The sequence below is a fragment of the Herminiimonas fonticola genome (assembly GCF_003293745.1).
In the GTDB taxonomy this organism is placed as follows: Bacteria; Pseudomonadota; Gammaproteobacteria; order Burkholderiales; family Burkholderiaceae_D; genus Oxalicibacterium; species Oxalicibacterium fonticola.
On sequence record NZ_PTLZ01000004.1, the window covers coordinates 1 to 114263 of the forward strand.

Consider the following 114263-nt stretch of genomic DNA (forward strand, 5'->3'; position numbering starts at 1 on the left):
GTGATCTGGTCGGGGGTTTTTGCTTTTGGAAAATCGCTTTGCATGGAGCTGTGTGGCAGCAGATGGCGTGCGCTCACGCCACTTCGCTGTGCTTACTTTACTGTACGCTGCCGACTTCTAATGTTCTTGTTCTATTGCCAGGAATCGTATGAGCCGCTAGAGTATTTCTTGAATTGCCTCGCTTGTTCTTCCAGTGAGGCATGATTATTGGTAGAATGACGGGCTTCGCTGATGTAGCTCAGTTGGTAGAGCAACTGATTCGTAATCAGTAGGTCGGGTGTTCGATTCGCCTCATCAGCACCAAAAAATAAATGCCTTACGCGGTTTCGCGTAAGGCATTTTTCATTTGAGCTTTCGAAGTCTGGTGCGCGTCAGAAATACGCCAATAGAATTCTTCTCTGGCTTCATTTTTAGTATTTTGATGCAGCGGTTACGCCATATCCATGGGGAAAGAGACTACATTGATAATTCCTTCAGGCAAATTGTTTTTTGCTAGCACTGAAAAACAAGGAAAATTTCCAATTTATCTAAAGTTTAGATATCCATTAAGATTTAGTTAAATGTTATTTAACTAAATCTTAATAAATAAATTGACACTAGGCATCCCGTACTCTATGTTGAAGATAAGTAGTTCCCTTAAAGGGGAGTAGCCTCACTGCAGAAGCCGTCATTACGGGATGTTTCCCCGGCCTGCAGGCAACTTTCATAGTTGTGGCGAGACCTTTACCGCTTACAGGTAAGGGTTTTTTTTCGCTCAGGAATTTTGTGGCGTTGGCAAGGCGAGCGATCACGGATGCTGGAGGAGAAGATGGATTTATTCTCAGCCGAATTTGTTTCTGCACTGCTGGCCATCATTGTCATTGATCTGGTGCTGGCAGGGGACAATGCCATCGTCATTGCGCTGGTTGCGCGCAAATTGCCGCATCACCTGCAACGCATCACGATACTGGGCGGTACTGCTGCGGCGATCGTGGTGCGAATTGCAATGACGTTAGCGATCGTCTGGTTGCTGAATGTGCCGGGTTTGTTGCTGGTCGGTGGCGTCTTGCTGGTGTGGATAGCCTATAAATTGCTGGCACCCGTGCAGGAAGAAAAGAAAGAGTTCGATGTGTCAGGTAAACGCATTGGATTGTGGGCGGCGATACGCACAATTGTAGTGGCCGATGCTGTGATGGGCATGGATAACGTGCTTGGCGTTGCCGGTGCGGCGCAAGGTGAATTCATGCTGGTGGTTATCGGCCTATTGATCAGTGTGCCGATCATGATTGCCGGTAGCACGCTGATTTTGAAATGGGTGGAGCGGTATCCAGTCATTATTTATGTAGGTGCCACAATTCTTGCATGGACTGCCGTCAAGATGATTGTGCAAGAACCGATGTTGAGCGGAGTCTTTGCTCAACATCCGATTGCAAGCTGGTTACTCTACGGCCTGGTAATAGGCGGGGTCGTGCTAAGTGGTCTGCTTAGGGATGTGCCTATAAAACCGAATCACAGGGAGGGTACGCCAAGACATCCATGAAGAGCGTCCACAAAACTACTAACGTTTATACATTGCGAGGAGATCATCATGCTAAACATTCTTATACCTGTCGACGGCTCAAGGAATGCATTACGGGCAGTGGAATACGTTATTCAATACCGTGCTTTGCATGACGAATTGATCAACGTGAACTTGGCCAATGTCCAACCCCGCCTGTCGAAATATCTGACGCGCTTTGTGCCTTCGCACAACGTCCGTTTGTTTCAACAAGAGCGCGCAGAAGAGGCACTGAAAGGTGCGGTCGATCTGTTGTCCAAAGCCGGCGTAGAACATTCCGTGCATATGGACAGAGGTGACGCGGCAGAAGCCATTGTTGCCTGTGCTCAAAAAACGCAATCGCAAAAAATCGTCATGGGCACGACGCGCAAGAATGCCTTGTCGCGATTTTTTGAAGGCTCAGTTGTCGCCAAGGTGATGGCCCTGACCGATTTGCCAGTCGAAGTCGTCGCCAAAGAAAATGCCAGCAAGCTGGAACGCTTCGGCATTCCAATTGGTATCGGCCTGACGTTCTTGTGGTTGGCTGTTGAGTAAGCAGCGCGCTGTTAAGTGATCTGCTAATCGATAACGTCAGTTACTGATTGCCAGAAAAGAAGATTGATGACTTGCTTGAGCTAAAGGCTGACAGAAATGTCAGCCTTTTTTATTGATGGACGCGCTACGTTTGAATGACTGATTGTGTCGACTTGCTTACTCTTCCCAGGTTTGCGAGCGCCGCACGGCTTTATGCCAGGTCTGTAATCTTTGCTCGCGCTCATCCTGCGGCATATTCGGCTCGAAACGCTTTTCCATTTGCCACTGCGCTGAAATTTCTTCCTTCGATGTCCAGAACGATACCGCCAGTCCGGCAAGATAGGCTGCACCCAAGGCGGTGGTTTCGGTAATGACGGGACGTATTACCGGCACATTCAAAATGTCCGCCTGAAACTGCATCAAAAAATCGTTGCGTGCCGCACCGCCATCGACCCGTAGTTCGTGCAGAGCAATTCCTGCATCCATTTGCATTGCTTGCAACAGATCAACGCTTTGATATGCGATGCTTTCCAGTGCGGCACGTGCGATGTGCGCCTTGTTGCTGCCGCGTGTCATGCCGATAATCGTACCGCGCGCATACGGATCCCAATAGGGCGCCCCCAAGCCGCTGAATGCAGGGACGAACACTACGCCGCCGTTATTCGGCACGCTGGTCGCCAGAGTTTCTACTTCGCTTGAATTATTGATGATGCCAAGTCCGTCGCGCAGCCACTGGATGATGGCGCCGCCCATGAAAACACTGCCTTCCAGCATGTAATCGGTACGGCCTTCGATTAAGGTCCAGCCTATCGTCGTCAACAGATTGTTGCTGGAGGTGATCGCTTGTTCTCCGGTATTGAGCAACATAAAGCAACCGGTGCCATAGGTATTCTTCGCCATGCCGGGTTGATGACAGGCCTGGCCGAATGTGGCGGCTTGCTGGTCGCCCGCAATGCCGGCAATCGGAATTGGTGCGCCGAATAATTCGGTATGCGTGTGCGCGGCGATGCCGCTGCTGGCAACAATTTCTGGTAGCAGCGCGCGTGGAATAGTGAGCAAATCCAACAGTTCATCATCCCATTGTTTGCTGTGGATATTGAAGAGCAAGGTGCGTGATGCATTGCTGGTGTCGGTGACATGTTTGCCGCTTAATTTAAAAATCAACCAGCTATCGACAGTGCCGAATGCCAGCTCGCCGCGTTCGGCTTGTTCTCTTGCGCCTGGCACATTATCGAGCAGCCATTTCAGCTTGGTGCCTGAAAAATAAGCATCGAGTATCAGGCCGGTTTTTTTCTGAATTAACACGGCTTTACCGTCCGCGCGTAACTGATCGCACATGGCGGCAGTGCGCCTGTCTTGCCATACGATTGCGTTGGCGATCGGTTCGCCTGTTTTCCTATCCCACAGCACCGTTGTCTCGCGCTGATTGGTGATGCCGATAGCGGCAATGTCGCATGCGCTGAGGTGATGTTCTTTCAATACCTGCTGTGCAACGGCAAGCTGGCTGTGCCAGATCGCATTGGCATCATGTTCGATCCAGCCCGGCTCGGGGAAAATTTGCGGATATTCCTGCTGCGCTGTGCCGTGAATCTGACCTGCGTGATTAAACAGAATCGCACGCGAGCTGGTTGTACCTTGATCGATTGCGAGTATGAATTTTCTCATCGCTTGGTCAGATTTTCTGTCAGATGTTTATCAGGGAAGATAAGCGTGTTCAGCAAGCCCGGGGACATCGACTCGCATGCTCAGCACGCAGCCCGACAAGGGATATTGTTCCAATTCCGCAGCGGGACGATTCTTGCTGACAGTCGTGATGTACAAGGTACACAAATCCTCGCCACCGAATGCCATCATGGTCGGACAACGTACCGGCAATGCAATTTCATCCAGCACATCGCCGCTAGGAGATAGACGCAAGAGTCGGCCGCCTTCATACATCGCACACCAATACGCGCCTGCGCTATCGACTGCGGCACCATCCGGGCGACCGCCATAATTGTTCAGTTTGTCGGTGGAAAATTGCTTCAGCAAACGGCTATTGCCGAGCACGCCCTTCGTCAAATCATATTCGTATGCGCGTATCTGATGCGAAGTCGTATCAGCGTGATACAGGGTTTTATTATCCGGGCTGAATGCCACGCCGTTAGAGACGGTAGCGCGCTTGCCACTATCGCGTATCGAGCCTTGTTCTACGCAAAACAAGGCGGCGTCGGGATGGGTGCGTGGTTCGTAAATAGTCCCTACCCACAATCGACCAGCCGCATCGCAGCGACCATCGTTGAAACGCGTAGTCTCAGGATCGTAGGGCGCAGCGGCGATCATGTTGAGTTGGCCGTTGTCGGTATCGAGTAATTCCAAACCTGAACGCAAAGCGACGATCAGGCCGCCGGTAGCATTGATTGCGATGCAACCCGGTTCGGATGGCATGGGCCATTGACTGTGCGCATTGTTGGCTGGATCAAAGCGATGTACGGCGCGGCCATCGATGTCTATCCAGTACAAGGCCGCTTCTTGCGGATGCCAGATTGGGCATTCACCCAATTGCATACGCGTATCCAGAATGGCGCTTATCTTTTCCGTCGACATGGCTGTTGCTTTTTGTGGGGAGAATGCGCCATTATGCAGTGAAAATCTACGCAATAAGGAGTTTGAAGCATGACGCAGTTTGATTTAAATCAGTCCACAACTAAACCGAAAATTGCCTTTCTGGGCATAGGCCTGATGGGCCAGCCGATGACCAGCCGTTTGCTGCAAGCCGGCTACGCAGTCACCGTATGGAATCGTACGCGCAGCAAGGCAGACGAACTTGCCCCCTTGGGTGCAATAGTTGAAGAACAGGTTGCTGATGCAGTACGTAATGCCGACATCGTAATTACGATGCTGGAGGCCGGACCTATCGTTGCGCAAGTGATCGCTGCGGCATTACCGGGTTTGCGTACAGGCGCATTGCTGATCGACATGAGTTCCACTCGCCAATCCGAAGCGCAAGACGCACATGCGAGACTGGCCCAGCACGGCGTGCGCTTTATCGATGCGCCTGTATCTGGTGGTGTAGTCGGCGCGCAAGCCGGTTCATTGGCCATCATGGCCGGCGGTAACGCTGAAGACTTCGCTGAAGCGGAAGCGGTATTAACGGTAATGGGGCGTCCCACTTTGGTAGGCCCGGCTGGTTGCGGCCAGATTGCCAAGCTGTGCAATCAACTGATCGTTGGCGGTACCTTGAACATTGTGGCGGAAGCATTATTGCTGGCGCAAGCCGGCGGTGCTGATCCGACGGCGGTGCGTGCAGCAATCCGTGGCGGCTTTGCAGAAAGCCGGATTCTGGAGGTGCACGGCCAACGCATGTTGGAGCGTAACTTCATGCCTGGTGGTCAGGTCAAGAGCCAGTTCAAGGATCTGGAAAATGTATTGATAGCTGCTGCCAACGCAGGTTTGCGTTTGCCGGTCACAGAGTTGGTAACGGAAAATTATCAACGCGTGTTGCAACAGTCGCCGCAAGCCGATCAATCGGCGGTTCTATTGGCGCTGGAACAAAGTAATCCGGGGCAGCGCCTGGGAAAAATCAAGGATCAATTGCCGGGCTAATTTTGAATAAACTTTGAAAACAAGTTTGAACTCGTGAGCATCCAGCTGAAACGCACAGCATGTCTGTGCAGGTTTTTCAGATAAGTTTCAGCTAAATTTTCTTCCCTCATTCGCGCCACGCATGCACACGAACACCATGCCTAAAGAAAGCATCCATTGGCGCCAGATCTGGCGCCTGATTCAACCGTATTGGGTTTCTGAAGAAAAATGGAAGGCGCGCGGTTTGCTGCTGGCAATCGTTGCGCTCGCTTTGGGTCTAGTTTATCTGGAAGTATTATTCAATACGTGGAATCGCGATTTCTATAACGCGCTAGAAACAAAAAACTATCCGGTATTCAGGGAGCAGCTCTGGCGCTTTTCATACCTGGCTTTTTCTTCCATCGCGGTAGCCGTTTATCGCATCTATCTAACGCAGTCTTTGCAGATGCGCTGGCGTATGTGGATGACCAGGCAGTACATGGCGCGCTGGTTACAGCATCAAGCTTATTACCGGATTGAGCAAAAACAATCGGCAGACAATCCGGATCAAAGGATCGCTGAAGATTTGAATTTGCTGTGCAGCGGTGCCTTGTCGCTGTCTCTGGGTTTGTTGTCTAGTGTGGTGACCTTGTTGTCCTTCGTCGGCATTTTGTGGTCGGTTAGCGGCCCGATTTCTTTCATGCTGTCTTCGCAGGAAATCACCATCCCCGGTTACATGGTCTGGTTTGCGATTGCTTATGCAGTGGCCGGATCGTTTGCGGTTGGCTGGGTTGGGCGGCCATTGGTGACGAAGAATTTTATGCAACAGCGCTTTGAAGCGGATTTTCGTTTCGACTTGATACGCGTGCGTGAGCATGCAGAAGCGGTCGCGCTGTATCACGGCGAAGCACAGGAAAAGGTGCAATTGTCCGGTCGCTTCCAGCGCATACGCGACAATTGGTGGGGCATCATGCGCACCACCAAATATCTTAATCTGGTGTCGACTTTCTATTCGCAGTTCGCGATTATTTTCCCTTTCCTGATGGCTGCGCCGCGTTATTTTTCCGGCGCGATTACCTTGGGTGGATTGATGCAGATCAGCTCCGCATTCGGCCAGGTGCAAGGCGCGTTGTCATGGTTCGTGTCCGCTTTCACGGATCTGGCGGAATGGAAGGCAAGCGTCAATCGTCTGGCAGGTTTTCATGCCGCGATGGAAGATGCGCATGCCGAGCTTGATGGCATCACAGTCACAGCGAATAACGTCGGCGCCATTCTGGTCGATCAATTGCGCTTGAATCTGCCTGATGGTCATGCCCTTGCTGCGCTATCGTCTATCGATATTCAAATGAGCCAACATATCCTCGTTACGGGGCCTTCCGGCTGCGGCAAGTCGACGTTGATTCGCGCGCTCGCCGGGATATGGCCTTACGGTAGCGGCAATGTCGAAATGCCGCAAAGCTGGAAGCTGCTTTTCCTGCCGCAAAAAAGTTATCTGCCTATAGGCACCTTGCGCGCGGCTGTTGCCTACCCAGCTGGCGAAAAAATTTATACGGACTTGGCAATTCAACATTATTTTGATTTATGCAATTTGTCGCATTTGAAATCGCTGTTAGCTCAAACCGATAACTGGGGGCAGCGCCTGTCGCCGGGCGAGCAGCAACGGATTGCTTTTGTGCGTGCATTGTTGACGCGTCCGGATGTGCTTTTCCTGGATGAGGCAAGTAGTGCGCTGGATACGGAAACGGAAGAACTTGTTTATCAATTAATTTTGCAAGAGTTGCCAGATGCCGTGATCGTCAGCATCGCACATCGTGAGAGCGTGGCGAAACATCACAAGATACGCTGGCAGTTTGTCGTAGATCCACATGCCCGAGTCGGCTATGACGATGAAATTGAACGCAGACAATATACAATTCAAAGCAGCAAGCTTGGTGGCAAACAGAGCGCCAGATGAATTCCATCAATAGAAGAAATCACGTCGAATACAGACGGCAGGCCATGACACTGATTGTGAAAAAATGAAGTCACTGTTGCACTCAAAAAATCTCTACAGATATTTTTTCGTTACGATGTTGTTCAGCATTGCCGCGTGTACGCACACGCCTAAATCGACGGATGCGATGGCGACGTATCCATCTGATGATGTGAGCGGAATCGACGACGACGAAGAGATCGCTGCTTTCTCGCAAAACCAGACTGATGTCTTGTCTGCCGAGTGGGAGCCTATGCTCATCAACCGCAACAAGAAGCGCACTGAATACACGGTCGTTTCCGATCAAGGAAGAAAAGTTTTGCATGCGCGTGCGGCTGCTTCTGCATCCGGCTTGATGCAAAAACTGGATATCGATCCTTTTCTGGATTCACGTCTGACGTGGGAATGGCGCATCAGTCGTTTGGTGGAATCGGCCGACAATCATGACCGCGCACGTGAAGATGCTCCTGCCCGCGTTATTCTCGGCTTCGATGGCAACAAGGATAATTTGCCTTTTGCCGACCAAATCATGTTTGAAGCGGCACGCGCGATCACCGGTCGTGAAATTCCCTATGCGACCTTGATGTACATTCGAGCCAGAAAAGCGCCGGTCGATACCGTGATTTCGAATTCACGCAGTGGCCGCGTCAAGATGATCGTTGTCGCCACCGGTAAAGACGGTGTCGGTGAATGGCGTGCATTTTCGCGTGACATCGCGGCCGATTACGAACGTGCTTTCGGCGAAAAGCCTGGACGTTTGATTGCCGTAGGTGTGCTAACCGATACCGACAACACAGGCGAAACGGTGGAAGCCTGGTATCGCGATATTCAACTCACACCAAACGCACCGATCCCTGTGCCGGAAACTGCGCGCTAAGTCGCTTGGGTTGCATACGAATTATTTTGCGCTAAAATAGCAGCAGGCATGCAGGATGCCTGATCTCGCAAAAGCTGATGCACCTGTGCTTTACATTTTTTTGTTTGCGCATCTGCAACATGAAGCCCGCAACGTTAACCCTTGAAGCCGTAGCGAGAAACGGAACTTTGAAAGGAAACGTCATGTGGTCTACTTCTATCCCTGCCAGTAAAAACTCCCGCCACGATTTCGGCAATCATATCCGTAACAGTGATTTTCTACGTCGTTATGCACGCCGTTTATTGCGTGATGCACGTTCGCTTGAATCCAGCAAATCCCTGCCTGTTTTACGTCGCATTATCGCGATGAAAGTGATGCCGGAATTACGCGTTACCGATTTGTATGCGGTGCGTGCAAGCATACAGCTCAAACATATTCTGCATACTTTGGCAAAAGAACTAGGCTACGCTGCCTGGGAACTTTGCAAACAGGATATTGATCTTTGCGACGCTGTAAAGCTTGATCGCTATCGTTTGGAGTTAGGTATGTTCGGCGACTTCCAGCAGAACTGGTTTCCGGATGAGGTCACCGCGCTGGACTGGCAGAAGGTGAATGGCGGGTATCTGGTCGCTTACGGCAAGCAGACCGTCGCGATACTGGCTTAAGCGCTGGTCCATCCACTCTTCGTGACTGCGAAGAGTGGATATCTGCGGCGGGATCTTATTGCTGTTTCAGAAATGCTTCTGCCAGACGTACCCAGTAGGTTGCGCCTATAGGCAATAAATCATCGTTGAAGTCATAGCTAGGGTTGTGCAGATTGCACGGCCCGAGTCCGTGGCCGGCTGAGCGATGATCGCCTTCACCATTGCCGATGAAAATGTAGCAACCGGGTTTGCCTTGCAACATGAAGGCAAAGTCTTCTGCGCCCATGGTTGGTTCGACTTGTGCGTTGACTTTTTCTGCACCAACTATCGATTGCAGTACTTCAACTGCGAATGCAGTTTCTTGCGCGTGATTGATCAGTGGCGGATAGTTGCGATGAAATCGGAATTCAACTGTCGCATCGAAGGCTTCTGCGGTGTGCTCGGCAATGGCACGCATCCGGCTTTCGATCAAATCGAGTACCTTCAGATCGAAGGTACGTACAGTTCCTATCAGTGATGCATTATCGGGAATGACATTGGTCGCGCTACCGGCGTGAATTTGCGTGATCGATAACACCGCTGCATCGATAGGACTCTTGTTGCGGGTGATGATGGTTTGCCAGCTTTGTGCAATCTGTACCGCGACCATGATCGGATCCACGCTCTTGTGCGGTTGCGCCGCGTGCGAGCCCTTGCCGCTGACGATCACTTCAAATTCATTGCTGGACGCCATCATGGGGCCGACGGTAACGCCAAATTCACCGACTGGAATACCCGGCCAGTTATGCATGCCGAACACTGCTTGCATCGGACATTGCTCGAACAAGCCATCATCCATCATGCGCTTGGCACCACCGCCACCTTCTTCGGCCGGTTGAAAAATCACATACACGGTGCCATCGAAATTTTTGTTTTGAGATAAATAATGCGCCGCACCCAGCAACATTGCGGTGTGGCCGTCATGCCCGCATGCGTGCATCTTGCCGTTGTTGCGCGATGCATGGGCGAAGGTATTGATCTCTTGCATAGGCAAGGCATCCATATCGGCGCGCAAGCCGATGGCGCGATCGCTAGTGCCGTTCTTGATGATGCCGACTACGCCGGTCACACCCATGCCGCGTAAAATCGGGATACCCCATTCGGTCAATTTTTTCGCAACCAGGTCTGCGGTTTCGCGTTCTTCAAAACACAATTCCGGATTGGAGTGAATCTCGCGGCGTATGCGCTGCAATTCGTGATGAAATTCGATGATAGGGTCGATCAACTTCATGGTGTCTCCACATTGTTGCTGTTTGCCAGAGGTCTAGGCGTGTGCGTAGACATCTATCTTACGCCAACTAAAATCGTTGATGTTAGTGTCTAGTTTCATGCACTGCCTATAAAACGAGCGTACGAGCTGACGTACTAGAATGTCTTTGAACGCGTTGAATGGTCTTGTATCACCAATGTCATTTATAAAAGAGATGGGCGAAATTGACTATGCGATTACCGGCATTAACTGTTTTGCCGAAGTCGGGCGTGCCTACCTTATCGGCATGTCTATGTGCAATGGTTCTTGGCGGCTGTGCGCAACTGGGCTATTACGCGCAGGCAACGCACGGCCAATCCTCACTGATGGCTGCAGCCAAACCGATCGACGATCTTTTGCTCGATCCCGACGTAGATGGCAAGCTTCGGCAGCGCTTAGTAAAGGCAAAGCAGATTCGCCAGTTTGCAGTCAGTGAGTTGGGCCTGCCTGATAACGCAAGTTATAAAAGCTATGCCGATTTGCAGCGCCCGTTTGCGTTGTGGAATGTGGTGGCTACTCCTGAGTTGTCGCTGCGGCCATTGCAGTGGTGTTTCCCGGTTGCAGGTTGCATCAGTTATCGTGGCTACTACAGCAAGGATGATGCGCACGCATTTGCAGCCACGCTGAGAGCCGATGGCCATGATGTGCAGGTTATAGGGGTGCCGACCTACTCGACGCTGGGCTGGTTCGACGATCCTGTTCTATCGACTTTTATTCGCTCTCCGGATGGTGAGTTGGCGCGCTTGATTTTCCACGAATTGGCACATCAGGTCGTCTATGTAAAAGACGATACGCAATTCAATGAATCGTTCGCAACGGCGGTAGAAGAAGAGGGAGTTGAACGCTGGTTTGCTTTGCATGGCGACGCAAATGCCAAACGCCTTTACGCAGAGTTCAAAGTGCGACGGGGAGAATTTCTGGGGTTATTGTTGCGCTATCGAACAGAACTTGCGATCAATTACGCAGGCATTGCCACCGATGATGAAAAGCGCTTACGCAAAGTAGAAATTTTTGCAGCACTACAGCGTGCTTATCAAACCTTGAAAGTGTCGTGGTATGGTTTTGCCGGATACGATCGCTGGTTTGCGGAGCCATTATCCAACGCACATCTGGCATCGATTGCAACCTATCATGAGTTTGTGCCGGGGTTTAAGGCGCTGTTACGGGAGAAAGAAAATTTTGCCAATTTCTATCAGGCTGTCATCGCGCTGGCTGCAGAAAATAAGCTGGATAGACATAGAAAACTGGCGGCTTTAGGCACAGTCATACCTGTCGCGATTGAGAATAATGCAGGCAGGCTGCCTGCCGGGAATTGAGTTTGCATTCATCGCGCAGCCGTGACATGATTGTTTCAGATTGTCATGCAAGTACCAACTCGAATAACTACAGAGACAGAGGTGTACATGGATAAGTTTTGGTTGCAGTCGTATCCGGAAGGCGTACCTGCCGAGATTGATTTCACTCAATACGATTCACTGGTGCAGTTGCTGGAAGAATCCTTCCGCAAATACGCTGATCGTCATGCATATGTCTGTATGGACAAGCGCATCACATATGGCGAAGTCGATGCACTTTCGGAAAAATTGGGCGCATGGTTGCAAAGTACCGGCATGCAAAAAGGTGCGCGGGTCGCTTTGATGATGCCAAATGTTTTGCAATACCCGATTGCGATCGCGGCGGTTTTGCGTGCCGGGTACGTTGTAGTCAACGTCAATCCTTTGTACAAGCCGCGTGAGCTGCAACATCAGCTCCAAGATTCCGGTGCGGAAGCCATCATCATTCTGGAAAACTTCGCCACCACGCTGGAAAAAGTGATCAGCAGCACGAAGGTCAAACACGTCGTGGTTGCGACCATGGGCGATATGCTGGGCGGCTTGAAAGGCACTATCGTTAATTTCGTCGTGCGTCACATCAAGAAAATGGTGCCGGCTTTTTCTCTGCCGCAGGCAGTTTCATTTAATGATGTGTTGGTGCAGGCGTCCAATCTGACTTTGCAGAAGCCGGTTCTGGGGCATCAGGACATCGCGTTTCTGCAATACACAGGCGGCACCACAGGTACAGCAAAAGGTGCGGTGCTCACGCATCGCAATATCGTTGCCAATGTATTGCAGAACGAGGCGTGGATCTGGCCTGTATTAAGCAAGGAGCCGACAGATAAAACGTTTAATTTTGTCTGTGCATTGCCGCTTTATCATATCTTTGCGCTGACGGCGTGCTGCATGCTCGGCACGCGACTCGGCGTGATGAATATTCTGATTCCCAATCCGCGCGATATCCCGGGCCTGGTCAAAGAGTTGATGAAGTACAAGATCAACCTGCTGCCGGCTGTGAATACGCTGTACAACGGCTTGCTGAATAACCCCGATTTTGCAAAAGTGGATTTCTCTGAACTCAAGCTGTGCAATGGCGGCGGCATGGCCGTGCAGAAGGTCGTCAACGACCGCTGGCGCGCGGTTACAGGCGTTTCGATTATTGAGGGCTATGGTTTGTCGGAAACCTCGCCGGTTGCAGCATCCAACCCTGCTGCCGCGACTGAATTTTCCGGCACGATCGGTTTGCCGGTTTCTTCAACCGAGATAAAAATTATCGACACTAACGATAATGAAGTCGCGCTTGGTGAGGCGGGAGAAATCGCAATCCGTGGGCCGCAGGTGATGGCCGGCTATTGGAATAATCCGGTTGAAACGGCTTTGTCGATGACGGCTGACGGCTTCTTCAAAACCGGTGACATCGGCATCATGGATGCACGTGGGTATACAAAAATTGTCGATCGCAAGAAGGACATGATTCTTGTCTCCGGCTTCAATGTTTATCCTAGTGAAATCGAAAGCGTAGTTGCTGCGCATCCCGGCGTGCTGGAGTGCGCGTGCATAGGCGTGCCGGATGAGCAGACAGGCGAAGCTGTGAAGTTGTTTGTCGTACGCAGAGATCCGGCTTTGACCGCAGAGGATTTGATGGGGTATTGCAAAGAGCAATTTACCGGTTACAAGAAACCGAAATCGATAGAGTTCCGTACCGAATTGCCGAAGTCGAATGTCGGCAAGATATTGCGTCGCGAACTTAGAGATGAAGTGAAAGTGAGCTGAGCAGCTTGCGTTCGATGCGCTTGCGTTATTGCTGTTTAGTTATGCAATGAGGTTATTGAATCATCCGCGATTGCTTGCATGCTCGCGGATGATTTTATTCTGCCGATTATTTGTTGGGTGCGATGGGTGCAGGTAACGGCCGTGGCTTGCGGTCGTCGCTAGTCGCAACATAGGTCAGTGTTGCTTCAGTCACTTTCACGATTTCCACTTCCAGGCGATTACGCTCGGCGTAGCATTCCACATTCACGGTGATCGATGTATTGCCGACTTTGACGATGTCGGCGTAGATGGACAGCAGGTCGCCGACGAATACCGGATGCTTGAATAAAAATGAATTCACTGCAATCGTGACGACGCGGCCATTTGCGCGTCGCGTCGCGCATACGGCACCGGCCAGATCGACCTGCGCCATGATCCAGCCGCCGAATACGTCGCCGTGCATATTGGCATCATGCGGCATGGGTACTACGCGCATTTGTGGAATTTTCCCTGCGGGCAGGTTTGTGTGGTGTTCGCTGGCCATATCGTCTCCTATTGCTGTGATTCTGGGCGCTGATGCTTACTCTGTACTTACGCAGGGTTTCCTGCCTCCGAATATGGGGCAGCATTGCTTATAAGTGGCGCATCTGCGGTGTGCAAAGGATTCCCGCTACAATCCTGAGTCTGAAGCATAAATCATCTAACAAAGTCCCATTTCATGCGCCGTTCATCACCTTCTTCCGAGCCCGTTCCAGCGTCGAATAATCGTAACGACTGGGCCACGCTCAAGACACTGATTCCCTATTTGTGGACGTACAAATGGCGAGTTGGATTGGCGTTATTGTTTTTGATCGCCGCAAAATTTGCCAACGTTGGCGTGCCTTTGGTGCTGAAGCGGCTGATCGATAGTCTGACTATCGATCCGAGCAGTCCACATGCCTTGCTGGTTTTGCCTGTGGGGATTTTGGTCGCTTATGGCGCATTGCGCCTGTCGACTACCTTGTTTACAGAATTGCGCGAATATACTTTCGCGAGAGTGACGCAACGCGCGGTGCGCACGATTGCATTGCAAGTCTTCCGACATTTGCATTCGCTGTCCTTGCGCTTTCATTTGAATCGCCAGACCGGTGGCATGACGCGCGATATCGAACGCGGTACGCGCGGCATCTCTTCGCTGGTGTCGTACACGCTATTTAGTATCCTGCCGACACTGGTGGAAATTGTCCTGGTGTTGGGCTATCTGATTCTGCATTACGACATGTGGTTTTCGATTATCACGGCCGTTGCGCTGGCCAGTTATATCGCATTCACCGTGATCGTGACGGAATGGCGCACGCATTTCCGCCGCACGATGAATGATCTCGATTCAAAAGCGAATACCAAGGCCATCGATTCACTGATCAATTACGAGACGGTCAAATACTTTGGCAACGAAAACTACGAAGCCAAGCGTTACGACGAAGGCTTGAAGCATTATGAAACCGCCGCCGTCAAATCGCAGACTTCCTTGTCGGTATTAAATACCGGCCAGTCCAGCATTATTGCAGTCGCTGTAACACTGATTTTATGGCGTGCGACTGAAGGCGTTATCGATGGTTCGATGACGCTGGGCGATTTGGTGCTGGTGAATGCATTCATGATTCAGTTATATATTCCACTGAATTTTCTCGGTGTGATTTATCGCGAAATCAAGCAGAGTCTGGCTGATATGGAGCGCCTGTTTGCGCTACTGGATCAGCACAAGGAAATCGCCGACAAGCCCGATACAAAAGCGTTGCTGGTACAAGGTGCAGAAGTGCGCTTCTCGCATGTGCAATTCAGCTATGAAGCCAAGCGGCAGATTCTATTCGATGTCGATTTCACGATTGCAGCGGGTACGACAACGGCTGTGGTTGGTCATAGCGGCTCCGGCAAATCGACCTTGTCGCGTTTGCTGTTTCGCTTCTACGATGTGAACGAGGGCGCGATCCTGATCGATGGTCAGGACGTGCGCGATGTGACACAGGCTTCCTTGCGGCAAACGATAGGCATCGTGCCGCAAGATACGGTGTTGTTCAACGATACGATCGAATACAACATCGCTTACGGCAAACCGGGGGCAAGCAAGGATGACATCATTGCGGCGGCGAAATCTGCCTACATCCACGACTTCATCGAATCGCTGCCGGATGGCTATGCAACGATGGTGGGCGAACGCGGCTTGAAATTATCCGGTGGTGAAAAACAGCGCGTGGCAATTGCACGCACCTTGTTGAAGCATCCTGCCATCCTGATTTTTGACGAAGCGACTTCGGCCCTTGATTCAAAAGCCGAGCAGGCGATTCAGGCGCAGTTGAAAGAGATTGCGAAGGATAGAACCACACTGGTTATCGCGCATCGCTTGTCGACGATAGTTGACGCAGCGCAGATTTTGGTGCTCGATCACGGTCGCATCGTGGAACGTGGTACGCACGCACAATTGCTGACGGCTGATGGCGCTTATGCACAGATGTGGATGCGCCAGCAGGCACGCCAGGACGTGCCGGTTTCTTCGCCGCTTGAGCGTGATGATGTGGATGGCGTGGCACAGTCTGATGTGTGGTGATGTGGGGTCTGTGCGTGCGGGAACTCAAACAGGAAAGCGGTAACTATCTGCCGATAGCTGAGGCATCCGTTCTTCTTTTTGGAAAGTCGTATTGGCGCAATTGCGTGCCGATGTTATTCTGCGAATGAATGAACGTGCAATGCAATCTCAAACGCAATGCAGTGGCTACTAGCAGCGCTACTTGATTCCACAAGGTTTGCTAACTCTTTCGGAGGCAGCATGAAACTAAGCAGATTGTTTGCCCTGTCTATGAGTGCGCTGCTACTCACAGGCGCTGCCTCTATCGTGCAGGCGCAAGAATTAAGCGGCACCTTAAGAAAGATCAAGCAGACCGGCACCATCACAATCGGTCATCGCGAATCTTCCATTCCATTTTCGTATCTTGATAATCGTGCCGAGCCAATTGGCTATGCGATGGATCTTTGCATGAAGATCGTCGATGCAGTCAAGAAAGACCTCAACATGCCGAATTTGAAGGTCCGCATGCAGCCGGTTACATCAAGCAATCGCATCCCCTTGCTCAAAAATGGAACCATCGATCTTGAGTGCGGCTCCACCACCAATTCCGTTGCGCGTCAAAAACAGGTTGCATTTGGCCCGACCTATTTTTTGATTAATGTCACTGCGGCAGTCAAGAAAACATCAAACATCGATTCCATTGCTGCGTTGAATGGCAAAACTGTTTCGACTACATCAGGCACAACATCCGTTCCCTTGTTGCGCAGCTATCAGAAGGGTAAGGATCGGAATGGCAAGGAAGTGATCGTCAAGGAAATCTACGGCAAGGATCATGCAGAATCGTTTTTGCTGATGGCGGAAGATAGAGCGGTTGCCTTCGTGATGGATGACATTCTGCTGGCGGGTCAGATCGCCAACGCGAAGCGACCCGGTGACTACAAAATATTGCCGGAATCCTTGCGGCAGGAACCGTACAGCATGGTGTTGCGCAAGGACGATCCACAGTTCAAGGCCTTGGTGGATAAGTCCGTTGGCGATGTCATGCGCTCCGGTGAGATCAATCAAATTTACGCAAAGTGGTTTACCACGCCGATTCCACCAAGGAAATTGAACCTGAATTTTCCTATGCCGGCTGCGCTGGAAGAAGTATTCAAACATCCGAATGACAAGGGCGTTTGAGCGATAGGCAGAGTGCATCATCCGTTTCGCCGTTATCAGTTGTTGTCGCTATCGAGCATTAGAAAGACGTGAAGACTTTTCCTGGAAAAGGAATGCTGCATGGACCTGAATATATTTTTTGAGCCGATGTCGGCTGGCGACCCCACCTGGGGCGCCATGTTGTTGTCGGGACTGGGCTGGACATTGGCCGTCGCTGCCTTGTCGTGGATACTGGCTTTTGTGCTTGGATCGCTAGTTGGCATAGTCCGCACTTCTGAGCGCCGCTGGCTGGCTTTTCTTGGCGCTGCGTATGTGGAGTTGTTTCGCAACATTCCGCTACTGGTGCAATTCTTCGTCTGGTATTTTGTCGTGCCGGGAGTGATCCCGGCAGTCAAGACACTGGTCCTTCAACTTGATCCGATCGAACAGCAGTTCATTACGGCGGTGATCTGCCTCGGTTGCTTTACTGCGGCGCGGATTGCCGAACAGGTACGTTCCGGTATTCAGGCCTTGCCGCGTGGCCAGCGCAATGCCGGTTATGCCTTGGGGCTGACGCAGGCGCAAACGTATCGATACGTGTTGCTGCCTGTGGCGTATCGCATGATCATTCCGCCATTGACGTCGGAGCTGATGAACCTGATCAAGAATACTGCGGTGGCGTATTCCATCGGTCTGGTTGAACTGTTCTTTCGTACGCGCGAAATGGGCGAGATGACTTTCCGTTATTTCGAAGCGTTCGCTGCTGCGACATTGATGTATCTGATGATTGCGCTGGCAGCGAATCGCGTGATGGCATTAATCGAACGACGCTTGGCAATTCCAGGTCAGGCTGCGGGGGGGCGTCATGTCTGATTTCGACTTCGCGGTTATTTTCGATAGCTGGCCCTTGCTCTTGCTCGGTTTGAAATACACGGTGCAACTGACGATCATCGCAACGATGGGCGGCATTGTGCTGGGCACATTGTTGGCGCTTGCACGACTATCGCATTACAAAACCTTGTCCATGCTGGCCGCTGCCTATGTCAACGTGATGCGCTCGGTGCCGCTGTTGCTGGTGATTTTCTGGTTTTACTTCCTGATGCCGATCGCCTTGCAATCCTTGATGGGATCGGAATGGCCAATCGCGATAGGCGCTGATCGTTCTGCTTACATCACTTTCATTTTGTTTGAAGCCGCTTATTTCTGCGAAATCATGCGCGCCGGTATTCAGAGCATTCCGAGAGGACAGGTCAACGCCGGTTATGCCTTGGGTTTGAATTATGGCCAATCGATGCGGCTTATCGTTTTGCCACAAGCGGTACGCAATATGCTGCCGCTGTTGCTGACACAAACCATTATCTTGTTCCAGGATGTGTCGCTGGTGTCCTTGCTCAACGTCACGGATCTGGTCGGCGCATCCGTCAAGATCGCGCAGCGTGACAGCCGCGTTGTCGAGATGTATATCTTTGTCGCTGTCGTGTATTTTGTGCTGAGCTTTGCGCTGTCTATGGCAGTGCGGCAAGTACAAAAGCGCTATGCCATCATTCGCTAAAGGAAAAAGACCATGATAACAATGGAACATGTAAGCAAGTGGTACGGCGATTTTCAAGTGCTGACTGACTGCTCGACGCAGGTTGCCAAAGGCGATGTAGTGGTTGTATGCGGACCATCCGGTTCGGGTAAATCAACCCTAATCAAAACAGTGAACGGGCTGGAACCTTTTCAAAAAGGTCGTATTACTGTCGATGGAATTGCAGTCGGCGAACCGGCAACCAATATGTCGAAATTGCGTTCGCGCATAGGCATGGTGTTTCAGAACTTTGAGTTGTTTCCGCATTTGTCGATACGCGAAAATCTGACGCTCGCGCAAATTAAGGTACTGGGTCGCAGCAAGGATGAGGCGATTGAGCGTGGCTTGAAATATCTTGATCGCGTCGGCTTGATCGCGCAAAAAGATAAATTTCCAGGGCAGTTATCCGGTGGTCAGCAACAACGCGTAGCGATTGCGCGCGCCTTGTCTATGGACCCGATTGCGATGTTGTTTGATGAGCCGACCTCCGCACTAGATCCCGAAATGATCAATGAGGTGCTGGATGTCATGGTCGGTTTGGCGCAGGATGGCATGACGATGATGGTCGTCACGCATGAAATGGGATTTGCAAAAAAAGTCGCGAATCGTGTGATCTTCATGGATAAAGGTTCGATAGTTGAGGATTGCACAAAAGATGAATTCTTTGGCACAACGCGTTCGGATAGGGCGCGCGATTTCCTGGCGAAAATTATTCACTAATTCATTTGTCTAGTGAATGAGCAAGTAAGTACTTTCCTCATCGTAATATTGTCCCGGCAGGCGAGTCGGGACGGCTCCTTTTGAGGGCGAACAGGTAAAATAGCGGCAATCCCAAGAAAGAATCGCTATGACTACGACATCTGCCCAAACTTCCAGCATCACCATCACGCGCCCTGACGATTGGCATCTGCATCTGCGCGATGGTGCAACGATGGCCTCAGTCCTGCCCGATACAGCGCGCCAGTTTGCCCGCGCGATCGTGATGCCGAATCTCAAGCCACCAGTTACTACAACTGAGCAGGCGCTAGCCTATCGCGATCGCATTCTTGCTGCGTTGCCGGCTGGCATGCAGTTCGAACCTTTGATGGTTTTGTACCTGACCGACAATACGCCGCCGGAAGAAATCCAGCGCGCCAAAGATAGTGGTGTCGTGCATGCAGTCAAACTTTATCCGGCTGGTGCGACGACCAATTCCGATGCCGGTGTCAGCGATTTGTCGAAATGTTATAAAACGCTGGAGATGATGCAGAAGCTAGGCATGCCATTCCTGGTGCACGGCGAAGTCACGGATCCGGCGATCGACATCTTCGATCGCGAAGCAGTATTTATCGATCGCGTGATGCAGCCTTTACGCAGTGACATGCCTGAATTGAAAGTCGTGTTCGAGCACATCACGACGAAAGACGCCGCGCAGTATGTTGCGGAAGCAGATGGTCACGTTGGTGCGACGATTACTGCCCATCACTTGCTATACAACCGCAATGAAATCTTCAAAGGCGGAATCCGCCCGCATTATTACTGCCTGCCGGTATTGAAGCGCGAGACACATCGTCAGGCGCTGGTTGCAGCTGCGATCTCTGGTAGCAATAAATTTTTCCTCGGTACTGACTCAGCGCCGCATCCCAAGGGCTTGAAGGAACACGCATGTGGCTGCGCGGGTTGCTATACCGCCTTGCATGCGATGGAGCTGTACGCGCAGGCCTTCGATCAAGCTAACGCTTTGGACAAGCTTGAGCAGTTCGCCAGCTTCAATGGGCCGGATTTCTATAATCTGCCGCGCAATAGCGGCAAGATCACACTGAAGCGTGAAGATTGGCAATTGCCTGCAGAGCTCCCACTAGGGAATACGACTGTAGTACCCTTGAATGGCGGCGAGACGATAGGCTGGAAGTTCGTTTGAGCGCGCGTGCGACGGATGTGTTTTCAGTCGGTCACGCTGTAGCGAAAACGATAATTCATCCATGAATTCGGCTTTTCTGGAGCAGATCATTTGGTCCAGGCCGTGGCTTGCCAGTGTGCGTGCGGTGGGCGAGGCGATCGCACAGGCGTCCGACTGGCGACGGGAATTGAACCGGCGCGTTACCGAGTTAGGTGTGCGCAATCACCGTAATTTACCGATTCAATTCGTTGCGCAATCCGAGTTGCCTGCCGGTCTGGCGTATGAGGCATTCATTAGTCAGACCGGCTGTGTACCCACTCGCGACAATCTGCACGATTTTTTCAACGCACTGGTGTGGCTGACCTTCCCACGCATCAAAGTCCAGTTAAACGCCTTGCAAGCCCGTGAGATCGAACGGGCTACAGCTGAAAACACGTCCAAGCCGCGCGGTAAGTTGCGCGATGCAGCGACTATCTTTGATGAAAATGCTATTTTGCTTGTCACGTCCAATCATGAATTGGTGACGGCCTTGCGTACGCATGAATGGGAAGAGGTATTCATCAGGAGACGCAGCGACTTTGTTCAAGATTGCCAGGTTTTTCTATTCGGCCATGCCTTGATGGAGAAACTGGTTACACCATATAAAGCGATTACCGGACATGCGTGGGTCGTGATGCTGGATATGCCAAATGCCGAACTTTCTGTTGAAGATGCGAATGTGTGGCAGTGGGTGGATGTCACAGTCGCATGTCAACTTGCCCAAGGACTAAGTACGGCGGATTTTTCACCTTTGCCGGTGCTGGGAGTGCCTGGTTGGTGGTCGGATCAGGATCAGACTTTTTATCAAGACGTTGCGGTATTTCGACCTAGACGTGGAATGTAAAAGTTCGGGTACTGCTGCATGGCGGGATACCAATTGTTGTCGCCCCTATAAGTCGATCAAGCCATGACGTCATTCACTGACAGTGGTACACAGTGCCTTGTATGACTTATTCATCAAGACCAAATAGTCAACTTGCTTTCCAACCTGGACTACATAAAACCATTCGTTTCAGAATGCGTCTTGCTCGAGTTCTTAGAGCATTTTGCGTTGACTCAAGTCCGACTGCATCAGCAGAGTTTATGTAAAAAGTTACGCGTGTGTCATTGTCATGTCGGTGGTGTGTATCGAAAAGAGCAGTCTGATTTGTCTGATGAGCTAGGAAGGTCGTAGGGATCGCCGATACTTCGCAATATTAGCGCGACGCGGCGTGCGATTCAAAAAGAGGAATGCCACGCTGGATCTTCGCTTGCATGTCTTCTATGAAAGCCTGTGGTCCGTATCCCAGCGTCTCACCGGCCTTTTCATAAAAAAATGGTCGTCCCGTTTGACGGCTGAAGTTCATCATCCATTCCAGTTCCCCTGCATCAAGGTCGCGCCCTCCGAATGCTAGTCGGTATGCTGGCTGGCCGCGCCAGGTCGTTTTCACGACGATCGCGCCGAGCTGAGTAGGTTTGAAAGAGTCTGGGAAGGGGCTGTCAGCATCGACCCAGCCGCAGGAAAACTGGCGGCAAGGCGAATCCGGCCTCGTTTCATAAATACTGCAGCCGCCATCGCGCACGAAATGACAACGCACACCGGGCTTCATTTCATGCCCATAGATTGTCGACTTCAGCCAGCCGTCGCAGCATGCAGTGCAATCGCCGCATTCTCGTAGTGCACTGCTGGAGCGTTGCGGGGTTGTGCTTGCTATCTGTATGACTTTGCCGCAGCACTTCTTGTATTTTTCGCCGCTACCGCAAATGCAGGGATCATTTCTACCGGGTTTCACTTCGTGAATTGCCTTTCATTTCAAGGCGTTATTATGATGCGAATGGAAGAATTCTGCTTGCTGCTTTGCTTGAATAGAGGCATCGCGAAAACGTAAGTTCATATACGCTCAGAATATAAAAAAGGCACCCGAAGGTGCCTTTTTCTATTGCAGTTCAAACCAAGCGAGCTAGGCTCGCTGGGAATTAGAACTTGTGACGAACGCCGACTGCGAATGCCGAACCGCTTTCGCCAGTAACGCCAGCGGCATTGCTGCCAATTGCGGCCAGACCAATGCGCGAGTTAGTGTCGTTGGAAGTGTGCGAGTAACCGGTGTACAGGTTAGTACGCTTCGACAGATCGTATGTGTACATGATGGCTGCTTTTTTCGCATCCGCATCATTCGCCGAACGATTGTCGTTGACAGAGTACGATGCGAATACGTTGCCTGCTGCGCCGACTGGTACGCTTACACCAACCAAGTAGTTGCGATATTTAGTTTCTGTGTTTGCAACAGTGTTTTCCAGTTTTGTATCAGCATATGCGCCATGCAGTTTAACTACGCCGAAATTGTAAGTTGCGCCCAAGAAGGTCAACTTGTTTTCACTTTGTTGTACTGATGGATTAGCAAATGTCGAGGTATCAGCATTGTGGTAGCCGAATTGAACATTCAATGGGCCATTAACATATGCCAAGCCAAGACCGTAGGAGCTGTTTGCACCAGTATCACCAGCTGTTTCGCCAAATGCATATGCAGCATTTGCTTTAAAGCCGCCGAACGAATTCGAAGTATATTTAACAGAGTTCGAAATACGGCCTTGATCGCCACCCAGTGTGCCATTGAAGAACACGGTGCTGATTGGGGAAATCGTACCGCCGTCACCGAATGGATCAATTGCGTCGTACGCATCTTTGATTACCGATGTTTGACGACCCAGATTTACTGTACCAAATGCATTGCTTTGCAGGCCAACAGTAGCGAGACGGTTGAAGCCGCCGTTGTTGCCTGTGCCAGTTGCAAATGCTGCGCCAGTGTCAGCTGCAATTGTAGCTTCCAATTGGAACAATGCATTCAAGCCGCCGCCCAGATCTTCAGTACCTTTGAAGCCGATACGACTAGCCGATTGGTTGCCGGAAGTAACACCAGTAACGCGACCAGCAGCATTGCCGTTGTCCAAGCTAGTGATACCCAAGTCAACGATACCGTAGACGGTAACCGACGATTGTGCCGATGCTGCACCAGCGAATGCGCCCAAAACGGCAAGAGCCAAAAGCGATTTTTTCATTTAGATGTTCCTCAAATGTTGTTTAGAAATACATCCTTACTAAGAAGGATGTACATATTCTGCGAAGCTGCCTGCCTTGCCTAACCTCATTGCAAGACGACAGATCGATTGAAACAAAATACGTAAAGGCTGACAACCAAAATATCAAAAGGGCATGGACGAATCACGCGGAGTGACGTTTTTTTGCAACAGGATAGTGCGCGCGCATTCCAAAATGAGGCATTGACGGTGTTGTTGTGATGCATTGATCGGCTGGTAGTCGATATTTTTTAATATTGAGTTGGTGTTGTAATACGGCTGCCCGCCTTTTTAAGGCGGTGTTGAAAGTATTGATGCTCGGATTACAAAAGTGTCACTAGTGATCTGTCGCCGACATCAAAACATATGGCTAATACCGATGGACGTACCTGTTTGCCGGGTTTGTCTGCCGGGAGGCAGAGAGACGAGCCCATGCAATATGGCTTGATCAATATCGGCATACAGGCTGGTGCGCGACGACAAGGCATAAGTTGCGCCGACGATCAGCAGGTTGCGTCTGGCGATTTCGCGAGCGGAGGTTTCTAGCGTGGTGCGGTAATAACCGGCCGTCAGGCTGGTGGCGCGTGTGAAATCGTAACGTGCGCCCAGCCAGATGTTTTTTGCCTGATTGGTAACGGTGGTTTGAGTTGTTGTATTTATATAGCCGCCGGCAATGCGGATGTCACCTATTTTGTACGCGCCGCCAAAAGTGACCTGGTCTTGTTCGCGATAATCTGGTGTTCCGGTTGTGGCAACGTTCGGGTTTTGGCGGGTATAGGCGCCGCCGATGGAAAATGTACCATCTGTGTAGCCAAGTCCTATGGCTTTGGCGCTGCCGTTGCTGCTGCTACCTGCGACTTCCCCCATTGCATATTCAGCGCTGGCGGTAAATCCACCAAATTTCCCAAAGTATTGGACTGCATTGCTGAAACGGGGGCCGTCTACCGTTCCAAACGGTCGGCTTACTTGACCGTCGTTATTGCCGGCGACTGCGCCGGCTAATGGGATGATATGGACGTAGCGGTATTGAAATGGCTCGTAGGCATAAACAGCTTTGCAGGCGACAGATGGTTGGCGGCCGAAATCGATGGAGCCGAAGGGGCCGGCGATGCCAACGGATGAAAGGCGGTTGAAGACGCGCCCATCCTTGTTGTCTAGTGCGCCGGTGCCGGTGTTGAAGCCGGCCTCCAGATGAAAGTGCGCATTCATGCCGCCGCCCAGATCTTCCGTTCCCTTGAAGCCGAGTCGATTGTTATAGTACTCGCCGTTTGAGCCTATCTTCGTGACGCTGCCTGCGACCGTCGCATTGGTTAAGTGGCGCACGCCGCCGTCTATCGTGCCGTAAATGCTGACCGATGATTGTGGGGCTAGAGTGACTTTGCGAAACTGGCTGCCTTCCGGCTCGGCAGATGGCGAGTGGGGATCGCGATCGAATGTTCCATAGATAGTCATGGATGGCGCTTGCGCGTATGCCGAACTTATTAGCGCGCTTGCAAAAATGAATGTGATGCGCAGAAGTGTCATGGAGTTAGAAGTGGAACGTTTTATTTTTGGCATTCTTGTATTACGCCCAGTTAATCAATTTCTGTATGGCGAGCAAAGGCTAAGCGCAATTCATATAATTTTCTTTTGACATCGGTTAGCATTTGCCAAATCAGACATATGTGCCGTGATAGTCTGTCGTTCGGATGCAACAATTTTTTAGTTTTGATGTGCTTTGTAAATCTCATGACACCTTTCGATCAGTTTATTCAACATTTTGACGGCGCTTTGCGCGTGATCGGCGGCGTTTCTGTAGCGTCGCGTCCTAGTCCTGCAGCCAATCTTGCTGATGGTGCGTTGACGGATGCTGAGCGCCGTCATAGTGCCGGCCTGATGCGTGTTAATCATGTGGGCGAGGTTTGTGCTCAAGCCTTGTATCAGGCGCAGGCGCAGTTTGCGCATACGGATGCAATACGTCAGCAATTCTTGATTGCCTGCCGTGAAGAAGAGGATCACCTGGCTTGGACCGCGCAACGCTTGCGCGAGTTGGGTTCGCATACCAGTCTGCTTAATCCGCTTTGGTATGCTGGCGCTTATGCGCTAGGCGCGGTTGCCGGTAAATTAGGTGATGCGCGTAGTTTGGGATTCGTAGTGGAGACCGAGCGCCAAGTCGAAGCTCACTTGAATGAGCATCTGCAGAAATTACCGCCACAAGATGCGAAGTCGCTGGCTGTGGTAGCGCAAATGAGTGCGGATGAAGTTGCGCACGGCGCGGCAGCCCAAGCATTGGGCGCGCAAGCGGTGTCGCCTTTGGCGCAAAAAAGTATGCGAGCCATGTCAAAAATCATGACGACTACGGCTTACTATATTTAGTGTTGTAGTTGGCAAGCGAGTTCGCGACTAGCAAAGCAGACGCAAAGTTGTAGTGCTCTTCTGCATATAAAAAAGCGGCCGCATTTGCCTTAGGGGGATAGCGGCCGTTTTCTATTTTGATTATCAAGCCGCAGCAGGGGCTGTCACCGCGTCATCCACGATTTCGAATGAGTGCGTAATTTCTGCAGTCTTTTCCATCATGATGGACGCTGAGCAGTATTTGTCGTGTGACAGCTTGATCGCGCGTTCTACCACGTTGGCTTTCAGGTTGCGGCCGGTGACGGTAAAGTGAAAATGTACTTTGGTGAATACTTTCGGATCGGTTTCTGCGCGTTCTGATTTGAGTGTCACTTCGCAACCGCGCACGTCCTGGCCACTTTTTCGCAAGATAACAACGACGTCATAGGCGGTGCAGCCGCCGGTGCCGAGCAAAACGACTTCCATTGGGCGTGGCGCCAAGTTACGGCCGCCGCCTTCGGGTGCGCCATCCATCGCGACAACGTGGCCGGAGCCGGTTTCAGCCAAAAAGGTCATGCCGGACAAGCCGGTCCAGCGTACTGTGCATTCCATGGTTTTCTCTTCAAGTTGCGATTAGTTGTGACATTGTAACTGTTTGGCGCAGATGGGATAAGCGTTCGAAATGAAGACGAAAGACCAATTTGCCACGGAAAGTGGCGAAATCATCTCGGTTAACTAAGCAAATAGACGGGCTTTTATGATTAAGTTTGACGCTAAGTCCTTGAAAAGACTATAATCTGCGGTTCTTTCGTTTGCTCAGGAAGAGTTAACAAGGCCGAGTACGTGGCACTGCTGCACGTAACCACCATTTGAGCGATTTAATTATTTAGGAAGTCATCATGAAAACCTTCTCCGCTAAAGGACACGAAGTCCAGCGCGATTGGTTCGTGATTGACGCGACGGACAAAGTCCTCGGACGTGTTGCCAGCGAAGTGGCACTCCGACTGCGCGGCAAACACAAACCGGAATTTACCCCTCACGTCGATACAGGCGACTTCATTGTCGTCGTCAACGCAGGCAAACTGCGCGTGACCGGTACCAAAGCAACAGAAAAAACATACTATCGCCACTCGGGTTACCCAGGCGGTATCTATGAAACCAACTTCAAGAAAATGCAAGAGCGTTTTCCAGGTCGTGCGCTTGAGAAAGCGGTCAAGGGCATGTTGCCTAAAGGCCCACTCGGCTACGCGATGATCAAGAAGCTCAAAGTGTACGCTGAGGAAACTCATCCGCACGCCGCGCAGCAACCAAAAGCACTTGAACTGTAAGGAACGGACATGATCGGTAACTACAACTACGGAACCGGCCGTCGCAAAAGTGCAGTGGCTCGCGTTTTCATCAAATCGGGCTCCGGCCAGATCGTCGTCAACGGCAAACCAGCGAACGAATACTTTTCGCGTGAAACCGGCTTGATGGTGATTCGTCAACCTCTGGAATTGACCAACAATGTCGAAACTTTCGACATCATGGTCAACGTCAACGGCGGTGGCGAATCCGGTCAAGCGGGCGCTGTGCGTCACGGTATCACCCGTGCTTTGATCGACTACGATGCAACATTGAAATCGGAACTGTCGAAAGCAGGCTTCGTTACTCGTGATGCACGTGAAGTTGAACGTAAAAAAGTTGGTCTGCGCAAAGCTCGTCGCGCAAAACAATTCTCGAAGCGTTAATCTCAGCATCCTGCACGCGTTGTTTGCGTGCCAGAAAAGCCGCCAGGTTCACGCTTGGCGGCTTTTTTCATTTGCGCTCGGTTTGCATGCCGAGTTAAATCTGTTGTTGGCTTGGGTGTTACATTTTTTCCCAGTACGGGCCAAGCAATGAGGCAACATCGCCTGTAAAATAAAACGAAGTATTTTTTGCCAGGAAGAAACATGATCAAGGTTGGTATCGTCGGGGGTACGGGTTATACGGGTGTTGAGTTGCTGCGTATTTTGGCGACGCACCCTGAAGTCAAATTAACAGCGATTACTTCGCGTAAAGAAGATGGTTTGCCGGTCGCGGATATGTTCCCATCGTTGCGCGGGCGCGTCGATCTGGCGTTTTCGTCGCCGGACAAGGCTAAGTTAACTGAATGCGATGTCGTCTTTTTTGCGACCCCGCACGGCGTGGCAATGGCGCAGGCTCCCGAGTTGCTGGCCGCTGGCGTCAAGGTCATCGATCTGGCTGCCGACTTCCGCTTGCAGGATATTGCCTCGTTTGAGAAGTGGTACAAGATGCCGCATAGCTGCCCCGAGCTATTGAAAGAGGCGGCATATGGTCTGGTTGAGTTGAATCGTGATGCGATCCGGAAGGCGCGCATAGTCGGCAATCCCGGCTGCTACCCAACCACCATGCAGCTCGGTTTGGCACCTTTATTGAAAGCCGGCGTGATCGATGCATCGCATCTGATTGCGGACTGCAAATCCGGCGTGTCCGGCGCAGGACGCAAGGCCGAAGTGGCAACCTTATTCTCTGAGGCCGGTGACAATTTCAAGGCGTACGGTGTTTCCGGTCATCGTCATTCGCCAGAAACATTGGAGCGCTTGAGCAAGCTGACCGCAGATAAAGTCGGCCTCCTGTTCACGCCGCATCTGGTGCCGATGATACGCGGCATGCATTCAACGCTGTATGCGCGTTTGACCAAAGACATTGATAACGCGGCGCTGCAGGCCTTGTTTGAAAAGGCCTACAAGGATGAACCGTTTGTCGATGTGATGCCGTTTGGCTCGCATCCGGAAACTCGCTCCACGCGCGCGTCGAATATGCTGCGGATCGCCATTCATCGTCCAAATGATGGCGATACCGTAGTCGTGCTGGTGGTGCAGGATAATCTGGTGAAAGGTGCATCCGGACAAGCTGTGCAGTGTATGAATCTGATGTTCGGTCTTGATGAGAGCACGGGTTTGATGCACGTGCCTATTTTGCCGTGATGATAAGTAACTGACATCATGGCCAATAAGCCAAAACCGGTTTTCAAATCCCTGCGGCGCAAACTTTGGTGGCAGCGTTGGTCAATCTCGCCTGCACGGATGACAATCAAGAACCATCTGCCTTGGCCCTTGCGCGTAATGCTGATCGCCGTCGTACTGGGTTTGAGCGGTGCTATTGCGATGTGGACTTACGATTTAGGCCGCAGCTTTACCGGTTTTAAACCGGCAGCTACGGTGGCGCAACTAAGTTCCATACAAGAACAGCTTAGAGGAATCAGCGCCGAACGTGATCGCTTTCAAACTACGGTCAATGCGGCGGAAAGCCAATTGAACATAGAGCGCTCAGTGCAGACGCAATTGAATCGCCAGATCAAGACGCTGGAATCGGAAAACAGCAAACTCAAGGATGATCTGTCTTTCTTCGAAAGTTTGCTGCCTACGAATACTGGGGTGGCAGGCATCACGATACGTCGCTTCAAGGTGGAAATGGCTGAGCCGGGGCAGTTGCGTTATCGATTATTATTAATGCAAGGTGGTAAACTTGTTCCTGATTTTACGGGGAATTATCAGCTTGTTTTGACGCTGGTGCAGGAGGGTAAAAGTGCTATGATGACCTTCCCAAAATCGGATGCCACCGATAAATTCAAGCTTTTGTTCAAGCATTATCAGCGTGTCGAAGGGGTGCTTACCCTGCCGGAAGGCGCGATAGTAAAATCGGTCCAGATCAAGGTTCTTGAAAGAGGCGCGATGCGTGCGCAACAGTCTGCAAATTTGTAAGGAGGGTCATCATGTTTAGCCGAAAAACCAAAAGTACGATTGATAGTCTGATTGGCGCTGCGACAAATATCGCAGGCAATGTTCATTTCAAGGGCGGATTGCGCATTGATGGTTGTGTGAAAGGCGATGTGATTGCCGATGCGGATGAAACCAGCATGCTGGTCATTTCCGAGCACGCCAGAGTTGAGGGCGAAGTACGCGTTGCGCATTTGCTCGTCAATGGGACGATTATCGGGCCGGTATTTTCATCGGAATTGCTTGAATTGCAGCCGAAAGCCCGCATAACTGGTGATGTGCACTACAAAGCCTTGGAAATGCACGGTGGCGCTGTCGTGTCGGGGAAATTGACCCACGATACGATAGAAGAGCCGATTTTGAAACTTGCCGTACCCATACTTGCTGCCAATAATACGTAAAGTCTGGCGCGGGTCTATAATGTGACATACCGTTTTCCAGCAGGAGTCTGAAATGAATGCAATTGCCGAAATGCCATCCCCTATCCTCTTCAGCGACAGCGCTGCAGCCAAGGTTGCCGAACTGATCGAAGATGAAGGTAATCCGGACCTGAAACTGCGCGTTTTCGTGCAGGGCGGCGGTTGCTCGGGCTTCCAATATGGTTTCACATTTGATGAAATCGTCAACGAAGACGACACCACGATGGAAAAGAACGGCGTGCAACTGTTGATCGATTCGATGAGCTACCAGTATCTGGTCGGCGCAGAAATCGATTACAAGGATGATCTCGAAGGCGCGCAATTCGTCATCAAGAACCCGAACGCAACGACGACTTGCGGTTGCGGTTCATCTTTCTCGGCCTGATATCGCTAAGACAGTTATTGTTAAACGTTTCGGTTGAAGTAAAAAAGCGCAGATTAATCTGCGCTTTTTTTATGCCTGAATTTGTCTCTGAAATTCATGTTCGGATCTTACGGCGATGACTTTCAGATATAAATTCAATCCAGATTTGAATCGGCTTCATGCCGGATACAGTGCTCCCAAAATTCTCAAGCCACGCGCTCCCGTTACCGAAGGAAGATTGCCCGGTTCACGCATATAAAAGCGCTGTGCCAGCCATGCAAAAGCCAGGGCCTCGACTTGATTCGGTGCGACGCCCAATGCTTCGGTAGATTCCACCCGTATCGTCGGATTATGCAACTTCAATGCAAAGTGAATGAGCGTCATCAGATAGCTATTGTACGCACCGCCGCCGCAGACATATACGGCCTGGGTTTGCGGCGCATGCAGTTTGATCGCATCACTCAAGGTGGTGGCGGTGAAGACTGCCAGGGTTGCTTGCACATCCGCACTTGGAATGCCGGGGAAGTTCGCCAGCTTTTGCGCCAGCCATGCCGGATGAAATAAATCGCGGCCTGTGCTTTTTGGTGGTGGCGCATTGAAGAAGGCTTCATCGCGCAACGCTTTCAATAATTCCGGATGCATTTTTCCGGTTTTTGCCCAGTCGCCATTCGCGTCGTAGGCGAGGCCATTGTGTTGCGCGATCCATGCATCCATCAAGACATTGCCGGGACCGGTATCAAAGCCGATTACCGGAGCGCCGGCCTGATGCGGCAACACACTGATATTGCAGATGCCGCCTATATTCACGACGACACGGTTTTCATTGCTGCCGCTAAATAGGGCGCGATGAAATGCCGGCACTAAAGGCGCGCCTTGTCCGCCAGCCGCGATATCGCGACTGCGAAAATCGGCGACGACGTCGATGCCTGTCCATTCGGCCAGCAACGCAGGATTATTCGTTTGACGTGTATAGCCTGCTTCGGGGCGATGGCGTATGGTTTGGCCGTGTACGCCTATCGCGATGACATCACTGCCAGTGACTCTTGCTTCGCGCAGCAAAGTACCTACGCACTCCGCATAGTATTCGGCGAGCTGATGTGCCGCGAGTGCTTCGCGGTGGATTTCATCGTGGCCTGCAGTTTGCAACGCCATCAACTCGGTTCGCAACGCATCTGGAAATTCAACGTAGGCCGACGCCAGCGTTTGCTGTGGCGTGCCGTCGCTGGAAAATGAAGTCAGGATGCCGTCAACGCCGTCGAGGCTGGTGCCTGACATCAAGCCGATGAAAAGAGAATTCTGTGAAGTGGACATAAAAAAACCGTTCGTCAATATTAGGTGATTTTAAGTCACTCTGCGCTGAACAAACGGTTTTTGTTATTGAGTCGAATGCGTGTTTTTTAAACTCGTATCGTTTATTTCGATGCCAGACGAACGTTATTGTTTTCCGGCGTCAACAGCGCAAAGCGATGCGACATATCGCTGGCAACCGCACGGAAGCGTTGCATCTGCGCGGCGGCCAAAGGTTGAGCATTCGGGATATCAACCGTCATCGGATTGCGCGCTTCGTTATTCACGCGGAACTCATAGTGCAAATGCGGTCCGGTCGACCAGCCGGTGGTGCCGACGTAGCCAATTACCTGACCCTGGCTGACTTTTGCACCTTTGCGCAGATTGGTCGCGAAGCGACTCATGTGTGCATACGCGGTTGAATAATTCGACCAGTGTTTGATCACAACCACATTACCGTAGCCGCCCTGTTTGCCCGCGAAGTCGATCGTGCCGTCGCCTGCAGCGCGAATCGGCGTGCCGCTTGCAGCAGCGAAGTCGACACCTTTATGCGCTTTCCACAAACCGGAAATCGGATGCTTGCGCAGCGAAAAACCGGATGAAATACGCGTAAATTCCAATGGTGATTTGAGGAAGGCCTTCTTTAATGATTTGCCGTCAAAGCCGTAATAACCGCCGCTTTGTGCGCTACTCGGATCTTCAAACCAGACCGATTGATACGTAGCAGGGCCGTTCATGAATTCGCCAGCCAGTACGCGACCAGCGTGTACGTACTCGCCGTTTTGCCAGAAAGTTTCATAGACGATATTGAAGCGATCGCCGCGACGCAGGTCGGAGCCAAAGTCGATGTCGGTAGAAAACATATCGACGATTTGCGACGCGATGTTGTCAGGGATTTGTGCCGCATCGGTTGCTGCAAACAGGGACGATTTGATCGTGCCCGAGCGCATCTCGATACGACGTTCCATGGCGACTGGCGCTTCGACGGCTTTGAGCTTGCCGCCTTCGCGCGTGATCAAGATGTTACGCACCGCTTCATTGCGACCGCTGGAAATCGTACTACTCAGCCAATTCAATTCACCGTCTTCACTGGTTTGTGCCTGGACGCGCTTGCCGGCTTTTAATTGCATGACGTTGCGTGCAATCGGATCCGACTTGATGAAGCTTGCTGCTTCATTGTCGTCAACCCCCAGACGATCCAGCAAGGTTGCCAACGTATCGCCTGAACGCACGCGTTCTTCGCTGATATAGTTTTGCTGACTGTTTTCGAGCGCGGCAATCTGGTCTGCCAGTTGCGGCAAAGCCAATTCCTGCGTGATGGATTTGATCGGCAAGTCATCTGCATCGGGGGCCATAGGTGCAACGCCTGCTGCACCGAAAGCACATACTGCCAGCAAGAGTGCGGAACCAGAAATAACGCGTGTTTTGCGAGATGAGCCGAGTAGAAGTTTTTTGCTGCTTGAGCCTGCGCTCAGTAATTTATTTAATGTGAACATGCAATAAGTTAAAATCTGCCGTTTGCTCAGTTTCTCTTTCCGATGCTGTGAGTTGTTGGTGCACGGCAATGATAGAAGTCTCTGAAAATAAAATAAAAAAAGCATTGTACCTACTTCAGCTTTTGTTACTCCCGTTTCTTACAAACTTTACAAATTTAAATTCGCGATATGGATGTCTCTTCTAGCAACAAACCGGTGCAATTGCCTCTTTCCGACGCTGTACAAGAGGCCTTGACGGTCGCCAAGCGCGGCGTTGAAGAATTGTTAATCGAATCCGAATTTGCGCAAAAATTGACGCGCTCTGAACAAAGTGGCAAGCCTTTGCGTATCAAACTCGGCCTGGACCCGACTGCACCGGATTTGCACCTCGGCCACACCGTCGTACTTAACAAGATGCGTCAGCTGCAAGATCTGGGCCACCAAGTAATCTTTTTGATCGGTGACTTTACGTCGATGATCGGCGACCCATCTGGTCGCAACATCACGCGTCCACCGTTGACGAAAGAGCAGATCAGCGAGAACGCGAAAACCTATTTTGCGCAAGCTAGTTTGGTGCTGGACCCGGCGCGTACCGAGATCCGTTACAACTCCGAATGGTGCGATCCGCTGGGCGCACGCGGCATGATCGAACTGTCGGCCAAATATACGGTGGCGCGGATTCTGGAGCGTGAGGATTTCACCAAACGTTTTCAGTCGAATACGCCTATCTCCTTGCATGAATTTTTGTATCCGCTGATGCAGGGTTACGATTCGGTGGCATTGAAGTCGGATCTTGAGTTGGGCGGTACCGATCAAAAATTCAATTTGCTGGTCGGTCGCGAATTGCAAAAGAGTTATGGTCAGGAACAGCAATGTATTTTGACCATGCCTTTGCTGGAAGGTCTGGACGGCGTGGAGAAGATGTCGAAGTCCAAAGGCAATTACATAGGCATCACCGAGCCGGGCAATACGATGTTTGCCAAGTTGATGAGTATTTCCGATGTGATGATGTGGCGTTATTACGAGCTGCTGTCCTTCCGTTCGCTGGCCGAGATCGCACAGTTCAAGAAAGAAATCGAAGGCGGTCGCAATCCGCGCGATGTCAAAGTTTTGCTGGCGCAGGAAATCGTGGCGCGCTTCCATTCGGTGCAGGCGGGCGAGGATGCATTGGCTGATTTCGTCAATCGCTCCAAAGGAGGCATTCCCGACGAGATTCCGGAAGTCGCATTGAGTGGTGCGCCACTCGGCATAGGGCAATTGTTGAAGCAGGCCAATCTGTGCCCGTCGACGTCGGAGGCTTTGCGTATGGTCGAGCAGGGCGGTGTGCGTATTGATGGTGCGGTTGTTAGCGACAAGGGTTTGAAAGTGGATGCCGGTACGGTCGTGGTGCAAGTTGGCAAGCGTAAATTTGCGCGCGTCACCTTGTCGTGATCGAACTGTTGCTCGTTATCTGTTTCACTAAAAACGCCGCATGATTGCCTTGTTGCAGCGCGTGACGCGCGCCAGCGTGGTTGTGAACGATGCGACGGTTGGCGCGATAACTGCGGGTTTGATGGTGTTGGTCTGCGCCGAGCGCGGCGACACTGAAAAAGAAGCCGACGCATTGCTGAGCAAGTTGTTGTCGTATCGCGTATTTTCTGACGATGCAGGCAAGATGAATCGCAGTGTGATGGATGTGGCTGGCGGCTTGTTGCTGGTGCCGCAATTTACCTTGGCGGCGAATACGCAATCCGGTACGCGTCCATCATTTACGCCGGCGGCGACGCCTGAATTGGCACGTGCCTTGTTTGATTATTTTGTTGTGCAGGCTGAGCAGAAGCATGCGTGTGTGGAGACTGGTCAGTTCGGTGCCGACATGCAGGTGTCACTGACTAACGATGGCCCGGTGACGTTCTGGTTGCAGGTCAAGCCGGCGCTTTGAATAACGTCGCATTGTGCGTAAAAAACATTCAACATAAATCACAACCCGGGAGTCGAAGAGATGATGAAGCTATGGAGTGATTCTTTCAAAGATGGCGCCGCGATTCCAGGCGAGTATGCATTTTGCGTGATCGATCCGGCTACGCATGTTGCATTGTCGAATAATAAAAATCCGCATCTGGCGTGGAGTGATGTGCCCGCCGGTACCAAGTCATTGGCATTGATTGTTCACGATCCGGATGTGCCGTCGCGTGGCGATGATGTCAATCAGGAAGGTAAAACCGTGCCTGCCAATTTGCCGCGTGTTGATTTCTTTCATTGGGTGTTGGTCGATTTGCCTGCAAATGCAACGCAGATAGCTGCTGCGTCGTTTTGCGCCAGCGTTACGCCGGGTGGCAAATCCGGCCCTGCAATTGCAGACTCGCCCATCAAGGGTGCACACCATGGCATCAACGATTACACCGGCTGGTTTGCGCAAGATGCGCAGATGGCGGGCGATTATTTCGGTTACGATGGCCCGTGTCCGCCGTGGAACGATTCCATAGCTCATCGCTATGTGTTCACCTTGTACGCGCTGGATATTGCAAACGTAGCTGTCGATGGCAAGTTCACTGGTGCGCAGGTACGGGAGGCGATTGCCGGACATGTGCTGGAACAAGCCAGTCTGTCTGGACGCTATGCATTGAATCCGGATGTGTCGATTTAATACACTGAGAACATGACTGAAATATTGTTGATTCGCCACGGCGAAACCGATTGGAATGTCGAGAAGCGTCTGCAAGGGCATACCGATATTGATTTGAATCGCGAGGGTGTGCGCCAAGCCGCCGCGCTTGGCCGTGTCTTGCTGAACGAGCCGCTAGATGCGATTTTTTCCAGCGATTTGAAGCGTGCGTTCGGGACGGCACAAGGCATTGCGATTCCACGCGGGATGAACATTCAATTGGATACGGGTTTGCGCGAACGCTGCTTCGGTGCCTTCGAAGGTTTGAATCATCCGGAAATCAATGAGCGATTCCCGGATGATTACGCTGCATGGAAAAGACGCGATATCGATGCGCGCTATCCGCAAGGCGAATTTCGCGCCGAGACTCTGCGCGAATTTTCCAATCGCGCTGTCGATGCAATTACGACCTTGGCTGGTGCTTACCGTAAAGTTGCCATCGTTACGCACGGCGGCGTACTCGACTCCGTGTATCGCCGCGCGAAAAACATGGGCTACGAACATCCACGCGATTTTGATGTGCTGAATGCCAGTATCAATCGTGTGACTTGGGATGGCAGCAACTTCCAGATCCTGAAATGGGCAGACGTCTCGCATCTTTCACGTGCGGCTCTGGATGAAAGCGACAATCTGGCCTAAGCTTTGGAAGTAACTAGATTGATAACAGAAAAAGCAATTCCACTTGAGATGGAATGCCGGGTTTGTCGTATTTCCTCTCGTTTGATTGCATTTAAGCCAAAACACGCCTGAGCCGCAGACGGATGCGGATAAAATAGCGCTTTCCCTATTGCAAGCCCGTCGCGTGAACATCGGCCCTTATTCCCTACCGAACAATGTATTTGTTGCCCCTATGGCTGGGGTGACCGATAGGCCGTTTCGCCAGTTGTGCAAACAATTGGGGGCAGGCTATGCCGTGTCGGAAATGGCCGCGTCCAATCCACGTTTGTGGGCGACCGACAAATCTACACGCAGGACAAATCACGACGGCGAGGTCGAGCCCAAGGCGGTGCAGATCGCCGGTGCCGATCCTGCGATGCTGGCCGAATGTGCGAAGTTCAATGTCGATCGCGGTGCGCAAATCATCGATATCAATATGGGCTGCCCAGTCAAAAAAGTATGTAACAGCTGGTGTGGTTCTGCCTTGTTGCAACACGAATCGCTGGTGGCCGAAATTCTCGAAGCCGTAGTGTCGGCGGTGGACGTTCCTGTCACGCTGAAATTTCGTACCGGCTGGGATAGGGCGCACAAGAACGCGCTGAACATTGCGCGTATCGCCGAGCAGAGCGGAATTGCGATGTTGACCTTGCATGGGCGTACGCGCGCCGATGGTTATAGTGGCGAGGCAGAGTACGAGATGATTAAGGCGGTCAAGGCGGCAGTGGCTATTCCAGTGGTTGCCAATGGTGATATCACGACGCCCGAGAAGGCCAGGTTCGTGCTGGAAACCACGGGTGCCGATGCGATCATGATAGGTCGTGCCGCGCAAGGACGGCCGTGGATATTTCGCGAGATCGATCATTATTTACGCACAGGTACTTATCTGCCTGCGCCCATGATTTCTGAAGTACGTGCCTTGATGGATGAACATCTGCGTGCGCATTATGCTTTTTACGGCGAATATCTGGGTGTGCGCACTGCGCGCAAGCATATAGGTTGGTATGTCCGTGAACTCGTCGACGGTGAAGAATTCCGCCAGCAAATGAATCGCCTGGAAGACTGCGAGCAGCAACTGGCTGCAGTGAATACCTTTTTTGATTTGCAACTGACCCACGGCGAACGGTTACAATATCGTCCGACTGAAGAAAAGTTGGCCGCCTGATAATCGGACCCGACCTTGTCATTGAAATATTCGAATGATGATGTCGGACTTCGAGAATTTATAAAAACGATTATAAAAACGCGCACTCAACAAAGCACATGAGCAAAGATAATATTCAAGACGTCGTCAAGAAAAGCCTGGAAAAATATTTCAAGGATCTGGGCGAACAAATGCCATCGAATGTTTACGAGATGGTGGTTTTCACTGTCGAGAAACCGATACTCGAAGCAGTGATGGAGCGTGCTGAAGGCAATCAATCGCACGCTGCCGACATGCTGGGTATCAATCGCAATACGCTGCGCAAGAAATTGCAGCAACACGATATGTTGTAAATAAGGTTGTAAGTAAGGCTGTAAATAAGCTTGTAAATTAGTTTGAACAGACAGCAGTAAAGAACATTGTAAAAGCCGTAAAAAGTTGCCTCAAGAATCGTTGAAAACCCCGCTGTAATCTTTGCTTCCTGTTATTCCTGCGGCAAGCAATAAGCTAAGGGCGTAAGGCTGCAGACCGCCAGAGTCCGCGAACGAGCGCATCGCATTGCGCCTTTATCTTATTAAATTATCCAGATACTCCATCATGATCAAACAAGCTCTTATTTCCGTTTCCGATAAAACTGGTGTGCTCGATTTTGCGCGCGCATTGTCCGAGATGGGCGTCAACATCCTGTCGACCGGTGGCACGGCAAAACTGCTGGCTGAAAACGGCATCAAGGTAACGGAAGTTGCCGATTACACCGGCTTCCCGGAAATGCTCGATGGTCGCGTCAAGACTTTGCACCCTAAAGTACACGGCGGCATTCTGGCGCGTCGCGATTTTCCAGAGCACGTCGCGGCATTGGAAAAGCACGGCATCCCAACCATCGATATGGTGGTCGTGAATCTGTATCCGTTTCAGCAAACGATTGCACGCGCAGAATGTTCGCTGGAAGATGCGATTGAAAACATCGACATCGGCGGCCCTGCGATGTTGCGCTCGTCGGCCAAGAATCATAAAGACGTTACCGTCATTTGCGATCCATCCGACTACGCACAGGTATTGCGCGAGTTGCACGCGAACAAGGGCGAAGTGACTTTCGAAACCAAATTCACTTTGGCGAAAAAAGTATTTGCGCATACTGCGCAATACGACGGTGCGATCACTAATTACTTCACTTCCCTAGGCGAAGATAAACAGCACGCTACACGCAGCGCATATCCAACAACCTTGAATCTGCATTTTGATAAAGTGCAGGAAATGCGTTACGGCGAAAACCCGCATCAGTCCGCAGCCTTCTACCGTGAGAGCAATCCGCAAGCAGGCGCGCTGGCGAATTACACGCAATTGCAAGGCAAGGAACTGTCGTACAACAATATCGCCGATGCGGATGCCGCTTGGGAATGCGTGAAGACCTTTGACGAAGCTGCTTGCGTCATCATCAAGCACGCCAATCCTTGCGGCGTTGCGATCGGCATTACCCCGTTCGAGGCATACAGCAAGGCGCTGCAAACTGATCCGACGTCAGCCTTCGGCGGCATCATTGCCTTCAATCGTGAAGTTGACGGCAATGCGGCAGAGGCGGTCGCCAAGCAATTTGTCGAAGTGCTGATTGCGCCATCGTTTACCGAGCAGGCGAAGAAAATATTCGCGGCCAAACAAAACGTCCGTTTGCTGGAAATTCCACTCGGGGATGCGGTCAACAGCCACGACTTCAAACGCGTAGGTGGCGGCTTGCTGGTGCAATCACCGGATGCGAAAAACGTCGCATTGGCAGAACTGAAAATCGTCAGCAAGAAGCAACCAACTCAGCAGCAATTGCAAGATCTGATGTTTGCATGGCGTGTTGCCAAGTTCGTCAAATCGAATGCGATCGTGTTCTGTGCAAACGGCATGACAATGGGCGTGGGTGCGGGTCAGATGAGTCGCATCGATTCAGCGCGTATTGCATCGATCAAGGCGCAAAACGCCGGCTTGTCGCTGGTCGGTACGGCTGTCGCGTCGGATGCTTTCTTCCCGTTCCGTGATGGTCTGGATGTGGTGGTGGAAGCAGGTGCGACTTCTGTGATTCACCCAGGTGGTTCTATGCGCGATCAGGAAGTCATCGACGCTGCCGATGAGCACGGCATCGTGATGCTGTTGACCGGCACGCGTCATTTCCGTCATTAATCAATAAACTAAGCAAAAAGCTTGATGCGGCCAAGGTCGCATTACTGTTAACTCTGCCTACATATCCAATATGAAAATTCTCGGCATCGATCCCGGCTTGCGTACTACCGGTTTCGGTGTGATCGAGAAGCATGGCAACAAGCTCACCTATATCGCATCGGGCACCATCAAGACGCCGGATGCCGATCTGCCGCAACGACTAAAAACCATACTTGTCAGTGTTGCTGAAGTCATTGCAACCTACAATCCTGATTGTGCGGCGATAGAAAAAGTCTTCGTCAACGTCAATCCGCAATCCACTCTTTTGCTGGGCCAGGCGCGTGGTGCTGCGATTTGCGCGTTAGTGGGTGCCGACTTATTTGTGGCCGAGTACACTGCGCTGCAGGTTAAGCAAGCCGTCGTCGGGCAAGGCAAGGCGCAAAAAGCGCAGGTGCAGGATATGGTGCAGCGGCTGTTGAAATTGTCCGGCTTGCCCGGTACCGATGCGGCTGATGCGCTCGGCGTGGCGATTTGTCATGCACACAGTGGCGAGGCATTGGCGGCGCTGGGCGCGCTGGCACCTGAGCTGGCGAAAAAAGGTTTGCGTGTGCGCGGCGGTCGCTTGGTCGGGTAATTTCAGGCGTGGGCATTGATGTAATAGCAGCAGCAAATACGTAGTACCAAGCATTCAATTATTTCTACTCAAGGTCATCGCAATGATAGGTCGTCTTTCCGGAATCCTGCTTGAAAAAAATCCACCGCAATTGCTGGTCGATTGCAATGGCGTCGGTTACGAAGTGAATGTGCCTATGAGTACTTTCTATAATTTGCCCGGCCTTGGTGAGAAGGTAGTCTTGCTGACGCATCTGACGGTGCGCGAAGATGCACATATTTTGTTTGGCTTCGGCAATGCGGAAGAGCGTACCGTATTCAAGCAACTGGTCAAGATCGCCGGCATAGGTGCGCGTACTGCCTTGTCGATTCTGTCCGGGATGTCGGTCGCCGATTTGTCGCACGCAATCACGATGCAGGAAGCCGGACGGCTGACCAAGATTCCAGGCATAGGCAAAAAAACTGCCGAGCGTCTGTTGCTGGAACTGAAGGGCAAGCTTGGTGCCGATTTGGGTGCGGCTGGTGGCGCAATTCACAGCGATGCAACGTCGGACATTTTGAATGCGCTGCTCGCACTCGGTTATTCCGACAAGGAAGCAATGCTGGCGATGAAGCAGGTGCCGGCAGGTACCGGCGTTTCCGACGGCATCAAGCTGGCCTTGAAGGCTTTGTCGAAAGCCTGAATCTGGCTTTGCCTTGCAATAAGCCACCAACGCTTTGTATTAACGCTTTGATTAAATCCTGCAGTCCACACGCTACAATGCGACCATGAGTATTCAAACCGACGACTTCAGCGAACAACGCATTATTGCCGCTACCCCTGCTTCTGCCAACGAAGAAGCGATAGAGCGCGCGCTGCGTCCCAAGCATCTGGACGAATACGTAGGCCAGGAAAAAATTCGCGGCCAACTCGAAATTTTCATCACTGCCGCCAAGCAAAGACGCGAAGCGCTCGACCACACTTTATTGTTTGGTCCGCCGGGTTTGGGCAAGACCACATTGGCGCACATCATTGCGCGGGAAATGGGCGTCAATCTGCGTCAGACTTCCGGCCCGGTGCTGGAACGCGCCGGCGACCTGGCTGCGCTGCTGACCAATCTCGAAGCCAACGACGTCTTGTTCATCGACGAGATACATAGGCTGTCGCCGGTGGTCGAAGAAATTCTGTATCCGGCGCTGGAAGACTATCAAATCGACATCATGATCGGCGAAGGTCCTGCCGCGCGTTCCGTGCGTCTCGATTTGCAACCGTTCACGCTGGTTGGCGCCACCACGCGTGCCGGCATGTTGACCAATCCTTTGCGCGATCGCTTCGGCATCGTGGCACGGCTGGAGTTTTACACACCGCTCGAACTGACCAAGATTGTCACGCGCAGTTCATCCTTGTTGAATGCACCTATCGATGAAGAAGGCGCCTTTGAAATCGCCAAGCGTAGTCGCGGTACGCCGCGTATCGCGAATCGACTGCTGCGTCGCGTGCGTGATTACGCCGAAGTCAAAGGCAATGGAAAAATCACTAAGGCGATGGCCGATGCCGCGCTGGTGATGCTCGATGTTGATCCAGTCGGTTTCGATTTGATGGATAGAAAATTGCTGGAAGCAGTGCTGTTCAAATTCAATGGTGGTCCGGTCGGCCTCGATAATCTGGCTGCTGCAATTGGCGAAGAGCGCGACACGATAGAAGACGTGCTGGAACCGTATTTGATTCAACAAGGCTTCCTGCAGCGTACGCCGCGCGGCCGCATTGCCACGCCAGTGGCATATGCACACTTTGGCGTGACGGCACCGCAAACCGGCCCTAACGGTGAGTTGTGGGGCGGGTAGTAAGTTCGCTCTGCTGACACCGACAGAATTGCGTCGCACCTTATTTCATCTGAAAGAATTCCATGCAAATATGGGTTGATGCCGACGCCTGTCCAAATGTGATCAAGGACGTGTTGTTCCGCGTGGCCGACAGGTTGGAAGTGCAAGTCACGCTGGTGGCGAATAAATTATTGCGCACGCCTCCTTCACGCTTCATCAAGGCGATACAAGTGCCGGCCGGATTCGATGTCGCCGACAATGAAATCGTGCGCCTGGTGGACGCGGGCGATGTGGTGATCACTGCCGACATTCCATTGGCCTCTGATGTGCTGGAAAAGGGCGGTCATCCGCTAAATCCGCGCGGCGAGTTTTATACCAAAGACAATATTCAGCAATTCCTGACGATGCGCACCTTCATGGATGAATTGCGCAGCAGCGGCGTCGATACTGGCGGCCCTGCGGCCTTCAGCCAGAGCGATATACGTGCGTTTGCTAATCAGCTGGACAGATTTCTGGCACGCCTGCGCAAGCAAGGCTGAGTTCGTGATCAAAATGTCAATGCGCAGAAAACGTATCTTTACAGCATGAGTCAGACGATTTTTTTGCATTAATAATTTTCATCCGGCATGCACAGTTTGTATCTTTGCAGGATGTGAACCTTATGTAAGAATGTTGCGTCGAAAGCAATCCATTTGCTTCATACCACCTCTGCGCGAGTCTGCCATGTTGATGTCTACCCAAGCCAACCGCTACGCGCACCAGTTACTGGCCGCCCGAGCGAATTCGCAGCAAATCCCCTGCATCAGCAAGGACACACCGCTATCAATCGCCGATGGCTACGACATTGCCAAGTGCATAGTCGATATCCGGACGGCGCAAGGCGAGACGCCTATAGGCCGCAAGATCGGTTTTACCAATCGCAAGATTTGGCCGAACTATGGCGAGCGCGAACCGATCACCGGACCGATCTGGTCGCATATGTATGACGACACCGTGCGTTATACGGATAGCAATCAAGGCGTGCAAAGCCTGGTCGGTGCTGTGCAGCCACGGATCGAGCCGGAAATTGTTTTCAAACTCCGCAAGGCGCCCAAGAAAAACGCGACGCTGGACGATATGGCGGATTGCATAGAGTGGATGGCGCACGGCTTTGAATTAGTCGATTGTCCCTTCCCTGACTGGAAGTTCGAGGCGGCGGATGCCGTCGCTGCGTTTGGTTTTCACGGCAGCCTGATCATAGGCGAGCCGCATATGTTGTCGTCGGCAACGCGACGTAATCTGGCGGATATATTGACCGCTGCCAGCGTTTCGCTGTCGTATAGCGAAGGTGCAGAGTTCACTCTGCATAGCGCGGGTTTTGGCAGCAATGTGCTGGACAGTCCTCTGCATGCCTTGTTGAATCTGCATGAAACCTTGAAGACGCAACCGCAATTCGAACCACTCGCTGCCGGCGAGGTGATAAGCACCGGCACCTTGACGGATGCCTATCCGGTCAAGGCGGGTCAGACATGGTCGACCGCTTTTTCTGGGGTAGCTTTGCCTGGAATGACACTGTCATTTATCTGATACTCATCAAATATTCATTTGATATTCGCTTGATGAATTTTTAAGCAGAACATCAAATAAAAAAAGCCTGACTTCAATAGTGAAGTCAGGCTTTTTTGTTGATGCGCATTCCGTGCGAAGGGTGCTTACAATTTGGCGAATTGCTCGCGCAATTTTTCCAGAGTCGCGGAGAAGTTGGCGACGCGTTCCTTCTCTTGTGCCACTACCTGCACTGGCGCACGCGCGACAAAACTTTCATTGCCGAGTTTGCTGTTGGCTTTGGTGATTTCGCCATCGAGACGCGCGATCTCTTTGTTCAAACGTTCGCGTTCTGCAGCGACATCCACTTCCACTTTCAGCATCAGCTTCGCGGTGCCGACGATAGAAACCGGTGCCGGTGATTCTGGCAATTTGTCAGCGACATTGACTTCCGACAGTTTGGCCAGTGCCTGCAGATATGGAGCAAACGATTGCAGGCGAGCTGTTTGCGCAGCGTCAGTTGCTTCCATCGCCAGCGGCACGCGCAGCGCTGGCGACAATTGCATTTCACCACGCAGATTGCGACAGGCATCAGTCATGGATTTTAATTCATGCATCCACGCTTCGGCTTCTTCGTCGATCTTGCCAGCTTGTGATTCCGGATAAGCCTGCATCATGATGGAGTCGCCCGCCGGATTCATCTTGTAACCGGTCAATGGTGCAACGGTTTGCCACAATTGTTCGGTGATGAATGGAATCACCGGATGTGCCAGACGCAAGATGGTTTCCAGCACGCGTAACAAGGTGCGACGCGTTGCGCGTTGTTGTGCTTCAGTGCCGCTCTGGATCTGCACTTTTGCAACTTCCAGATACCAGTCGCAATATTCATCCCAGATGAATTGATACAGCGACGATGCGATATTGTCGAAACGGTAGTCGGCAAAACCTTTGGCGATATCCGCTTCCGTACGCTGCAGTTTGGAAACGATCCAGCGATCCGCTTGCGAGAAGTCGGTGTAACCACCTGGATCGCAGTCACCAGCTGCACATGGCGCATCGCGGAAGCCGCAATCGTGGCCTTCGCAATTCATCAACACGAAGCGCGTTGCATTCCACAACTTGTTGCAGAAATTGCGATAGCCTTCTGCGCGACTGAGATCGAAGTTGATGTTGCGGCCCAGCGATGCATAACTTGCCATCGTGAAGCGCAATGCGTCGGTGCCATAGGCTGCGATACCGGCCGGGAATTCCTTGCGGGTAGCTTTCTCGATGCTGGCAGCTTGCTTGGGATTCATCAGGCCGACTGTACGTTTGGCAACCAGATCATCTACGCTGATGCCATCGATCAAATCGATAGGGTCCAGCGTATTGCCTTTCGACTTGGACATTTTCTGGCCGCTACTGTCGCGGATCAGGCCATGCACATACACGGTGTTGAACGGTACCTTGCCGGTGAAGTGCGTGGTCATCATGACCATACGCGCCACCCAGAAGAAGATGATGTCGAAGCCTGTGACCAGCACAGATGATGGCAGGAAGGTTTTGAAATCAGGTGTTTCTTCCGGCCAGCCTAGTGTGGAAAATGGCACCAGTGCGGAAGAGAACCAGGTGTCGAGCACGTCTGCGTCGCGCGTCAGTGGGCCGTTGTAGCCAGCTGCTGCGGCCTTGGCTTTTGCTTCTTCTTCATTGCGACCAACGTAGACTTTCCCTTCGCTGTCATACCACGCCGGAATTTGATGGCCCCACCACAGTTGACGCGAAATACACCAGTCCTGAATATTGTTGAGCCATTGGTTGTAGGTATTGGTCCAGTTCTCAGGCAGCATCTTCACTTCACCGCTGGCGACTTTTTCCAGTGCGACTTCAGTGATTGATTTGCCGGGGAAGTGTGTGCCTTCCGGTGCCGGCTTGCTCATCGCGACAAACCATTGATCGGTCAGCATCGGTTCGATCACGGCGTTGGTGCGATCGCCGCGCGGCACCATTAATTTGTGTGGCTTGACCAATTCCAGCAAACCTTGCGCATCGAGATCGGCGACGATTTGCTTGCGTGCGACGTAGCGGTCCATGCCTTGATAAGCGACTGGTGCGGCATCGTTGATCTTCGCGTCCAGCGTCAGGATGCTGATCTTGTCCAGGTTATGGCGTTGACCAACGGCATAATCGTTGAAGTCATGTGCTGGCGTGATTTTTACGCAGCCTGTACCGAAATTCTTGTCGACGTAATCATCGGCAATGAGTGGGATCGTGCGATCGCACAAAGGCAAATGCAATAACTTGCCAACCAGATGTTGATAACGTTCGTCGCTAGGATCGACCGCAACGGCGACGTCGCCCAGCATGGTTTCCGGCCGCGTGGTGGCGACGACGATGAAGTCGCGCTCTTCCCACTCGGTCGCTTTGCCCTCTTCATCAAACGCAATCGGGAATTTGTATTTCGAACCGTCTGCCAGTGGATAGCGGATGTTCCACATGTGGCCATCTTCTTCTTCCGACACGACTTCCAGATCCGAGACAGCAGTGCCGAGCACAGGATCCCAGTTGACCAGACGCTTGCCACGATAGATCAAGCCTTGTTCGACCAGACGGACAAAAACTTCAGTCACGACTTTCGAGCGCGCTTCATCCATCGTGAAGTATTCACGGCTCCAGTCTGGCGAGGTACCGAGGCGGCGCATTTGACCGGTGATGGTGGAACCGGATTTCTCTTTCCACTCCCAGACTTTTTCTATGAATTTTTCGCGGCCGAGATCGTGGCGCGTGATTTTCTGTGCGTCGAGCTGGCGCTCGACCACGATTTGTGTGGCGATGCCGGCGTGATCGGTGCCCGGGATCCAGGCGGTGTTGAAGCCGCGCATGCGGTGATAGCGCGTCAGGCCGTCCATGATGGTTTGGTTGAAGCCGTGGCCCAGATGCAGTGTGCCAGTGACGTTAGGTGGCGGCAGCTGAATGCTGAATGCGGGCTTGTCGGCATCGGTGGTCGCGGCGTAATAGCCGCGTTTTTCCCATTCGGTGCGCCAGAACGCTTCAATGTCGGCTGGATCGAAAGATTTTGCTAATTCCATGATTTTGAAAGAATTGAATCGAATCAAGCATTATAAGTGACGAAGCGCTCTGCATTGCCGCTGATAGGACAAATGCGGGTAGAATTCTGGTCTTCGTTGATTGATAGCGATCTTGATTTTTAGGCAAGAACGTATTTTTGTTCGATGCTTGCCCTATGCGCACGGGTTTGATCGAGAGAAATCGACGGCACGACAGAATGAACAGCAAGGCCCACGCGGCCGCACATTGCTGATGTTGATCCAGCAGCAGAACACGATGTTCTTGATTTGAGAAATTCAGATTGGTGAATCGGTACTGCGCCTTCAGTGAAAATAGTAAAGCAATGATCCAGATCGAATTAAACGGCGCGGCTTACGAGATTGAGCCGAATCAGAACGTCGAAGTGCTGATTGAGAAATTGTCCTTGTCCGGCAAGGCGGTCGCGGTAGCAATCAACCGCCAAATCGTGCCGCGCAGCCAATGGCAGCAACGGCAGTTGCAAGCTGCCGATCAGGTTGATGTCGTACGCGCGATAGGCGGCGGCTGAACTTCCACCTGAATATTTCTGCCACGCGCCGCATCTTTGTAACGCGTTTTGCAATGACCATATCGAATATCGAAACAGGACCTCCATGAGCACCCCAACATTCACCGATGAACCCTTCGTTATCGCCGGCACACCTTACCGTTCACGTCTGCTGGTCGGTAGCGGCAAATACAAGGATTTGAACGAAACGCGCGAAGCCAGTCTGGCCAGCGGTGCACAAATTGTCACCGTCGCGATTCGTCGCGTCAACATCGGCCAGGACCCGAATGCACCTAGCCTGCTTGATGTCTTGCCGCCTTCCGAATTCACTTTGCTGCCTAACTCTGCTGGCTGCTACAACGCCGCCGATGCGGTTTATACCTTGCAACTGGGCCGTGAAATCCTCGGCGGTCACAAACTCTGCAAGCTCGAAGTACTCGGCGATGAAAAGACCTTGTTCCCGAACATGCCGGAAACCTTGAAAGCTGCTGAGACTCTGGTCAAGGATGGCTTCGACGTCATGGTCTATTGCAGCGACGATCCGATTCAAGCCCGTATGCTGGAAGACATCGGTTGCGCCGCCATCATGCCGCTGGCTTCCTTGATCGGCTCCGGCATGGGTATTCTGAATCCTTGGAATCTATCGCTGATCATCGAGCAATCCAAAGTCCCGGTCATCGTCGATGCAGGCGTAGGCACTGCATCCGATGCCGCGATCGCAATGGAACTGGGTTGCGACGGCGTCTTGATGAATACCGCGATTGCCGGCGCACAAGATCCTGTGCGTATGGCGCATGCAATGAAGCTCGGTATCGATGCTGGTCGCAACGCTTATCTCGCTGGCCGTATCGCCAAACGTTTCTCTGCTTCGCCGTCTTCGCCTATGGCCGGACGCGTGGTCAAGTAAAACTAAATAAGTAAAACTACAAAATTACATTCGCTTTACAGAATAGTCAGGAAGAACAGCATGCAAGGTTTGTATCTCGTTACCCCGGATTGGGACGACACCCGCAAGTTACTGGAAATCACCGAACTCGCACTGAAAGGTGGCGTCTCGCTGCTGCAATACCGTCATAAAACGGCAGATGCAGCTTTGCGTCGTGAACAAGCCGAATGCCTGCAGGCACTCGCCAAAAGTTACCAATGCCCGTTCATCATCAACGACTACATAGACCTGTGCATGGAACTCGATGCTGACGGCATCCATGTAGGCGGTACCGATATGGCAGTCGCAGAAGTGCGCAAGGCCATCGGCGCTGGCAAGATACTCGGTGCTTCCTGCTATGGCAGTCTGGATATGGCACACGCAGCAGAAGCGGCTGGCGCAAGCTACGTCGCCTTTGGTGGTTTCTATCCATCGAAAGTAAAAAAATACCCAGTGACGACAGATCCAAACATCGTTGCGGACTGGAAAGCACAAGGCAAAGTGCCTAGCTGCGTGATCGGTGGCATGACCAAAGAAAACTCTGCACCGCTGGTCAAGAATGGCGCGGATATGGTTGCAGCAATCAGCAGTGTGTATCTGGCGGGTGACCCGCAAGCAGCGGCGCGTGCATTTGCCAATCTGTTCGTAAAATAATTTACTATGGCGTATGTTTTGAATACGCAAAAAAAAGTGCCTGCTTTCGTCGACATGCCTTGTTGACTGAAATGCAGGTATTTTTTTGTCTGCAAATTTATAGAAATAAGATTTCAATGTCATTCGGCAATAGATGCCGACTTGCTGCGATTGAGCGTGCATTCAGCAATGTATAACTACCCAGTGCCGGTATAATCGACAGATGCAAAATCTTCTTCACAATCTCAATCCCGAACAACTCGCGGCGGTCACTTTGCCGGCACAACCTGCACTGATTCTGGCTGGTGCCGGTTCAGGTAAAACGCGCGTGTTGACCACGCGTATCGCATGGTTGATCCAGACGGGACAGGTGTCGCCTGGCGGTATACTCGCAGTCACGTTTACCAACAAGGCTGCGAAGGAAATGATGACGCGCTTGTCGGCGATGATGCCTATCAATACGCGCGGCATGTGGATAGGGACCTTCCACGGATTGTGTAATCGCCTGTTGCGCGCGCATTATCGCGATGCAGCCTTGCCGCAGACTTTTCAAATTCTGGATTCTCAGGATCAATTATCGATGATCAAGCGTTTGCTGAAAGCGAATAACATCGACGATGAAAAATATCCGGCACGTAATTTGATGTATTTCATCAATGGTGCGAAGGATCAGGGTTTGCGTGCGCACGATGTCGAAGCCTTCGACGATTACAATCGCAAGATGGTGGAATTGTATGAAATCTACGATCAGCAATGCCAGCGTGAAGGCGTGGTTGATTTCGCCGAACTGTTATTGCGCACCTATGAATTGTTGAGTCGCAATCAACCTTTGCGCGAACATTATCAAGCGCGCTTCAAACATATTCTGGTCGATGAATTCCAGGATACGAATAACCTGCAATACAACTGGCTGAAGCTGATGGCCGGCACGCAAGGTGCGGTGTTTGCAGTCGGTGATGACGATCAAAGTATTTACGCATTCCGCGGTGCGAATGTTGGCAATATGTCGGCGTTCGAGCGCGAGTACAAGGTAGAGAACCTGATCAAACTGGAGCAGAATTATCGTTCGCATGGTCACATTCTCGATACGGCCAACACACTGATCGCGAATAACACCAAACGCCTGGGCAAGAATCTGCATACCGATGCAGGCCATGGCGAACAGGTGAGGATTTATGAATCCACCAGCGATTTGCAGGAAGCGCAATGGATCATCGAGGAAACAAAAAGCCTGATCGCAGAAGGCGGCACGCGTAGCGAAATCGCCGTACTGTATCGCTCGAACGCGCAATCTCGCGTGATTGAACATGCGTTGTTCTCGGCTGGTATTCCGTATCGCGTATATGGCGGTCAGCGCTTTTTCGAACGTGCTGAAGTCAAGCATGCAATCGCGTATCTGCAGTTGATGGATAACCTGCACAACGACTCTGCTTTTCTGCGTGTGGTGAATTTCCCGACGCGCGGCATAGGCGCGCGTTCGCTGGAGCAATTGCAGGATGCGGCCAAGCAGTACGGTATTTCTCTGTATGCGGCAGTGCCCTATGTTGCGGGCAAGGCGGGTTCTTCGCTAGGCGCTTTCGTCAAGATGATAGAAGGCGCGCGTTTTGAAAGCCAACATCTTCCCTTGCCGGAAATGGTGCAAGTGGTGCTGGATGCCAGCGGTTTGATTACGCATTATCAGAATGAAAGAGAAGGCGCCGATCGCGTCGAAAATCTGGAGCAACTCGTCAGCGCAGCCACGCTCTTCGTTTCGGAAGAAGGTTTCGGTCACGATGCACCGGCCTTGCTCGGACCGAAAAGCGAGCAGATGGTTGGCCCTGCAATCACGACGTTGGATGGGGTTGAAGTGCTGGATGCAGATGCACCTTTGCCTGCCGTAATGTCGCCTTTGTCGGCCTTCCTGTCGCATGCGTCGCTGGAAGCGGGCGACAATCAGGCGCAGGCCGGGCAGGACGCCTTGCAATTGATGACGGTGCATTCCGCCAAAGGATTGGAGTTCGATGCGGTATTTATTACCGGTCTGGAAGAAGGTTTGTTCCCGCACGAAAATTCGCAGAAGGAAGAGGGTGGTGTCGAAGAAGAACGTCGCCTGATGTACGTTGCGATCACACGCGCCAAACGCCGTTTGTATATCAGCTTTTCACAGACACGCATGTTGCATGGCCAGACGCGCTACAACATGAAGTCGCGCTTTTTCGATGAAATGCCGGAAGAGTCATTGAAATGGCTGTCGCCCAAAGTGCAGCAGCAACAACATCATTCGTACGCGCATCCAAAAGCAGCATGGGAAGACGCGTTAGGTGCCGGTTCCAACAAGATCGCGCAAGCCATTACCAAGGTTGACATCGGCTGGCGCATAGGCGAATCAGTCGCCCATGCAAAGTTTGGAGAAGGCGTGATCGTGAATATCGAAGGCAGCGGCGGTAGTGCACGTGCGCATATCAATTTTGGACGACACGGGATGAAGTTGCTGGACTTGAGTATTGCCAAGCTGGATAAAGTGCCCGGCTAGAAATAAAAAAACCTGCGCAGAATTTGTAATTCGGCGCAGGTTTTTTTACGGTAGAGAGGGAAACATCTGTTTGAAGTTGCCCAGCTTTTAAGTCTCTTGTTTTGATGATGGCAGCGGGTCTGGAGCTGGACCGAACAGATGGGTGTAGCTAGGATAAAACGAGCAATACATGATGACGGTCAGCACCAGCGAAACCGGCAACAGAATGAAGATAGAAGCATTCGGCGAGTTCAGCAGCATGCCGAAAATCGAACTCACGATGACAGGGAAAATGATGCCTATCGTGACCCACGCCAAACCATAAATCAGGAATGCTTTGCTGGCGCGACGTACCGCGAAGAAGCTGTAGAAAATCGCTTTGCCTACGCCCATTCCCTGCCATGCAATCAGCGGTGCCGCGTACCAGAATGCCATCGCGGCCGGTATGTACACAAAGGCGGAAAACAACATTGCCAGCGTCATATTGGAGTTGCGTACCGTTTCTGCGTCGATCGCGATTTGACCAGTGATGGCTTGCACGAATACGCCGCCGTCGATCAATGCCGATGCGCTTATGGCGATGATTGCCGCCAGCAAATACAGCGTGCCCAGCTTGATCAGATTGCGCACGAAAGGCGAGCGAAAACCGACCAGCAGCAGGTTGGGATAGACCTTTTTACCCGCTTCGATATGCACGCATGCGTGCATGAAGGTCATCGAGAACAAGGGTACGAGTATCAAGGGCATTAACTGGCCGATGACAGGAATGATGCCGAGCGCCAGCATCAGGAACATATAGCCGAAGAACAGCGTCGATAATTCAGCCGGTTGCTTGCGGAACAGCGCAAAGCCTTCCGTAACCCAGAGCCAACCGGTTTTTGCAGGTAATTTTTCCATCATCCAGCCGTAGTAAAAAGTGCAGGTGCTGTGTGTTCGATACGCAAACGCAGTATCCGTTCAAAATGTGCCGGATCGTGCGCCGTCAGCATTTCCGCATCGCGTGGCATATGGAAATCATACAGCCGCGACAGCCAGAAGCGTAATGCACTGGCACGCAACATCGGCTGCCATGCGATTTGCTCTTCTGCAGTAAATGGACGTATCTCGTGATACGCATCCAGCATCGCGCGTACGCGTGCCTGATCCAGCTCGCCGCTTTCGATATCTATGCACCAGTCGTTGACGGTAACGGCGACGTCGAACAGCCAGGTATCGCAACCGGCAAAATAAAAATCGAAGAAGCCAGTCAGCTGATCGCCGTCAAACATGACGTTGTTGCGGAACAGATCGGCATGGATAGGGCCGTTAGGCAATTCCTTGAAAACATCTGATGCGGCAAACGCATTCTGGAAAGCCATTTCCGTCGTCAACAATTGCTTGTCGTTGTCGGAGAGGTGAGGCATGACGACCGGCATGGTTTCATTCCACCAGGCTATGCCACGCAGATTCGGTTGGCGAATCTCAAAATCTTCTGCCGCCATATGCATGCATGCCAGCATCGCACCGACGGCCGCGCAATGCACTGGTTGCGGTGCCAGTTCGCAGTGGCCTGCCAGCTTGGTCACTATCGAAGCCGGTTTGCCGTGCAATTCATTGATGATGGAACCCTTGCGATTGGCGATGGGTGCAGGTACCGATACGCCGCCCTCTGCCAGATGGCGCATCAGGTTCAGGTAGAACGGAAGTTGTTCAAAGGTGAGTTTTTCAAACACCGTCAGCACATATTCGCCGCGCTCGGTGGTGATGAAAAAATTGCTGTTCTCGATGCCGGATGAAATGCCCTTGATCGCGAGCGCTTTGCCCAGATCGAATTGCGTGATCCATGAGGAGAGGTCATCGAGACTGACCGGAGTAAAAACTGCCATGAGAAAAATTATAAGAAATACGTGTCATCAAAAACAAAAAATAACGCACCGGAGTGCGTTATCTGGCGATTGCCGGTAATGCTTGCTGCGGCTGTTATTTCACTGGCGCAGGTGCGGGCGCCAATGTTTGCACCGGTTCTGGTGCAGGGGTACTTTTTGGTGGGCCGAATTTGCCGATTTCAAATTGCACCGGACGATTGGTGTCGCTTTGGCCGTCGCCGCGCATCGCGCCGGCAGTATCGTTCGGTTTCGCGTAATACGTGGTCCTGCCGGTCTGCACTTTTACTTCAGTGACTTTGCCCTGAGATTTTTTCTCGGTAATTTTCTTTTGTGTATCCGGCTGACGGATCGTCACCGCAGGTGCTTCGCCTTCTTCCAGGCGTTGCGTTTGCGGAGGTGCTGGTGCGAAATCCTTGCTTGGTGGTGTCGATTGCGCGCTGACAATCAAAGGTGTTGCGATTGCCGCTACGGAAATCGTAATAAGGGACCAAAATTTGGATGTGCGCATGATGTATGTATGAGCCGTCGTTGAAAGGAAACCAATATGGTTCATTGTAGCAAACCGGCTCATGCCTGCAGAAAATAGTTCAGTTTGTATTTCGGTGCGCGCAGCTACTTCCCGCCCGGTTTTTCAGCGGGATTTCCATAATGCCAAGCTTTATGCATTCTTACCTGCCCGGACAGCGCTGGAATCGAATTATTGGCAGGAGCAAACTCTGCCATAATCGTAGCCGTTTGCCATGAGTTGCCTTGCCCTCAGTCGGCCGCCTTCCTTACCGAATTACCGAATCCCTATGAATAAAACTTTGTTATTAGTCGATGGCTCCAGCTATTTGTATCGCGCCTTCCATGCGCTGCCGGATTTGCGCGGCCCTGAAGGCGCGCCTACCGGTGCCATTTACGGCATGATTAATATGCTGCGACGTCTGCGCAAGGATTATCCGACTGCGTATATGGCTTGCGTGTTCGACGCCAAAGGCAAAACCTTCCGCGACGATTTGTATGCCGAATACAAGGCGCAACGCGCCTCCATGCCGGACGATCTGGCGCGCCAGATTGAACCTATCCATGAAGCGGTGCGCGCGATGGGTTGGCCGATTCTGATGGTGGAAGGGATAGAGGCGGATGACGTGATCGCCACCTTGTCGGTCGAAGCAGTCAAGCACGGGATGACGAGCGTGATCTCTACCGGGGACAAGGATCTGGCGCAACTGGTCAACGATCATGTGACGCTGGTGAATACGATGAGCAATGAAGTGCTGGACAGGGAAGGCGTCATCGCCAAGTTCGGCGTGCCGCCGGAACGCATTGTCGATTACCTGACCTTGATAGGCGACACCGTCGATAACGTGCCGGGCGTGGAAAAAGTCGGACCCAAGACTGCGGTCAAATGGATGACGCAATACGGTACGCTGGACGGCATCGTCGAGCATGCTGCAGAGATCAAGGGTGTGGTTGGCGAGAATCTGCGTCGCGCACTGGATTGGCTGCCGCAAGCAAAGGTTTTGATCACGGTAAAAACGGATTGCGATCTGTCTGAACACATGCAATCCATAGAGGAATCGCTGCAGCAAAAGCCGGAAGATATTGAAGCGATGATTGCCTTCTTCAAGCGTAATGGCTTCAAGAGCTGGCTGCGCGAATTGACCGGCAATGCCGAGTCATCCGGCGCTGCAACTACTGCACCAACCGCCCCGACCGGCATCGCACCGCAAGGCGCATTGTTTGGTGAAGATTTACCGGAAGTCGAAAAGCATTACGAGACCGTCTTGACTGAAGCCGATCTGAATCGCTGGCTGAACAAAATCAATGCCGCAACGTTGACTGCAGTTGATACCGAGACGACGTCGCTGGAACCTATGCAGGCGCAATTGGTTGGCATCTCTTTGTGTTGCGAACCCGGCGTCGCAGCGTATATCCCGGTTGCGCATCGCTATCAGGATGCACCTGCACAATTGTCGCGTGATCTGGTGCTGCAAAAGTTGCGCCCTTGGCTGGAAGATGAAAGTAAAGCCAAGGTCGGACAAAACCTGAAATACGACAGCCATATTTTTGCGAATCATGGCGTCAGCCTGCGCGGCATTCAGCACGATACCTTGCTGCAATCTTATGTTTTTGAATCGCATCGCAGTCACGATATGGACAGCCTGGCCTTGCGTCATTTGAATCGCAAAACCATCACGTTTCAGGATGTGTGCGGCAAGGGCGCATCGCAACTTTGTTTCGATCAGGTTGAGATAGCTCGTGCCACTGAATACGCGGCCGAAGATGCAGACATCACCTTGCAACTGCACCAGCGCATGTTCCCGCATGTCAGCGGCGATCCAGGCCTGACCTTCATTTACGAAAAAGTTGAATTGCCGACAGCGGTGGTGTTGCAGAAGGTCGAGCGTAACGGTGTGTTGATCGATCCGGCTTTGCTGGCAACGCAATCGAACGAACTCGGCAAGCGTATGCTGGAGATTGAACAAGCGGCTTACGAACTCGCAGGCCAGCCCTTCAATTTGAATTCGCCCAAGCAGATAGGCGAAATCTTCTTTGAAAAATTGAAGCTGCCTGTCGTCAAAAAAACACCGTCAGGCGCGCCATCGACCGATGAAGAAGTGCTGCAAAAACTGGCAGAAGACTATCCCTTGCCGAAGGTGTTACTTGAGTATCGCGGCCTGTCCAAGTTGAAGTCGACCTACACCGATAAACTGCCGAAAATGATCGATGCGACCACTGGTCGCGTGCATACCAATTATGCGCAAGCAGTCGCGGTGACCGGTCGTTTGTCGTCGAACGAACCGAATCTGCAAAACATCCCTATCCGCAATGCAGAAGGTCGCCGCATACGTGAAGCCTTCATCGCACCGGCCGGCAGCGTGATCGTATCTGCCGATTATTCACAAATCGAATTGCGCATCATGGCCCACATTTCTGGCGACGAGAACATGTTGCGCGCGTTTGCAGAAGGCGAAGACATTCACCGTGCGACCGCTGCTGAAATTTTTGGCGTTGCTACAACTGATGTCAACAGCGAACAGCGTCGCTACGCCAAGGTCATCAACTTTGGTTTGATTTACGGCATGAGCGCATTCGGTCTAGCCGGCAATCTCGGCATCGAACGCTCGGCCGCACAAAGCTATATTGAAAAATATTTCTATCGTTTTTCCGGCGTCAAACGCTATATGGATGAAACGCGCCTCGAAGCGAAAGCGCGCGGCTATGTGCAAACCGTTTTTGGTCGTCGCCTGTGGCTGCCGGAAATCAATTCGCCTAACGGTCCACGCCGACAGGGTGCGGAACGTGCGGCGATCAATGCGCCCATGCAAGGTACTGCTGCAGATTTGATCAAGCTGGCAATGATTGCAGTGCAGGGTTGGCTGGAGACTGAAAAGCTGCAGTCAAAAATGATCATGCAGGTGCACGATGAATTGGTACTTGAAGTGCCGGAAACCGAACTGGCGCTGGTTCGTGAAAAATTGCCGGAGTTGATGCGCAATGTCGCGCAACTGAAAGTCCCGTTGATTGCAGAAGTGGGCGTCGGCAAGAACTGGGATGAGGCGCACTGATTTTTGTTATTCGTGCAGCGTGTTTTGCATATGGCATGCCGCATAAATGTTTTTCAAACCTGAAGGTCATATCGCTTTATACACTGGAGGATAGTCATGGAAAATTTGAAAGAAGATTTCGCTAGCCTGGTCGCAAAAACACCTTTGTCCGATGGCGTCGATAGACGTGGTTTCATGAAGACGGCTCTGGGGACAGGGTTTGCAGCAGCCGTGCTGCCAGTGTGTGCGCAGAGCGTGGTCAAGACCGACGCTACCGGATTGACCGCTGGTGAAGTAACGGTGATGGTCAACGGCCAGGCAGTGCCGGTTTATCGCGCGCAACCGGAAGGAAAAACCAATCTGCCGGTGATTCTGGTGATCTCCGAAATCTTTGGCGTGCATGAATACATCGCTGACGTTGCACGTCGCTTTGCGAAGTTGGGTTATCTGGCATTGGCACCGAATCTGTTTGTGCGACAAGGCGATCCTGGGGCATACAAAACGATTGCGGAATTGCAGAAGGAAGTCATAAGCAAAGTGCCGGATGCGCAAGTCATGGCAGACCTTGATGCGGTGGTTGCATGGGCCAAGGCAAATGGCGGCAATACAGCCAAGCTAGGCATCACCGGTTTTTGCTGGGGTGGGCGTATCACGTGGATGTACTCTGCACACAATCCCAAGGTCAAGGCTGGCGTCGCCTGGTACGGTCGTTTGGTCGGCAACAGCACGCCATTGACGCCTACGCACCCTGTCGATATCGCTGCCAAGTTAAAGACGCCGATACTCGGTTTGTATGGCGGGCAAGATGGCGGTATTCCAGTCACCACCGTGGTGGAAATGAAGGATGCGCTTGCCAAAGGCAGTAGCAAATCGGAATTCGTTGTGTTTAAAAATTCCGGCCATGCCTTCCATGCAGATTATCGTCCTAGCTATGTGGAAGCAGACGCCAAAGACGGTTGGGCCCAATGCGTTGCATGGTTCAAAGCTCACGGTGTTGCCTGATTTATTGAGGCCTGAAGTGAAAGGCGCGGCATGTTCTTCAAACGCGATGCCGCGCTTTTTATTTGCCGAAATGATTGGGATATGTTCTAATTTGCAACCTTGTTGCATCTACTGAGATTCAAAATTAATTCCACGCTCGTTTCCATCCTGTTGACCACCGCCATCTCTGGTGTGTTCAGCATTTCCGCTGCGGCGCTGTTTTCTTTTTCGCTGTTGTCGAAGCTGGTCGATCGCATGGTCAGTCTATCGGTGGGGATTTTGCTGGCGACGTCCTTGCTGCATGCCTTGCCGGAAGCGTTTGAATCCGAAGCCAATACACATACATTATTCGCCGTGCTGCTAGGCGGTTTGCTGGCATTTTTTCTTTTGGAAAAAATGGCGATACTGCGCCACTCACATCATCACGAACACGATGGCCACGGTCATCATCACGGTCATGATGCTCGCGAAGCAGGCGCGTCTGGCTGGATGATACTGGTAGGCGACAGTCTGCATAACTTCACTGACGGTATTTTGATCGCAGCGGCTTTTTTGGCGGACCCGCATCTCGGGATCATGACGGGGCTGGCAATTATCGCGCATGAAATTCCACAGGAAATCGGTGATTTCATTGTGCTGTTGAACGCAGGTTTTACGCGTAGACGCGCGTATGCGTACAACATCATTTCCGGCTTGATGGCGATCGTTGGCGGTGTGGTTGGCTACTTGTTGCTGGACCGCGCGCAGTCATGGATACCCTATGTTCTGGTATTCGCATCGTCCGGATTCATTTACATCGCAGTCAGCGATCTGATGCCGCAAATGCAGCGTCGTGCATCCATGCGTGAAACGGTGCCGCAAGTGCTGTTGATTGCACTTGGTGTCGGCATCGTTTTATTTTTGACGGGTAATGCGCACACGCACTGAAGCGCGGCGCATCACTTCTAAACAGTTTGTGCGACCGGCCGTGCAGGATCGCTGCACCATTCACTCCATGAGCCTGGATACAAGGCTGCGCCTGTCAGACCTGCAACTTCCAGTGCCAGCAAATTGTGGCAAGCAGTCACGCCTGAGCCGCATTGCATGACTGCCGTTTCCGGATTCTTGATTAACTCACTGAATTCACTACGCAATTGATCAGCAGATTTGAAGCGACCATCGGCTTGCAGATTGTCCTTGAAGAAGCGATTTTTCGCGCCCGGAATATGGCCGCCGACCGGATCCAGTGTTTCATTCTCGCCGCGGAATCTATCCGGTGCGCGCGCATCGACGATGGTGTGCGTTGCGGTATTTAAACTTTTCAAAATGTCGTCTGCATTGACTGACGCCACCAGCGCAGGCTGGTCTGTCAATGTGCCCAGGGTACGGGGCGAAGCTTCGGTTGAGACAAACATGCCGTGCGCTAGCCACGCCGGCAAGCCGCCATCCAACACTGCGACGGCGTCGTGCCCAACCCATTTCAGCATCCACCACAAGCGCGCGGCAAACATGCCGCCGTGCGCATCGTAAGCAACGACCTGGGTATTGTCATTGATGCCCCACCGACGCAAATTCGCAATGAAAGTAGCACGATCAGGCAATGGATGGCGGCCGCGAAACGTGCCGTCAGCACCAACTTTTTCACCCGCCAACTCGTGATCAAGATGGGCAAACTGCGCATTCGGAATATGCCCTTCTGCAAAGGCTTGTTGGCCAGCTTCCGGTTTGGTCAGATCGTGACGGCAATCGAGTACGACCAAATCATGATCAAACACGTGTTGCGCCAGTTCAGCAGCGGAAATCAGGGTGGTGAAAGTCATGCGCTCTCCTTGATGTGGATCATGTGCCCGCCGCTCACATAATGAGTTGCAGGATGGGATTCGTGTTTACAGTTCGGTCGCAATCGGATCGACCGGTGCCACGGTTTTCGGCGTGCTCGTATTGCGGATATTGTAGAACGTCGCAACGATGCCGCTGACCAGAATGATGGCTATGCCGAGCCAGCCATACAGACCCAGCACATCATTCCAGATCACGATACCCCACAAACTTGAAAAGACGATGCCGGTGTATTGCAGATTCGCAGTGACCAGCGTATTGCCGAGTCTATAGGCGCGCGTCATCGCCATCTGCGCCATCGCTGCAAGTACGCCTATGCTGAGTAGCAGCGTGATGCCGTAGGCTGAATGCGCGCGCAATATGCTGACAGGTTGTTCGTGCAGGCCCGGTCCGAAAAGGCAGCCGAGAAAACCTGCGAGTAAGCCGGTTGCGGAAAAATAAAACACCACGCGTGATTCCGGTTCGCCGAGTTTTCCTAGATGTCTTACCTGCAAATAAGCCAATGCCGATAGCGCGCCGGAGCATAGCCCGATAAAACCGCCCAGCCATTGATCGTCATGTATCGATGGTCGCAACAACAAGGTCACGCCAATAAAACTGGCAATGATCGCGGTGACCAGCCCCCATTCAAAGCGTCGTTTGCCGAGACGCCATGCAGCAAAAAACAGGATGCCGGAAATCCAGATCGGTGCCATGTAATTCAGCGTCATCGCAGTCGCCAGCGGCAGCAAGCTGATCGCATAAAACCACAGCCAGACTGCGACTGTGCCGACGAAGCAGCGCCATAAATGCTGCCAGATGAATGTGGTTTTCAGGCTGCCGTTCTGGCGCAGGATCAATGCGTAAATAAAGATCACGCCAACCAGTCCGCGATACATCAGGATTTCAGCGACGGTATAGGTTTCGGACGCCAGCTTGACGCACACGCCCATGATGGCAAAGGCGAAAGTGGCGAAGAGCATCCAGAGTGATTGCATGAGAGCTGCGACTAAAAAGAGAGGTGATTCAAAAGCGGTGAGTCAGAGTCGCATGCATGTGATGCATGCGACTCTGATAATTGACTGGTTTAGACGTCGAGCTGACGGCGATACCATTCATGGAAGTGCTGCATGCCATCTTCCATCGGCGATTGATACGGACCGACTTCATTGACGCCTCTATCCATCAGGATCTTGCGGCCGGCATCCATGCGCAAGGCGATTTCATCATCTTCTTCACAGGTTTCCATATACGCAGCGCGTTCTGCTGCGATGAAGTCGCGTTCGAAATGAACGATTTCTTCCGGGTAGTAAAACTCGACGACGTTGCGTGTCTTTTGCGGGCCGTTAGGCCATACAGTCGAAACGACCAGCACGTGCGGATACCACTCGACCATGATGTTTGGATACAGCGTCAGCCAGATTGCGCCATACGGTGGTGCTACACCGCCACGGAATTGCAATATCTGTTCTTGCCACTTCTGGTAAGTCGGTGAGCCGTGCTTGGCCAATGCATTGTGTACACCAACGGTTTGCACGCTGTACTGATCGCCGAATTCCCATTTCAAATCGTCGCAGCTGACGAAGCTACCGAGACCCGGATGGAAGGGTTCAACGTGGTAATCCTCCAGATACACTTCGATGAAGGTTTTCCAGTTGTAATCGCATTCATGCACTTCTACGTGATCCAGCATGTAGCCGCTGAAGTCGAGATCTTTCGTCACGCCGAGATTACCCAGAATTTTTGCGACGTCGACGCCATTGCGTTCGAACAGCAAACCATTCCAGTTTTGCAGCGGTGTGTTGGACAGGTTCAGGCAAGGCGTTTCGCCAAAATGCGGCGCGCCTATCAATTCACCCTTGAGATCGTAAGTCCAGCGATGCAGCGGGCAGACGATGTTATTCGCATGGCCGCGACCGTTGAACATTTTCGCCTGACGATGACGACAGACGTTGGACAGCAATTCGATACCTTGCGGATTGCGGACCAGCATGCGGCCTTCGTTTTCCCACGCGAGCGTGGCAAAGTCGCCGACATTCGGCACCATCAATTCATGTCCCGCATAACGCGGACCATCGCGGAATAATTGCTGAATTTCCTGCTTCAACAGCGCTTCGTCAAAATAGACGTTGACTGGAAGTTGCGCGTTTGAACGCGCGAGTTTGGCGAGATTAGCCAGATCGGACATCTCCACCCCCAAATTAATTTGCACCAACCAGAGGAAAGAATCCGCAAAAACCTTAGATCAAACGAGATAAAGAGGCAATTTTGGACAGAACCGAGGATTATACCCGAGACTCTTCACGAGGTTTGCGTGCCGCACAGTTTTGAAGATGCGATTTAATGGCTTGCCAAAAAGGTAAAAATTTCCGCGAGCCATTTTGGGAAAACACGTGTCCAACCTGGGTAATCCCGGAATTTTGGTAGTGGAAGTGGCCTTTTTCTGCAAAAACAGCAGTTTTTAAGGCTGTAAGCAGTTGCTTAAGCAGCGTTTATCCGCAGTCTTGGATGGATTGCTCTAAAATAACGGGCTAAACCTTTTTTCAGTCCTTATGTCCAAAAAACTATCCTCCGCTGCACTGCCTTCTTCGTTTGAAGAAGCGATGACAGAACTTGATGAGTTGGTCGCACGCATGGAGGCGGGCGAGTTGCCGCTGGAAGCATCGGTTGCGGCATACAAGCGCGGTTCAGAACTGGTCAAATATTGCGCGGCCCAACTGGAGAAAGTCGACAATCAAGTCAAAGTGCTGGAAGGCGACATGCTGAAGCCGTTTAACGCTGAGCGTATTGAGGCGGATGAATGACGGAGCAATCGTTTGAAGGCTGGATGAAATCAATTCAGGTTGAAATGGAAGTGGCACTGGTGAAGCTTTTGCCGTCAGTGACGCAAAAACCTGCGCGTCTGCACGAAGCGATGCATTACGCAGTACTGGATGGTGGCAAGCGCGTGCGTCCCTTGCTGGTACACGCTGCCGGCGCCTTGTTCGATGCGGATGTCGCCGAACTGGCGCGCGCTGCAGCTGCCGTTGAAATGATTCATGCGTACTCGCTGGTGCATGACGATATGCCTTGCATGGATGACGATGCGCTGCGTCGCGGCAAGCCGACCGTGCATGTGAAGTACGACGAAGCGTGCGCGCTGTTGGTAGGCGATGCATTGCAAGCGCAGGCGTTTGAAATATTGGCTGAAGGCGGACTCGACGCGGCGCGTCAACTTGCGATGCTACGTTTGCTGGCAAAAGCATCCGGTTCGTTTGGTATGTGCGGTGGTCAGGCGATCGATTTGGCGAGCGTCGGTTTGACCTTGTCGCTGCAAGAGCTGGAGCAGATGCATACGCTGAAAACCGGTGCCTTGTTGCGCGTATCGGTATTGCTGGGCGCGCTCGCTGGCAAGGCTTTGTCTGAGAATGAAATAGCTGCGTTGGATCAGTATTCCAGTGCAATTGGTTTGGCGTTTCAGGTGGTCGATGATGTGCTGGATGCAACGGCAGATTCGGCAACTCTGGGTAAAACTGCTGGCAAGGATGCTGCAGATAACAAGCCGACTTACGTATCGATTTTGGGTCTGGAGCAATCACAGGCTTTGGCGGAAAAATTGCGCACCGATGCTTATCGTGCGCTGGAGCAGTTTGGAGACAAAGCACGACGCTTGCGAGAACTCGCAGACTTGATCGTGCAGCGGAAGGCCTAGTATGAATTTGCTTGAAAAAATTAATGATCCTGCCGAGATTCGGCATCTGTCGCGACCGCAGCTCAAGCAGCTGGCGGACGAGCTACGCGCGTTTGTGATTGAATCGGTCGCGCAAACCGGCGGTCACCTGTCGTCCAATCTGGGCACGGTAGAACTGACGATTGCGCTGCATAATGTGTTCAACACGCCGGAAGATCGCATCGTGTGGGACGTCGGCCATCAGACCTATCCGCACAAGATATTGACCGGACGTCGCGATCAGATGCATTCATTGCGTCAGCGCGATGGTATTTCCGGTTTTCCGCGTCGCGATGAAAGTCCTTACGACACCTTTGGTACCGCACATTCATCGACCTCGATTTCAGCCGCTTTGGGTATGGCACTTGCGGCCAAAACCAAAGGCGAAGACAGGCATGCGATCGCCGTGATCGGCGACGGCGCGATGACTGCCGGTATGGCGTTTGAGGCGATGAATAATGCGGGTATTCACGACGACATCAATTTGCTGGTCGTGTTGAACGATAACGACATGTCGATCTCGCCGCCAGTCGGCGCCTTGAATCGTTATCTTGCGCGTCTGATGTCAGGTCAATTTTATGAAGCGGCGAAAAACGTCGGCAAGTCTGTATTGCCTGCGCCTGTGCGTGAGCTGGCAAAACGCTTGGAAGAACACGCAAAGGGCATGATAGTGCCGGCCACGATGTTTGAAGAATTCGGTTTCAATTACATCGGTCCTATCGATGGTCACGATCTGGATTCATTGATCCCGACCTTGCAGAATCTGAAGCATCTGAAAGGCCCGCAATTTTTGCACGTCGTGACTAAAAAAGGTCAGGGCTATAAATTGGCGGAAGCGGATCCTGTGCTGTACCACGGCCCGGGTAAATTCGATCCGGCTGAAGGCATCAAGCCAGTTGCGGCGAAGAAGGTGACTTACACCAGCGTCTTCGGTGACTGGCTGTGCGATATGGGCGCTGCCGACAAACGCCTGGTTGGCATTACACCGGCGATGCGCGAAGGTTCAGGCATGGTCGAATTCGAGCGCCGTTTCCCGGATCGTTATTACGATGTTGGTATTGCCGAACAGCATGCAGTTACTTTTGCCGCCGGTATGGCTTGCGAGGGTTTGAAGCCTGTCGTCGCTATTTATTCAACCTTCCTGCAACGTGGCTACGATCAATTGATACATGACGTTGCATTGCAGAATCTGGATGTGACCTTCGCGTTGGATAGAGCCGGTTTGGTCGGCGCAGATGGCGCAACTCACGCCGGTAACTACGATATTGCTTATTTGCGCTGTATTCCTAATATGGTTGTGATGGCGGCATCTGACGAAAATGAGTGCCGTCAGATGCTCTCGACCGGTTTCCAATACAATGGACCTGCTGCTGTACGGTATCCGCGCGGCGGCGGTGTAGGCGCCAAGGTGGCGAACACGCTGGAAACGATTCCTCTCGGTACTGGCGAAATTCGTCGCGAAGGTAAAAGCATTGCGATCCTGGCATTCGGCACTATGGTTGCGCCTAGCCTGCAAGCCGGTGAAGAATTGAATGCGACTGTGGCGAATATGCGTTTCGTCAAACCGCTGGATGTTGAATTGCTCAAACGCCTGGCAGCAACGCACGATGCGTTGGTGACGGTGGAAGAAGGTTCGATCATGGGTGGTGCGGGTGCCGCAGTAGCAGAAGCGATGGCGGCAGAAGGTATCGTCAAGCCACTATTGAATCTGGGTTTGCCGGACCAATTTATCGATCATGGCGACGCAGGACAGTTGCTGGCGTCGTGTGGTCTGGATGCAAAAGGGATTGCCGCTTCAATTCGGCAACGTTTTTCCAAAGACGAGCCAAGACTGGTCGTCAACAATAAACAGTAAGCAGCACTTATTTCGGCTTCGTGCCGACAGGACAGGTTTCAAAATGAATACTCGCGATCTCAGTTTGAGCGCTATGCCGGATGTGCAAGCCACTCCAGACACTCGTCACATTGTCATTCAGCGCGTCGGCGTCAAAGGTGTGCGTTATCCATTGACGGTGAAAACATCTGCTGGCACACAGCCATCGGTTGGTACATGGAATATGTATGTGCATCTTGCTGAAGAACAAAAAGGCACGCACATGTCGCGTTTCATTGCGTTGCTGGAAGATTTGCGTGGCCCGCTCGACGTGCCTGCATTCAGCAAACTGATGCGAGACATGCTGGTTTTGCTGGATGCAGATGCTGGCCGGATTGAAGTGTCCTTCCCCTATTTCATCAACAAGACTGCGCCGGTATCCGGCGTGCAAAGTTTGATGGATTACGAAGTCGGCCTGACGGGTGAAATCAAGAATGGCGCGCTGGAAATTACCTTGAAGGTTTTGGTGCCGGTGACCAGCTTGTGCCCATGTTCGAAAAAGATTTCCGCCTACGGTGCGCATAATCAGCGCTCGCATATTACCGTGCATGCGGTATTGAATGGCGACCTGCTAGTTGAAGAATTGATTGCGAAAATCGAAGAGCAGGCGTCGTGTGAACTGTATGGTTTGCTGAAGCGTCCCGATGAAAAGTACGTGACTGAACGTGCTTATGACAATCCAAAGTTTGTCGAAGATCTGGTGCGCGATGTTGCTGTGATGTTGAATAATGAAGAACGTGTTTTGGCTTATACGCTGGAAGCGGAAAACTTTGAGTCTATACATAACCATTCGGCGTATGCCTTGATTGAGAACGATAAGCGCTTGAAATAAACGTTCTTTGGTCTGTATTGAAAATGCCGTTCGGTGTGTTGCACTGAACGGCATTTTTGTTTGTTCTTGATATTGCTGAAGCAACCCCAACGGCAGTTACGGTATAGCGCAACTAATGGAACGAAATGAAGCGAAGCCGGAAATGTCAGTCAAACTCAAATATCCCTAACCCTATCCTTCTCCCACAACACATCCCCACCACCCGCATATCGATTCAATACCCGCGATAAGACAAACAATAAATCCGACAGCCGATTCATGTACTGGCGCGGATTGTCATTCATTTTTTCCGATTTCCCCAAACTGACTATCACTCGTTCCGCACGCCGGCAAACCGTGCGGCACACATGCGCTTGGGATGCAGCACGCGAGCCGGCTGGCAGGATGAATTCTTTCAGTGGCGGCAGGTCGGCGTTGTATTTCGCTAGTAGCGCATCCAGACGTGCGACTTGCGCGTCGTGAATCAGCGTATAGCCCGGGATGCACAGCTCGCCGCCCATATCGAACAGGTCATGCTGGATGGAGATCAGTTCTTCGCGCAAGGCTGATGGCAAGTCTTCGCATAACAACAGGCCGAGGTGCGAATTCAATTCGTCAACGTCTCCCATCGCGTGTACGCGTAGCGCATCCTTGGCTACGCGGCTGCCGTCGCCCAGGCCTGTGGTGCCGTTATCGCCGGTGCGTGTGGCGATTTTTGAAAGTCGATTGCCCATGGAAATAGAGAAAGATGATGAAGTAGTGAGGATACGGCAAAACGTTCCAGTCGTCGCGGCGCAGCGAACCCGGTAAAATCACTGCTTCGCAATCGACGATTAATGGACGCAATGGCAAGTAGATTACCCCCCGTGCACGCTCTTTCCGCCTTTGAGGCCGCGGCGCGCCATGGTTCGTTCGCGCTGGCGGCGGAAGAGTTGTGCATTACGCCTTCGGCGTTTTCGCATCGTATTCGTCTGCTGGAAGATTTTGTCGGTGAGCGCCTGTTCCTGCGTGATGGTCGCAGCGTCAGCCTGACTGAGTTCGGTCGCCGTTATCTGGATGTGGTGCGCGGTGCATTGAGCTCGCTGGCCGATTTTCCCTTGCCGCATCGATATGCGTCTGCACAGCTGAAGGTCAAGGTGACGGTGCCGCCAACCTTTGCGCGCTATCTGTTTTTGCCGCATCTGCATGAATTCATGAGCCTGCATCCGGAGATCTCGATTGAAACCTATCTGTCGGTGCCGCTGTATGACATGAGCCTGTCAGAAACCGATATTGAAGTGCGTTTTGGCGCCGGCAAATATCCGGACATCGTTACCGAAAAACTGTTCAGGGAGCCGGTATTCCCGGTCGCCAGCCCTGCCTATCTGGAGCAGATAGGTAAATTGAATGTGCCTGCCGATTTGCAAAAAGCGCAATTATTGCGTTCTGCACTGGAGCCGTGGCAGCCGTGGTTTGAAATGGCGGGGCTGGATTGGCAGGAGCCGTCAACCGGCCTGCGTATCGATGATCTGGGTTTGCTGCTGGAAGCGGTAAAACATGGCTATGGGGTGGCATTGACGCGCCAGCATTTTGCCGCCGACATGATCGCCAGCGGCGAGATTGTTCCCTTGTTCGATCTGCAATTGACGACGCCGCAACATGCGTATTACCTGGTGTATGACCGCCATGTGCGCGAGCGGCCTGAGGTTGCGCTGATGCTGGACTGGATGATGGAGCGTTTCAGTACGCAGCGACTCAGCCTTTAAACCCGCCACATTCTTTTGAAAAGCGTATAAATGTCGTTGTTTTGACGGCAGTTATACGCTTTTTGCATATCAGTTGAATATTTTTCACGGGCAAGGGGAAAGCTTTCAGTTTACTGGCGAGCGGGATTCGCTACACTGTGTTTAAACGATATAAGTGTTATTCGATTGTGTAATGGATGCAGGATAGATGATGAATACGACTTTGGCAGTTCCCGCTTTGCCAGCCGCCGCTTTAGCAGATCCCGCTTTAGCACCATTCACCGTCGCGCATCAGCGTACGGTAGTAGATGCATTGCGTGCCGTACTACCTGAACATTGTGTGCTCTTCAACGAAGAAGACACGCGTCCCTATGAATGCGACGGCCTGTCTGTCTATGCGCAGTTGCCTATGGTGGTGGTTTTGCCCAACACTGAAGAGCAGGTCGTTGCGATTCTCAAAATATGTCATGACTTGAAAGTACAAATCGTGCCACGCGGTGCCGGTACCGGTTTGTCTGGTGGTGCATTGCCGATTGCCGATGGCATCGTGCTGTCGACCGCCAGAATGAACAAGATCGTCAAGGTAGATGCGTATGCGCGGACTGCCGTGGTGCAGCCAGGCGTGCGCAATCTGGCGATTTCCGAAGCGGTGGCGCCACTGGGTTTGTATTACGCACCAGATCCATCTTCACAGATTGCCTGCACCATAGGCGGCAACGTCGCCGAGAATTCCGGCGGCGTGCATTGTCTTAAATATGGTTTGACCGTACACAATGTAATGCGCGTACGCGTCGTCACCATTGAAGGTGATGTGATCGAGCTTGGCGGTGCTGCACTCGATGCGCCTGGTCTCGATCTGCTATCCGTGTTTGTCGGTTCGGAAGGCATGCTCGGCATGGTGACCGAGGTGACAGTCAAATTGATTCCAAAACCAAAACAGGCACGCGTGATCCTGGCTTCCTTCGATGATGTGGTCAAAGGCGGCAATGCAGTGGCCAGCGTGATCGCAGCCGGCATTATTCCGGCCGGGCTGGAGATGATGGACAAGACTTCAACGCGCATGGTCGAGCCGTTTGTGAAAGCCGGTTACGACATGGATGCAGAAGCGATTTTGCTGTGTGAATCCGACGGCATACCAGAAGAAGTCGAAGAAGAAATCGCGCGCATGACGGAAGTGTTGAAGCACTCAGGCGCTACCGCAATCGCTGTCTCGCGCGATGAGGCTGAACGTTTGCGCTTCTGGTCCGGACGCAAGAATGCATTTCCTGCCGCCGGTCGTATTTCTCCTGATTATTACTGTATCGACGGCACGATCCCGCGTCGCAGCCTGGCCGATGTGTTGACCGGCATTGCGCAGATGGAAATCAAATACGGCTTGCGCTGCGCCAACGTGTTTCATGCGGGCGACGGCAATTTGCATCCGCTGATTTTGTTCGATGCCAATACCGAAGGTGAATTCCACCGTGCTGAATTGTTCGGTGCCGAGATTCTGGAAATGTGTGTCGCCGAAGGCGGCACTATCACCGGTGAACATGGCGTAGGCATGGAAAAAATCAATCAGATGTGCGTACAGTTTTCACGCGCGGAAATGGATGCTTTCCTCAGCGTCAAGCGCGCCTTCGATCCGGTCTCGCTGCTCAATCCCAACAAGGCAATTCCGACGCTGCAACGCTGTGCCGAGTACGGCAAGATGCATGTCAAGCGTGGCATTCTGAAGTTTGCCAATCTGCCGCGATTTTAATTTTTCAGGTCCCGTATGGAACAAGTAATCGAACAGTTTAAAGAACGCATACTCGCAGCCGGCCGCGACAAACAGCCGCTGTGCGTGCGCGGTGGCGGCAGCAAGGATTGGTACGGCCAGGAGCCAGTTGGTGAGGTGCTCGATACGCGCGCGTATCAAGGCATCATTGCTTACGACCCAACCGAGCTGGTCATCACAGTGCGCGCCGGTACCTCGCTGGCGGAAGTGGAGAAAGTATTGGCTGAGCAGAACCAGACCTTCGCATTCGAGCCACCACATTTCGGCCCTGGCGCAACTGTTGGCGGCATGGTTGCCTGTGGTTTGTCCGGCCCACGTCGTGCTGCTGTTGGTGCGGTGCGCGATTTTGTATTAGGTGCCGTGCTGATGGATAGCAAAGGTGAGGTTTTGCATTTCGGCGGCCAGGTGATGAAGAACGTTGCCGGTTACGACGTGTCGCGCTTGCTCACAGGTTCACTCGGCACTTTGGGTTTGTTGCTGGAAGTGTCGCTGAAAGTGTTGCCTAAGCCGTATGCAGAAACCAGTCTGCGCCTGCAAATGACGGAAGAAGAGGCGATACGTAGTTTGAATAAATGGGGTGGCCAGCCTTTGCCGATCTCTGCCAGTGCATGGTGCGATGGCGCATTGGTGCTGCGTTTGTCTGGAGCGAAAGCGGCGATTACCGCAGCACAGAAAACCATAGGCGGTGAAGAAATTGCAGGTGACGATTTCTGGCTCGCGATGCGTGAACAGAGCAATGAATTCTTTACACAGTCACCGACTTTGTGGCGTTTGTCTGTGCCGTCGACTGCTGCGCCGATGGCCTTGGGTGAGCAATTGATCGAATGGGGCGGCGCACAACGCTGGTTGCGGTCTGATGCATCGGCCGCAGTCATTCGTGATGCTGCAGTGAAGGCGGGCGGACATGCAACGCTGTTCCGTGGAGGTGATAAAGGTGTTGGCGTGTTTCAGCCTTTGGCGCCCGCTGTTGGCAAGATTCATCAAAACATGAAGAACGCATTTGACCCTGATGGCATCTTCAATCCGGGACGGATGTACGCGCAGTATTAAGACGGTATTTAGTTAAGCGCAGTTTTTTGTCGAGCATCATGTTTGCAAGGTCCTTCGACCTTGCATAGCGAATGGTGTACTCATGCAGTAGAGATTTTCAGAGAAATACCATGCAAACCAATTTAGCCGATTTCATCAAAGACACTCGCGAAGGCCAGGAGGCGGACGCGATTTTGCGCAGCTGCGTGCATTGCGGATTTTGCACGGCAACCTGCCCGACCTATCAGTTGCTGGGTGACGAACTTGATGGCCCGCGCGGACGTATTTATTTGATCAAGCAAGTATTGGAAGGCAAGACCCCGACGGCGAAAACACAAATGCATCTGGATCGTTGCCTGACTTGCCGCAATTGCGAAACGACTTGTCCATCCGGTGTGCAATATGGACGCTTGATCGATATCGGCCGCAAGGTGGTGGAAGAGCGCGTACCGTATTCGTTTGCAACCAATCTGAAACGTACGGCATTGAAAGAATTTCTGCCGCGTAAATGGCTGTTTACACCAGCCATGAAAGCCGGTCAGATGGTGCGTCCGCTGTTGCCGAAGTCCTTGCAAAACAAGGTGCCGCGCAAGGAAGATGCAGGCACATGGCCGACACGCACACATGCTCGTACCATGCTGCTGCTGGATGGTTGCGTACAACCGGCGATGTCGCCAAATATCAATGCAGCTACCGCGCGCGTATTCGATGCGCTGGGTGTGCAATTGGTGGTGGCGCCCAAGGCCGGTTGCTGCGGCGCGATTCGTCATCACCTGAACGATCATGATGGCGCACTGAATGATATGCGTCGCAATATCGATGCATGGTGGCCTTTGGTGCAAGCCGGTGCAGAAGCGATAGTCATGACCGCATCCGGTTGCGGTGTAACGGTCAAGGATTACGGACATCTGCTGGCGCACGATGCGACTTATGCAGCAAAGGCATTGCAGATTTCTGCATTGACGAAAGATTTGAGCGAAATTTTGCCGGCGTTTGAAGTTGAACTGCAAAGCAAGTTGAAAGGAAAAATCAGCAAGCGCGTTGCCTATCATCCACCATGCACATTGCAGCATGGTCAGCAAATACGCGGCAAGGTAGAAGATGTATTGCGTGCAGTCGGCGTGGATGTGCAATTGTGTGCAGACAGCCATTTGTGCTGTGGTTCAGCCGGGACTTATTCGGTCTTGCAGCCCGAGTTGTCGTATCAGTTGCGTGACAAGAAAGTCGCGAATCTGGAAGCGACCAAACCGGACATGATAGTCTCCGCAAATATTGGTTGTCTGACGCATATACAGTCGGGAACGGATACGCCAGTCAAACACTGGATAGAGTTGATCGACAAGGCTTTGACCGCTGCACACTGATCAAGCAGTAAAGAAAATAAAAAACGCCGGCAATGCTGGCGTTTTTTATTTGCGGCCCAATTCCTTGATGACTTATTCAGCGAGCAGCTTGTTGATATCGTTGAGCAGACTTTGCGGATTGGTTTGCGGTGCATAGCGTTTATAAACCGTGCCGTCTTTCCTGAGCAAAAATTTAGTGAAATTCCATTTGATCACTTCACTACCCAGCAGGCCGGGTGCGGCATGTTTCAAATACTTGAACAGTGGCGCGGCATGTTCGCCATTCACATCTATTTTTGCGAATAGCGGGAAGGTCACACCGTAATTTTTTTCACAAAAATCGCCTATCTCTTCTTCATTACCCGGCTCCTGATTGCCGAACTGATCGCAGGGAAAGCCCAGTACTTCCAGACCCTTGCCATGTAATTGTCGATACGCTTCTTCCAGTTCCTTGTATTGCGGAGTGAACATGCATTGGCTGGCGGTATTGACGATCAACAAGACTTTGCCGCGATACTGCGCAAGATCGATAGCTGCGCCGGTCAGGCTGGTCGCCTGAAAGCCGTAGACATCGCTCACGTTGATTGTCGCGCTCATGACTTACACGATACCCAGATGCTCGGTGCCCTTGCTCAGATCACGCGTTTTGGCATCCTTGCCATGCAGTTTAATCGACAAGCGCAAATCGTTGACGGAGTCGGCATTGCGCAGCGCATCTTCGTAAGTGATCTTGCCGCTCTCGTACAAATCGAATAGCGATTGATCGAAAGTCTGCATGCCCAGTTCTCGCGATTTTTTCATGATTTCCTTGATTTCATGGACGTCGCCCTTGAAGATCAAATCGGAAATCAACGGCGAGTTCAACATGATCTCGACCGCGACGCAGCGACCCTTGGTATCTTTTAATGGAATCAGGCGCTGCGAAATCATCGCTTTCAGATTCAGCGACAGATCCATCAGCAATTGCTGGCGACGCTCTTCAGGGAAAAAGTTGACGATGCGGTCCAGCGCCTGATTGGAGCTGTTGGCATGCATGGTGGCCAGACATAAGTGGCCGGTTTCGGCAAAGGCGATTGCGTAATCCATGGTTTCGCGATCGCGGATCTCGCCGATGAAAATCACATCCGGTGCCTGACGCAAGGTGTTTTTCAGCGCGATGCCCCAACCATCGGTGTCGATGCCGATTTCACGTTGCGTGATGACGCAATTCTTGTGCGGATGCACGTATTCGACCGGATCTTCAATCGTGATGATGTGACCGTAGCTGTTTTCGTTGCGATAGCCGAGCATGGCTGCCAGCGTAGTCGATTTGCCTGAGCCGGTCGCACCCACCATGATGACCAGACCGCGCTTGGTCATCACGATATCTTTCAAGGTATCCGGTACTTTCAGGTCTTCAATTTTGGGGATCGCGGTAGTGATGGTACGCAGCACCATGCCAACCTTGCCTTGTTGTACGAAGGCGGAGACACGGAAGCGACCTATTCCGCTCGGGCTGATCGCGAAGTTGGCTTCTTTCGTCGCTTCGAATTCCGCCGCCTGTTTGTCGCTCATGATGGCGCGTGCCAGTTCGATCGTATGCGTGGCGTTCAAGGGCTGATTCGACACTTGCGTCATCTTGCCGTCGATCTTGAATGCAGGCGGAAAATCAGCCGTGATGAAAAGATCGGAACCGTTCTTGCTGAGCATCAGACGCAGCAAGTCGTACATGAATTTGGTAGCTTGATCGCGTTCCATGATGAACCTTTCTTTATTCGATTCTTTTAGCCGTGTGGGTTATTTGTGCATTCTTCAACTCTCGGCCCACTTCGCAGCTTGCAAGCTGCCCGGATTCATGCGGCGCAAGGCATGCCTTGCGAAACCCCGCATTCATCCCCGCGTTTATCCCGGGAAATTGTCCGGTGTTTTTGCGGCTGAACGTGCTGCTGCATTCGAAATGACATTGCGTTTCACCAGCTCGGTCAAATTGCTATCCAGCGTTTGCATGCCGACATTGGAACCGGTCTGGATCGCTGAATACATTTGTGCAATCTTCGCTTCGCGTATCAAGTTACGGATCGCCGGCGTACCGAGCATGATTTCATGCGCGGCGACTCGGCCGCTGCCATCTTTTGTCTTCAACAGGGTTTGCGAGATGACGGCTTGCAGCGATTCGGACAACATCGCACGCACCATTTCTTTTTCATCGCCTGGGAAAACGTCGATGATACGGTCTATGGTTTTTGCAGCGGAGGAAGTGTGCAGCGTGCCGAATACCAAGTGACCGGTTTCTGCAGCGGATAGCGCCAGGCGGATGGTTTCCAGATCACGCAACTCGCCGACCAGTACGACGTCAGGATCTTCACGCAGCGCCGAGCGCAAAGCGTTACTGAAGGAGTGAGTATGCGGACCGACTTCGCGTTGATTGATCAGGCATTTTTTCGAATCGTGCACGAATTCGATAGGATCTTCAATCGTCAGGATGTGGGCGTATTCGTTTTCATTAACGTGATTCACCATCGCTGCCAGCGTGGTCGATTTGCCGGAGCCGGTTGGGCCGGTGACTAGTACCAAACCGCGCGGTTTGAGTGACAGTTCGGCGAAAATTTTCGGTGCATTCAAATCTTCCAGACTCAGGATCTTGGAAGGAATGGTACGCAGCACGGCTGCAGCACCTCTATCCTGATTGAAGGCATTGACGCGGAAGCGCGCCAGACCGGGGATAGCAAAGGAAAAGTCGATCTCCAGATTTTCTTCATAGGCTTTGCGCTGCCCGTCGTTCATGATGTCATAGATCATGCCGTGCACATCTTTGTGCTCCAGCGGCGGCAAATTGATGCGGCGTACGTCGCCGTGCACACGAATCATGGGCGGCAGACCGGACGACAAATGTAAATCGGATGCTTTATTCTTGACCGAGAACGCGAGTAGTTCTGAAATGTCCATTTATAATCCCTGAGCCTGCAAAGTAAAAGTGAAACAAGCGGTGAAGCAAGAGGTGCATCAAAAAGATAGAGCAAAACCATCCGACAAGCGATCGCGGTACTGAAAGTATTGCGAATGTTAAATAATGCCTTAAAGAACTTTGATTATGTCTGTAATACGCCAAAACTTGCAAGCTGTGCGTCAGCGGATTACCGACGCTGCGGACAGCGCGCAACGCGACGTCCACGGCATTGATTTACTGGTTGTATCCAAGACCTTCAATGCTGACGCAGTGATCGCTGCCGCCGAGGCTGGGCAGGCTGCTTTCGGCGAAAATTATCTGCAGGAAGCGTTGGATAAAATTAACACTATCCATGCAACGCGCCCCGATTTGGCGCTGGAGTGGCACTTCATCGGGCCGATACAAAGCAACAAGACGCGGCCTATCGCCGAACATTTTGACTGGGTGCATTCGGTCGATAGAGAAAAAATTGCACAACGCCTGTCCGAACAAAGGCCGGCTGAATTGCCGCCATTGAACATTTGCCTGCAAGTCAACATCAGCGGCGAAGCCAGCAAAAGCGGCGTGTTGCCGGCTGATGCACTGGCGGTCGCCAAGGCGATTTCCGCATTGCCGCGCTTGCGGCTGCGTGGCTTGATGGCGATCCCTGAAGCTGAAGGCGATGAAGCGCAACAGCGCGCACCGTTCCGGCAACTGCATGCTTTATTTGATCAGTTACGTGCCGCGGGTTTGCAACTGGATACTTTGTCCATGGGGATGTCGGCTGATATGACGGCTGCAATCGCCGAGGGCGCAACAATCGTGCGGATAGGTTCCGCCATTTTTGGAACTAGGGAATATGCAAAATAATTTGAAAATCACTTTCGTCGGCGGCGGCAATATGGCGGCGGCTTTGATCGGTGGTCTGGCCGGCAAACTAACTGCCGCAAACAATATCCATGTCATCGATATCAATACCGATGCACTGACCAAATTGCAGCAGCAATTTGGCGTGACGACGTCTGCTCAGATCGACGCTGCGGTTGCAGCGAGCGACGTGATTGTGCTGGCGGTCAAGCCGCAGCAAATGAAAGACGTCGTTGCGCAATTGCTGCCGCACGTCAAAGCGCAACTGGTGTTGTCTATCGCTGCCGGTATTCGCGCAATCGATTTGTCGCGCTGGCTGGGTGGTCATAATGCCATCGTGCGGACCATGCCGAATACGCCGGCGCTGATAGGCAAAGGCATCACCGGCATGGTGGCAAGCGCGGGGGTCAGCAAGGAACAACGCGCAGCAGCGGATGCGATCATGTGCGCAGTCGGTCAAACCGTTTGGCTGGATGATGAAAAGCTGATCGATTCGGTGACGGCAGTGTCCGGCAGTGGTCCGGCCTATGTGTTTTATTTCATCGAAGCGATGCAACAGGCGGCACAGGAAATGGGTTTGACCGCGGAACAGGGCAATGCATTGGCAATTTCCACCTTTGTCGGTTCCGCACAACTGGCAGCGCAGTCGCCTGATCCGATTGCCGTATTGCGTGAGCGCGTCACTTCCAAAGGCGGTACGACCTATGCTGCGTTGACCAGCATGGAAGAGAGTGGCATCAAGCAATCCATCATCACAGCGATGAAAGCCGCTGCGGCGCGCGGACAAGCTTTGGGTGAAGAGTTCGGGCGGGATTGAAGTACTTGAATAGCTGACTAGCTAAGTAACTCGGCACGCGTGTAATGAGATCCCATCATAGATGCTGCCTATTTTCTGAGTTGTTCGATAGATTGCAAAAAATACGCGCAGCCAAATAAATACTGGCCGAATATCTATCAAGATATTCGGCCAGCAACAAGGTCTTACCTCACTTCATATACGTCTCAGACTAAGCTCTCTTAGTTGCTGAGAACAATCTGCGCGATGAGGCCGTTTGATATTGAGATCAGTACATAATCCGGTCCGGTTTGTACCCATTGATAACCACGCGGTGGTGCATGCAGATGACGACCGCGCCAGTCGTTCACTACGTATTGGCGTTGACGATATTCACGCGACACATAGCCGCCCTTGTAATAATTATGCTGCGGGCCTGCACCGCGACCATTGTGGCGTCCATTATCATGATGGTGCGAATGCTTATCCTTTTTTCCATGGCCGTGGTGACGATCATCGTCGTGCCCACGATCATGGGAGTGATGACCTTTGCCATTGTTGTGCTTGTCATTGTCTGCAAATGCCGCACTGCCTGCTGTCAGGAAGATCGCCATTAAAGCGGTAGTCATTATTTTCTTATTCATATTTACTCCTTGCTGTGTTGATCAAGCGTTCAGTGCCCGGGATTGATGTTTATTATTCTTGCTGAAAAGAGTAATGGTGCATCAATCCGCCTGAACTATGGGCTCATTAAATGCGAAATGGATGTTGAAAACCAGAGCGGATAAGTAAGGCGTGTTACCAGATGTATCTGTGTGACCTGATTGAGGGCGATAGACCACGATGTATTTCTTCCTTTGTTCTCACAAGTGTATCCAGTATTAATGTGTGTACGAATGAAATTGCACGGTGCGTACGTTTGGCCGTTTTCAGAATTACACCGGTGGATTATTTGTGCTGTTTGCCTCGGCCACTTTATGCGTCGTGATTCCCTTGCTGACGGCTTCACCATCATTGGTTCGCAGTGTCCAGAACGACAATGATGAAAGAATCGTCAATCCGCCCAGCGTCAGGAAAGCATGATGCAGTGCGTTGATAACGGCAGTGCGATCAGACTGCGGCAAATCGCCGAGATACCAGGCCGCGATAATCGAGCCGAATGCCAATCCGAAACTCATGGACATTTGCTGCATCGAACTGGCGATGGTGCTGGCCATGCTGGAATCTTCCGTCTTGATATCCGCGTAAGCCATCGAATTCATGCTGGAAAATTGCAGCGAGTTGAAGAATCCTTGCGACAGTCCTAGTAGCAGGATTAACCAAATCGGCGTGCTTGGTGTAATGACGGAGAACATGCAGATGGTGATGCCTATCATCACTGTATTAACGATCAATACCTTGCGATAGCCGAAGCGTCGCAAGACCCTGACGGATATCAGCTTCATCACCATAGCAGCGGCTGCGGTTGGCATCATCAGCAATCCGGATTGCCAGGCCGGCAGGCCCAAGCCGATTTGATAAAGCAGGGGCAATAGAAAAGGCAAGCCGCCTACACCTAAGCGTGTGATGAAACCGCCAGCGACAGAGATGCGGAAGGTGCGCGTTTTAAACAGAGCAAGCCGCAGTAGCGGATAAGCCGCATGTCGCGCATGCCAGACATAGGCGGCGAGCAGACCCAGCGACAGCAGGAACAGGATGAAGGTTGATGTCACATTCAGATAGTGCTCGCCGAATATCTCCAGTATCCACGACAGCAAGGCAATGCCGGAACCGAACAATGCCAGCCCGACCACATCCAGTGGTCGCGATACATCTGAGCGATAGTCGGGCATGTGTCTATGAATCAGCCACTGTGCAACCAAACCGATTGGTACGTTGACGAAAAAAATCGCCTGCCACGGTAGCCAGTGCACGATCAAACCGCCTATGGTTGGTCCCAGCAAGGGGCCTATCAATGCAGGAATGATGACGAAATTCATCGCCGCCAATAATTCCGATTTGGGAAAAGTGCGTATCACAGTCAGACGGCCGACCGGCATCATCATCGCTGCGCTGAATCCCTGTAGCATGCGTGCGGCGACCAGCATCGGCACGTTGAAGGACAGGCCGCACAGGATGGATGAAAAAGTGAACAAGCCGACAGCAGTGCTGAAGACGCGTCGGGTACCGAAGCGATCTGCCATCCAGCCGCTGATGGGAATCGAAACAGCCAGACTCAAAATATAGCAACTGACAACTGCTTTCAGGCTCAAAGGCGTGACGTTGAGACTGGCTGCCATCGAAGGGATCGCAGTGTTGATGATGGTCGAATCGAGCTGCTCCATGAAGAGTGCAGTCGCGACCACCCACGGCAAATATTTTTTGACCTTAGGATCGGCAGCGGGAGTCGTGATCGTTTGTGGAGCTGGCATATCTTCGGTGCCGGAATACTTGTCTGTCAGCGCAACAAATAATCGAGTGCGACGCCGCCGAAGATAGCGGTCCCCAGCCAATTGTTATGCCGGAAAGCAGCAAAGCATCCACTGCGTTCACGATGCCGTATCAGCGTGTAGTGATAAATTGCGCAAGCAATTGCAAGCAGCAAGCCTGCGACAAACCATGTGCGCAGGCCGAACTGCCAGCCGACGATAAAGATGATCAAGAAGGTCGCCGCATAACAGAGCATGACGGCGGCGACGTCGAAGCGGCCAAAGGTGATGGCAGAAGTTTTCATGCCTATCTTCAAGTCATCTTCGCGATCGACCATTGCATATTCAGTGTCATATGCCACAGCCCAGAATACATTCGCTACCAGCAGCCACCACGCGGCGGCTGGCACTGTATTTTGCACAGCTGCAAATCCCATCGGGATGCCAAAGCCGAATGCGATGCCGAGATACGCTTGCGGGATCGCAAAGAATCGTTTGAAGTAAGGATAAGTGCCCGCGATGATAACTGCCGCGATCGATAATTGTTTGGTCAGTGTGTTGAGTGGCAGGATTAATGCAAAAGAGATTAATGTCAGAACCAGTGCGACCATCAATGCTTCACGCGGCTTGATTTTTCCGCTGGTGATCGGCCTGTCTACAGTGCGCTGCACATGCTTGTCGAAATCGCGATCTGCGTAATCGTTGATGGCGCAACCGGCCGAACGCATCAACACTGTGCCCAGTGTGAAGATGGCAACCAGCGTCCAATCCGGTTTGCCATCAGATGCGAACCATAATGCCCACAAGGTAGGCCAAAGCAGAAGCAGGATACCGATTGGTTTGTCGAGGCGGATCAGGCGGAAATACAGTTGAAGACGATTCATGGTGCGGCGTTGTTAATGGTTTTTTCTACTGTGGTGGCGGCTGTCGTTACGCTTCTGATGACGGCTCGTTAGGCAACATTGTTACGCCTGGCAATTCGCAGGACAGCAAGGCTTGCCTGACTTCCTCGATGGCGACGCCACGCGTAAAACTCTTACGCCATACCAGTACCACGCGACGCGATGGACCTGGCTGCACAAACGGGATGTAACGCAGCATGCCGTCGGTTGCATTCATGTCTGGCACCGATGCCTGCGGCAGGACGGTGATGCCGATGCCGGAAGCAACCATGTGGCGTATTGTTTCCAGCGAGGAGCCTTCGAAGGTGCGCGCGATGCCGTCGCCACTAGTCGAGAAGCGCGACATCTCCGGACAAACCTCCAGCACCTGATCGCGGAAGCAATGGCCGTTGCCGAGCAGGAGCATGGTTTCCGATTTCAAATCGTCGGTTGTGACACTGCTGCGTTTCGCCCACGGATGAGACTTGGGTACGGCGACGACAAATGGTTCGTCGTACACAGGTTGCACCAGCAAGCCCTGGTCAGGGAAGGGCAGCGCAACAATTGCGGCATCGATTTCGCCCTGACGCAATTGCTCCAGTAACTTGACTGTGAAATTTTCCTGCAGCACCAGCGGCATTTGCGGCACGCGATCTATCATCGCTTTCACCAACGGTGGCAGAAGATACGGTGCGATGGTGTAAATGATGCCGAGGCGGAAAGGCCCCACCAGCGGGTCTTTATTCTGTTTGGCGATTTCTTTGATGGCGGCGGTTTGTTCGAGCACGCGCTCGGCTTGCGCAACGATTTGCACCCCCAGCGGCGTCATCGAAATTTCACTGCCGCCACGTTCAAACAATGTCACGCCCAGTTCATCTTCCAGTTTCTTGATGGCGACTGATAAAGTCGGTTGTGCAACGAAGCAGGCTTCAGCTGCGTGACCGAAATGCTTTTCACGAGCGACGGCGACTATGTATTTGAGTTCGGTAAGAGTCATGTTTTGGCTAAGCTGATGCAGTGGACTTGTGAAGCGTTCATTCTATACCTTCAGGTAATCCTCGCGCGCACCCAGCCAGCGCGCCAGATGCGCTTCGACTGTGGCCGGATCGTCACGCAGCAATGTGTGCGCTAGATCGCGTGCTTTATCGACCAGCCATTGATCGGTTTCCAGGTCGGCGAAGCGCAGCATTGCCTGCCCGGATTGGCGCGCACCGAGGAATTCGCCGGGGCCGCGTATTTCCAGATCCTTGCGCGCAATTTCAAAACCGTCGGTCGATTCACGCATGATGCGCAGTCGCTGTTTTGCAACCATGCCTAACGGCCCCTGGTACAGCAACAGGCAAACACTGGCAGCCGAACCGCGCCCGACGCGTCCGCGCAATTGATGCAATTGCGACAGGCCGAAACGTTCTGCATGTTCGATCACCATCAGCGATGCATTCGGTACGTCGACGCCAACTTCGATCACGGTAGTCGCCACCAGCACGTGGATGTCGCCGCGTGTGAAGGCGTCCATCACTTCCTGTTTTTCGGCAGGCTTCATGCGGCCGTGCACTAGGCCAACTTGCAAATCGGGTAAGGCTGCGACCAGCGTTTGATGCGTATCGGTTGCGGTTTGCAATTGCAATGCTTCCGACTCTTCAATCAAGGGACAGACCCAATACACTTGCCGCCCTTCCAGTGCGGCTGCGTGTACACGCTCTATGACTTCATCGCGCCGGTTTTGATCAATGACGCGCGTGACGATAGGTGTGCGCCCGGGTGGCAGTTCATCGATGACGGACACTTCCAGATCGGCGTAGTAAGTCATCGCCAGCGTGCGTGGAATCGGCGTGGCAGACATCATCAATTGATGCGGGATTTTTTGTTTGCTTGATGCGAGATTGTTGTCCAAACCTTTGTTGCGCAATACGAGACGCTGGCCTACGCCGAAACGATGTTGTTCATCGACGATGACCAGGCCCAGTTTTGAAAACTGCACGTCTTCCTGTATCAATGCATGGGTGCCGATAATCAGTTGCGCTTCGCCGGATTCGATGCGCGCCTTGGCTTCCAGTTTTTCTTTTTTCTTCAGACTGCCCGTGAGCCAAGCAACGTTGACACCCAAGGGTTCCATCCAGCCGGCGATTTTGCGGAAATGCTGATCCGCCAGAATTTCGGTAGGTGCCATCAACACCGCCTGAAAGCCGCTGTCTATGGCTTGCGCGGCGGCAATCGCCGCAACGACGGTTTTTCCGCTGCCGACGTCGCCTTGCAACAGACGTTGCATGGGAAAGGATTGCTGCAGGTCAGCGCGAATTTCTTCAAGCACGCGTTGTTGTGCGCCTGTCAGTGCAAACGGCAACTGTTTTAAAAACGCTTTTGATAATTTTCCGACGGTCGGCAGGACCGCCGCACCTTTTTCGCGGCGTGCGATCTGCGCGCGCTTCATCGACAATTGTTGCGCCAGCAATTCATCGAACTTCATGCGTACCCATGCTGCATGCGAACGATCGGCCAATGCGCTTTCATCGATATCGGGCGGCGGATTGTGCAGCATTCTGACGGCTGGTTCGAACTGCATGAGTTCCAGCGAGCTGCGCAATTGTTCCGACAAGGTGTCACGCCATGCTATGCGTGCCATCGCATCGATAATGGTTTTGCGCAACAGCGTTTGCGATAGACCTTCACCCGCCGGATAAACCGGTGTCAAAGCCGATGGCAGCGGCGCGCCTTCTATCACCATCTTGTAGGAAGGATGGACCATCTCTGCGCCGAAGAAACCGTGCCTCACTTCGCCGCGTGCGCGTACCCGATTGCCTTCGGCCATTTGCTTGACCTGGCTGCCGTAAAAATTCAGGAAGCGCATGACTAGCTGGCCAGAGTCGTCCGAGATTGTTACTACCAATTGTCGGCGCGGACGGAAGGCAACTTCGCATGCAGTGACGATGCCTTCAACCTGAACCGAGCGGCCGAAGATAAAGCCGGCTTCGCTGATGTTCTTGATTTCGGTTTCATCTTCGTAGCGCAAAGGCAGGTGCAAGACCTTGTCCATGTCGGAGCGCAGTCCGAGCTTGATCAGCTTGTCGTCGATTTTGGCCGCACGCGTAGCTGCTGCAGGCGCAGCAGGTTTGGCTGTCGATTTCGTTGTCGATTTCGCAGCAGTTTTGGTGGCGGTTTTCGCGGAAACGACGGGCTTTTTCTTCAATACAGGCATATCAGGCCGAAAATGGGGCGGCAGGGCGTAAAATAGCGGGTTTTTCGATGACTTCATGTCTTGCGTATTGCATCACATGAAAATGCCGATTCGGCAAGCTTTGCAACCATAGCAGTTCTGCCGCGCGATTGCATGCAAACAGATTAAATTTGTCTGCGTCACACCTCGGACAGTAAAACCGATGTCTTCAAACTATTAAGCGCATGTATTCACTTTCCGATTTCGATTTCGAACTACCGCAAGAATTGATTGCGCAAACGCCGCTGGCCGAACGCAGTGCCTCGCGCCTGTTGCAGGTCACTCAAGACAAGATGACAGACCGCGCATTCGCGGATATCGTCGATTTAATCAATCCCGGCGATTTGCTGGTGTTCAACGACACACGCGTGTTGAAGGCGCGCTTCTTTGGCATCAAGGAAACTGGCGGAAAAGTTGAAGTTCTGGTTGAACGCGTCATCGATTCTGCATATGTACATGCGCAGATACGCGCATCTAAATCTCCAGTGCCGGGGATGAAGATACGTTTGGCCGATGCTTTCGATGTGATCGTAGGTGAACGTGTTGGTGAATTCTATGAGTTGCAATTCCCCGGCGATGTATTCGAGTTGATCGAAGCGCATGGCCGTTTGCCTTTGCCGCCGTATATCGAACATGCGGCCGATGCCTATGACGAAACGCGTTATCAAACCGTGTATGCCAAGACGCCGGGCGCAGTGGCAGCGCCGACTGCGGGTTTGCATTTCGATCAAGCCTTGCTCGATGCCTTGCAGGCCAAGGGTGTGCAGTTTGCGTATGTGACTCTGCACGTCGGCGCTGGTACTTTCCAGCCTGTGCGCAATGAAAATCTGGCCGAGCACAATATGCATAGCGAGTGGTACACGATTTCGCAAGAAACTGTGGATGCGGTGCGCGCCACGCAGGCCGCAGGTCACAATATCGTTGCGGTTGGTACCACCAGCATGCGCGCGCTGGAGTCGGCGTCGCAAAGCGGCAGTTTGCAGGCCGGTAGTGCGGATACGCGTTTGTTCATCACGCCTGGCTATACCTTCAAGACAGTGACGCGCTTGATCACCAACTTCCATTTGCCGAAATCCACGCTGCTGATGCTGGTGTCGGCCTTTGCCGGTTACGATGCAATCCGCGCCGCTTACCAACACGCCATTTCTCAACGCTATCGCTTCTTCAGTTACGGCGATGCGATGTTTTTAACCAGAATGCCAACATGCTGAATTTCAAATTACTTAATACCGACGGCAATGCGCGACGCGGCCAGCTGACCGTCAATCACGGCGTGATCGAAACGCCTATCTTCATGCCGGTCGGCACTTACGGTTCCGTCAAGGCGATGTCCCCGCTGGAGCTGAAAGAGATCGATGCGCAAATCATTCTTGGCAATACTTTTCATCTGTGGCTGCGTCCAGGCAACGACATCGTCGCCAAGTTCGGCGGCCTGCATGAGTTCATGGGTTGGGATAAACCTATTCTGACCGACTCCGGCGGCTTCCAGGTATTTTCACTCGGAGAAATGCGCAAGATTACCGAAGAGGGCGTGCATTTTTCATCGCCTATCAATGGCGATAAATTATTCCTGTCGCCGGAAGTATCTATGCAGATTCAGCGCGTGCTGAATTCCGATATCGTGATGCAATTCGATGAATGCACGCCGTATGAAATCGATGGTCGTCCTGCGACTGCCGACGAAGCTGCGAAATCGATGCGCATGTCCTTGCGTTGGGCGAAACGCTCTATCGATGAATTCAATCGCGAAGAAAATCCGAATGCGCTATTCGGCATCGTGCAGGGCGGTATGTTCGAGCATCTGCGCGACGAATCCCTGGCTGGTTTGGAAGACATCAATTTCCACGGCGTCGCGATCGGCGGTTTATCAGTCGGCGAGCCGAAAGAAGACATGCTGCGCGTGCTGGAACATGTAGGCCCGCGCCTGCCGGCCAACAAGCCGCATTATCTGATGGGTGTAGGCACGCCGGAAGACTTGGTGCAGGGCGTGGCTAATGGCATCGACATGTTCGATTGCGTGATGCCTACGCGCAATGCGCGCAATGGCTGGTTGTTTACACGCTTTGGCGATATCAAAATCAAGAATGCGCGTTACAAAGATGACAAGCAGCCGCTGGATGAAAGCTGCGGCTGTTATGCCTGCCGCAACTTTTCGCGCGCTTATTTGCATCATTTGCATCGTACCGGCGAAATTCTCGGTGCGCGTCTGAACACCATCCATAACCTGCATTACTACCTGGATCTGATGCGCGAGATGCGGGAAGCGATTAGCGAAGGGCGTTTCCAGCTGTTTGTGACGCAATTCCATGTGGATCGCGCGAGGGGCACCTAGTTTTTGTCAGGCTTTGCTTTGCTAATTTTCATAGAGCATTGGAAAGCATTCTTCCAGTGCTAGAATAACCGACTGTTATTTATCCCTTACACAACAACCTGGAGCATTCAGTGTTTATTTCCAACGCATACGCAGCAGCAGCGCCAGCAGCAGGCGGCATCATGGGCAGCTTGACTCAATTCGTACCGATTCTGTTGATGTTTGTCGCGCTGTACTTCCTGATGATTCGTCCACAGATGAAACGTCAAAAAGAACACAAAGCGATGGTCGAAGCAGTGACACGCGGTGATGAAGTAGTGACATCTGGCGGCGTCCTCGGCAAAGTGACCAAGGTTTCTGACGTTTATGTTTCGATCGAAGTACAAGAAGGCACGGAACTGATTGTGCAAAAAAGCGCAGTTACAACCTTGCTGCCTAAAGGCACGATCAAGTCGCTGTAATCTGGGTTAAACGCCCCACCTCCGCCAGCCGGATGTGGGGTTGATTTTTGTCTGACGCTCCATACCGAACCCTGAGTCAATATGAATCGCTATCCTCTCTGGAAGTACATTACGATCGCCGTCGCATTGCTGATAGGCGTGCTGTACACAATCCCGAATTTCTTTGGTGAATCACCTGCGGTGCAAATCAGCAGTGCGAAAGCTACCGTCAAGGTTGAAAGTTCCCTGATAACTCAGGTTGAGCAAGCTTTGAAAAAGGAAGGCATTGAATACGATGGTGTCGTGTATGAAACGCTGGGCACGCAAGGTACCGTACGCGTCCGTTTCCCGAATACTGATATCCAGTTCAAAGCCAAAGGCTTGCTGGAAAAGGATCTGAATATCGATCCTGCTGATCCAACCTATCTGGTTGCATTCAATCTGTTGCCGAACACACCTTCATGGCTGCAAAGTCTGCATGCAGCGCCCATGTATCTCGGTCTCGATTTGCGCGGCGGCGTGCACTTCCTGATGCAGGTCGATACCAAGGCTGTGATGGACAAGCGTGTGGTTGGTTTGCAAGCCAGTGCGCGCGCGATTTTGCGTGACAAGAATGTGCGTCACGCCGGTATTGCACGCAGTGGCGACAATATCGAAATCGCTTTCCGCGATGCCGAAACCCGCGCCAAGGCACGTATCGCACTCGGTGACGAATTGCGCGAACTGGTATTGACTGATAGCGGCACGGGCGAAGATTTGAAACTGGTAGGCGCTTTGCAACCGGCCACATTGAAGCAAACAGTAGAAGACGCGGTTCAGCAAAACATTACCACCTTGTCGAAACGCGTCAATGAACTGGGCGTTGCCGAGCCATTGATCCAGCGTCAAGGTGCAGATCGTATCGTGGTGCAATTGCCAGGCGTGCAAGACGTCTCGCGTGCGAAAGACATCATCGGTAAAACCGCAACACTGGAAATTCGTCTGGTCGATGAAACAGTGACGCGCGGCACCGAAGAAACTGCAGCAATTCCATTCGGTTCCGAACTGTTCAAGGTCGGCAAGAACGCGCCTGTGGTCTTGTACAAGGATACGATCATCACGGGTGAATACATCTCCAGTGCATCGGCCAGCTTCGATCAAAATCATCAACCATCGGTCAGCATTGATTTGAACGGTGACGGTGGTCGCCGCATGCGTGAGGCAACCCGTTCGCGTGTCGGCAAGTCGATGGCGATTGTGCTGTTTGAAAAGAACAAGGGCGAAGTGTTGAGCGTTGCGACCATCCGTGATGAACTGGGTGCGCGCTTCCAGATCACCGGCATGGGTTCTTCCGAAGCGGCGAGTGATCTCGCACTGTTGTTGCGCGCAGGTTCATTGGCTGCGCCTATGGAAATCATCGAAGAACGTACGATCGGACCGCAACTCGGTGCAGAGAATATCAGCAAGGGTTTCCACGCGACGCTGTACGGTTTCATCGCGATTGCGCTGTTCATGGTGTTCTACTACCGCATGTTCGGTTTCTTCAGCGTGTTTGCGCTGGCCGTCAACGTGATGTTGCTGATCGCATTGCTGTCAATGTTGCAGGCGACATTGACGCTGCCGGGTATCGCCGCGATTGCGCTGACGCTGGGTATGGCGATTGATGCCAACGTGCTGATCAATGAACGTATCCGGGAAGAATTGCGTGCTGGACATTCGCCGCAGACGGCGATTGCGATGGGCTTCGAACGTGCATGGGCAACCATTCTTGATTCCAACGTGACGACGCTGATTGCCGGTCTGGCACTGTTGATTTTCGGTTCAGGTGCAGTGCGCGGTTTTGCAGTGGTGCATTGTCTGGGTATCCTGACTTCGATTTTTTCGTCCGTGTTCGTATCGCGCGGCTTCGTTAATGTCTGGTACGGACGCAAGAAGAAATTGACAACGGTGTCGATTGGCCAGGTCTGGAAAGCGGCCGACTGATGTTGATGGGCAGTGTTTAATTACGCTGCCGGTTCTTTCTCGTTCTGCTTGTATTCAGCAAGATTCGTATTTAGACATACAGGCTGCATGAACGCGATGATCGCGACAAAATGCAGCGGTTGCCAAGAGAGGTAGTGATGGAGTTTTTCCGCATCAAAAAAGATATTCCGTTCATGCGTCATGCGTTGATTTTCAACGTGATTTCGGCGCTGACATTCGTTGTCGCAGTATTCTTCCTGTTCCATAAGGGTTTGCATCTGTCGATCGAATTTACCGGCGGTACGGTGATGGAAGTCGCGTATCCGAAGGCGGCCGACATCGAAGGTGTGCGTAACAAGATCGGTGATCTGGGTTACACCGACATGCAAGTGCAGAGCTTCGGCACTGCGCAAGATGTGTTGATTCGTTTGCCAGTGCAATCGAACGCAGATTCGGCGCAGGTGAGTCAACGCGTGATGGGTGCATTGACGGCGCAGGACAGTGGAGTTGTATTGAAGCGCGTGGAGTTCGTCGGCCCGCAGGTTGGTGAAGAATTGACGCATGATGGTTTGATGGCGCTAGGTATGCTGGTCATCGGCATCATGATTTATCTGGCATTTCGCTTCGAATGGAAATATGCAGTCTCGGCAATTCTCGCTAACTTGCATGACGTCATTATCATCCTTGGTTTCTTCGCATTCTTCCAATGGGAATTCTCGTTGACTGTGCTTGCCGCTGTGCTGGCAGTACTCGGTTATTCGGTGAATGAATCGGTGGTGGTGTTCGATCGTGTGCGTGAAACCTTCCGTGATCGCAAGCACGGCAAGATGGCCGTTTCTGATGTGATGAACCATGCGATCACCAGCACCATCTCGCGTACACTGATTACGCACGGATCGACACAATTGATGGTCTTGTCGATGTTTTTCCTCGGCGGCCCGACCCTGCATTACTTTGCACTCGCGTTGACGATCGGTATCTGCTTCGGTATTTACTCTTCGGTATTCGTCGCGGCAGCATTGGCGATGTGGCTGGGCGTCAAACGTGAAGACTTGATCAAACCGATCAAGGAAAAAGATGAGCATGATGGCGCGGTAGTGTAAGCGTCTGAGGTAAATTAAAAAACAATAAAAAAGCCGGCGATTGCCGGCTTTTTTATTGTTGATTGTCTTGTCAGTATTTGGGTTTCGGTTGCTTGCCGGTCAGGTTGGCGTGCAGCTTGGTCAATTCCTTGTCCAGTGCTTCGAAATCCTGTTCGGCATAGTTGGCGAAGGATTGCTTGCCGAATGCGATTTGCGGCGCAAATACGCGCTTGAATTCCGCTTCGCCTTGTTTGGTAAGTTTTACTAAAGTACTGCGCCTGTCTTCAAGTTGCGTGATGCGGTCTACCAATCCTTTTTCCTGCAATCTATCAATCACGCCGGTCAGTGTGCCTTTGGTGATCAGTGTCCGCTCGCCCAGTTCCTTGAAGGTCATGCCCGGCGTATTGCCCAGCGTCGCCACGATGTCGAACTGCGATGGCGTCAGGCCGGTTCTGCAACGGATGTTGGCACCGGATTGGCGTTCGAATGCATGGAAGCATTCAGCCAGTAATCGGATGCTGCGGACATAGCGTTCAGTCATGAAATTCCAAAATTAAAACTAAATAAAAACGCAGAAATAAAATTAAAAGTGGCAAGCAAAAAGCGTGAAAGAAAAAGCCGACGCCATACAACATCGGCTTTTTTACATATCAATTACGCTTAGTCTGCTTTGACTGCTTCAACCTGGATCGCCAGCTTGACTTCAGGCGAGAAGCCATAAGCCATGCCATAGGTCAGACCGAAATCAGCACGATTGAAGGTGGCCGATACGTCAGCGCCACACACTTCACGTTTCAGCATTGGATGCTGAATACATTTGAATTTGTTGATTGCCAAAGTCACAGGTTTGGTAACACCCAGCAAGGTCAACTCGCCATCAACCGAAACCGGTTTGTCGCCATCGAATTTAATCGATTTGCTTTTGTAGATAGCAGTTGGAAATTTTTCTACGTTGAACATTTCTTTGCTTTTTGCATGTTCGTTCATTTTTGCGTGGCCAAAATCGATAGAGCTGGCATCGATGGTGATATCCAGTGAGCCGGTTTTCGCAGCGCGATCCAGCACGACATTGCCGCTGGTTTTATCGAACTTGCCGCGCCAGAAAGAAATGCCCATGTGATCGGCTTCAAAGCTTGGGTAGGTGTGGCTAGGGTCGATCGTGTAGGTTTGTGCAAAAGCGGAAGTCGCGCTGGCGGCCAGCAAACAGATCAGTGCAATTTTGGATTTCATTCAATAACTCCTGTGTGGTTTAAATACGGCAGCTATGCCGAGTGTCGGTACTTATAAAGTTGTGCTGCAAGTTTTACTGCGATCGGTACACCGATTTTGTAATGCTATTGCGCCGCAACGACGCGAAACTTGATTGCCACTTCATCGGCCACCATGCTGGTGTCTTTCCATTCGCCTTCGCCAATGTTGTAGGTCAAACGTTTGATAGGCAACACGCCTTCAAACACTTGATTGCTGCCGTCTTTTTTCACCGTCAAAGGGAAGCTGACGTCGGTGGTCTTGCCTTTGATCGTGAGCTTGCCGGTGACGTCGAGCTTGCCTGCGGTACCGTTCTTGATCTGGCTGGAGACGAAGCTGGCTTTAGGAAATTGTGCAGCGTTGAACCAATCCTTCTTCATCACTTCCTTGTTGTAGTCCGCATCGCCCAGATCGAAGCTGGTGACGTCGATATCTACATTGGCTTTCGATGCTTCCGGCTTGGCGGCGTCATAGGTGATGGCCGCGGTGAACTTCTTGAACTTGGCATCGACAGGCACATTCAATTGCTTGAAGGTGATCGTGACATTGCTTTTTGCGGCGTCAGTTTTTAATGCAGTGGCGGCAATGGCTGGCACTGCGATGCAGACCGCCGCGACGGCAAGCCAGCGACGCGTGCTGCTTAATGTATGACCAAACGTGGAAAGTAAGAACATGGGTAATCCTTTCGAGTATGTGAAGCTCACGGGAGCATGCGTTGCAGCGTGCGGTCCCGGTCTATGAATTGATGCTTGAGTACAGCGAGAACGTGCAGGCAGAAGACGCCTAGCAATACAACATTGAATGCATAATGGACTTGCTTGAGCAAGGCTTTCAATTCCGGATCAGGCGCGATAAAAACTGGCAATGGCAATACACCTAGATAAACGACAGGAACGCCGGCAGCCAGGCTGTAGAAATAGCCGGATAAGGGCACGGCAAAAATCAGCACATACATCAATGCGTGAGAAACATGCGAAGCTTTCTTTTGCCAGTTCGGCATGCTGTCGGCGTAAGGTGGGACGGCATGCGTCATGCGCCACAATACGCGCAGGCAGGCGAGGCTGAAGATGGTCACGCCCAGCCATTTATGCCAGGAGAAATATTTGAGCTTGGTTGGCGTCAGACCGGGAATGTCGACCATCGTCAGCCCGAGCAGGAAGGCGGCGATAATCAGGGCGGCCATCAGCCAGTGCAGTGCGATGGCTGTCAGCGAGTAGCGGTTCGTGGATGAACGCATAGTTTCATTTTGATAATAAGTTCAAGTTAGGACTAATATAGCAAAATAAATAGAAGTCTGCTGGCGATCGGTTTTTTTACCGATGCCAGCGCGCTTCTATCCGATGCGGCTTAAATTTCCTTGGCCAGCTTGGTTGCGTAACCGATGTAGTTGGCAGGCGTCATGGCCAGCAACAAATCCTTGGCTTCTTGCGGAATTGCCAGGGTGAGGATGAATTCCTGCAGCGCTTCTTTCGAGATGCCTTTGCCGCGCGTCAGCTCTTTCAGTTGCTCATACGGGTTTTCGATGCCGTAGCGACGCATCACGGTTTGCACCGGCTCTGCCAATACTTCCCATGTGTCATCGAGATCTGCAGCCAGACGCGCCGGATTGACTTCCAGCTTGTTCAAGCCACGCAGACAGCTGTCGTAGGCCAGCAAGGCATAACCGAAGCCGACACCGATATTGCGAAGCACCGTCGAATCGGTCAGGTCGCGCTGCCAGCGCGAGACCGGCAATTTTTCTGCCATGTGTTTCAACACTGCGTTGGCCATGCCGAGATTGCCTTCGGAATTTTCGAAGTCGATAGGGTTGACCTTGTGCGGCATTGTTGATGAGCCGATTTCGCCAGCTTTCGTCGATTGCTTGAAATAGCCGAGCGAGATATAGCCCCAGATATCGCGATTCAAATCCAGCAGAATGGTGTTGGTGCGCGCAATCGCATCGAACAGTTCAGCCATGTAGTCATGCGGTTCAATTTGAATCGTGTATGGATTGAAAGTCAGGCCCAGACGTTTTTCAATCACGTCTTTAGAGAATGCCTGCCAGTCGGTATTTGGGTAAGCCGACAAATGGGCATTGAAGTTGCCGACTGCGCCATTCATCTTGCCGAGAATTTGTACATCAGCGATGCGTTTGATCGCGCGTTGCAGACGTGCGACGACGTTAGCCATTTCCTTGCCGAGTGTAGTCGGGCTGGCAGGTTGACCGTGGGTGCGCGACATCATAGGCAACGCTGCATTGTAATGCGCCAGTTGCGTCAGTTTCGCAACCAGTGCTTGCAATGCTGGCAGCAACACACTGTCGCGTGCGGCTTTCAACATCATGCCGTGCGAGGTGTTGTTGATGTCTTCTGACGTGCATGCAAAGTGGATGAACTCGGTGGCGGCGACCAGTTCCGGCACGTCCTTGACTTGTTCCTTGAGCCAGTACTCGACGGCTTTGACGTCGTGATTGGTGACCGCTTCAATATCCTTGATGCGTTGTGCATCGGCTTCGGTGAAGTCAGCCGTCAATTTATTCAGCAATGCATTTGCACTTGCCGAAAATGGCTTGATCTCGGCAAAGCCGGCTTCCGACAGGGCTTGCAGCCATGAAATTTCTACTTTCACGCGATGATGCATGAAGCCGGATTCGGACAGAATCGGACGCAGTTTATCGGTTTTGCTGGCGTAACGGCCATCCAGTGGCGAAAGGGCTGAGAGCGTGGAAAGAGGCATGATGAGGGGCGACGAGCGCAATGACGTGAATGAAATAGCTGCCGAAAATACAAATTACTGCATATTGGGCGCAAATACGGAATTCGACATTTTACCACTCGCGGCAGGTGCAAAATAGGGGTGGGCAATCTGTGCGCAAAGACACGGTTTCTATAATGGGCCGATGTTATAATCCCCTTCCAATTTTCGACGTAAAGCATCTATGAAACTGATTGGTTCTCTCGCCAGCCCTTACGTACGCAAAGTACGTGTTGTGATGTTGGAAAAAAGAATTGAGTACGATTTTGCTCTGGAGAATGTTTGGGCAGCCGATACCCTGATTCAGGAATCCAATCCACTAGGCAAAGTGCCTTGCCTGGTGATGGAAGACGGCGGCGCGATGTTCGATTCGCGCGTAATCGTTGAATACCTGGATACCCTGACGCCGGTCGGCAAGCTGATTCCACCGAATGGACGCGAACGCGCCGAAGTTAAATGCTGGGAAGCGCTGGCAGATGGCGTCTGCGATGCCGCGATGTTATTGCGTCTGGAACATACCCTGCGCCCTGCTGAGCAGCGTAGCCAGAACTGGATAGACAGACAGACGGCCAAGGTGAATGCAGGTTTGAAGGCGATGTCGGTCGGTTTGAAAGATACGGCGTTCTGCGCCGGCAATCAGTACACGCTGGCTGATGTGGCTGTTGGCTGCACATTGGATTGGCTGACTTTCCGTTTTCCGGAAATCTCGTGGCGTGCTGAATATCCAAATCTGGAAAAACTGATGGAAAAATTATCCGAACGACCATCGTTCAAGGAAACCGTGCCCAAGTAATTTTGCTTGCTTAAGCGAGGGTACAAAAAAGGGACGCAGATGCGTCCCTTTTTTATTTTCGATCAGGTCGAACAAGCGGCAATGATCATCAGTGCCGCATTTGGAGTGAGTCGATTATTCGCCAGCTATCTGCGATTGCAGATAATTCTGGATGCCGACTTTTTCGATCAGGTCGAGTTGCGTTTGCAGCCAGTCGATATGTTCTTCGGTATCGTCGAGGATGTGCTGGAATAATGCGCGCGAAACATAATCACCGGTTTCTTCGCAGGCTGCGATGCCTTCTTTGACGGTTTTTTGCGCAGCGACTTCCAGTTTCAAATCGCAGTTCAGCATTTCCGGCGTGTTCTCGCCGATCATCAATTTGTGCAGTGCTTGCAAATTAGGCAGGCCGTCCAGCATCAGAATGCGATCGATCAATTTGTCGGCGTGTTTCATTTCGCCTATCGATTCTTCGTATTCTTTCTTGGCGATTTTTTCAAAGCCCCAATGCTTGTACATACGTGCATGCAGGAAGTATTGATTGATGGCACTGAGTTCGTTGGTAAGCTGCGCGTTGAGCAGCTTGATGATTTTGCTGTCACCTTTCATGGGAGCCTCGAAAGTGATGTGTGAATAAGGGGCTGGCTGACAAGTGACGATGATGAGTCAACAAGTTTGGCTAGCAAGAGATGAACATGATAGCGCAGGAAAGCCGGTTTGATAGCATTTTGGCTTCATTTCGTTAGCTGGAATCATTCGTGTTTCGATTGCAGGCGTGAGTCTGGGCGCGGGTTTGCGCTGATTTCAGAATGGCTGATTGTAAGAAGTTTGGCGCAAATAAAAAGCGCGCTGCAGCAAGTTGCTGAGCGCGCTTTTTTGATCGCAGGCAAGATTTTAAACTCGCCTGTTCTTACTTTATTTCTTCGGTGCTTCCGTCACGAATCCCATCTTGGTCAAGCCGCCGGATTGCGCTGCGGCCATCACTTGCGCAACTTTTTCGTACGGTGTTGTACGTTCTGCGCGCAGGTGCAATTCAGGTTGCGGTGTCACCTTCGAGGCATCCGCGATACGTGATGCCAATTGGGTTTCATCCAGCACTTCATTGTTCCAGTAAGTCTGACCAGCTGCATCTATTGAGAGATTGATGGTTTCAGGCTTTACTTCGTTAGGCTGATTCGCTGCACGTGGCAGGTCGAGCTTGACGGCGTGGTTCATTACAGGAATGGTCATGATGAAGATAATCAGCAAAACCAGCATCACGTCGACTAGCGGCGTGGTGTTGATTTCCGGATTGAAGTCGTCGTCATCCGACAGGGAGCCCATTGCCATTATTTACCTCCGACTGCAACCAGTTTGGAGCCGGTTGCAGTATCAGTGCTGCCATCTTTGGCACGAGCGCCAGTGACAAACAATGCATGCAGGTCGAAACCGAATTTATTCATTTTTGCGATCGTCGATTTATTGCCGCGTACCAAGGCGTTGTAGCCGAAGGTTGCTGGAATCGCGACAGCCAGACCGAGTGCGGTCATGATCAGCGCTTCACCAACCGGACCAGCAACTTTATCGATACTGGCTTGACCCGAGGTGCCGATTGCGACCAGCGCGTGATAGATGCCCCACACGGTACCGAACAGACCGACGAATGGTGCTGTCGAACCTACCGATGCCAATACCGCCATACCGGTTTGCAGTTTGGCCGATGTTTCATCAATCGCTTGACGCAAGGACAGGGTGATCCAGTCGCTGACCGACAATTGATCATGCAAATGACCTTTGTGTGCTTCGTGATGGCGCATTGCATTCACGCCGGCTTCTGCGATCGATGCAAATGGATTACCGGTGCCCAGTGTTGCAGTGCCTTGTTCGAGGCTGGTTGCATCCCAGAATTCATGGCCGGCAGCATTGCCTGCGCGACGATACTGCATCAATTGCAGTGCTTTGGTGACAATGACGTACCACGACGCGATCGACATTGCGACCAACAGGACTGCCACGCCTTTGGTGACGAAATCACCTTGCGACCACAAACTTTCTAAACCGTACGGACTGACTTCCATGATGATTCCTTCTTTATCTATTTAATGTGAAATTAATTGGCACGATGGCATACGCAGGAGTCGGTTTTCCGTCCTCCAGATAGGGTTTGAACAGTGCGCGCATCACGGCATCCCGTGCTGCATCGTCCATACGCAAAGAACCCGAAGATTTTTGGATTTCCACTTTTTCTGCGCGACCCTTGTCGTTAATCAGCACGCGCAGCGTCACTGTACCTTCATTACCCATGCGTGCATCCAGCGGCGGATAAACCGGACGTGGCGCATTGATATAGGAAACACCTGAAACCAGTTTAGGAGTGGCAGGTACGGAAGGTGCAGATGGCGCGGCCGGTGCTGCGACTGATGGCGGTTCTTTCGATTCCTGCGGTGGCGATGGCGCTTCCGTGATGGCTTGAGGCGATGGCGTTTCAGTCACAACCGGGCGCGGCGTTGGGCGCGTCACTTGTTTCTTCACGACAGGAACAGTTTTCGGTTCGGCTGGTTGTGGTCTTGGTTGCGGCGCAGGTTCTTCAGTAATGAAGTTGGCGAAAATTTCTCGCGGCAGAGCCTTGGCAACTTGATGTACCAGGCCACTGCGCAATGCATAAAAGAAAGCAATGTGCAGGGCGATGATAATGATGAGTGGCGCGTATTTTCTAAGGGCTTCTGACAAGTACGGCGGAAGGCGCGGTGCTGACGACTGAATCGATGTTGCGTTCATAAAATTGCTTATGCGGCCAATGCGTTTGGATGAAACATTATAGGTTGAGACGGACGAGCATCAGCGAGGCATTCGCGCAATACACGCTTTGCACAGGAATGACATTTTCCACAGCAGGTGCCGACTTCGAGATTATTGCGCAATTCCGACATCGATGTGATGCCGCTATCGACAGCTAGCTTAATTTTCCGTTCGGAAACATTGTTGCAAACACAGACAATCATCGAAGCCTCTTGCTACTTTCTTTGTAGTTGAAAAAAACCAAAACGCTAGTTTTAAAATTTTCTTGCTGCCTACCGCTTTTGTTACTGCCGGTTTCACATCAATTAACGCGCTGTCCGGCAACCAGGCGCGTGAACAATTTAAATTTTTCTGGTTGTGGCATCGCGCGTTCAACCACGACACCCCACTGTTCCGACAACTGCTGACATGTCGCGCGTAATACCGGTGCCAGACCTGGCAAGTCAGCCAGTGCCTTCAAATGTCGCTCGATGACCGAGGCCAGTTTGATGCACGAACTGCTTTCCTGATTGTTCGCGGTGTAATGCGACATCAAATGCAACACGGCTGAAACGAGTAATTCTGGTTGCGCCGGTGCTGCGTTTGGTTCCTCTAATGCCTGATCCATTTTTTCGATAGCCATCAAACTCTCCTCGTGGGTTGGTTTGGCTTGCTGGCGTAACGTTGAACGTTGCGCGTGGCTGGCTTGCGAATCGATGTTTCTGTTACTTGTTATGCCGTCAAAATCAATTTATTCAACTGCGTCAGGCGGAGCCGATAAATCCGGCCTTCATGCGCAATTTCCACTTCCCTCATTTGCCGAAACAAATCGCGGCTGCTGATACGTGTGATTGGTTCCGTTACCTCATTCTTACGTGCCGCGAGGGGAGCATTTGCCTGTGCTTCACGTTGTGTTGAGATCGCCATGATCAACCTTTTATCTAAATGAGAACAATTCGTGTTTAGATTATTGGCGATTTGACGGTGAATTGCAAGTTCTTTTGTTCTGGATTGAGCTTGGAGGCTAAATATTTTCTGGATATTTGACGCCGGTCACTATAAAAGTTGGCTGGAGGCTATGTTTCCGCTGTTTTTATATACGTATGGCAAAAATGACAAAAGCCAGGCAGGCCAATATTCGGCTTGCCTGACTTCTATATGAATAGAGCGAGTTTGAGGTGCTAGCGGATAGGATTAAATGATGCTGCCTGCGCAATCGGCCAGTAGGTGGCGAACACTTCCGGCAATGCTGTTTCGGGATTGAACTCGCTCAGTAACTGGCCGGATTCCAGATAAGGCAGCAAGGCCGAGGCCAGCTTGACTTGATTCGCTGATACGCGGCGCACCAAATGATGTGGTTTCAATTCAGACGGATGATTCAAGCCGGCAGCGGCAATCAATTCGGCCAATGCTTTCAATGTGTTTTGATGGAAATTGGCGACGCGCTCGGCCTTGTCAGGAACGACCAATGCGCGCTGCCGCATTGCATCTTGCGTCGCAATGCCGGTCGGGCAGCGATCAGTATGGCAGCTCTGCGATTGTATGCAGCCGAGTGCGAACATGAAGCCGCGTGCCGAGTTGCACCAGTCGGCGCCCAGTGCAAGCGTGCGCACGATGTCGAATGCGGTCACGATTTTTCCCGATGCGCCTATCTTCACCTTGTCGCGCAATTTGGCACCGACCAGTGTGTTATGCGCGAGCAGCAGTGCTTCCTGCAAAGGTACGCCGACATGATCTGTGAACTCGACTGGCGCGGCACCAGTGCCGCCTTCACCGCCATCGATGACGATGAAGTCAGGCGTGATGCCGGTATGCAGCATCGCTTTCACGATGCCGAAAAATTCCCACGGATGACCTATCGCTAATTTAAAGCCGGTCGGCTTGCCGCCTGAAAGATTGCGCAACTGCTCGATAAATTGCAGCAAACCGATAGGTGTATCGAAGGCAGAATGCGATGAAGGTGAAATGCAATCGATGCCTTGCGGCACGCCGCGTGCGGTGGCGATTTCGATAGACACTTTCGCGCCGGGCAGCATGCCACCGTGACCGGGCTTGGCTCCTTGCGAGAGCTTTACTTCTATCATTTTGACTTGCGGCAGCGTTGCGTTAGCGGCAAATTTTTCGGGAGAAAAACTGCCGTGCTCAGTGCGGCAACCGAAGTAGCCGGAGCCGATTTCCCACACCAGATCGCCGCCGGGTTCATTGCCATTATCAGGCTGGTGATAGCGACTGATACTGCCTTCGCCAGTGTCATGCATGAAGCGGCCTTTTTGCGCGCCTTGATTTAGTGCGCGTATCGCGTTCGCTGATAAAGCGCCGAAACTCATCGCAGAAATATTGAAGATGCTGGCCGAATACGGTTGCGCGCGGTTTGCACCTATCGTGATACGGAAATCATGCGAACCAACTTTTGCCGGCATGATTGAATGATTGATCCATTCATAATCACTTTGATAGACATCCAGTTGCGTGCCGAACGGACGTTTGTCTATCGCAAGTTTTGCGCGCTGATAAACCAGTGAACGTTGATTGCGTGAAAACGGATTTGGCGCGGCGTCGTCTTCGAGAAAATACTGACGTATTTCCGGTCGGACTGATTCGAGTAGATAGCGAAAATGCGCGAGGATAGGATAGTTGCGTAGCAAGGCGCGCTTGGTCTGGCTGATATCGGCAATGCCGACTGCAGTGAGTGCGCCTGATAGGATCACTAACCACCAAGCAGTGCTCAGCAGCATCGCCAATATCAGAGATAAAGCAAAAACAAATCCGGCCACGATCAAGGCCAGATAACGTACAGGGAAATCGCGCATTTTTTCTCCAGGCAGAATCTCTGTCTACGCGCAGAGTATTCGCGGGACAGTGTACAACGGCGTATGGGATTTTCCTCTGGGTCGTTTATGTGCAGCATGACTTGCGGTAGATGTCTATCCCATAAAAATGGCATTGCACCAAAGTAACCATGTTGATAAGCTGCCGTGGCAGAAAACAGTTTGAATGCTGTCGACCAGGCGAAATCGGTATGGCAGTAAATGAAAACTGACTTTCGATAATTATAAAAAATAGCCGCCGCCTCAAGCATCCATTTCAACCAAAAAGTTAGTCCTTCATTTTCACTTCCACCTAAGTCCTGGATTCCTTATGCATACAAAGTGGGTTTTTCTAGTTGCGCCGCTGATATTGGGTGCTTGTGCAGTAACTTCGCCACCGCCGCAACCAGTTGAAGCGCCTGTGAGCCGAGCGCAGCAGATCGAAGCGCAGAAGCAAGTGAGTGCGCCACAGGTGAAAACTCTTAAGCGAAAAATCGCGATTGGCCGTTTCACGAATGAAACGCGCTATGGAAAAACTTTTCAGATCGATGCCAATCAGGATCCTCTTGGTAAACAAGCTTCCGACATGCTGAACAATCGGCTCATCAGTTCGAACAAATTTCTGACTTTTGAGCGATCGGATCTGGAAAAAATCAAGAGTGAGCAAGCATTACTTAAAGAGGGAAACCTGATTGGCGTCGATACGTTGATCTTGGGATCGGTGACCGAATTTGGCCGTAGTACCAGTGGTAAATCCGGGTTTTTGAGTTCTACAAAAATTCAGATTGCCAGAGCCAAAGTTGAAATTCGCTTGGTCGATGCCAGAACTGGATATTTGTTTTTTACTGCAACAGGAACCGGCGAAGCTTCTACTGAATCTGGCGAAGTCGCGGGATTTGGCAGCAGGGCAGATTACGACGGCACTTTGAATGATAGAGCCATAGGTGCGGCAATCTCCGATGTGCAAAATGCATTGATCAGCAAATTGGAAGAGCGGCCATGGCGTACCGATATTCTGAAAGTAAGTGGAAGACAGATATTCATATCGGGAGGTGCGCGGCAAGGTCTGAAGGTAGGTGATGTGCTGGTGGTGATGCAACAAGGCGAAACGGTTAAAAGCAATCAAACCGGCTTCGCTATCACCTTGCCTCCTGCATTGATCGGAAAAATCCGCGTGACAAGTTTGTTTGGAGACAACGAAACCAATGAAGGAGCGATTGGTGAGCTGGTATCTGGTGATGCAAGTGCGGCTAAAGGTTCGACGATTTTCGTTGCTGAAAACAAGGAATGAGCATCATGAAAAATTACGTTTCCATCGTCTTCGCACTTTTGTTGAGTGCTTGTGCCGTGCCTGATACGACGGTCAAAACCGGTTCGCCACGTCCTACGCTCGTAATTAAAGGTGCGCCTGCTGATTCAACTTTGCTTGTGGACGGACTGGTAATGGGGCCTGCAACGCAATTCAACGGTGATCCGAATGTCCTCATCCTTGAAGAGGGTTTGCATCAGATCGTGATTAAACAGGCAGGCGTCACGATTCATACTGAGAAAACAGTCATCAGCAATGGCGAATCTCGTACAGTAACTATCAATGCAGGAGTCAAATAATGCGCATCTCTTCAATTCTTTGTGCGGGAGCGTTGTTTGCACTTGCCGGTTGCGTTACAACAGCTCCAGCTAAATACAGTTGGGGCAACTATGAAAATTCGCTCTACTCGTATTACAAGGATTCATCGAAATCAGCTGAATATGAGGCTGAACTGGCAAGCATGATTCGTAATTCCGAGGCAACTGCAAAACCTGTTGCGCCTGGTCTTCATGCTGAATATGGATTCTTGATGCTGCAGGAAGGGAAATTGAAAGACGCGATAGCGCAGTTTGAAAAAGAAAAAGCGAAATGGCCGGAATCAACTTACTTGATGAATAACCTGATTCGCATCGCATCGAATCCCGTCAAGAAAACAACGGCATCCAAGGAGTAATCAAACATGTCACGAAATTTTAAACTCTTATTGGCGTGTTTCTTTGTTTTGAGTATCAGTGGTTGCGCTACGCAAATGCAAAAGAAAAGCGACTATACGGCTTTACGGACTGAAGCTCCTCGCTCGATTCTGGTTGTGCCTGTGATTAATCGCAGTGTGGAAGTCAATGCACCGGATTATTTTCTTTCGACGATTTCGCGACCATTGGCCGAACGTGGCTATTACGTTTTCCCCGTGCATTTGGTTAAACGTATGATGGAGGACGATGGCTTGGGCGATGCCAATATGGTGCACGTCGGTGAGCCACAGCAGTTGGGGAAAATGTTCGGATCGGATTCCGTGATGTATGTCACGATCGAGCGTTGGGATGCACAGTACATCGTATTTGCTACAACGGTGACCGTCGAATTGAAGTATGTATTAAAGAGTACGTCGAGCGGACAGACTTTGTGGCAAAACTCGCAAAAGCTGGTGTACCAGCCGCAGAACAATAATTCTGGCGGTGGACTTGCCGGTCTGATTGCGCAAGCGGTAACGGCTGCCATTGCGAAAGCGGCGCCGAACTACGTCCCGCTTGCTCAGCAAGCCAATATGCAGGCAATTAATACAAAAGGTCAGGGTTTGCCGGCGGGACCGTATATTGATTTATATCAGAAGGATCAGGCTGATTTTTAACGCGGCAATGAATGATCAGCTTGTTCTAAGCGGATGCGATTAGAGCATTCTTAAATAAAAAAGCCGCGCAGATGAAAAACATCTGCGCGGCTTTTTTGTGTTCTGTTCAATTTATCGGTGTGGATGCATTGATGATGCCGCCGCCAAGGCAAACATCGCCTTGGTAAAGCACTGCAGATTGCCCCGGTGTGACGGCCCATTGTGGGGTCTCAAAGTTGAGTGAAAAGCTGTCGCTGCCGGTGTGCTGTACACAGGCCACATCGGCTTGCCGATAACGCGTCTTGGCCGACAGTTGTTCCATGTCGGGTGGGCTGCCGGCGACCCAGCTCATTTGACCGGCGCTTAATTCAGACGACAGCAGCCATGGATGATCGTGCCCTTGCACTATATATAGTGTGTTGGTCGCGACGTCTTTGCGGGCAACGTACCAAGGGTCGCTATTGCCGTCGGTATTTTTGTGCGTCTTCATGCCACCCAAGCCTATGCCTTTGCGTTGGCCCAGCGTGTAAAAACTCAAGCCTACATGTTCGCCGACGATCACTCCATCCGGCGTTTTCATCGGGCCCGGTTGATATGACAGATAGCGATTCAGGAAGTCACGGAATGGACGTTCGCCGATGAAGCAGATGCCGGTGGAATCTTTTTTCGTCGCATTTGGCAGCTTCAGTTGTTCGGCGATCTTGCGCACTTCGGTTTTGCGAATTTCACCGAGTGGGAAGAGGGTCTTAGCCAATTGCGCCTGATTCAAACGATGCAGGAAATAACTTTGATCCTTGCTGGCATCGACAGCTTTCAGTAACTGCGTTTGACCGGCGTTCGGTCCCGACGTCACTTCGCGTACACGCGCATAGTGGCCGGTGGCAATCATGTCAGCGCCTAATAACATGGCGTGATCAAGGAATGCTTTGAATTTGATTTCGGCATTGCACAGCACGTCCGGATTTGGCGTACGACCGGCCTGATATTCGCGCAAGAACTCGGCGAATACGCGGTCTTTATATTCAGAGGCAAAATTGACGGCTTCGATGTCGACACCAACCACGTCGGCGACACTGACCGCATCTATCCAGTCCTGGCGTGTCGAACAATATTCGGAGTCGTCGTCATCTTCCCAGTTCTTCATGAACAGGCCGATGACTTCGTAGCCTTGTTCTTTTAATAGCCACGCAGATACTGACGAATCGACGCCGCCTGACATGCCGATGACGACACGTTTTTTTGTCGGACCTTTAGCCACCGATCACCTCGTAGACCGCCGGATCAGTTTGCAGCAACGACAGTGGGGCACGTTTTCCTGCGATATAGTCATCGACGCGCGCCAATACAGAAGGGCTGCGGTGCTTGTCTTTGCAGGCGACCAGTTCGTCGTAGCTCATCCAGACGGCGCGCAGAATGCCGACGTCCAGCGGTTGATCGTGCTGGGCACCGACTTCGCCGCAAAAGCTGAAGCTCAAATAAGTAACGTCGTGGCCGGTGCGCGCAGAAACATAACGCGACATATACATGCCGACCAAGGCAGTAGGGATGAAATCGTGGGCGGTTTCTTCCAGGGTTTCGCGGACGACAGCCTGCTCCAGCGATTCGTGTGGGTCTAGATGACCGGCAGGCTGATTAAAGCGCACGCCTTCGCTGGTCTCTTCCTCTACCAGTAGGAAAAGTCCATCACGCTCAATGATGGCGGCAACAGTAACAGATGGTTTCCAGACGTCAGGCATAGGGGCTCTCGGAATAACCCGCTATTTTAGCGCGCACGGAAGAAAGTTGCCCGCAATGTTTCCCCGGCTGAAAATGTTGTAAAAAATGAGTCAGGTCAAGATTGCGCATCTTTGCCTTTGCTAAGGCGGACATTTAGCTTTATGCTTATTGGTTCGTTGCTCCAACGGAAGCCGACGAAAAGCACGCGCACCTTGGCTAAGCCGAGTAGCGTGCTCGCCCGATGGATCGGCGCGAATTCTCTTGTAGCTGTGAAAAAGTCGGTTACAGGAATGACTGCTTCAGACTGGCGGAAGCCGCCGGTTCTGGGGAAATACATAAATAATTGATTTGCCTTCGCCATGTTTTGGCGTTGAGGCAAGGGTTTGAATAACGGAACGGAAGAAACATGCAACGTATTATGCTCAGGGCTAAAATTCACCGCGCAAAGGTGACTCAGGCTGACCTGCACTACGAAGGTTCGTGCGGGATCGACGCGGATTTGCTGGATGCTGCCGATATCAAGATTGGCGAAAGAATTGAGCTGTACAACATTAATAATGGTGAACGCTTTTCCACTTATGCCATTCAAGGCGTACGAGGCAGCGGCGAAATCTCGTTGAACGGAGCAGCTGCGCGCCGTGCGCACCTCGGCGACTTGATGATTATTTGCACCTATGGTCCGATGAGTGATGAAGAAATCGCAACCTATGTTCCGAAGATTGTTTTCGTTGATGAAGACAACCATTTCGCCGGAATGAAAGATTAATAATATCCAACCTTAACGCTAGAAAGTCCCGGTCGCGCCATTAGTGCCGCTTGAGCCGGGTTTATTCGTGTGCGTTATTTCACTGGTAGTAAAGAATTTAAACAAACTATGAGAGATGCATTATGTCTTTAGTTATAGGAGTGCCGCGGGAGTCATTCCCCGGGGAAAAACGGGTGGCAACAGTACCCGAAGTCGTTGAAAAGCTGATCAAACTCGGCTTTTCCGTCAGCGTAGAATCCGGCGCCGGTGACGACGCTAACTTCAGCGACGATACCTACCGCGCTGCCGGCGCACAGATCGTGCAAGGCGCTGCCAACTTGTGGTCCGGGTCCGATATCGTCTTCAAGGTGCGTGCTCCAAGTGCCGATGAAGTCGGTCTGATTCGCGAAGGCAGCACCCTGATCGGCTTCATCTGGCCGGCACAGAATCCTGAATTGATGCAGCAGCTTGCGGCCAAGCGCGTTACCGTTTTGGCTATGGACTCGCTGCCACGCACGTTGTCGCGCGCGCAGAAGATGGATGCTTTGACCTCCACCGCCGGTGTCAGTGGCTATCGCGCCGTCATCGAGGCTGCCAATGCCTTCGGTCGTTTCTTCAACGGCCAGATCACGGCTGCAGGCAAGGTTCCTCCGGCTAAAGTATTTATCGCAGGTGCTGGCGTGGCCGGTTTGGCTGCGATCGGTACGGCTGCCAGCCTGGGCGCCATCGTGCGCGCCAACGATACTCGTGCCGAAGTGGCCGATCAAGTTGTATCGTTGGGCGGCGAATTTGTTAAGGTCGATTTTGAAGAAGAAGGTTCGGGCGGCGGCGGCTATGCCAAGGTCATGTCCGAAGGTTTCCAGGCTGCGCAGCGTGAGATGTACGCCCAGCAGGCCAAGGAATGCGACATTATCATCACCACCGCGTTGATCCCTGGCAAACCAGCTCCGAAACTGATAACCGCCGAAATGGTTCAGTCCATGAAACCCGGCAGCGTGATCGTCGATATGGCGGCCGAGCAAGGCGGCAACTGCGAACTGACCGAACCTGGCAAGGTTGTAGTAAAACATGGCGTGACCATCGTTGGTTACACTGACCTGCCGAGCCGTTTGCCTAAGCAGGCCAGTACGCTGTACTCAACTAACCTGCTGCGCTTGACCGAAGAGCTGTGCAAGGACGCTGAAGGTAAAAAGACGACTGACGGCATCATCAACGTCAATATGGAAGACGAAGCCATTCGCGGACTGACCGTCATCAAGGAAGGCAACATCACCTGGCCGCCTCCACCGCCGAAACAAGTGGCTGCTCCGGCTGCCAAACCGGTTGTGGCTCCAACGCCATCACATGGTCATGGTCCTAGCACCAAAGTGTCGTCGCCAACCCGCGTGGCGACCATGTTTGCATTCGCCATTCTGTTGTTTGGTTTGATTGGCTATGGCGCGCCAACGGCTTTCCTCGGCCACTTGACAGTGTTTGTACTGGGTTGCTTCATTGGTTACATGGTGGTCTGGAATGTGACACCGGCATTGCATACGCCTCTGATGAGCGTTACCAACTCCATTTCGTCGATCATCGTGATCGGTGCGCTGGTGCAGGTCGCTCCTCCGTTGGCTGATGGCATGGCGCGTCCCGAGCTGCTGATCAAGTGCCTCGCCGCTGCTGGCATCGCTTTGACCGCAATCAACATGTTCGGTGGCTTTGCTGTTACCCGTCGCATGCTTGATATGTTCCGTAAGAATTAAGGAGACCACAATGTCTGCAAATCTGGCCACTGTCTCCTACATCGGAGCAACCATTCTTTTTATCCTCAGCCTGGGTGGCTTGTCGCATCCGGAAACTTCGCGTCGCGGTAACCTTTACGGCATGATCGGTATGGGCATTGCTGTGCTCGCTACCATCATTGGGCCACGTGTAACACCTGAAGGTTACGCATGGATCATCGCTGCGCTCGTCGTCGGTGGTTCTATCGGTCTGTACGCCGCCAAGAAGGTCAAAATGACCGAAATGCCGGAACTGGTCGCATTGATGCACAGTTTCGTCGGTCTGGCCGCAGCTTTGGTTGGTTTCGCCAGCTATATCGATCCGTCGATCCATCTGGAAGGCGCTGAAAAAGCGATCCACCAGGTTGAAATTTACGTCGGTATCTTCATCGGTGCAGTAACGTTCTCGGGTTCCCTGATTGCGTTTGGCAAACTGAACGGCAAAATCGGCGGTAAGCCATTGATGCTGCCAGCACGTCACTTCATCAACCTGATCGGCTTGCTGCTCGTGATCTGGTTCGGTCGTGAGTTCATGAATGCACCAGACGTTGCCAGCGGTATGACACCGTTGATCATCATGACCATCATCGCTTTGCTGTTCGGCGTACACATGGTGATGGCGATCGGTGGTGCCGATATGCCGGTCGTGGTTTCGATGCTCAACAGCTACTCTGGCTGGGCGGCTTCGGCTACCGGTTTCATGCTCGGTAATGATTTGCTGATCGTGACTGGTGCGCTGGTTGGTTCGTCAGGTGCGATTCTGTCGTACATCATGTGCCAAGCGATGAACCGCAACTTCTTCAGCGTGATCGCCGGTGGTTTTGGTGGCGGCGCTCCGAAGGCGGGCGGCGCTGTTAAAGAGCAGGTTGGTGAAGCGACTCCTGTTTCCGCACAAGAAACCGCAGAACTGCTGCGTGAAGCAAAAAGCGTTGTCATCGTGCCGGGTTACGGTATGGCAGTGGCACAAGCTCAGCACACAGTAAACGACATCACCAAGTTCTTGCGTGCCAAAGGTACCAAGGTTCGTTTCGCGATCCACCCTGTTGCAGGTCGTATGCCTGGTCACATGAACGTGTTGCTGGCTGAAGCCAAAGTGCCTTACGACATCGTGATGGAAATGGACGAGATCAACGAAGACTTCCCGGATACCGACGTAGTCATGGTTATCGGTGCTAATGACATCGTGAATCCGGACGCGCAAGAAGATCCGGACAGCCCGATCGCTGGTATGCCAGTGCTCGAGGTCTGGAAGGCTGAAACTTCGATCGTCATGAAGCGTTCGATGGCTTCCGGTTACGCTGGTGTCGACAATCCGCTGTTCTACAAAGAAAACAATCGCATGTTGTTTGGCGATGCGAAGAAAATGCTGGATGAAGTTTTGACGACTCTTGAGTCCAGAAGCTGATAAGCATGTTTCGATAAAAAAGCCCGCGTAAGCGGGCTTTTTTATTGGGGTCTTGCGAAGCAGATTCTTAATGAAGTGAAAAGCGAACGCTTACCTACTCCAATAGCCTGGCTGGCTGTACATGGTTTTTAAATGCGAGATGAATAAACGCACCTTGGCCGGGACGTTTCTCTGTTGCGGATAAACAGCCATGATGTCGTATTCAGGAATCGCGTAGTCATCCAGCACGGTTTCCAGCAAGCCGCTTTCCAGCTGGCTTTGAATCTCCCACACAGAGCGCCAGGCGATGCCCAGGCCTTCCGTCATCCAGCGATGCAGCAATTCGCCGTCGTTACAGTCCAGACTGCCCTGTGCGCGCACCGATACGGTTTTGCCGCGGTAATTAAAATACCAGCCGCGTTGCTGTCCACCTTGAAGATTAAAGGAGAGGCAATTATGATTAGCCAGATCGTCCAGCGTTTTTGGCTTACCATGCTTGTCGAAGTATTCCTTCGTGCCGCACACCACACGTTTATTTGCGGCAAGTTTTATGGCAACGAAATTCGGGTCGATGTTGCCACCAATACGAATACCCATGTCATAACCTTCTTGCACCAGATCGACGACGCGATCGGTCAGGTTGAATGACATTTTGAGCCCGGGATGTTGTTCCAGAAATTCCTGTGCATACGGTGCTACGTGTTGGCGACCGAAAGATGCAGGGGCAGAAATGATCAGATGCCCGGTGACTTTGTTATTGCCTGCTGAGAGCGCGCTTTCCGCCAGATCCAGTTCTCCCAGCATTTTGCGGCAATGTTCCAGATAGACGGAACCTTCTTCGGTGAGAGCTAGCCTACGTGTGGAGCGGTGCAGCAGGCGAACGCCGAGGCGTTTTTCTAAAGTGTCAATGCGGCGCCCGACCATGACGGGGGTGACTTGCAAGGCCAATGCGGCTGCGGCGAAGCTGTTATGTTCGACCGCCATCACAAAGGCTTCTATCTGTTTGAGCTTATCCATTCGATACTTTAAGTATTTAATTGGTTAATTAATAGTCGTATTCTAAATTTAACACATTAGAATTACTATACACATCAGGAAAATTTCATTTCAATGGAGATACAGTAATGGCAAAGATGACAGCAGCCCAAGCAGCAGTTTGGGTAATGCAGAAAGAAGGCATTGATCAGGCGTTCGGCGTACCAGGCGCAGCTATCAACCCGTTTTACTCCGCCATGCAAAAGCAAGGCACGATCAAACACATTCTGGCTCGCCACGTAGAAGGCGCGACCCACATGGCTGAGGGTTACACCCGCGCCAAAACTGGCAACATCGGTGTTGCGCTCGCTACTTCGGGTCCTGGCGGCACAGACATGATCACCGGTCTGTACTCGGCAATCGCTGATTCGATTCCAATCTTGTGCGTCACTGGTCAAGCGCCACGTGCACGTTTGCACAAAGAAGATTTCCAAGCTGTTGATATCGAAACAATCTCCAAGCCAGTAACCAAATGGTCGGTCATGGTTCGCGAGCCAGCATTGGTTCCGCAAGTGTTCCAACAAGCTTTCCACATCATGCGTTCAGGCCGTCCAGGCCCAGTGCTGATCGATTTGCCGTTCGACGTGCAAGTTGCTGAAATCGAATTCGATCCAGATCTGTACGAGCCGTTGCCAGTCTACAAACCAGCAGCGACCCGCAAACAAATCGAAGCTGCAATCACCATGTTGAACGCTGCAGAGCGTCCATTGCTGATTTCCGGCGGCGGCGTGATCAATGCAAACGCAACACCATTGATGCTCGAATTCGCTGAGCTGGTTAATGTTCCTGTCGTTCCAACCCTGATGGGCTGGGGCACAGTACCTGATGATCATCCACTGATGGTCGGTATGGTTGGTCTGCAAACTTCGCACCGTTACGGTAACGCGACAATGCTGGCTTCGGACTTCGCATTCGGTATCGGTAACCGTTGGGCTAACCGTTTCACCGGTTCTATCGACGTCTTCACTAAAGATCGTAAATTCGTACACATCGACATCGAACCGACACAAATCGGTCGCGTGTTTGGCCCAGACCTCGGTATCACTTCCGACGCTGGCGCAGCACTGAAATTGATGATCGAAGTAGCGAAAGAATTGAAAGCTGCCGGCAAACTGAAAAACCGTGATGCATGGTTGGCTGAGTGCCAAGAACGCAAACGCACCATGTTGCGTAAAACTGATTTCGACGTAACGCCTATCAAACCACAACGTGTTTACCAAGAAATGAACACAGTGTTCGGCAAAACAGCGCGCTATGTTTCGAACATCGGTTTGTCGCAAATCGCTGCAGGTCAATTCCTGCACGTGTACAAGGAACGTAACTGGATCAACTGCGGTCAAGCAGGTCCATTGGGCTGGACTATCCCGGCTGCTCTGGGTGTCCGGGCTGCAGATCCAACCAGCGAAATCGTTGCTATCACAGGCGATTACGACTTCCAGTTCCTGATCGAAGAACTGGCAGCTGGCGCGCAATTCAACCTGCCATACATTCACGTGTTGGTGAACAACTCGTACCTGGGCCTGATCCGTCAAGCACAACGTATGTTCACAATGGACTACTGCGTATCGCTGGCATTCGACAACATCAACTCGACCGAAAACGCTTCGTACGGTGTTGATCACGTTAAAGTTACTGAAGGCCTCGGCTGTAAAGCAATTCGCGTCTATAACCCAGACGACATCCAACCTGCGCTGCGTAAAGCACAAGAATGGATCAAAGAATTCAAAGTACCAGTCGTGGTTGAAATCATCCTCGAACGCGTAACCAACATCGCGATGGGCACCGAAATCAACGCGATCAACGAATTCGAAGAAATCCTCGACGTTAAGGGTGCTTAAGATGACGAAACTTGCTGCTAATCTGACGATGCTGTTCAACGAGGTTCCATTCATGGACCGCTTTGAACAAGCTGCAAAGAATGGCTTCAAAGGCGTTGAATTCCTGTTTCCATACGATTTCCCAGCGGCTGATGTCGCTGCGAAATTGAAGGAAAACAATCTGGAAATGGTTCTGCACAATCTGCCAGCCGGTAACTGGGCTGGTGGTGAGCGCGGTATCGCTTGCCATCCGGATCGTGTAGAAGAATTCAAGGCTGGCGTAGATAAAGCAATTGAATACGTCAAAGTGCTCGGCACCAAACAAGTCAACATCCTGTCCGGTATCGTGCCTGCTGGCGTAACGCATGAACAAGCAGAAGCGACTCTGGTTGCCAACTTGAAATATGCAGCTGCCAAATTGAAAGCAGAAGGTATCCCATTGTTGATCGAAGCGATCAACACATTCGATATCCCTGGCTTCTTCTTGACCGGCACCAAACAGACTCTGGACATCATTGCCAAAGTCGGTTCCGATAACCTGTTCTTCCAATACGACATCTATCACATGCAACGCATGGAAGGTGAGTTGGCGAACACGATGAAGAACAACCTCGCGGTGATTCCTCATCTGCAACTGGCAGACAATCCAGGTCGTTTTGAACCAGGTACAGGTGAAATCAACTACACCTTCCTGTTCAAGTTCCTGGATGAAATCGGTTACAAGGGTTGGATCGGTTGTGAGTACAAGCCTAAAGCTGGTACGGTAGAAGGATTGGGCTGGCGCGCAGCGCACGGTCTATAATGTAGCGTCTCTAAGCATACTGAGCGGTCCGACATCGGGCCGCTTGGTATTTTTACTGGGTACGTTTTATTACACTTAAATAATCAGGAGTCAGTCATGGCAAAAGTTGGATTTATTGGTTTGGGTATCATGGGCGCACCAATGGCGCTGAACCTGCAAAAGGGTGGTCACCAACTGTTTTTGCATGATCAAAAAGCACCAGCACAAGAACTAATCGATGGCGGCGCAACTGTTTGCGCATCGGGTGCTGACGTTGCTAAAAACGCAGACATCATCATCACCATGGTGCCGGATACCCCGCACGTGGACGCAGTTCTGTTTGGCGCAAATGGCGTTGCAGCTGGTTTGTCCAAAGGCAAAATCGTGGTCGACATGAGCTCGATCTCGCCTATCGCTACCAAAGAATTCGCTAAAAAAATTAACGCTCTGGGTTGCGAATACCTGGATGCACCAGTATCCGGTGGTGAAGTCGGCGCGAAAGCAGCTTCGTTAACCATCATGATCGGTGGTTCGGAAGCAGCATTTGCAACCGTCAAACCATTGTTCGAATTGATGGGTAAAAACATCACTCTGGTCGGCGGTAACGGCGACGGTCAAACCACTAAAGTGGCGAACCAGATCATCGTTGCATTGAACATTCAAGCTGTTTCCGAAGCATTGTTGTTCGCTTCGAAAGCAGGCGCAGATCCAGCGAAAGTTCGTCAAGCATTGATGGGCGGCTTTGCTAACTCGCGCATTCTGGAAGTACATGGCGAACGCATGATCAAACGTACGTTCAACCCAGGCTTCCGTATCGAGTTGCACCAAAAAGATTTGAACCTTGCATTGCAAGGCGCAAAAGCAATGGGTGTTTCCTTGCCAAACACAGCTGCTACGCAAGAGCTGATGAATGCATGCGCAGCTAACGGCATGAGCGGTCTCGATCACTCGGCACTGTGCCGCGCGATTGAAATCATGTCGAACCACGAAATCGCTAAAGCGTAATTTCGTTTCGATAGTCGTTCAACCGGCATTGCGCTTGTATGCAATGCCGGTTTGATTCTCGCGGTTTTTACGCGCAGTGAATCAAATAAAGCATCACATAGTTTGCATCACAAGATTTGCACCACAGATTTAATACGCACTTCCCCAATTCTTAGGAATATTCTCGCCACATGTCGATAGCCCCACGTCAATTTTTAAACGACCTGTATGCAACCGCGGTAGAAGCCGTGAGCGCACAGAAGTGCATGCCCGCCTACCTGCCGAAGCAATCGGTCAAAGGTCGCACATTGGTGATCGGCGCCGGTAAAGGTGCTGCTGCGATGGCCAAAGTAGTTGAAGACACATGGCCAGGCAAAGTCGAAGGTTTGATCGTTACACGTTACGGCCACGGTGCGGACTGCAAGCAAATCGAAGTCGTTGAAGCCGCACATCCAGTGCCGGATGAAGCTGGTCGTCAAGCTGCCGGTCGCATGCTGGAACTGGTCAAAGGTTTGACCGAAGACGACCTCGTGTTGTGTCTGATTACCGGTGGCGGTTCTGCGCTGTTGAGCTTGCCGGGTGAAGGCATCTCGCTGGAACAAAAACAGGCATTGAACAAAGCCCTGCTGAAAAGCGGCGCAACGATTTCTGAAATGAACTGCGTGCGCAAGCACCTTTCATCAATCAAAGGCGGTCGCCTTGGTTTGGCTTGCGCGCCAGCACGCGTCGTCACGCTGCTGATCTCTGACGTGCCTGGCGATGATCCTGGCGTGATCGCCAGCGGTCCTACCTTGCCTGATCCAACCACTTGTGCAGAATCGCTCGCGATCCTGAAAAAATACAAGATCGAGATTCCAGACAACATCCTGCAGCATCTTGAATCCGGCGCCGGCGAAACACCGAAGCCAGGCGATGCACGCTTCGCACGCAATGAACATCACGTGATCGCAACCGCGCAACACGCGCTGGAAGCCGCTGCAGAAAAAGCACGCGCAGCCGGCATCACGCCGTACATTTTGTCGAATGATCTGGAAGGTGAGTCGCGCGATGTCGGTTCTGTTCATGCTGCGTTGGCAAAACAGGTCGCGAAGTATGGTCAACCATTCGCCAAACCTTGCGTGATCTTGTCTGGCGGCGAAACCACAGTGACAGTGCGCGGCAAAGGCCGTGGCGGTCGCAATGCAGAATTCCTGTTGAGTCTGGCAGTTGCGTTGAACGGTGCGCCTGATATCTATGCGCTGGCCTGCGATACCGATGGTATCGATGGTTCGGAAGATAACGCCGGCGCGATCTATCAACCGGATTCGATCGCACGTGCTGCCGCTGCAGGACATAACGCGAAAGCAATGCTGGAAAATAATGACGGTTACGGTTTCTTCAGTGCGTTGGGCGATTTGATTGTCAGTGGCCCGACCCGCACCAACGTTAACGATTTCCGCGCCATCCTGATTTTGTAATTTATTCGTCGCTGTGTTTTGAGTGCAAGCATAGCGGTTTCCATTTTTTAATTTTTCACTTAAGAAGAAGACCTGTCATGAGACGTAATCGCAAAGCAAAAATCGTTGCTACCCTGGGCCCTGCAAGTAATGATGTCGCAACCATCAGCGCACTGTTTGAAGCTGGCGTGGATATGTTCCGCTTCAACTTCAGCCATGGTTCGCATGAAGATCACCGCGCACGTCACGAAATCGTTCGTGGCCTGGAAACCAAGTACGGCCGTCCTGTTTCGATTCTCGCTGATTTGCAAGGCCCTAAGATTCGTCTGGGTACGTTTGCTGGCGACTCCGCTGTGCTGACAGAAGGCGAACAATTTGTGCTCGACCGCGACCAAACGCCAGGCGATGCAACACGTGTGTACTTGCCGCATCCTGAATTGTTTGCTGCCGTTGCAGCTGGTCAGAACCTGCTATTCGACGACGGTAAAATTCGCGTCTCGATCGAAAGCAACTCGGGTGACCGTATCGTCACTCGTGTGACCACAGGCGGCAAGATTTCTAACCGCAAAGGCGTCAATGTTCCTGACGCGATCCTGCCGATTCCTGCAATGACACCGAAAGATCTGATCGATCTGGAATTCGCTCTGTCCTTGGGCGTGGACTGGGTTGCGCTGTCTTTCGTGCAGCAAGTTTCCGATATTGAAGATGCACGCAAGATCATTGGTGATCGCGCTTTGATTCAATCGAAGATTGAAAAGCCTGCTGCAATGCTGGACATCGATGCAATTTGCAAAGCATCTGATTCCGTCATGGTTGCTCGTGGTGATCTGGGTGTTGAACTGCCGATCTCGCAAGTGCCACGCGCACAAAAAGAAATCATCCGTGTTTCGCGCAAATATGGTCGCCCAACCATCGTTGCTACGCACATGCTGGAATCGATGACCGAGTCGCCTATGCCAACGCGTGCAGAAGCTTCTGACGTCGCCACCGCGATCTACGAAGG

General features: G+C 52.0%; 112 protein-coding genes, 1 tRNA gene and 1 pseudogene (1 of these 114 running past the window's edge). 70 read left to right on the forward strand and 44 right to left on the reverse strand.

The features are described from left to right. Window positions 1–227: 227 nt before the first annotated feature. The 3 genes from Hfont_RS12405 to Hfont_RS12415 all read left to right on the forward strand — a co-directional run bounded on the left by Hfont_RS12405 (window position 228) and on the right by Hfont_RS12415 (window position 2071). A tRNA-Thr gene (locus Hfont_RS12405) sits at window positions 228–303 on the forward strand. A 505-nt stretch (window positions 304–808) separates the two neighbouring features. Beyond that, the gene (locus Hfont_RS12410; RefSeq protein ID WP_112992740.1) at window positions 809–1519 is read left to right on the forward strand and encodes a TerC family protein; all 711 of its coding nucleotides are present in this window, start codon (window positions 809–811) and stop codon (window positions 1517–1519) included. 48 nt (window positions 1520–1567) lie between these two features. Continuing rightward, window positions 1568–2071, forward strand: coding sequence for a universal stress protein (locus tag Hfont_RS12415; RefSeq protein WP_112992741.1), 504 nt, complete (start codon window positions 1568–1570; stop codon window positions 2069–2071). Between the two features lie 156 nt (window positions 2072–2227). Here Hfont_RS12415 and glpK read toward each other — a convergent pair whose 3' ends face one another. Then, complete coding sequence (gene glpK, locus Hfont_RS12420) at window positions 2228–3715, reverse strand: glycerol kinase GlpK (protein WP_112992742.1); 1488 nt, start codon at window positions 3713–3715, stop codon at window positions 2228–2230. Between the two features lie 30 nt (window positions 3716–3745). Then, a complete protein-coding gene (locus Hfont_RS12425) occupies window positions 3746–4636 on the reverse strand; it encodes an SMP-30/gluconolactonase/LRE family protein (protein WP_112992743.1) in 891 nt (296 codons plus the stop codon). A 69-nt stretch (window positions 4637–4705) separates the two neighbouring features. On the opposite strand from Hfont_RS12425, the gene Hfont_RS12430 reads away from it, so the two are divergent. From Hfont_RS12430 to Hfont_RS12445, 4 genes are all read left to right on the forward strand, one after another. Further along, on the forward strand, window positions 4706–5635 hold the full coding sequence (locus Hfont_RS12430) for an NAD(P)-dependent oxidoreductase (RefSeq protein ID WP_112992744.1): 930 nt from the start codon (window positions 4706–4708) through the stop codon (window positions 5633–5635). 136 nt (window positions 5636–5771) lie between these two features. Beyond that, window positions 5772–7547, forward strand: a complete 1776-nt coding sequence (locus tag Hfont_RS12435; RefSeq protein WP_112992745.1) for an ABC transporter ATP-binding protein/permease — start codon at window positions 5772–5774, stop codon at window positions 7545–7547. Between the two features lie 64 nt (window positions 7548–7611). Beyond that, window positions 7612–8442 (forward strand): DUF3047 domain-containing protein, encoded by an 831-nt coding sequence (locus Hfont_RS12440; protein WP_241523109.1) that lies wholly within the window; start codon window positions 7612–7614, stop codon window positions 8440–8442. Between the two features lie 182 nt (window positions 8443–8624). Next, window positions 8625–9086, forward strand: coding sequence for a hypothetical protein (locus Hfont_RS12445; protein WP_112992746.1), 462 nt, complete (start codon window positions 8625–8627; stop codon window positions 9084–9086). 55 nt (window positions 9087–9141) lie between these two features. On the opposite strand, the gene Hfont_RS12450 is transcribed toward Hfont_RS12445, so the two are convergent. Next, entirely contained in the window at window positions 9142–10335 is a 1194-nt protein-coding gene (locus tag Hfont_RS12450) for a M20 aminoacylase family protein (protein WP_112992747.1), read from the reverse strand. A 209-nt stretch (window positions 10336–10544) separates the two neighbouring features. Between Hfont_RS12450 and Hfont_RS12455 the strand changes: the two genes are divergently transcribed. Together Hfont_RS12455 and Hfont_RS12460 are read left to right on the forward strand one after the other, a co-directional pair. Next, window positions 10545–11669 carry an aminopeptidase gene (locus Hfont_RS12455; RefSeq protein WP_112992748.1) on the forward strand — a complete coding sequence of 375 codons (1125 nt, stop codon included), beginning with the start codon at window positions 10545–10547 and terminating at the stop codon, window positions 11667–11669. Window positions 11670–11756: 87 nt separating this feature from the next. After that, a complete protein-coding gene (locus Hfont_RS12460) occupies window positions 11757–13439 on the forward strand; it encodes a long-chain-fatty-acid--CoA ligase (RefSeq protein ID WP_112992749.1) in 1683 nt (560 codons plus the stop codon). 106 nt (window positions 13440–13545) lie between these two features. On the opposite strand, the gene Hfont_RS12465 is transcribed toward Hfont_RS12460, so the two are convergent. After that, window positions 13546–13962 carry an acyl-CoA thioesterase gene (locus Hfont_RS12465; protein ID WP_112992750.1) on the reverse strand — a complete coding sequence of 139 codons (417 nt, stop codon included), beginning with the start codon at window positions 13960–13962 and terminating at the stop codon, window positions 13546–13548. A 174-nt stretch (window positions 13963–14136) separates the two neighbouring features. Between Hfont_RS12465 and Hfont_RS12470 the strand changes: the two genes are divergently transcribed. The 7 genes from Hfont_RS12470 to Hfont_RS12500 all read left to right on the forward strand — a co-directional run bounded on the left by Hfont_RS12470 (window position 14137) and on the right by Hfont_RS12500 (window position 21429). Then, complete coding sequence (locus tag Hfont_RS12470) at window positions 14137–16002, forward strand: ABCB family ABC transporter ATP-binding protein/permease (RefSeq protein ID WP_112992751.1); 1866 nt, start codon at window positions 14137–14139, stop codon at window positions 16000–16002. Between the two features lie 219 nt (window positions 16003–16221). Then, window positions 16222–17139, forward strand: a complete 918-nt coding sequence (locus Hfont_RS12475; protein WP_181666458.1) for a transporter substrate-binding domain-containing protein — start codon at window positions 16222–16224, stop codon at window positions 17137–17139. Window positions 17140–17238: 99 nt separating this feature from the next. Beyond that, window positions 17239–17970 (forward strand): amino acid ABC transporter permease, encoded by a 732-nt coding sequence (locus Hfont_RS12480; RefSeq protein ID WP_112992753.1) that lies wholly within the window; start codon window positions 17239–17241, stop codon window positions 17968–17970. Next, window positions 17963–18649 carry an amino acid ABC transporter permease gene (locus tag Hfont_RS12485; protein ID WP_112992754.1) on the forward strand — a complete coding sequence of 229 codons (687 nt, stop codon included), beginning with the start codon at window positions 17963–17965 and terminating at the stop codon, window positions 18647–18649. The genes Hfont_RS12480 and Hfont_RS12485 overlap by 8 nt, the downstream gene beginning before the upstream one ends. A 12-nt stretch (window positions 18650–18661) precedes the next feature. Beyond that, window positions 18662–19387, forward strand: a complete 726-nt coding sequence (locus Hfont_RS12490) for an amino acid ABC transporter ATP-binding protein (RefSeq protein WP_112992755.1) — start codon at window positions 18662–18664, stop codon at window positions 19385–19387. 127 nt (window positions 19388–19514) lie between these two features. Beyond that, window positions 19515–20567 carry a dihydroorotase gene (gene pyrC / locus Hfont_RS12495; protein WP_112992756.1) on the forward strand — a complete coding sequence of 351 codons (1053 nt, stop codon included), beginning with the start codon at window positions 19515–19517 and terminating at the stop codon, window positions 20565–20567. Between the two features lie 61 nt (window positions 20568–20628). Continuing rightward, the gene (locus Hfont_RS12500; RefSeq protein ID WP_112992757.1) at window positions 20629–21429 is read left to right on the forward strand and encodes a DUF3025 domain-containing protein; all 801 of its coding nucleotides are present in this window, start codon (window positions 20629–20631) and stop codon (window positions 21427–21429) included. 352 nt (window positions 21430–21781) lie between these two features. Here Hfont_RS12500 and Hfont_RS14995 read toward each other — a convergent pair whose 3' ends face one another. The 4 genes and pseudogenes from Hfont_RS14995 to Hfont_RS12515 form a co-directional block, all read right to left on the reverse strand. After that, the gene (locus Hfont_RS14995) at window positions 21782–22174 is read right to left on the reverse strand and encodes a hypothetical protein (RefSeq protein ID WP_133467293.1); all 393 of its coding nucleotides are present in this window, start codon (window positions 22172–22174) and stop codon (window positions 21782–21784) included. Window positions 22175–22288: 114 nt separating this feature from the next. Continuing rightward, window positions 22289–22357 (reverse strand): annotated as a pseudogene (locus Hfont_RS15330) (SEC-C metal-binding domain-containing protein); the annotation flags it as partial. Window positions 22358–22541: 184 nt separating this feature from the next. Next, window positions 22542–23621 carry a porin gene (locus Hfont_RS12510; protein ID WP_112992758.1) on the reverse strand — a complete coding sequence of 360 codons (1080 nt, stop codon included), beginning with the start codon at window positions 23619–23621 and terminating at the stop codon, window positions 22542–22544. Window positions 23622–23996: 375 nt separating this feature from the next. After that, a complete protein-coding gene (locus Hfont_RS12515) occupies window positions 23997–25091 on the reverse strand; it encodes a porin (RefSeq protein ID WP_112992759.1) in 1095 nt (364 codons plus the stop codon). Between the two features lie 276 nt (window positions 25092–25367). On the opposite strand from Hfont_RS12515, the gene coq7 reads away from it, so the two are divergent. Beyond that, complete coding sequence (gene coq7, locus Hfont_RS12525; RefSeq protein WP_112992761.1) at window positions 25368–25994, forward strand: 2-polyprenyl-3-methyl-6-methoxy-1,4-benzoquinone monooxygenase; 627 nt, start codon at window positions 25368–25370, stop codon at window positions 25992–25994. Window positions 25995–26117: 123 nt separating this feature from the next. Here coq7 and Hfont_RS12530 read toward each other — a convergent pair whose 3' ends face one another. Beyond that, entirely contained in the window at window positions 26118–26564 is a 447-nt protein-coding gene (locus tag Hfont_RS12530) for an OsmC family protein (RefSeq protein WP_112992762.1), read from the reverse strand. Window positions 26565–26851: 287 nt separating this feature from the next. Here Hfont_RS12530 and rplM point away from each other — a divergent pair, with 287 nt between their 5' ends. The 6 genes from rplM (at window position 26852) to erpA (ending at window position 30517) form a co-directional block, all read left to right on the forward strand. Beyond that, a complete protein-coding gene (gene rplM, locus Hfont_RS12535; protein WP_112992763.1) occupies window positions 26852–27280 on the forward strand; it encodes a 50S ribosomal protein L13 in 429 nt (142 codons plus the stop codon). Between the two features lie 9 nt (window positions 27281–27289). Beyond that, window positions 27290–27682, forward strand: coding sequence for a 30S ribosomal protein S9 (gene rpsI, locus Hfont_RS12540; protein ID WP_012078160.1), 393 nt, complete (start codon window positions 27290–27292; stop codon window positions 27680–27682). A gap of 201 nt (window positions 27683–27883) precedes the next feature. Next, the gene (gene argC / locus Hfont_RS12545) at window positions 27884–28921 is read left to right on the forward strand and encodes an N-acetyl-gamma-glutamyl-phosphate reductase (protein ID WP_112992764.1); all 1038 of its coding nucleotides are present in this window, start codon (window positions 27884–27886) and stop codon (window positions 28919–28921) included. A 180-nt stretch (window positions 28922–29101) separates the two neighbouring features. Next, window positions 29102–29698, forward strand: coding sequence for a DUF6776 family protein (locus tag Hfont_RS12550; protein ID WP_338322781.1), 597 nt, complete (start codon window positions 29102–29104; stop codon window positions 29696–29698). 11 nt (window positions 29699–29709) lie between these two features. Next, a complete protein-coding gene (locus Hfont_RS12555; RefSeq protein WP_112992765.1) occupies window positions 29710–30114 on the forward strand; it encodes a bactofilin family protein in 405 nt (134 codons plus the stop codon). A 52-nt stretch (window positions 30115–30166) separates the two neighbouring features. After that, entirely contained in the window at window positions 30167–30517 is a 351-nt protein-coding gene (gene erpA / locus Hfont_RS12560; RefSeq protein ID WP_112992766.1) for an iron-sulfur cluster insertion protein ErpA, read from the forward strand. Window positions 30518–30673: 156 nt separating this feature from the next. Here erpA and Hfont_RS12565 read toward each other — a convergent pair whose 3' ends face one another. Together Hfont_RS12565 and Hfont_RS12570 are read right to left on the reverse strand one after the other, a co-directional pair. After that, window positions 30674–31807 carry an anhydro-N-acetylmuramic acid kinase gene (locus Hfont_RS12565; RefSeq protein WP_112992966.1) on the reverse strand — a complete coding sequence of 378 codons (1134 nt, stop codon included), beginning with the start codon at window positions 31805–31807 and terminating at the stop codon, window positions 30674–30676. A gap of 101 nt (window positions 31808–31908) precedes the next feature. Further along, window positions 31909–33279 carry a M23 family metallopeptidase gene (locus Hfont_RS12570; RefSeq protein WP_112992767.1) on the reverse strand — a complete coding sequence of 457 codons (1371 nt, stop codon included), beginning with the start codon at window positions 33277–33279 and terminating at the stop codon, window positions 31909–31911. Between the two features lie 168 nt (window positions 33280–33447). On the opposite strand from Hfont_RS12570, the gene tyrS reads away from it, so the two are divergent. The 12 genes from tyrS (at window position 33448) to Hfont_RS12630 (ending at window position 43823) form a co-directional block, all read left to right on the forward strand. Then, window positions 33448–34689 carry a tyrosine--tRNA ligase gene (gene tyrS / locus Hfont_RS12575; protein ID WP_112992768.1) on the forward strand — a complete coding sequence of 414 codons (1242 nt, stop codon included), beginning with the start codon at window positions 33448–33450 and terminating at the stop codon, window positions 34687–34689. A gap of 40 nt (window positions 34690–34729) precedes the next feature. Next, window positions 34730–35179, forward strand: coding sequence for a D-aminoacyl-tRNA deacylase (gene dtd, locus Hfont_RS12580; protein ID WP_112992769.1), 450 nt, complete (start codon window positions 34730–34732; stop codon window positions 35177–35179). Between the two features lie 63 nt (window positions 35180–35242). Continuing rightward, window positions 35243–35884, forward strand: a complete 642-nt coding sequence (locus Hfont_RS12585) for a YbhB/YbcL family Raf kinase inhibitor-like protein (RefSeq protein ID WP_112992967.1) — start codon at window positions 35243–35245, stop codon at window positions 35882–35884. A gap of 12 nt (window positions 35885–35896) precedes the next feature. Then, a complete protein-coding gene (locus Hfont_RS12590; protein ID WP_112992770.1) occupies window positions 35897–36541 on the forward strand; it encodes a histidine phosphatase family protein in 645 nt (214 codons plus the stop codon). A gap of 163 nt (window positions 36542–36704) precedes the next feature. Then, window positions 36705–37721 carry a tRNA dihydrouridine synthase DusB gene (dusB, locus tag Hfont_RS12595; RefSeq protein WP_112992771.1) on the forward strand — a complete coding sequence of 339 codons (1017 nt, stop codon included), beginning with the start codon at window positions 36705–36707 and terminating at the stop codon, window positions 37719–37721. Window positions 37722–37819: 98 nt separating this feature from the next. Continuing rightward, complete coding sequence (locus Hfont_RS12600; RefSeq protein ID WP_112992772.1) at window positions 37820–38053, forward strand: Fis family transcriptional regulator; 234 nt, start codon at window positions 37820–37822, stop codon at window positions 38051–38053. A 244-nt stretch (window positions 38054–38297) separates the two neighbouring features. Then, window positions 38298–39863: a bifunctional phosphoribosylaminoimidazolecarboxamide formyltransferase/IMP cyclohydrolase gene (purH, locus tag Hfont_RS12605; RefSeq protein ID WP_112992773.1), complete on the forward strand. Its 1566-nt coding sequence runs from the start codon at window positions 38298–38300 to the stop codon at window positions 39861–39863. Window positions 39864–39933: 70 nt separating this feature from the next. Then, window positions 39934–40476, forward strand: coding sequence for a crossover junction endodeoxyribonuclease RuvC (ruvC, locus tag Hfont_RS12610; protein ID WP_112992774.1), 543 nt, complete (start codon window positions 39934–39936; stop codon window positions 40474–40476). 82 nt (window positions 40477–40558) lie between these two features. Continuing rightward, the gene (gene ruvA, locus Hfont_RS12615; protein WP_112992775.1) at window positions 40559–41137 is read left to right on the forward strand and encodes a Holliday junction branch migration protein RuvA; all 579 of its coding nucleotides are present in this window, start codon (window positions 40559–40561) and stop codon (window positions 41135–41137) included. 85 nt (window positions 41138–41222) lie between these two features. Continuing rightward, window positions 41223–42278: a Holliday junction branch migration DNA helicase RuvB gene (gene ruvB / locus Hfont_RS12620; protein ID WP_112992776.1), complete on the forward strand. Its 1056-nt coding sequence runs from the start codon at window positions 41223–41225 to the stop codon at window positions 42276–42278. Window positions 42279–42340: 62 nt separating this feature from the next. Further along, a complete protein-coding gene (locus Hfont_RS12625) occupies window positions 42341–42796 on the forward strand; it encodes a YaiI/YqxD family protein (RefSeq protein ID WP_112992777.1) in 456 nt (151 codons plus the stop codon). A 184-nt stretch (window positions 42797–42980) separates the two neighbouring features. Continuing rightward, window positions 42981–43823: a 2-keto-4-pentenoate hydratase gene (locus tag Hfont_RS12630; RefSeq protein ID WP_112992968.1), complete on the forward strand. Its 843-nt coding sequence runs from the start codon at window positions 42981–42983 to the stop codon at window positions 43821–43823. Window positions 43824–43948: 125 nt separating this feature from the next. Here Hfont_RS12630 and Hfont_RS12635 read toward each other — a convergent pair whose 3' ends face one another. Next, window positions 43949–46846, reverse strand: a complete 2898-nt coding sequence (locus tag Hfont_RS12635) for a valine--tRNA ligase (protein WP_112992778.1) — start codon at window positions 46844–46846, stop codon at window positions 43949–43951. A gap of 323 nt (window positions 46847–47169) precedes the next feature. Between Hfont_RS12635 and thiS the strand changes: the two genes are divergently transcribed. The 4 genes from thiS (at window position 47170) to Hfont_RS12655 (ending at window position 51422) form a co-directional block, all read left to right on the forward strand. Continuing rightward, window positions 47170–47373, forward strand: a complete 204-nt coding sequence (thiS, locus tag Hfont_RS12640; protein ID WP_112992779.1) for a sulfur carrier protein ThiS — start codon at window positions 47170–47172, stop codon at window positions 47371–47373. A gap of 85 nt (window positions 47374–47458) precedes the next feature. Then, entirely contained in the window at window positions 47459–48259 is an 801-nt protein-coding gene (locus Hfont_RS12645; RefSeq protein ID WP_112992780.1) for a thiazole synthase, read from the forward strand. Between the two features lie 60 nt (window positions 48260–48319). Further along, window positions 48320–48931 (forward strand): thiamine phosphate synthase, encoded by a 612-nt coding sequence (gene thiE, locus Hfont_RS12650; protein WP_112992781.1) that lies wholly within the window; start codon window positions 48320–48322, stop codon window positions 48929–48931. A 202-nt stretch (window positions 48932–49133) separates the two neighbouring features. Then, entirely contained in the window at window positions 49134–51422 is a 2289-nt protein-coding gene (locus Hfont_RS12655) for a UvrD-helicase domain-containing protein (protein WP_112992782.1), read from the forward strand. Window positions 51423–51509: 87 nt separating this feature from the next. Here the strand turns inward: Hfont_RS12655 and Hfont_RS12660 are convergent, their stop codons facing one another. The 3 genes from Hfont_RS12660 to Hfont_RS12670 form a co-directional block, all read right to left on the reverse strand. Continuing rightward, window positions 51510–52298, reverse strand: coding sequence for a BPSS1780 family membrane protein (locus tag Hfont_RS12660; protein WP_112992969.1), 789 nt, complete (start codon window positions 52296–52298; stop codon window positions 51510–51512). Next, a complete protein-coding gene (locus tag Hfont_RS12665; protein WP_112992783.1) occupies window positions 52298–53266 on the reverse strand; it encodes a homoserine kinase in 969 nt (322 codons plus the stop codon). Before Hfont_RS12665 ends, Hfont_RS12660 begins: the two co-directional genes overlap by 1 nt. 94 nt (window positions 53267–53360) lie before the next feature. Then, the gene (locus Hfont_RS12670; RefSeq protein ID WP_112992784.1) at window positions 53361–53774 is read right to left on the reverse strand and encodes a DUF2782 domain-containing protein; all 414 of its coding nucleotides are present in this window, start codon (window positions 53772–53774) and stop codon (window positions 53361–53363) included. Window positions 53775–54060: 286 nt separating this feature from the next. Between Hfont_RS12670 and polA the strand changes: the two genes are divergently transcribed. From polA to Hfont_RS12685, 3 genes are all read left to right on the forward strand, one after another. Continuing rightward, window positions 54061–56820, forward strand: a complete 2760-nt coding sequence (gene polA, locus Hfont_RS12675) for a DNA polymerase I (RefSeq protein ID WP_112992785.1) — start codon at window positions 54061–54063, stop codon at window positions 56818–56820. Window positions 56821–56916: 96 nt separating this feature from the next. Then, a complete protein-coding gene (locus Hfont_RS12680; RefSeq protein ID WP_112992786.1) occupies window positions 56917–57801 on the forward strand; it encodes a dienelactone hydrolase family protein in 885 nt (294 codons plus the stop codon). A 111-nt stretch (window positions 57802–57912) separates the two neighbouring features. Continuing rightward, window positions 57913–58707: a ZIP family metal transporter gene (locus Hfont_RS12685; RefSeq protein ID WP_112992970.1), complete on the forward strand. Its 795-nt coding sequence runs from the start codon at window positions 57913–57915 to the stop codon at window positions 58705–58707. Between the two features lie 17 nt (window positions 58708–58724). On the opposite strand, the gene Hfont_RS12690 is transcribed toward Hfont_RS12685, so the two are convergent. The 3 genes from Hfont_RS12690 to Hfont_RS12700 all read right to left on the reverse strand — a co-directional run bounded on the left by Hfont_RS12690 (window position 58725) and on the right by Hfont_RS12700 (window position 61765). Continuing rightward, window positions 58725–59579 (reverse strand): sulfurtransferase, encoded by an 855-nt coding sequence (locus Hfont_RS12690; protein ID WP_112992787.1) that lies wholly within the window; start codon window positions 59577–59579, stop codon window positions 58725–58727. Window positions 59580–59645: 66 nt separating this feature from the next. Beyond that, complete coding sequence (locus tag Hfont_RS12695; protein WP_112992788.1) at window positions 59646–60575, reverse strand: DMT family transporter; 930 nt, start codon at window positions 60573–60575, stop codon at window positions 59646–59648. An 89-nt stretch (window positions 60576–60664) separates the two neighbouring features. Then, on the reverse strand, window positions 60665–61765 hold the full coding sequence (locus Hfont_RS12700; RefSeq protein ID WP_112992789.1) for an aromatic ring-hydroxylating oxygenase subunit alpha: 1101 nt from the start codon (window positions 61763–61765) through the stop codon (window positions 60665–60667). A gap of 364 nt (window positions 61766–62129) precedes the next feature. Here Hfont_RS12700 and Hfont_RS12705 point away from each other — a divergent pair, with 364 nt between their 5' ends. The 4 genes from Hfont_RS12705 to folE2 are packed head-to-tail and all read left to right on the forward strand — an operon-like array spanning window position 62130 to window position 65991. Next, a complete protein-coding gene (locus Hfont_RS12705) occupies window positions 62130–62381 on the forward strand; it encodes an exodeoxyribonuclease VII small subunit (protein ID WP_112992790.1) in 252 nt (83 codons plus the stop codon). Next, window positions 62378–63268 carry a polyprenyl synthetase family protein gene (locus tag Hfont_RS12710; protein WP_162845910.1) on the forward strand — a complete coding sequence of 297 codons (891 nt, stop codon included), beginning with the start codon at window positions 62378–62380 and terminating at the stop codon, window positions 63266–63268. The genes Hfont_RS12705 and Hfont_RS12710 overlap by 4 nt, the downstream gene beginning before the upstream one ends. Before the next feature lies 1 nt (window position 63269). Continuing rightward, the gene (gene dxs, locus Hfont_RS12715; protein ID WP_112992791.1) at window positions 63270–65141 is read left to right on the forward strand and encodes a 1-deoxy-D-xylulose-5-phosphate synthase; all 1872 of its coding nucleotides are present in this window, start codon (window positions 63270–63272) and stop codon (window positions 65139–65141) included. A gap of 43 nt (window positions 65142–65184) precedes the next feature. Then, on the forward strand, window positions 65185–65991 hold the full coding sequence (gene folE2 / locus Hfont_RS12720) for a GTP cyclohydrolase FolE2 (RefSeq protein WP_112992792.1): 807 nt from the start codon (window positions 65185–65187) through the stop codon (window positions 65989–65991). A gap of 155 nt (window positions 65992–66146) precedes the next feature. Here folE2 and Hfont_RS12725 read toward each other — a convergent pair whose 3' ends face one another. Continuing rightward, window positions 66147–66704 (reverse strand): cob(I)yrinic acid a,c-diamide adenosyltransferase, encoded by a 558-nt coding sequence (locus Hfont_RS12725; protein ID WP_112992793.1) that lies wholly within the window; start codon window positions 66702–66704, stop codon window positions 66147–66149. A 111-nt stretch (window positions 66705–66815) separates the two neighbouring features. Between Hfont_RS12725 and Hfont_RS12730 the strand changes: the two genes are divergently transcribed. From Hfont_RS12730 to glcF, 4 genes are all read left to right on the forward strand, one after another. Next, on the forward strand, window positions 66816–67715 hold the full coding sequence (locus Hfont_RS12730) for a LysR substrate-binding domain-containing protein (protein WP_112992972.1): 900 nt from the start codon (window positions 66816–66818) through the stop codon (window positions 67713–67715). Window positions 67716–67905: 190 nt separating this feature from the next. After that, window positions 67906–69435 (forward strand): FAD-linked oxidase C-terminal domain-containing protein, encoded by a 1530-nt coding sequence (locus tag Hfont_RS12735; RefSeq protein ID WP_241523124.1) that lies wholly within the window; start codon window positions 67906–67908, stop codon window positions 69433–69435. A 15-nt stretch (window positions 69436–69450) separates the two neighbouring features. Then, window positions 69451–70503: a glycolate oxidase subunit GlcE gene (gene glcE, locus Hfont_RS12740; RefSeq protein WP_112992794.1), complete on the forward strand. Its 1053-nt coding sequence runs from the start codon at window positions 69451–69453 to the stop codon at window positions 70501–70503. Between the two features lie 110 nt (window positions 70504–70613). Further along, the gene (gene glcF, locus Hfont_RS12745) at window positions 70614–71846 is read left to right on the forward strand and encodes a glycolate oxidase subunit GlcF (protein ID WP_112992795.1); all 1233 of its coding nucleotides are present in this window, start codon (window positions 70614–70616) and stop codon (window positions 71844–71846) included. 72 nt (window positions 71847–71918) lie between these two features. Here the strand turns inward: glcF and Hfont_RS12750 are convergent, their stop codons facing one another. The 3 genes from Hfont_RS12750 to Hfont_RS12760 all read right to left on the reverse strand — a co-directional run bounded on the left by Hfont_RS12750 (window position 71919) and on the right by Hfont_RS12760 (window position 74750). Further along, the gene (locus Hfont_RS12750) at window positions 71919–72404 is read right to left on the reverse strand and encodes a glutathione peroxidase (protein ID WP_112992974.1); all 486 of its coding nucleotides are present in this window, start codon (window positions 72402–72404) and stop codon (window positions 71919–71921) included. 21 nt (window positions 72405–72425) lie between these two features. Next, window positions 72426–73562 (reverse strand): PilT/PilU family type 4a pilus ATPase, encoded by a 1137-nt coding sequence (locus tag Hfont_RS12755; RefSeq protein ID WP_112992796.1) that lies wholly within the window; start codon window positions 73560–73562, stop codon window positions 72426–72428. Between the two features lie 144 nt (window positions 73563–73706). Beyond that, complete coding sequence (locus Hfont_RS12760) at window positions 73707–74750, reverse strand: type IV pilus twitching motility protein PilT (protein WP_112992797.1); 1044 nt, start codon at window positions 74748–74750, stop codon at window positions 73707–73709. Between the two features lie 145 nt (window positions 74751–74895). On the opposite strand from Hfont_RS12760, the gene Hfont_RS12765 reads away from it, so the two are divergent. After that, the gene (locus Hfont_RS12765) at window positions 74896–75600 is read left to right on the forward strand and encodes a YggS family pyridoxal phosphate-dependent enzyme (RefSeq protein WP_112992798.1); all 705 of its coding nucleotides are present in this window, start codon (window positions 74896–74898) and stop codon (window positions 75598–75600) included. After that, entirely contained in the window at window positions 75590–76414 is an 825-nt protein-coding gene (gene proC / locus Hfont_RS12770; protein WP_112992799.1) for a pyrroline-5-carboxylate reductase, read from the forward strand. Before Hfont_RS12765 ends, proC begins: the two co-directional genes overlap by 11 nt. Before the next feature lie 200 nt (window positions 76415–76614). Here the strand turns inward: proC and Hfont_RS12775 are convergent, their stop codons facing one another. The 5 genes from Hfont_RS12775 to recG all read right to left on the reverse strand — a co-directional run bounded on the left by Hfont_RS12775 (window position 76615) and on the right by recG (window position 82857). Continuing rightward, window positions 76615–77016, reverse strand: a complete 402-nt coding sequence (locus Hfont_RS12775; protein ID WP_112992800.1) for an RcnB family protein — start codon at window positions 77014–77016, stop codon at window positions 76615–76617. 291 nt (window positions 77017–77307) lie between these two features. Next, the gene (locus tag Hfont_RS12780) at window positions 77308–78783 is read right to left on the reverse strand and encodes a DHA2 family efflux MFS transporter permease subunit (RefSeq protein WP_112992801.1); all 1476 of its coding nucleotides are present in this window, start codon (window positions 78781–78783) and stop codon (window positions 77308–77310) included. Between the two features lie 26 nt (window positions 78784–78809). Then, window positions 78810–79664, reverse strand: coding sequence for a 4-hydroxybenzoate octaprenyltransferase (gene ubiA / locus Hfont_RS12785; RefSeq protein ID WP_112992802.1), 855 nt, complete (start codon window positions 79662–79664; stop codon window positions 78810–78812). Between the two features lie 46 nt (window positions 79665–79710). Next, window positions 79711–80658, reverse strand: coding sequence for a hydrogen peroxide-inducible genes activator (locus tag Hfont_RS12790; protein ID WP_112992803.1), 948 nt, complete (start codon window positions 80656–80658; stop codon window positions 79711–79713). 42 nt (window positions 80659–80700) lie between these two features. Further along, complete coding sequence (gene recG, locus Hfont_RS12795; RefSeq protein WP_112992804.1) at window positions 80701–82857, reverse strand: ATP-dependent DNA helicase RecG; 2157 nt, start codon at window positions 82855–82857, stop codon at window positions 80701–80703. Between the two features lie 203 nt (window positions 82858–83060). On the opposite strand from recG, the gene queA reads away from it, so the two are divergent. The 5 genes from queA (at window position 83061) to secF (ending at window position 88670) form a co-directional block, all read left to right on the forward strand. Next, complete coding sequence (queA, locus tag Hfont_RS12800) at window positions 83061–84086, forward strand: tRNA preQ1(34) S-adenosylmethionine ribosyltransferase-isomerase QueA (protein WP_112992805.1); 1026 nt, start codon at window positions 83061–83063, stop codon at window positions 84084–84086. Next, entirely contained in the window at window positions 84080–85207 is a 1128-nt protein-coding gene (gene tgt / locus Hfont_RS12805) for a tRNA guanosine(34) transglycosylase Tgt (RefSeq protein ID WP_112992806.1), read from the forward strand. Before queA ends, tgt begins: the two co-directional genes overlap by 7 nt. Before the next feature lie 161 nt (window positions 85208–85368). Further along, window positions 85369–85647, forward strand: a complete 279-nt coding sequence (yajC, locus tag Hfont_RS12810; protein ID WP_241523125.1) for a preprotein translocase subunit YajC — start codon at window positions 85369–85371, stop codon at window positions 85645–85647. Window positions 85648–85728: 81 nt separating this feature from the next. Then, window positions 85729–87588, forward strand: a complete 1860-nt coding sequence (gene secD, locus Hfont_RS12815) for a protein translocase subunit SecD (protein ID WP_112992808.1) — start codon at window positions 85729–85731, stop codon at window positions 87586–87588. A gap of 137 nt (window positions 87589–87725) precedes the next feature. Continuing rightward, on the forward strand, window positions 87726–88670 hold the full coding sequence (gene secF / locus Hfont_RS12820) for a protein translocase subunit SecF (RefSeq protein WP_112992809.1): 945 nt from the start codon (window positions 87726–87728) through the stop codon (window positions 88668–88670). Between the two features lie 70 nt (window positions 88671–88740). Here the strand turns inward: secF and Hfont_RS12825 are convergent, their stop codons facing one another. From Hfont_RS12825 to purB, 5 genes are all read right to left on the reverse strand, one after another. Further along, entirely contained in the window at window positions 88741–89190 is a 450-nt protein-coding gene (locus Hfont_RS12825) for a MarR family winged helix-turn-helix transcriptional regulator (protein WP_112992810.1), read from the reverse strand. Between the two features lie 119 nt (window positions 89191–89309). Beyond that, a complete protein-coding gene (locus Hfont_RS12830) occupies window positions 89310–89879 on the reverse strand; it encodes a YceI family protein (RefSeq protein WP_112992811.1) in 570 nt (189 codons plus the stop codon). Between the two features lie 104 nt (window positions 89880–89983). Further along, complete coding sequence (locus Hfont_RS12835; RefSeq protein WP_112992812.1) at window positions 89984–90571, reverse strand: YceI family protein; 588 nt, start codon at window positions 90569–90571, stop codon at window positions 89984–89986. A gap of 26 nt (window positions 90572–90597) precedes the next feature. Next, window positions 90598–91134, reverse strand: a complete 537-nt coding sequence (locus Hfont_RS12840; protein ID WP_112992813.1) for a cytochrome b — start codon at window positions 91132–91134, stop codon at window positions 90598–90600. 110 nt (window positions 91135–91244) lie between these two features. Beyond that, window positions 91245–92612, reverse strand: a complete 1368-nt coding sequence (purB, locus tag Hfont_RS12845; RefSeq protein WP_112992814.1) for an adenylosuccinate lyase — start codon at window positions 92610–92612, stop codon at window positions 91245–91247. A 202-nt stretch (window positions 92613–92814) separates the two neighbouring features. Between purB and Hfont_RS12850 the strand changes: the two genes are divergently transcribed. Beyond that, on the forward strand, window positions 92815–93423 hold the full coding sequence (locus Hfont_RS12850; protein ID WP_112992815.1) for a glutathione S-transferase N-terminal domain-containing protein: 609 nt from the start codon (window positions 92815–92817) through the stop codon (window positions 93421–93423). Window positions 93424–93537: 114 nt separating this feature from the next. Here Hfont_RS12850 and bfr read toward each other — a convergent pair whose 3' ends face one another. The 8 genes from bfr to Hfont_RS12890 form a co-directional block, all read right to left on the reverse strand. Then, window positions 93538–94011 carry a bacterioferritin gene (gene bfr / locus Hfont_RS12855; RefSeq protein WP_112992816.1) on the reverse strand — a complete coding sequence of 158 codons (474 nt, stop codon included), beginning with the start codon at window positions 94009–94011 and terminating at the stop codon, window positions 93538–93540. Window positions 94012–94317: 306 nt separating this feature from the next. Beyond that, on the reverse strand, window positions 94318–94731 hold the full coding sequence (locus tag Hfont_RS12860) for an ExbD/TolR family protein (RefSeq protein ID WP_112992817.1): 414 nt from the start codon (window positions 94729–94731) through the stop codon (window positions 94318–94320). Beyond that, window positions 94731–95459, reverse strand: coding sequence for a MotA/TolQ/ExbB proton channel family protein (locus tag Hfont_RS12865; RefSeq protein ID WP_112992818.1), 729 nt, complete (start codon window positions 95457–95459; stop codon window positions 94731–94733). Before Hfont_RS12865 ends, Hfont_RS12860 begins: the two co-directional genes overlap by 1 nt. A gap of 13 nt (window positions 95460–95472) precedes the next feature. Then, window positions 95473–96159, reverse strand: coding sequence for an energy transducer TonB (locus tag Hfont_RS12870; protein WP_112992819.1), 687 nt, complete (start codon window positions 96157–96159; stop codon window positions 95473–95475). 8 nt (window positions 96160–96167) lie between these two features. Then, window positions 96168–96383: a (2Fe-2S)-binding protein gene (locus Hfont_RS12875; protein WP_112992820.1), complete on the reverse strand. Its 216-nt coding sequence runs from the start codon at window positions 96381–96383 to the stop codon at window positions 96168–96170. Between the two features lie 98 nt (window positions 96384–96481). Continuing rightward, the gene (locus Hfont_RS12880; protein ID WP_112992821.1) at window positions 96482–96802 is read right to left on the reverse strand and encodes a hypothetical protein; all 321 of its coding nucleotides are present in this window, start codon (window positions 96800–96802) and stop codon (window positions 96482–96484) included. A gap of 89 nt (window positions 96803–96891) precedes the next feature. After that, complete coding sequence (gene hemP / locus Hfont_RS12885; RefSeq protein WP_112992822.1) at window positions 96892–97086, reverse strand: hemin uptake protein HemP; 195 nt, start codon at window positions 97084–97086, stop codon at window positions 96892–96894. Between the two features lie 254 nt (window positions 97087–97340). After that, the gene (locus Hfont_RS12890; protein WP_112992823.1) at window positions 97341–98969 is read right to left on the reverse strand and encodes an FMN-binding glutamate synthase family protein; all 1629 of its coding nucleotides are present in this window, start codon (window positions 98967–98969) and stop codon (window positions 97341–97343) included. A 328-nt stretch (window positions 98970–99297) separates the two neighbouring features. Between Hfont_RS12890 and Hfont_RS12895 the strand changes: the two genes are divergently transcribed. From Hfont_RS12895 to Hfont_RS12910, 4 genes are read left to right on the forward strand one after another with little or no spacing between them, the layout of a single operon-like run. Then, a complete protein-coding gene (locus Hfont_RS12895) occupies window positions 99298–100257 on the forward strand; it encodes a CsgG/HfaB family protein (RefSeq protein WP_112992824.1) in 960 nt (319 codons plus the stop codon). A gap of 5 nt (window positions 100258–100262) precedes the next feature. After that, window positions 100263–100574: a hypothetical protein gene (locus tag Hfont_RS12900; protein WP_133467295.1), complete on the forward strand. Its 312-nt coding sequence runs from the start codon at window positions 100263–100265 to the stop codon at window positions 100572–100574. Then, window positions 100574–100948, forward strand: a complete 375-nt coding sequence (locus Hfont_RS12905; protein ID WP_112992826.1) for a DUF4810 domain-containing protein — start codon at window positions 100574–100576, stop codon at window positions 100946–100948. The genes Hfont_RS12900 and Hfont_RS12905 overlap by 1 nt, the downstream gene beginning before the upstream one ends. 6 nt (window positions 100949–100954) lie before the next feature. Further along, the gene (locus Hfont_RS12910) at window positions 100955–101623 is read left to right on the forward strand and encodes a DUF799 domain-containing protein (RefSeq protein WP_112992827.1); all 669 of its coding nucleotides are present in this window, start codon (window positions 100955–100957) and stop codon (window positions 101621–101623) included. Window positions 101624–101729: 106 nt separating this feature from the next. Here the strand turns inward: Hfont_RS12910 and mnmA are convergent, their stop codons facing one another. The 3 genes from mnmA to Hfont_RS12925 all read right to left on the reverse strand — a co-directional run bounded on the left by mnmA (window position 101730) and on the right by Hfont_RS12925 (window position 103679). Then, window positions 101730–102860, reverse strand: a complete 1131-nt coding sequence (gene mnmA / locus Hfont_RS12915; RefSeq protein WP_133467296.1) for a tRNA 2-thiouridine(34) synthase MnmA — start codon at window positions 102858–102860, stop codon at window positions 101730–101732. After that, window positions 102853–103338 carry an NUDIX hydrolase gene (locus tag Hfont_RS12920; RefSeq protein ID WP_112992828.1) on the reverse strand — a complete coding sequence of 162 codons (486 nt, stop codon included), beginning with the start codon at window positions 103336–103338 and terminating at the stop codon, window positions 102853–102855. The genes mnmA and Hfont_RS12920 overlap by 8 nt, the downstream gene beginning before the upstream one ends. Before the next feature lie 95 nt (window positions 103339–103433). Continuing rightward, on the reverse strand, window positions 103434–103679 hold the full coding sequence (locus Hfont_RS12925) for a hypothetical protein (protein ID WP_112992829.1): 246 nt from the start codon (window positions 103677–103679) through the stop codon (window positions 103434–103436). A 45-nt stretch (window positions 103680–103724) separates the two neighbouring features. Here Hfont_RS12925 and panD point away from each other — a divergent pair, with 45 nt between their 5' ends. From panD to pntB, 3 genes are all read left to right on the forward strand, one after another. Next, window positions 103725–104084 (forward strand): aspartate 1-decarboxylase, encoded by a 360-nt coding sequence (gene panD / locus Hfont_RS12930; protein ID WP_112992830.1) that lies wholly within the window; start codon window positions 103725–103727, stop codon window positions 104082–104084. 122 nt (window positions 104085–104206) lie between these two features. After that, window positions 104207–105805, forward strand: coding sequence for a Re/Si-specific NAD(P)(+) transhydrogenase subunit alpha (locus tag Hfont_RS12935; protein ID WP_112992831.1), 1599 nt, complete (start codon window positions 104207–104209; stop codon window positions 105803–105805). Window positions 105806–105815: 10 nt separating this feature from the next. After that, entirely contained in the window at window positions 105816–107228 is a 1413-nt protein-coding gene (pntB, locus tag Hfont_RS12940) for a Re/Si-specific NAD(P)(+) transhydrogenase subunit beta (RefSeq protein WP_112992832.1), read from the forward strand. Window positions 107229–107318: 90 nt separating this feature from the next. On the opposite strand, the gene Hfont_RS12945 is transcribed toward pntB, so the two are convergent. Then, window positions 107319–108224, reverse strand: a complete 906-nt coding sequence (locus Hfont_RS12945) for a LysR family transcriptional regulator (RefSeq protein ID WP_112992833.1) — start codon at window positions 108222–108224, stop codon at window positions 107319–107321. 107 nt (window positions 108225–108331) lie between these two features. Here Hfont_RS12945 and gcl point away from each other — a divergent pair, with 107 nt between their 5' ends. The 5 genes from gcl to pyk all read left to right on the forward strand — a co-directional run. After that, window positions 108332–110080 (forward strand): glyoxylate carboligase, encoded by a 1749-nt coding sequence (gcl, locus tag Hfont_RS12950; protein WP_112992834.1) that lies wholly within the window; start codon window positions 108332–108334, stop codon window positions 110078–110080. Window position 110081: 1 nt separating this feature from the next. Continuing rightward, entirely contained in the window at window positions 110082–110861 is a 780-nt protein-coding gene (gene hyi, locus Hfont_RS12955; RefSeq protein WP_012078245.1) for a hydroxypyruvate isomerase, read from the forward strand. 96 nt (window positions 110862–110957) lie between these two features. Further along, window positions 110958–111845: a 2-hydroxy-3-oxopropionate reductase gene (glxR, locus tag Hfont_RS12960; protein WP_112992835.1), complete on the forward strand. Its 888-nt coding sequence runs from the start codon at window positions 110958–110960 to the stop codon at window positions 111843–111845. 170 nt (window positions 111846–112015) lie between these two features. After that, window positions 112016–113281 carry a glycerate kinase type-2 family protein gene (locus tag Hfont_RS12965; protein ID WP_112992836.1) on the forward strand — a complete coding sequence of 422 codons (1266 nt, stop codon included), beginning with the start codon at window positions 112016–112018 and terminating at the stop codon, window positions 113279–113281. Window positions 113282–113358: 77 nt separating this feature from the next. Continuing rightward, a protein-coding gene (gene pyk, locus Hfont_RS12970; RefSeq protein ID WP_112992837.1) for a pyruvate kinase crosses the window boundary here: on the forward strand, window positions 113359–114263 show its 5' portion. The gene runs 511 nt beyond the window's last position; only the first 905 of its 1416 coding nucleotides appear in the window; it begins with the start codon at window positions 113359–113361; its stop codon lies off the right edge, out of view.

Excerpts from the sequence above, each read along its gene's own strand:
- Hfont_RS12410 (WP_112992740.1), top strand. The coding sequence starts at position 809 with ATGGATTTATTCTCAGCCGAATTTGTTTCTGCACTGCTGGCCATCATT.
- Hfont_RS12415 (WP_112992741.1), top strand. The coding sequence starts at position 1,568 with ATGCTAAACATTCTTATACCTGTCGACGGCTCAAGGAATGCATTACGG.
- glpK (WP_112992742.1), bottom strand. The coding sequence starts at position 3,715 with ATGAGAAAATTCATACTCGCAATCGATCAAGGTACAACCAGCTCGCGT.
- Hfont_RS12425 (WP_112992743.1), bottom strand. The coding sequence starts at position 4,636 with ATGTCGACGGAAAAGATAAGCGCCATTCTGGATACGCGTATGCAATTG.
- Hfont_RS12430 (WP_112992744.1), top strand. The coding sequence starts at position 4,706 with ATGACGCAGTTTGATTTAAATCAGTCCACAACTAAACCGAAAATTGCC.
- Hfont_RS12435 (WP_112992745.1), top strand. The coding sequence starts at position 5,772 with ATGCCTAAAGAAAGCATCCATTGGCGCCAGATCTGGCGCCTGATTCAA.
- Hfont_RS12440 (WP_241523109.1), top strand. The coding sequence starts at position 7,612 with ATGAAGTCACTGTTGCACTCAAAAAATCTCTACAGATATTTTTTCGTT.
- Hfont_RS12445 (WP_112992746.1), top strand. The coding sequence starts at position 8,625 with ATGTGGTCTACTTCTATCCCTGCCAGTAAAAACTCCCGCCACGATTTC.
- Hfont_RS12450 (WP_112992747.1), bottom strand. The coding sequence starts at position 10,335 with ATGAAGTTGATCGACCCTATCATCGAATTTCATCACGAATTGCAGCGC.
- Hfont_RS12455 (WP_112992748.1), top strand. The coding sequence starts at position 10,545 with ATGCGATTACCGGCATTAACTGTTTTGCCGAAGTCGGGCGTGCCTACC.
- Hfont_RS12460 (WP_112992749.1), top strand. The coding sequence starts at position 11,757 with ATGGATAAGTTTTGGTTGCAGTCGTATCCGGAAGGCGTACCTGCCGAG.
- Hfont_RS12465 (WP_112992750.1), bottom strand. The coding sequence starts at position 13,962 with ATGGCCAGCGAACACCACACAAACCTGCCCGCAGGGAAAATTCCACAA.
- Hfont_RS12470 (WP_112992751.1), top strand. The coding sequence starts at position 14,137 with ATGCGCCGTTCATCACCTTCTTCCGAGCCCGTTCCAGCGTCGAATAAT.
- Hfont_RS12475 (WP_181666458.1), top strand. The coding sequence starts at position 16,222 with ATGAAACTAAGCAGATTGTTTGCCCTGTCTATGAGTGCGCTGCTACTC.
- Hfont_RS12480 (WP_112992753.1), top strand. The coding sequence starts at position 17,239 with ATGGACCTGAATATATTTTTTGAGCCGATGTCGGCTGGCGACCCCACC.
- Hfont_RS12485 (WP_112992754.1), top strand. The coding sequence starts at position 17,963 with ATGTCTGATTTCGACTTCGCGGTTATTTTCGATAGCTGGCCCTTGCTC.
- Hfont_RS12490 (WP_112992755.1), top strand. The coding sequence starts at position 18,662 with ATGATAACAATGGAACATGTAAGCAAGTGGTACGGCGATTTTCAAGTG.
- pyrC (WP_112992756.1), top strand. The coding sequence starts at position 19,515 with ATGACTACGACATCTGCCCAAACTTCCAGCATCACCATCACGCGCCCT.
- Hfont_RS12500 (WP_112992757.1), top strand. The coding sequence starts at position 20,629 with ATGAATTCGGCTTTTCTGGAGCAGATCATTTGGTCCAGGCCGTGGCTT.
- Hfont_RS14995 (WP_133467293.1), bottom strand. The coding sequence starts at position 22,174 with ATGAAGCCCGGTGTGCGTTGTCATTTCGTGCGCGATGGCGGCTGCAGT.
- Hfont_RS12510 (WP_112992758.1), bottom strand. The coding sequence starts at position 23,621 with ATGAAAAAATCGCTTTTGGCTCTTGCCGTTTTGGGCGCATTCGCTGGT.
- Hfont_RS12515 (WP_112992759.1), bottom strand. The coding sequence starts at position 25,091 with ATGACTATCTATGGAACATTCGATCGCGATCCCCACTCGCCATCTGCC.
- coq7 (WP_112992761.1), top strand. The coding sequence starts at position 25,368 with ATGACACCTTTCGATCAGTTTATTCAACATTTTGACGGCGCTTTGCGC.
- Hfont_RS12530 (WP_112992762.1), bottom strand. The coding sequence starts at position 26,564 with ATGGAATGCACAGTACGCTGGACCGGCTTGTCCGGCATGACCTTTTTG.
- rplM (WP_112992763.1), top strand. The coding sequence starts at position 26,852 with ATGAAAACCTTCTCCGCTAAAGGACACGAAGTCCAGCGCGATTGGTTC.
- rpsI (WP_012078160.1), top strand. The coding sequence starts at position 27,290 with ATGATCGGTAACTACAACTACGGAACCGGCCGTCGCAAAAGTGCAGTG.
- argC (WP_112992764.1), top strand. The coding sequence starts at position 27,884 with ATGATCAAGGTTGGTATCGTCGGGGGTACGGGTTATACGGGTGTTGAG.
- Hfont_RS12550 (WP_338322781.1), top strand. The coding sequence starts at position 29,102 with ATGTGGACTTACGATTTAGGCCGCAGCTTTACCGGTTTTAAACCGGCA.
- Hfont_RS12555 (WP_112992765.1), top strand. The coding sequence starts at position 29,710 with ATGTTTAGCCGAAAAACCAAAAGTACGATTGATAGTCTGATTGGCGCT.
- erpA (WP_112992766.1), top strand. The coding sequence starts at position 30,167 with ATGAATGCAATTGCCGAAATGCCATCCCCTATCCTCTTCAGCGACAGC.
- Hfont_RS12565 (WP_112992966.1), bottom strand. The coding sequence starts at position 31,807 with ATGTCCACTTCACAGAATTCTCTTTTCATCGGCTTGATGTCAGGCACC.
- Hfont_RS12570 (WP_112992767.1), bottom strand. The coding sequence starts at position 33,279 with ATGTTCACATTAAATAAATTACTGAGCGCAGGCTCAAGCAGCAAAAAA.
- tyrS (WP_112992768.1), top strand. The coding sequence starts at position 33,448 with ATGGATGTCTCTTCTAGCAACAAACCGGTGCAATTGCCTCTTTCCGAC.
- dtd (WP_112992769.1), top strand. The coding sequence starts at position 34,730 with ATGATTGCCTTGTTGCAGCGCGTGACGCGCGCCAGCGTGGTTGTGAAC.
- Hfont_RS12585 (WP_112992967.1), top strand. The coding sequence starts at position 35,243 with ATGAAGCTATGGAGTGATTCTTTCAAAGATGGCGCCGCGATTCCAGGC.
- Hfont_RS12590 (WP_112992770.1), top strand. The coding sequence starts at position 35,897 with ATGACTGAAATATTGTTGATTCGCCACGGCGAAACCGATTGGAATGTC.
- Hfont_RS12600 (WP_112992772.1), top strand. The coding sequence starts at position 37,820 with ATGAGCAAAGATAATATTCAAGACGTCGTCAAGAAAAGCCTGGAAAAA.
- purH (WP_112992773.1), top strand. The coding sequence starts at position 38,298 with ATGATCAAACAAGCTCTTATTTCCGTTTCCGATAAAACTGGTGTGCTC.
- ruvC (WP_112992774.1), top strand. The coding sequence starts at position 39,934 with ATGAAAATTCTCGGCATCGATCCCGGCTTGCGTACTACCGGTTTCGGT.
- ruvA (WP_112992775.1), top strand. The coding sequence starts at position 40,559 with ATGATAGGTCGTCTTTCCGGAATCCTGCTTGAAAAAAATCCACCGCAA.
- ruvB (WP_112992776.1), top strand. The coding sequence starts at position 41,223 with ATGAGTATTCAAACCGACGACTTCAGCGAACAACGCATTATTGCCGCT.
- Hfont_RS12625 (WP_112992777.1), top strand. The coding sequence starts at position 42,341 with ATGCAAATATGGGTTGATGCCGACGCCTGTCCAAATGTGATCAAGGAC.
- Hfont_RS12630 (WP_112992968.1), top strand. The coding sequence starts at position 42,981 with ATGTTGATGTCTACCCAAGCCAACCGCTACGCGCACCAGTTACTGGCC.
- Hfont_RS12635 (WP_112992778.1), bottom strand. The coding sequence starts at position 46,846 with ATGGAATTAGCAAAATCTTTCGATCCAGCCGACATTGAAGCGTTCTGG.
- thiS (WP_112992779.1), top strand. The coding sequence starts at position 47,170 with ATGATCCAGATCGAATTAAACGGCGCGGCTTACGAGATTGAGCCGAAT.
- Hfont_RS12645 (WP_112992780.1), top strand. The coding sequence starts at position 47,459 with ATGAGCACCCCAACATTCACCGATGAACCCTTCGTTATCGCCGGCACA.
- thiE (WP_112992781.1), top strand. The coding sequence starts at position 48,320 with ATGCAAGGTTTGTATCTCGTTACCCCGGATTGGGACGACACCCGCAAG.
- Hfont_RS12655 (WP_112992782.1), top strand. The coding sequence starts at position 49,134 with ATGCAAAATCTTCTTCACAATCTCAATCCCGAACAACTCGCGGCGGTC.
- Hfont_RS12660 (WP_112992969.1), bottom strand. The coding sequence starts at position 52,298 with ATGGAAAAATTACCTGCAAAAACCGGTTGGCTCTGGGTTACGGAAGGC.
- Hfont_RS12665 (WP_112992783.1), bottom strand. The coding sequence starts at position 53,266 with ATGGCAGTTTTTACTCCGGTCAGTCTCGATGACCTCTCCTCATGGATC.
- Hfont_RS12670 (WP_112992784.1), bottom strand. The coding sequence starts at position 53,774 with ATGCGCACATCCAAATTTTGGTCCCTTATTACGATTTCCGTAGCGGCA.
- polA (WP_112992785.1), top strand. The coding sequence starts at position 54,061 with ATGAATAAAACTTTGTTATTAGTCGATGGCTCCAGCTATTTGTATCGC.
- Hfont_RS12680 (WP_112992786.1), top strand. The coding sequence starts at position 56,917 with ATGGAAAATTTGAAAGAAGATTTCGCTAGCCTGGTCGCAAAAACACCT.
- Hfont_RS12690 (WP_112992787.1), bottom strand. The coding sequence starts at position 59,579 with ATGACTTTCACCACCCTGATTTCCGCTGCTGAACTGGCGCAACACGTG.
- Hfont_RS12695 (WP_112992788.1), bottom strand. The coding sequence starts at position 60,575 with ATGCAATCACTCTGGATGCTCTTCGCCACTTTCGCCTTTGCCATCATG.
- Hfont_RS12700 (WP_112992789.1), bottom strand. The coding sequence starts at position 61,765 with ATGTCCGATCTGGCTAATCTCGCCAAACTCGCGCGTTCAAACGCGCAA.
- Hfont_RS12705 (WP_112992790.1), top strand. The coding sequence starts at position 62,130 with ATGTCCAAAAAACTATCCTCCGCTGCACTGCCTTCTTCGTTTGAAGAA.
- Hfont_RS12710 (WP_162845910.1), top strand. The coding sequence starts at position 62,378 with ATGACGGAGCAATCGTTTGAAGGCTGGATGAAATCAATTCAGGTTGAA.
- dxs (WP_112992791.1), top strand. The coding sequence starts at position 63,270 with ATGAATTTGCTTGAAAAAATTAATGATCCTGCCGAGATTCGGCATCTG.
- folE2 (WP_112992792.1), top strand. The coding sequence starts at position 65,185 with ATGAATACTCGCGATCTCAGTTTGAGCGCTATGCCGGATGTGCAAGCC.
- Hfont_RS12725 (WP_112992793.1), bottom strand. The coding sequence starts at position 66,704 with ATGGGCAATCGACTTTCAAAAATCGCCACACGCACCGGCGATAACGGC.
- Hfont_RS12730 (WP_112992972.1), top strand. The coding sequence starts at position 66,816 with ATGGCAAGTAGATTACCCCCCGTGCACGCTCTTTCCGCCTTTGAGGCC.
- Hfont_RS12735 (WP_241523124.1), top strand. The coding sequence starts at position 67,906 with ATGAATACGACTTTGGCAGTTCCCGCTTTGCCAGCCGCCGCTTTAGCA.
- glcE (WP_112992794.1), top strand. The coding sequence starts at position 69,451 with ATGGAACAAGTAATCGAACAGTTTAAAGAACGCATACTCGCAGCCGGC.
- glcF (WP_112992795.1), top strand. The coding sequence starts at position 70,614 with ATGCAAACCAATTTAGCCGATTTCATCAAAGACACTCGCGAAGGCCAG.
- Hfont_RS12755 (WP_112992796.1), bottom strand. The coding sequence starts at position 73,562 with ATGGAACGCGATCAAGCTACCAAATTCATGTACGACTTGCTGCGTCTG.
- Hfont_RS12760 (WP_112992797.1), bottom strand. The coding sequence starts at position 74,750 with ATGGACATTTCAGAACTACTCGCGTTCTCGGTCAAGAATAAAGCATCC.
- Hfont_RS12765 (WP_112992798.1), top strand. The coding sequence starts at position 74,896 with ATGTCTGTAATACGCCAAAACTTGCAAGCTGTGCGTCAGCGGATTACC.
- proC (WP_112992799.1), top strand. The coding sequence starts at position 75,590 with ATGCAAAATAATTTGAAAATCACTTTCGTCGGCGGCGGCAATATGGCG.
- Hfont_RS12775 (WP_112992800.1), bottom strand. The coding sequence starts at position 77,016 with ATGAATAAGAAAATAATGACTACCGCTTTAATGGCGATCTTCCTGACA.
- Hfont_RS12780 (WP_112992801.1), bottom strand. The coding sequence starts at position 78,783 with ATGCCAGCTCCACAAACGATCACGACTCCCGCTGCCGATCCTAAGGTC.
- ubiA (WP_112992802.1), bottom strand. The coding sequence starts at position 79,664 with ATGAATCGTCTTCAACTGTATTTCCGCCTGATCCGCCTCGACAAACCA.
- Hfont_RS12790 (WP_112992803.1), bottom strand. The coding sequence starts at position 80,658 with ATGACTCTTACCGAACTCAAATACATAGTCGCCGTCGCTCGTGAAAAG.
- recG (WP_112992804.1), bottom strand. The coding sequence starts at position 82,857 with ATGCCTGTATTGAAGAAAAAGCCCGTCGTTTCCGCGAAAACCGCCACC.
- queA (WP_112992805.1), top strand. The coding sequence starts at position 83,061 with ATGTATTCACTTTCCGATTTCGATTTCGAACTACCGCAAGAATTGATT.
- tgt (WP_112992806.1), top strand. The coding sequence starts at position 84,080 with ATGCTGAATTTCAAATTACTTAATACCGACGGCAATGCGCGACGCGGC.
- yajC (WP_241523125.1), top strand. The coding sequence starts at position 85,369 with ATGGGCAGCTTGACTCAATTCGTACCGATTCTGTTGATGTTTGTCGCG.
- secD (WP_112992808.1), top strand. The coding sequence starts at position 85,729 with ATGAATCGCTATCCTCTCTGGAAGTACATTACGATCGCCGTCGCATTG.
- secF (WP_112992809.1), top strand. The coding sequence starts at position 87,726 with ATGGAGTTTTTCCGCATCAAAAAAGATATTCCGTTCATGCGTCATGCG.
- Hfont_RS12825 (WP_112992810.1), bottom strand. The coding sequence starts at position 89,190 with ATGACTGAACGCTATGTCCGCAGCATCCGATTACTGGCTGAATGCTTC.
- Hfont_RS12830 (WP_112992811.1), bottom strand. The coding sequence starts at position 89,879 with ATGAAATCCAAAATTGCACTGATCTGTTTGCTGGCCGCCAGCGCGACT.
- Hfont_RS12835 (WP_112992812.1), bottom strand. The coding sequence starts at position 90,571 with ATGTTCTTACTTTCCACGTTTGGTCATACATTAAGCAGCACGCGTCGC.
- Hfont_RS12840 (WP_112992813.1), bottom strand. The coding sequence starts at position 91,134 with ATGCGTTCATCCACGAACCGCTACTCGCTGACAGCCATCGCACTGCAC.
- purB (WP_112992814.1), bottom strand. The coding sequence starts at position 92,612 with ATGCCTCTTTCCACGCTCTCAGCCCTTTCGCCACTGGATGGCCGTTAC.
- Hfont_RS12850 (WP_112992815.1), top strand. The coding sequence starts at position 92,815 with ATGAAACTGATTGGTTCTCTCGCCAGCCCTTACGTACGCAAAGTACGT.
- bfr (WP_112992816.1), bottom strand. The coding sequence starts at position 94,011 with ATGAAAGGTGACAGCAAAATCATCAAGCTGCTCAACGCGCAGCTTACC.
- Hfont_RS12860 (WP_112992817.1), bottom strand. The coding sequence starts at position 94,731 with ATGGCAATGGGCTCCCTGTCGGATGACGACGACTTCAATCCGGAAATC.
- Hfont_RS12865 (WP_112992818.1), bottom strand. The coding sequence starts at position 95,459 with ATGGAAGTCAGTCCGTACGGTTTAGAAAGTTTGTGGTCGCAAGGTGAT.
- Hfont_RS12870 (WP_112992819.1), bottom strand. The coding sequence starts at position 96,159 with ATGAACGCAACATCGATTCAGTCGTCAGCACCGCGCCTTCCGCCGTAC.
- Hfont_RS12875 (WP_112992820.1), bottom strand. The coding sequence starts at position 96,383 with ATGATTGTCTGTGTTTGCAACAATGTTTCCGAACGGAAAATTAAGCTA.
- Hfont_RS12880 (WP_112992821.1), bottom strand. The coding sequence starts at position 96,802 with ATGGCTATCGAAAAAATGGATCAGGCATTAGAGGAACCAAACGCAGCA.
- hemP (WP_112992822.1), bottom strand. The coding sequence starts at position 97,086 with ATGGCGATCTCAACACAACGTGAAGCACAGGCAAATGCTCCCCTCGCG.
- Hfont_RS12890 (WP_112992823.1), bottom strand. The coding sequence starts at position 98,969 with ATGCGCGATTTCCCTGTACGTTATCTGGCCTTGATCGTGGCCGGATTT.
- Hfont_RS12895 (WP_112992824.1), top strand. The coding sequence starts at position 99,298 with ATGCATACAAAGTGGGTTTTTCTAGTTGCGCCGCTGATATTGGGTGCT.
- Hfont_RS12900 (WP_133467295.1), top strand. The coding sequence starts at position 100,263 with ATGAAAAATTACGTTTCCATCGTCTTCGCACTTTTGTTGAGTGCTTGT.
- Hfont_RS12905 (WP_112992826.1), top strand. The coding sequence starts at position 100,574 with ATGCGCATCTCTTCAATTCTTTGTGCGGGAGCGTTGTTTGCACTTGCC.
- Hfont_RS12910 (WP_112992827.1), top strand. The coding sequence starts at position 100,955 with ATGTCACGAAATTTTAAACTCTTATTGGCGTGTTTCTTTGTTTTGAGT.
- Hfont_RS12920 (WP_112992828.1), bottom strand. The coding sequence starts at position 103,338 with ATGCCTGACGTCTGGAAACCATCTGTTACTGTTGCCGCCATCATTGAG.
- Hfont_RS12925 (WP_112992829.1), bottom strand. The coding sequence starts at position 103,679 with ATGGCGAAGGCAAATCAATTATTTATGTATTTCCCCAGAACCGGCGGC.
- panD (WP_112992830.1), top strand. The coding sequence starts at position 103,725 with ATGCAACGTATTATGCTCAGGGCTAAAATTCACCGCGCAAAGGTGACT.
- Hfont_RS12935 (WP_112992831.1), top strand. The coding sequence starts at position 104,207 with ATGTCTTTAGTTATAGGAGTGCCGCGGGAGTCATTCCCCGGGGAAAAA.
- pntB (WP_112992832.1), top strand. The coding sequence starts at position 105,816 with ATGTCTGCAAATCTGGCCACTGTCTCCTACATCGGAGCAACCATTCTT.
- Hfont_RS12945 (WP_112992833.1), bottom strand. The coding sequence starts at position 108,224 with ATGGATAAGCTCAAACAGATAGAAGCCTTTGTGATGGCGGTCGAACAT.
- gcl (WP_112992834.1), top strand. The coding sequence starts at position 108,332 with ATGGCAAAGATGACAGCAGCCCAAGCAGCAGTTTGGGTAATGCAGAAA.
- hyi (WP_012078245.1), top strand. The coding sequence starts at position 110,082 with ATGACGAAACTTGCTGCTAATCTGACGATGCTGTTCAACGAGGTTCCA.
- glxR (WP_112992835.1), top strand. The coding sequence starts at position 110,958 with ATGGCAAAAGTTGGATTTATTGGTTTGGGTATCATGGGCGCACCAATG.
- Hfont_RS12965 (WP_112992836.1), top strand. The coding sequence starts at position 112,016 with ATGTCGATAGCCCCACGTCAATTTTTAAACGACCTGTATGCAACCGCG.